The organism is Microbacterium sp. cf332 (assembly GCF_900102175.1).
In the GTDB taxonomy this organism is placed as follows: Bacteria; Actinomycetota; Actinomycetes; order Actinomycetales; family Microbacteriaceae; genus Microbacterium.
Window position 1 is genome coordinate 567,675 of the sequence record NZ_FNKN01000001.1, and the last position, 115,343, is coordinate 683,017.

Here is a 115,343-nt window from a genome sequence, read left to right on the forward strand (position 1 = left end):
CTCGACCACCTCGACGACAACTGCCTGCGCTTCCTCGCGCACTCACCGTTCCTGTGCCTCGCCACCGCCGACGCCGACGGAGCCTGCGACTGCTCGCCCCGCGGGGACTACCCGGGCTTCGTGCGCGCCCTCGACCGGCGCACCCTGCTGATCCCAGACCGCCTCGGGAATCGCCTGGTGGACTCGTTCCGGAACATGCTCGAGAATCCGCACATCGGCCTGCTGTGCTTCGTCCCGGGCATGAGCGAGACCCTCCGCATCAACGGGACGGCGTACATCACCGACGACCCCGACCTGCTGTCGATGCTCGAGCAGGACCACTCCGTTCCCGAGCTCGCGATCGTCGTGCGCACCGAAGAGGTGTACCTGCACTGCGGCCGTGCGCTGCTGCGCGGGGGCATCTGGGATGCCGAGATGCAGGACCTGGCTGCCGAGGTGCCGACCTCGGGCGCGATCTGGGCGAGCATGTCGGGTCTCGGTGCCGATGTCGGCGACGCGATCGACCTCTCGGTCGCCACCGGCAACCGGGTGCTGTACTGAATGCGCGACCGCAGCGACATGATGCCGCTCGTCGTGAGCGACATCCGACACCAGACGCCGGCGATCGTCAGCGTTCACCTCGCGCATCCCGACGGTGAAGACCTGCCGGTCTGGGAGCCCGGAGCTCACGTCGATCTCCAGCTCATCACGCGGCAGGAGCGTCAGTACTCGCTCTGCGGCGACCCCGCCGATCCGACGTCGTATCGCATCGGCGTGCTGCGCGAGCCGCTCTCCCGCGGCGGGTCGCATTACATCCACAGCCACCTCCGGACGGGCCGGCGCGTGTGGGTCCGCCCTCCGCGCAATCTCTTCCCCCTCGAGACCGCACCCGCTTACGTGCTGCTCGCCGCCGGCATCGGCATCACGCCCCTCCTCGCGATGGCACGCCGTCTCGAGGCCACCGGAGCGGACTGGCGGCTCGTCTACCTGACGCGTGACGCCGGGGACGTCGCCTTCGCCGACGAGCTCGCGGCGTACGGCGACCGCGTGCGACTCCACCTCAGCCGCACCGCGGGGCGACTCGACCTGCGCGCCGCGCTCGCATCGCTCCCCGCCGGAACCGCCGTCTACGCGTGCGGGCCGCAGCCGTTCGCGGATGCGCTCGACGACCTGCGCGACGCCCTGCCGACCGGCGCAGAACTCCACATGGAGCGCTTCGCACCCGCGCCGCGCGTCTTCGGATCGAATCAGCCCTTCACGGTCGTCGCGGAGCGCTCGCAGGTCGAGGTCGCGGTCCCCGCGGAATGGTCGATGCTGCAGGCCCTGCGCGGCGCGGGCATCGACGCGCCCGGCTCGTGCCTGCGCGGCGTGTGCGGTTCCTGCGTGCTGCGCGTGACCGCGGGGTCGCCGGAGCATCGGGATTCACTGGGCACGACGGGAGAGGCCCGGATGCACCCGTGCGTCTCTCGATCGATCGGCCCCCGCCTGTCGGTCGACATCTGACGGCGCGCCTCACAGCGCGTCGTAGGTGAACCGCCCTCCCAGCAGGGTCGCGGCCACGGGCATGGCCCGCAGGGCGTCGCGATCGAGCTCGAACGGGTCGGCGTCCGTGACCACGATGTCGGCCGGCGCGCCCACGGCGAGGGGGTGCCGCACGCTCGCGGCCAGAGCCACGTCGAGCGGCAGCGCCTGCTCCGGGTGCCACGGGTCACGGTCTCCCCGGCTGCGCGCGACGGCCGAGGCGATGGCGTGCCAGGGGTCGAGCGGGGCGACCGGGGCGTCCGAGCCGAGTCGCAGATCGACTCCCGCCGCGTGCAGCGACCCGAAGGCGAAGGCCCGGTCGGTGCGACCGGCCCAGTAGCGGTCGGCGACGTCGCGGTCGTCCATCGCGTGCTCCGGCTGCACGCTCGCGATCAGCCTCAGCCGGGCGAAGCGCGGGAAGTCGTCGCTGCGCACGAGCTGGGCGTGTTCGATGATCCCCGGCATGCCGAGTTCCTCGAAGGTGTCGAGCACCTCGGTGTTCGCGCGGTCGCCGATCGCGTGGACCGCCGCTGCGATGCCCCCCGCCCGCGCGCGCACCAGCAGGTCGCGCAGTTGCGACACCGGGATGCTGCTGACGCCGCACGCATGCGCGGCGTGCGCGTCCATACCGGGGTACGGGTCCCAGCAGTACGCCGTCCGTGTGTTCAGCGAGCCGTCGACGACCACCTTGAGCCGGCCCATCGTCACGAGCCCGGACGGATCGACGGCGTCGCCCGTGCGCAGACCGCGCCCGATCACCGTGTCGAGCCGGTCGGGCCACACCGAGGCATCGATCCGGAGGCTGTCGACACCGGCTGCGACCCGAGCCGACCACTCGTCGATGTTGAGCACGTTCTCGTACTCGACGATGCCGACGATCCCGCGCGCGGCCGCCGCGTCGGCGGCGGCCCGGTAGTCGGCGAGCGGCAGGCTGGCCTCGGCGTGGAACCGCTGCAGCACCCCGATCCACTCCCCCTCGCTCACGATGCCGCTCGCGTCGGGCCGCAGGCCGAGACGAGCCGCGCCGGCGGTGTTCATCCACGCGCTGTGCAGGTCGCCGTTGATGAGCACGACCGGCTGGGCGAAGACGTCGAGGGCGGCGCGCGTGACCGGCTCGTCCCAGAGCCCGTCGCGGTAGCCATAGCCGAAGAGCACACCGTCCGTCGTCGGGAAGCCGGTCGCGACGGCTGCCCGCACGGCGGCGACGGCGTCGGAGGCGCTCCGGGTGCCCGACAGGTCGACGCGGCGCTGCTGAATGACCCACTGGGTGAAGTGCACGTGGGCGTCCCACAGCCCGGAGCCGACGAATCGGCCGTCGAGGTCGACGATCCGCGCGCCGTCGTCGTTCAGCGTTCCCCGCGGAGCGAGGTCTGCGACGAGACCGGACGAGAGCCGGATGTCGACGGGAGCGCCGCCGGCGTAGGTGCGGGCACCGCGCAGGAGAAGATCAGGGGAGGTCATGGGGTTCTCCGTTCGTCGGCGCGACCGTGCACGCGCTCCATCGTGTCGGCCAGGGCCGGGTTGGCGTACGGGCCGGGCTGCCGCAGACGGTTCAGCACGCGATCGACCACCTCGGGGGCCTTGTCCTGGCTCATCTTCTGCTTCGCCTCGAAGCGCGTCACCCGCAGCCGGAATCCGACCGTCCCGCCGACGATGCGCCGGGCGTACTCTTCGTTCTCGAGCGTCCCCGCCATGGCGAAGGGCTCGGGAAGGGGCTTCTCGAGGTGTCCGACCATCCGGTCGAGCACCGACAGGTTCTCCTCATCGCTCAGCAGCTCGGGCACGCCGTAGGCGTGAGCGACCGCGAAGTTCCACGTCGGCACGGCGGGCGACACCCCGTACCAGCCGGGTGAGACATATCCCTGCGGGCCCGCGATGATCACGAGGACTTCGTGCCGCCCGAGCTCGTGGAGCCGTTCGTCGGGGCGGCCGACGTGGCTGACGATCACGATCCCGTCCTCGGCGCCGTCCCGGTCCGCGGCCTCGTCGAGCATGATCGGGTAGTGCGAGGCGACCGGGCCGCGCCCGGGCACGAACGAGACGATCGAGGCCCAGGGATTCTCCCGGACAAGCTCCCTGACCCAGGCGGCGTCGGTGACGGCGTAGTCGGGGGCGTGCCTCATCGGATGCCGCCCGCCGGCGCCGGCACTGCGTAGCGCCGCGGCGTGCCGAAGCGGTGCGCCGTGATCGAGACCGCCTGCTCACGCAGATAGGGCAGCGCCTCGATGCGTCCAGCGCGGACGACGGGGCCGTCGTACAGCGCCACGGCGGGCGATCCCGACGTCGCCTCGGCGAACGCCGCGGCGGAGCCGCCGAGCAGGCGGACCCGACCGCCCGACCGGGCGAGGCCGGCCGCGCGGCGCGTCCAGGCTACGTCGCCCTCGACGCGCGCGGGCACACCCACGCCCTCGAGCCAGGCGCGCACCGCCGGGGCGAGCTCGACGGCGGAGCTGACCATCACGTCCGCACCCACGCGGACGCCGGCCGCGACCGACCGGACCAGGGCGACCTCGGAGACCGCCTCGACGCGCACCGTCACGGGGACCGCGGCGTACCGGAACACGTTCTGCTCCGACTCCAGCGCGGTCACGTCGCGGGCGACGCCGAATTCGTCCCGCCACGCGGCGCCGTCGCTCGCGAGAGCGGCCGCGAGCCAGGCGCGATCCGTCTCCGGCACGGCAGCGCACGCGGCGGATGCGAAGGCGTCGGTGCGGGCGGGGCGCCCGAGCGTCGTGGGCGCGTCGCTCCACGTCCCGAAGCCGGAGAGGTAGTTCGGCCCGCCCGCCTTGGTTCCGGAGCCGACCACGGACTTCTTCCAGCCGCCGAAAGGCTGCCGCTGCACGATGGCACCGGTCGTCCCCCGGTTGACGTAGAGGTTTCCCGCCTCGATGCGGCTCAGCCACGTCTGGATCTCGCTCTCGTCGAGGGCGTGGAGGCCCGATGTCAGGCCGTACTCGATCGCGTTGACGAGGTCGATCGCCTCGTCCAGGGTCTCGGCGGTCATGATGCCCAGCACGGGGCCGAAGTACTCCGTGAGGTGGAACTCCGAGCCCGCCCGCACACCGTCGCGGATGCCGGGACCCCAGAGCAGCCCGTCGGCGTCGAGGCGCCGGGGCTCGACGACCCAGGACTGCCCGGCCTCGAGCGTCGTGAGGGCGCGCAGCAGCTTGCCGGATGCCGGCTCGATCAGGGGCCCGACGCGGCTGGCGGCCTGCCAGGGCGAGCCGACCTCGAACGATGTGACCGCGTCGACGAGCTGTGCCCGGAACCGGTCGGAGGTCGCGACCGACCCGACCAGGACGACGAGGGAGGCCGCCGAGCACTTCTGACCCGCGTGGCCGAAGGCCGACATCGCGACGTCCTTGGCGGCGAGATCGAGGTCTGCGCTCGGTGTGACGATGACGGCGTTCTTCCCGCTCGTCTCAGCGAGCAACGGCAGGTCGGGGCGGAACGAGCGGAACAGCTCCGCGGTCTCGTAGGCCCCCGTCAGCACGACACGCTGCACCGAGGGGTGGGCGACGAGACGCGCTCCGAGGGCGCCCTCGTCGAGCTGGACGTACGTGAGCACGTCGCGCGGCACGCCGGCCTCCCACAGCGCCTCGGCCATGACGGCGCCCGACCGTCGGGCCTGCAGGGCGGGCTTGATGATCACCGGGCTGCCGGCGGCGAGCGCGGCGAGCGTCGACCCGGCCGGGATGGCGACCGGGAAGTTCCAGGGCGGGGTGACGACGGTGAGGCCCGCAGGGGTGAACGTGGCGCCGTCGACGTCGGCGAGGGTGCGGCCCTGCTCGGCGTAGTAGTGGGCGAAATCGATCGCCTCGGATACCTCGGGGTCGCTCTGCTCGACGACCTTGCCGCACTCCGCGCCCATCACCTCGATGAGGTCGGCGCGCCGGCGTTCGAGCACGTCTCCGGCCCGGTGGAGGATCTCGGCGCGCTCGTCGGCGGAGAGGGCACGCCATGAGGCCCCCGCGGCCACGGCGGCGGCCACGGCGGCGTCGACGGCGGCGACATCCGCGAGCACGTGCGCCTCGGCCGTCTCGACGCCGAGCGCGGAATGGGGCATGCGCTCGAGGATGCCGTCCGCCCAGCGACGGTTCGCGGCGATCGCGGGGTCCGAGTCCGGCGTGTTCGCGAACCCGTTCGTCTCGGTCGGGGCCGGCTCGGCCGTGCGGTCCTGCACGCGACGCGGTCCGGGTACGTCCGTCGGCATGGCATCGATCGCCGCGAGGAACCGATCGCGTTCCCGTGCGAACAGCTGCTCGTCGGCATCGAGGTCGAACACGGCCGACATGAAGTTCTCGGCCGAGGCACCCTCTTCCAGGCGACGGATGAGGTAGGCGATGGCGACGTCGAACTCCTGCGGGTGGACGACGGGCGTGTACAGGAGGATCGAACCGACGGTACGGCGGACGACAGAGGCCTGCGCCGTCGCCATCCCGAGCAGCATCTCGATGTCGATGCCGCCGACCACGCCGCGGCGCTCGGCGAGCAGCCAGGCGAGGGCGATGTCGAACAGGTTGTGACCGGCGACGCCGATGCGCACGTGCGCGGTGTGTTCGGGGCGCAGGGCGAAGTCCAGCACCGCTTTGTACGACGCGTCCGATGCCTGCTTCGACTCCCACGTCGCCAGCGGCCAGTCGTGGATGTCGGCGTCGACGCGCTCCATCGGGAGGTTGGCGCCCTTCACGACGCGGACCTTGATCGGGGCACCGCCGTCGGCGACCCGGGCAGCGGCCCAGTCCTGCAGCCGCATCATCGCGCCGAGCGCATCGGGCAGATAGGCCTGGAGCACGATCCCCGCCTCGAGGTCGCGGAACTGCGGCTCGTCGAGGATGCGCATGAAGACGGCGAGCGTGAGATCGAGATCCTTGTACTCCTCCATGTCGAGGTTGAGGAACTTCCGCCCCGCGGCGGCGACCCGGTACAGCGGGCGCAAGGCGTCGACGGCGTCGGTCACGGCGTCGTCGAACGCCCACGGGGTGTGGGGCGCGACGGTCGACGACACCTTGATCGAGACGTAGTCCACGTCGTCGCGCGAGAGCAGTCTGCGGGTGCCGGCGAGACGGCGTGCCGCCTCCTTCTTGCCGAGGATCGCCTCGCCCAGCAGGTTCACGTTCAGTCGGACGCCCTCGTCGCCGCGGATGCGGGCGATGGCGGGGCCCAAACGGCGATCCGTGGCGTCGACGATCAGATGGCGCACCATGGCGCGCAGGGCGGCACGCGCCGCGGGCACGACGACGGCGGGGGCGAGGGGTGCGGCGACGGCACCCAGGCGGATCGCCGCTTTGAGGTGCAGCGGCAGGAACCTGGGGATGAGCGGAGTCAACGCCGCAAGGTTTCGCGCGGCCACCCGGGTGTCCTCGGGCCGGACGACCCCGTCGACGAAGCCCACCGTGAAATCGAGGCCGTGCGGGTCGCGCAGCACACCCGCCAGGCGTTCGGCAGCGGCGTCGACCTTCTCGGCGCGGCTGGCTTCGAGCCAGCGCCGCACGAGCGCGACGGCATCGTCGGCGAGGTCGGCGAGGCGGATCTCGGCAGGGGCGACGGCCCGCGACGGGGCGGAGGCTGAGGCGGGGGTCATGGTGATCCTTCCGTTGATGGACTCAGTCTGCAGCTGCCCTCTCATCGACAAAAGCGATCGTTTACGATCGGTACTGTTCGATATTCTCGATGAGTGGAGCGCACCGTGTTCGACCTCCGCCGACTGCGGCTGCTGCACGAACTGTCGGTGCGCGGCACACTCGCGGCTGTGGCGGAGGCTCTGGCATACAGCCCGTCGACGATCTCCCAGCAGCTCGCGCAGCTCGAGCGCGAAGCCGGTGTGGCACTGCTGCAGCCCGACGGCAGGCGCGTGCGGCTGACCGCACAGGGCGAGGCGCTCGCCGCCCATGCGGCGCGCATGCTCGCCGCCGACGAGGAGGTGCGGAGCGAGCTCGAGCGGATGCAGCCGTCTCTCTCGCCCATCCGCGTCGCGGCCATGCAGTCGGCGGTGCACGGCCTCATCCCGCGGGTTCTGGAACTGCTCGACGACTCCGCTCCGGGGCTGCGTCTGGAGGTGACGGAGCTGCCGCCCGAGGAGGGGTTGTTCGAGCTCGCCGCGCGCGGGTTCGACCTGGTGGTCGCCGAGCAGTACCCGGGGCACACGCGCGAGCACCGCTCGGGCCTCGATCGCGCTTTCCTCGGGCTCGACAGCATCCGGCTGGCCGTCGGGCCCGGCGAGCGCGAGACCGAGCTCGCCGCACTCCGCGACCGCTCCTGGGTGATGGAGCCGGTCGGCACCGCCGCTCGGCACTGGGCGACACAGCAGTGCCGAGCAGCGGGCTTCGAGCCGCACGTCCCGTTCGAGCTGACGGACCTCACCGCGCACATCCGCCTCGTCGCGGCGGGACGTGCCGCAGCGATGATCCCCGACCTCGTGTTCGCCGGAGACGACCCGCCGGTACGGCTGCTCGACCTGCCCGGAAGACCGCGCCGCGACGTCTTCACCGCCGTGCGGCACGGTGCCTCGCACCGCCCCGCGCTCGAAGCGGTGCAGACCGCCTTGCAGCAGGCCTTCGACGAGATCGCCTCCTGACGGGCTCAGAGCACCTTCGCGAGGAAGGCGCGGGTGCGAGCGTGCTCGGGGTCGCCGAGGACCTGCGCGGGCGGACCGCTCTCGACGACCACTCCCCCGTCCATGAACGTCACGGTGTCGGCCACCTCGCGGGCGAAGCCGATCTCGTGCGTGACGACGATCATCGTCATGCCCTCCGCCGCCAGGTCGCGCATGACATCGAGCACCTCGCCGACCAGCTCCGGATCGAGCGCGGAGGTCGGCTCATCGAACAGCATGAGCTTTGGCCGCATGTTCAGCGCCCGGGCGATGGCGACCCGCTGCTGCTGCCCGCCCGAGAGCGACCGGGGGTAGGCGTCCGCCTTGTCTCCGAGGCCGACCCGGTCGAGCAGCGCGCGCCCGCGCTCCTTCGCATCCTTCGCCTTCTCACGGCGCACCATCACCGGGGCCTCGATGAGGTTCTCGAGCACGGTCATGTGCGGGAACAGATTGAAGTGCTGGAACACCATGCCGATGTCGCTGCGCTTGCGCGCGATCTCGTCGTCGCGCAGCTCGTGCAGCCGGTCGCCCGCCCGTCGGTAGCCGACGAGCTCGCCGTCCACGCTGATGCTGCCGGCGTTGATCTTCTCGAGATGGTTGATGCAGCGCAGGAACGTGCTCTTCCCCGAGCCCGAAGGCCCCAGGAGGCACCGCACCTGCCCCTTCTCGACGACGAGGTCGATGCCTCGGACGACGTGGTTGGCACCGAAGCGCTTGTGCACGCCGATCGCCTCGACCATGGGGGTGGGGGTCGGCGCAGTCATCGGCGTCCTCCTTCGACATCGATCGGGCCCGTCGCCGGCGTCGGCGCCACGGCGGCATGCCGGGGAACCAGACCCTCGAGCCACTCGACCAGGTAGGACCTCTCCGCGCGGCGGTCGCCGCGCGTGAAGCGGCGCTCGACGAAGTGCTGGCCGACGCTCAGCACGGTGGTCACCAGCAGATACCAGATGCTCACCGTGATGAGCAGCGGGATGACCTCGAAGTTTCGCGAATAGATGGTCTGCGCCGCGAAGAGCAGGTCTCCGATGGCGATGACGCTCACGAGCGCCGTCGTCTTCAGCATCGAGATCGTCTCGTTGCCGGTGGGCGGGATGATGACGCGCATGGCCTGGGGCAGGACGATCCGCCGGAAGATCTGCCGACGCCGCATACCGAGCGCCTCGGCGGCATCCGTCTGTCCCGGATCGACCGAGAGCAGTCCGGCGCGGACGATCTCGGACATGTAGGCCCCCTCGTTGAGGCCGAGCCCGAGGATCGCCGCGAGCATCGGTGTGATCAGCGTGTTGGTGTCGGCCTCGGCGAGAACAGGGCCGAACGGGATGCCGAACTGGAGGGTCGGGTACAGCGCCGCCAGGTTGAACCAGAAGATGAGCTGCACCAGCAGCGGCGTTCCACGGAAGAACCCGACGTAGGCGGACGCCGCACCCGACACCACGACATTCCGCGACTGGCGACCGACCGCCATGATCACCCCGATCGCGACGCCGATGAGCATCGCGACGACCGTGAGCCAGAGCGTCGTGCCGAGCCCGCGCAGGATGCGGCCGTCGAGGAAGTAGCCCCAGACCTTGGCCCACTCGAAGTTCGGATTGGTCGCCACCGACTGCACGAGCAGGGCGGCCAGCAGCAGAACGATGACCGACACGAGCCACTGGCCCCAGCGCCGCACCGGGACGACCCGGAGCGGCGCCTCCCCGGCGATCGTCCCGCCGGGGCGCACCGCCCTCGGGACAGCCGTGCTCACTTCGCCGCCTGTGCGGGGTCGGTGTAGACCTCGGCGGTGTCGACGGCGCCCACCTCGACGCCGAATCGCTCGAGGTTCTCGAGGTACAGACCTTCGTCCATAAGCTTCTGCAGGGCTGCCGCGACGGCCTCGGTGAGCTCCGAGCCCTTGGGGAAGGCCAGCCCCCACGGGGTGGGCTCGTAGTTGATGTCGAGCGCCTCCATGGCGCCATCCGACTGAGCCGCCTGATAGACGGCCGGCGGCAGTGCGCTGACCGTCGCCTCGACGCGGCCCGACGACAGCGCGAGCACGGCGTCGGCAGCGGTGGCGAAGGTCGAGATCTCGATGTCGGGGTCGCCGGCGGCCGAGCAGGTCTCGGCCCACACCGGGAGGGTGACCGTCTCTTCGGTCGAGCCCTTGAGCACGCCGACGGAATGACCGCAGAGCGTCTCGATCGACAGCTCCTCGGGGTTGCCTCCGGCGACGAGGAGGGTCGTGCCGCCCTGGAAGTCGCTCACGAAGTCGACGGCTCCGAGCCGCTCCTGCGTGATGCCGAGCGATGCCGCTGCCATGTCGACCTTGCCCGACTCGAGGGCGGGGAACAACGCGTCGAACTTGATGTCATCGAAGACGATGTCGATGCCGAGCACCTCGCCGATCAGGCGCACCTCCTCCGGCTGCGAGCCCGACAGGGTCACGCCGTCCTCGGCGAGGTCGAGGATCGGCGGGTAGCCCGGGCCGCTTGCGACGTGGATCTCACCGGCCTCGGCGATGTCCGCGGGCAGCAGGTCAGCGATGGACTGGTCGAACAGCTCGCTCTGGCCGGCCGCGGGCGATGCCTCGCCCGACGACGCGCAGCCGGCCAGGAGCGCGACGGTCGTGAGGGACGCCCCCACGACGAGGCCGAGACGGGGGACGGGACGGAACGGACGGCGATTCATGGCACTCCTTGTTCGGGCGGGATGCTGCACGGTGACGGTGTCCGCTCACGGATCGAGCCGGGCCCCGTCAGCGGGGGCCGCGACGTCCGTGGCGAGTGCGCTCATGATAGGAACGGCCTTTTTCGCCCGGTCGACGCCTCCGGGAACACGCAAACCCGACGCGTCCGGATCGCGCTTTCGCGAACCGGGGGACGATCGGGGCGTCAGGCCGCGGCGCCCGCGACGGCGGCGCGGTACCCGACGAGGCCGGAGAGGTCGGCCGAGAGCGCGAGTGCGACGGCCTTGAGCTCGGGGATGCGGGGCCGCATCTCGTCGGTGGTCCCCACCAGGCACACGGCGGCGGCGACAGCACCGCTGGCATCGCGGATCGGTGCCGTCACGGCGGTCTGCCCGGCCTCCTCGAACGATTCCGTCGCGAGCACGCCGTCGCGCACGAGCACCGCGACGCGGCGGCGGAAGTCGGCGAGCTCCCGCGCGTCGGTCCGCCGCGGCAGGAACGACGGGATGTCGTCGGGGTCGAAGTCCATGACGAGCGTCGGCCCGCCGTCGGCACTCGGGATCGGGCACGGGCGGCCGAGCCACGGCGTCATGTCGAGGCCCGCACCGAGGCTTCGGATCTCCTCGACGAGGGTGACCGAGCGCATGCCCCTCAGCACCGTGATGAAGGCGCAGACACCGGTGGCGTCCGCGGCCGCCGCGACGACGGGCGCGCCCTCCGTCACGAGGGTCGGCCGCACGGCCGCCCGGACCCAGCCGTGGAGCATCCACGACAGGTGCATGCGCTCGCGGTCGGCGTCGAAACGGATGAAACCGACGCGGTGGCACGACTCGAGCAGGCGCAGCGCCCGGTCGCGACGGATGCCGGTGGCCGCGCAGAGCTCGGAGACCGTGGCCTCCGCGGGCCCGAGAGCCTCGAGGAGCACCTGGGTCGCCGCGAGAGCCGACGAGGGGCCGCGCCTCGCCCCCGGCGGCGTCCGTCGCGCGCGCGGCGCGTCGAGCGTGCGCTCGAGCGTGCGTCGCTCGGCCGCCAGGGCTCGGCGCGCGACGGGCACGCCCTCCTTCGCCCGGTTCACGGGCAGGCGCACTGCCAGGACCCCGACGCTCTCGCCGCCCGGCTCGAGCACCGGGACGGCGAGTTCGACGCACTTGCCGATCCGCGATTCGGTCACCTGCCCGCCCATCCCGACGCCGACCCTCGCGAGGGCCTGCACGCTCGCGCTCCGCTGGTCCGCGACGAGTTCCCCCACCCCGGCCGGGGAGTGGAGCGTCCACGGCGAAGGGACGGCGTCGACGACGCGGACGCCCCCGAGAGCCCCGACCGCCAGCACCGCCGTCTCGCCGGTGCCGTGGGCGAGCCGGGTGAGGGCCGAGCGCGCGGCTGCGACGGAGGGCTCGGAAGCGACGCCGGACAAGCGCAGAGCGGCGGGCCCGACCCGATAGGACCCGTAGGCCTCGCCGCGCGCGAGCAGGCCGAGGTCGACCAGCTCCGCGCACAGCCGCGACGCGCTGCTCAGGGACATCCCCGCCGACCGCGCGATCGCGCCGGTCAAGATGGGCTCCGTCGGGTCGGGACGCCCGGCCACAACCTGGACGACACGGAGCCCCGCCTCCACACGTGCGGTCATGGCTCCCCTTCGCCGGTAATCGGCAAACCACACGCGCCGGGTTTGCAGGTGGCCAGCACTGTAACAGCGCCGGACGACGGGGTTCAAATAATGACCATCACCGATTGGGAAGGACTGAGGCCACATGGAGAGATTCGATGTCGCGGTGGTCGGCATGGGCGCTCTGGGGAGCGCTGCCGCGTACCACCTCTCGCGAACCGGAGTGCGGACGATCGCGTTCGAGCAGTTCGAGCTCGGCCACGTCCGCGGGGCGTCGCACGACACGTCGCGCATCATCCGCACCTCGTACGGCTCCACCCCGTACGTCCGTCTCGCGCAGGCGTCGTATCGCGACTGGGCCGCTTTCGAGGCGGCGACGGGAGAACGTCTCACGACCGTGACCGGTGGGCTCGTCTTCATCCCGACCGACGGGCCCTTCGCCGCGTCCGACTTCGTGTCGAGCCTCACCGAGGCGCAGGTGCCCCACGAACTGCTCGCCCCCGACGACGTCCACGCGCGGTGGCCGCAGTTCTCGCTGCCCGCCGGCGTCGAGACGGTCTACACACCCGACTCGGGGATCGTCCACGCCGCGCGTTCGGTCGCCGCGTTCCAGATGCACGCCCGCATGAACGGCGCGGTCATCCGCGACCGCACGCCGGTGCTGAGCCTCATCCCCGACGAGTCCGGCGTCGTCGTGCGCACCGCCGACGGCGACGTACACGCCGGCAAGGTCGTCCTCGCAGCCGACGCCTGGACGAACGCGCTCCTCGCACCGCTGGGTGCCGAGATCCCCCTCATCACGATGCAGGAGCAGGTGACGTACTTCGCCCCCGAACAACCCGACGCGTTCGACCGCGACCGGTTCCCGGTGTGGATCTGGGAGGACGAGCAGTGCTTCTACGGCTTCCCGACCTATGGCGAGCCGACCATCAAAGCGGCGCGCGACCGGTCCGACAACATCATGTCGCCCGACGAGCGCACCTTCGCGCCCTCCCCCGAACTGCTCGCAGAGCTGTCATCCTTCATGTCGACGACGATCCCCGGCAGCGGCGGCGTACTCCGCACGGTGACCTGCCAGTACGCCATCACCCCCGACCGCAACTTCGTCATCGGTCCCGTGCCCCAGCACCCCGACATCATCGTCGCCCTCGGCGCGGGGCACGCGTTCAAGTTCACCCCGACCATCGGCCGCATCCTCGCCGAGCTCGCCGTGGACGGCGAGACGACCGAGGACATCTCCACGTTCGGGGTCGCCGCAGCGCACGATCCCGCCACGGGCATCGATCACCGCCCCGTCCTCGTCGACTGACGCAGAGAGGAACTTCGTGCCGTACACCGACACGACCGACGTCGATCTCTACTTTGAGGCCTTCGGCGACGCGGACGCCCCGCTCGTCGTGCTGATCTCGGGAGGCGGCGCCCAGCTGCTGTCGTGGCCCGAGCCCTTCATCGAGCTCATTGCGGCCCAGGGCTTCCGCGTCGTCCGCTTCGACAACCGCGACACCGGTCTCTCGCCGCGTTTCGGGGGCGAGGACGACGTCGACGGCGGGTACGGACTCGAGGAGCTCGGTGACGACGTGGTGCGCATCCTGGACCATCTCGGCGTCGACGGCGCGCACCTCGTCGGACATTCGATGGGCGGCATGATGGCGCAGATGGCCGCCATCCGGCGTCCCGGCCGTGTGCTGAGCCTCGGCCTCGTCTCGACGATCCCCGGCCAGGACCCCCGCTACGTGCGCCACGACGCACGACCCGAGCTGCAGCAGGCGCCGGTGCGGGTGCCGCGCGCCGCGCAGGTCGAGGCGGCGGGGGCATATGCCGAGGTCGCCGGTAGCGCGCGCTATCCGATCGACGTCGGCTGGATGCGGTGGGCCGCGGGCGAGGCGTTCGACCGCGGCGACGCCCCGGAGGGCTTCAGCCGCCAATGGGCGGCCCTGCTGCGCGCTCCCGAGCGCCTCGAGCTGCTGCGCTCGGTCGCCGCGCCCGCGCTCGTCTTCCACGGCCGCGACGACGACGTCTGCGGTCACGATGCCGCGATCGACATGGCCGCGGCCCTGCCGGAGGCCGAGCTGCAGATCCATCCCGGCATGGGCCACCTGATCCCGCCGGGCCTGTGGCCCGCGCTCGCCGACGGCATCGTGCGCACCGCGCGCCGCGGCGAACAGCTCGCGGGGCGCTGACCCCCGGTACCCGGAGCGGGGGTCAGCCGAGAGGCGGCCCGTACACGAGCACCAGCTCCGCGGGCGCCCTGGAGTCGTTGCGCACGCCGTGCGGCACACCGTGCGGGGCGTAGGCGGCGTCACCCTCCCGCAGCACGATCGGCTCGGGACCTCCCGTCACGACCACCTCGCCGCGCGTGACGACGTACATCTCGTCCGCGCTGTCGGTGGAGCAGCTGGCGGGGTCATCCGCGAGGTGGTGATGGACACCCTCCTCGGCGCCGGGCTCGAGGTGGTAGAACATCACGCTCGCCGCGAGCCGCGTGGACGCGCGGAAGTAGCGCTCGACCTGCACCTGCCCCTCGCCGCGGTACATCCGCCAGTCGAGCGCATCCTCGCCCCGTCGCTGCATCCGCATCCCGACCTCCCGTCGCCGTCGTGCCGCCACGGTAAGGACGCCGCGTCACCGCTCCCGACGCGCCCGCTGACAATCCGCAAACGATAGTTCGCGGATTTGCCACTTCCGGCGGCGGAAATCCGGTGGACCCGCGCCGTCGGGAGAATGTCGCCACACGTGGTGCCCCGAGGCGCCGTCCGCCGAAAGGAATCCGTCATGCGTTTCGTCAGCGTCAGCAACATGGTCGCGTGGGTCCGCGAGACCGGCCCGGAGTCGATCATCGCGGGGATGGTGGACGCCATGGAGGTGGACTTCCGACGGTGGGAACGTTTCGAGCGCGAGCCGCGCGTCGCGAGCCACTCGCCGATCGGCGTCATCGAGCTCATGCCCACGAGCGACGGCGAGCTCTACGCGTTCAAGTACGTCAACGGTCACCCCGCGAACCCGTCGCGCGGTTTCCAGACGGTCACCGCGTTCGGCGTGCTCGCCGACGTCATGACGGGCTACCCGCTCTTCCTCTCGGAGATGACCCTTCTGACGGCGCTCCGGACGGCCGCGGCATCGGGGCTCGCCGCACGGTGGCTCGCGCGCCCCGACAGCCGTGTGCACGCGATGATCGGCGCAGGTTCACAGGCCGAGTTCCAGGCACTCGCGATCCGCTCGCAGCTCGGCATCACCGATCTCCGGGTCTTCGACACCGATCGGGCCGCGGCCGAGGCCACGGCCCGGAACCTCGGTCCGCTCGGCTTCACCGTCACGGTCGCCGAATCCGCGGCCGCCGCGGCGGCGGAGGCCGATCTCATCACGACCTGCACCGCCGACAAGGCGAATGCCGTCGTGCTGCGCGCCGACGAGGTCCGGGCCGGAACGCACATCAACGCGATCGGCGGCGACTGCCCCGGCAAGACCGAGCTCGACCTCGCGCTCGTCCGCGAGAACCGGCTGTTCGTCGAGCACACCCCGCAGACCCGCATCGAGGGCGAGCTGCAGCAGCTCCCCGCCGACTGGCCGGTCACGGAGGTGTGGTCGGTCATCGCGGGCACCGCCGCGGGCCGTGTGTCGCCCGACGAGATCACGGTGTTCGATTCGGTCGGGTTCGCGATCGAGGACTTCACCGCCCTGCGCTACACGCGCGACGCGACCGCGAACACCCGCTACAGCGAGTCGATCGACCTCATCGCCGAGCCCGAGGACCCCAAGGACCTGTTCGGCATGGTCGGAGCTCCGGTGCCCGCGGTGTGAGACCCGGCGAGCGCCGCGCGAATCGTCGGCGCGGCGCGCCGCCGCGCCACGGCGCGACGGGCCCGCGAAACCGGCCCCTGCTCAGCCCAGCAGGTCGATGCCGAACCCCGCGACGACGGTGCGGACCTCGTCGAGGTAGCGCTGGGCCTGCTCGGTGAGCGGGATGGCGGTGCGGCCGATCCAGCCGATCTCGATGCGCTCGTCGACATCGAGGGGAACGGCGACGATCTCGGGGTCGAGGTCGTCGCTGATGATGCCGGTCGAGATCGTGTAGCCGTCGAGGCCGATCATGAGGTTGAAGATCGTCGCGCGATCGGACACCCGGATCTCCTGCGCGCTCGAGAGCGTCGAGAGGATCTCCTCCGCGAAGTAGAAGGAGTTGTTCGCCCCCTGGTCGAACGTGAGCCGCGGCAGGCCGACGAGATCGTCGAGCGTCGCCCGGGCCCGGCCCGCGAGCGGATTCCGGCGCGAGACGAAGATGTGGGGCTCGGCCACGAACAGCGGGTGGAACGCGAGCCCGGAGTCGCGCAGCAGCTTGTCCATGACGTTGCGGTTGAAATCGTTGCGGAAGAGGATGCCGATCTCGCTCCGGAGGGTCCGCACGTCCTCGATGATGTCCCACGTGCGCGTCTCGCGCAGCGAGAACTCGTATTCCGGGGCACCGGTGCTCCGCACCATGCGCACGAACGCGTCGACGGCGAACGAGTAGTGCTGGGTCGATACACCCAGGAGGCGCCGTGACGGCGGCCGGCCGAGGTATCGCTGCTCGAGCAGCTCCGCCTGCTCGACGACCTGTCTGGCGTAGCCGAGGAACTCCACCCCGTCGGTCGTGAGGGTCACCCCGCGAGCCGAGCGCAGCAGGAGATCCCGTCCGACGCGGGCCTCCAGATCCTTCATCGCCGCCGACATCGTCGGCTGCGCGACGAACAACAGGTCTGCCGCAGCCGAGATCGACCCCTCGGCCGCGACCTCGACGAAGTAGTGCAGCTGCTGCAGTGTGATCGCGCTCCGACTCCCAGCCATAGACACAGCCTATGGCACTGCATAGCGACAATGAATTACCCGATGCCGGGCGCGCGCGAGCACGATGGACGGACCGCTGACCGCATCGCTCCCCCACCCTCCGCACCGATTGGCCGACCATGTCGAACGAGTTCACGTTCCACATCACCACCACCCGATTCGACGAGGACTACGCCCCCTCCGACAGCTCGCGCATCACGACGAACTTCGCCAACCTCGCCCGCGGTGAGCGTCGACGCGAGAACCTCCGCGGCGCGCTCGCGATGATCGACGCGCGACTGAACGACCTCGCCCGCGCGGACAACCCGTCGGGCGACCGCTACACCGCCGAGCTCGACATCGTGTCGGTTCAGCTGCGGTTCGCCGACGAGGGCGACGATCAGGAGTTCCCGCTGCTGGAGGTGCTCGACATCCACGTCCTCGACCGGACGACCGGCGAGCGCCATCAGGGCATCGTCGGCAACAACTTCTCGTCGTACCTGCGCGACTACGATTTCAGCGTCCTCCTGCCCGCGGCGCAGCAGGCCCCGGGAGAGTTGCGCGTGCCCGAGGGCTTCGGCGATCTCCACGGCAAGCTCTTCCGGCACTTCCTCGAGTCCGCGGCCTACCGTGAGCGCTTCGCGCTGTCGCCGGTGGTGTGCATCAGCGTCTCGACGAGCCGAACCTACCGTCGCAACGGCAACCGTCATCCCGTCCTCGGCGCCGAGTACGAGCAGGACGCGTTCTCGCTCACCGACGAGTACTTCGCGAAGATGGGTCTGCAGGTGCGCTACTTCATGCCTCGCGGCAGCGTCGCACCGCTCGCCTTCTACTTCCGCGGCGATCTGCTGGGCGACTACAGCGACCTGCAGCTGACCGCGACGATCGCGACGATGGAGACGTTCCAGAAGATCTACCGGCCCGAGATCTACAACGCCGTCGCACCCGCGGAAGAGGTGTACCGTCCGTCGCTCGACAGCGCCGACTTCTCCCCCACCGACATCGCGTACGACCGCGTGGAGCGCAGTCAGCTCGCGTCGACGCAGGGCAAGTACGCCGACGAGCATTTCGTCACCCCGCACCGGCAGGTGCTGACCAGCTGGGCCGCTCGCTACCCGGCCCCCGTCCGATCAGCCGTGGAGGCCCACCCGTGACCGACACCCTGCTGCCCACCTCTATCGTCGGGAGCCTGCCCAAGCCGTCCTGGCTCGCCAAGCCCGAGGTGCTGTGGTCGCCGTGGGAGCTCACGGGCGACACCCTCGCGGAGGGCAAGCGCGATGCTCTGCGTGCCGCCGTGCAGGAGCAGCACCGGCGGGGCCTCGACATCGTCAGCGACGGCGAGCAGACCCGACAGCACTTCGTCACGACCTTCATCGAGCACCTCGAAGGCGTCGATTTTGAGCAGCGCGAGACGGTCCGCATCCGCGACCGCTACGACGCGAGCGTCCCCACCGTCGTGGGAGCCGTGAGCCGACGGAAGCCGGTGTTCGTCGACGACGCGGCGTTCCTGCGCGGCCAGACGGACCGGCCCATCAAGTGGGCGCTGCCCGGACCGATGACGATGATCGACACCCTGTCGGATCGGCACTACCGGAGCCGCGAGAAGCTCGCGTGGGAGTTCGCGACGATCCTCAATCAGGAGGCGCGCGAGCTCGAGGCCGCGGGGGTCGACATCATCCAGTTCGACGAACCGGCGTTCAACGTCTTCTTCGACGAGATGACGGACTGGGGCATCGCCACCCTCGAGCGCGCCGCCGAGGGGCTCCGCGCCGAGACCGTCGTGCACATCTGCTACGGCTACGGCATCCCGGCGAACAACGACTGGAAGGCGACCCTCGGGGCGGAGTGGCGACAGTACGAGCAGTCGTTCCCCCTCCTGCAGCGATCGGCCATCGACGCGGTCTCCCTGGAGAGTCACCACTCGCACGTCCCGCTCGAGCTGATCGAACTCATCCGCGGCAAGAAGGTCATGCTGGGGGCGATCGACGTCGCCCGCAACGAGATCGAGACGCCGGACGAGGTGGCCGACACGCTCCGCCGAGCCCTGCAGTTCGTCGACGCGGACAAGCTCATCCCCAGCACGAACTGCGGCATGGCGCCCCTGCCGCGCACCGTGGCCTCCGACAAGCTCGGTGCCCTCGTCGCCGGCGCCGCCCTCCTGCGCGCCGAGCTCGCCGGAGCGGACCCCGCAGTGGCGGGCTGACGGACACATCGCACGGCGCCGCCCGCCGGCCGGGGTTATCCCCGGCCGGCGATCCCGCGAGACCGGATGCCTCCAGCGCAGACTGGCGTCGGAAGGACGGTGACCCGTGCTCACGATCCGCGAGGCCCTCGACGCGCAGGCGACGAACGGACGGCGCAAAGCTGAGGGATTGCGCTCACCGGGCAGGTTCACGGTCTCGGGCATGCTCGCCGGGGCGTACATCGGCGTCGGCGTCGTTCTCATGGTCACCGCGGCCGGTCCACTGCTCGAGGCGGGCAGCGGGTGGGCGAAGCTCGTCTCCGGGCTGGTGTTCGGCGTCGCCCTGACGATCGTCGTCGTCGCGGGCGGCGAGCTCGTCACCTCGTCGATGATGACGCTACCTCAGGCGGCCCTCATGCGCGCCGTGCCGGTGGGCCGGGCTGCGGCCGCTCTGCTCTGGACTTTCACGGCGAACCTGGTCGGATCGGTCGTGTTCGCGACCCTCGTCGCGGCGTCGGGTGTGCTGCGCAGTAACACCGCAGCCGGAGCGATGGTCTCCGGCATGCTGGCGGGCAAGGCGCACGAGACGCCGCTCGAGCTCTTCGTACGCGGCATCCTCTGCAACGTGCTCGTGTGTCTGGCGATCTGGATGACCGTGCGGCTGCGCAGCGAGACGGCGCGGCTCGTCGTCGTGTTCGCGGCCATCCTCGCCTTCATCACCTCGGGCTTCGAGCACGTCGTCGCCAACATGACGACGTTCACGATCGGACTGCTGTCGGGCGATCCGTCGGCGACCGTCCCGCTCTTCGCGCTCAACCTGGTGTGCGTGGGAGCCGGCAACCTCGTCGGCGGCGCCCTCGTCGTCGGCGCGGGGTACTGGTTCGTCGGCGGCTCGCCGACGCTTACGGCTGACCCGACATCTGCGCCGCACACACAGGTCGACGGGGTCGCGGCTGGATAGACTGAGCCCTCCGCGGGAGTGGTGGAATTGGCAGACACGCAGGATTTAGGTTCCTGTGCTTCACGGCGTGTGGGTTCAAGTCCCACCTTCCGCACGGATCGGGCATTCGCCCTCCCTCGCGTCACTCTTTTCCGACGGGAACACTGTGCATCAGATCGCCCTCATCCCCTGGCTCGACCCCGCGACGATCATCAGCGCGGCCGGACCCTGGGCTCTGCTCGTGGTGTGCTTCATCATCTTCGCCGAGACCGGGCTGCTCGTCGGGTTCCTGCTGCCGGGCGACACCCTGCTCATCATGGCGGGCCTGCTGTCGAACCCGGTCACGCACGCCCCCCACGGCGTCTTCGGGATCAACGTCTGGATCGTCGGCCTGCTGATCGGCCTGGCGGCGTTCCTCGGCGGTGAGGTCGGCTACGTCATCGGGCGCAAGGGCGGCCCCGCGGTGTTCGAACGCAAGGAGTCGGGCCTGTTCAGCCGCCGTAACGTCGAGCGGACCAACGCGTTCTTCGAGCGGTACGGCGGTGTCACCGTCATCCTGGCGCGCTTCGTCCCCATCGTCCGCACCTTCGCGCCCGTCGCTGCCGGCGTCGGCAAGATGGCCTGGCACCGCTACTCGCTGTACAACCTGATCGGCGCTGTGCTCTGGGGCTTCGGGCTGACGATGATCGGCTACGTCGTGAGCCTCATCCCCGGTGTCGGCGAGTTCGTCGCGAAATACATCGACGTGATCCTCCTCGCCGCCGTCGTCGGCACCGTCTTCTTCATCGTCTGGCACTACTTCGCCGAGAAGCGCAAGGCCAAGAAGGAGCTCGCAGCCGGTCCCGACGAGTACACCGACCCGGCGGAGGCGCGCGAACTCGTTCTCGACCCGGAGGTGTTCGACGAGCACGGCGGACACCCGCACCCCGGCGAGCACGCCCACCGCGCGGAGCCGGTCGACCGCGAGCGCGGCGCCGAGCCCCCGCGGCTCTGATCACGACGCCTTCGCGCTCTTCCTCGTCGCCGCCTTCTTCGCAGCGGGCTCCTTCGTCGCCGGTTTCTTCGTCGCCGGTTTCTTCGCGGCCGGCTTCTTGGCAGCGGATTCTCCGGCGGCGGGCTTCTCGGTGGCCGGCTTCTTGCCGGTGTGCTCCTCCGCGGCGGTCCCGTCGTCCGATGGGGCGCCGGAACGGTTCGCGTCGCCCCGCGCCGCTCGACTGCGCTCGACGCTCGCCCGGAGGGCCGCCATCAGGTCGATGACCTCCCCGCCTTCCTTCTCCGCCTTCTCGCCGAACGTCTCCGACGTGTCGAGCGCATCGCCCTTCTCGAGCTTCGCATCGATCAGGGTGCGGAGTTCCTCCTGGTACTCGTCGGTGAACGATTCCGGATCGAAATCGCTCGAGAAGCTCTCGACGAGGGATGCCGACAGCTCGAGCTCCTTCGCAGAGATGCGCACCGACTCGTCGAGCGAGGGGAACGCCGCCTCGCGCACCTCATCGGCCCACAGCAACGTCTGTAGCACCAGCACGTCCCCGCGCACGCGCAGCGCTGCCAGGCGCGTCTTCTGGCGCAGCGAGAACCGGACGATGGCCGTGCGGTCGGTCTGCTCGAGCGTCTTGCGCAGCAGCACATACGACTTCGGCGACGACGAATCGGGCTCGAGGTAGTACGCCTTGTCGAGCGTCAGCAGGTCGATCTGATCGCTCGGCACGAACTCGACGACGTCGATCTCGCGACTGCGCTCCGACGGCAGCGACGCGAGGTCGTCCTTCGTCAGCACGACGGTCTGCTCGCCGTCGTCGTAGGCGCGCTCGATGTCGGCGTAGGGCACGACTTCACCGTCGATCTCGCAGATTCGCTGGTAGCGGATCCGTCCGCCGTCGGCATTGTGCACCTGATGCAGGGGGACGTCGTGGTCCTCCGTGGCCGAGTAGACCTTGACCGGCACGTTGACGAGCCCGAAGGTGAGGGCGCCCTTCCAGATCGATCTCATGCAGGAAGTACACACCGCAACCCCGCCGCATCGCCACCGGGTGGCGCAATACCCTGTCGCCATGGCAGGAGAGCAGACGGTGCAGGTCGACGGGCGGCGCCTGCGGCTGTCGAACCTCGAGAAGGTGCTCTATCCGCGCACGGGAACCACGAAGGGCGAGGTGATCGACTACTTCTCGCGCATCGCCCCCCTCATGCTGCCCCACCTCGACCGGCGCCCGGTGACCCGCAAGCGCTGGCCGGAGGGCGTGGACCATCCCGACTTCTTCGCCAAAGACCTCGAACGCGGCGCGCCCTCCTGGCTCCCCCGCATGCCGATTGACCACTCGACCGGGGCGAAGGACTACCCCCTCGTCGACGAGGTGGCCGCACTCGTCTACCTCGCCCAGGTCGCGAGCCTCGAGCTGCACGTGCCCCAGTGGCGCTTCACCGATCTCGGCGAGCGCGGCTCGCCCGACCGGCTCGTGCTCGACCTCGACCCGGGGCCGGGCGTCGGACTCGCGGAGTGCGCCGAGGTGGCGCGGTGGGTGCGCGACATCCTCTCGGGCATGGGTCTCGAGGCCTTCCCGGTGACGAGCGGCAGCAAGGGCATCCACCTCTACGCGGCGCTGGACGGGAAGCAGACGAGCGACCAGGCCTCGGCTTTCGCGAAGGAGCTCGCGCGTGCCCTCGAGGCGGACCACCCCGACCTCGTGATCAGTCAGATGACGCGCAGCGCCCGTGGCGGCAAGGTCTTCCTCGACTGGAGTCAGAACAACGGCTCGAAGACCACGATCGCCCCCTATTCGCTGCGCGGGCGGGACGAGCCGACGGTGGCGGCCCCACGCACCTGGGCCGAGCTCGACGATCCCGAGCTGCGGCACCTGCGATTCGACGAGATGCTCGAGCGCGCCTCCGCTACCGGCGACCTGCTCGCACCCCTCGCGCCGGCGCGCACCGCCCCGCTGGCCCCGTACCTCGCGAAGCGATCGGCCGACCGCACCCCCGAGCCGATGCCGCGCGCTGTCGCCGCCTCGTCCATCGGGGCGCGACCGCGGTTCGTCATCCAGGAGCATCATGCCCGGCGCCTGCATTACGACCTCCGCCTCGAGCGCGACGGGGTGCTCATCAGCTGGGCGGTGCCGCGCGGCATCCCCGAGACGACCGACCGGAACAACCTCGCTGTCATGACCGAGCCGCATCCGATGGAGTACCTCGCGTTCGCCGGTGAGATCCCGGCGGGCGAATACGGCGCCGGCACCATGACGATCTGGGACACCGGCGAGTACGACCTCGAGAAGTGGCGAGACGACGAGATCATCGTCACGCTCCGCGGCACGGCCGGCGGCCCCGCAGCGGACGCGCGTCTCGTGCTGATCCGCACGACGGGTTCGGGCGAGAAGTCGCAGTGGCTCGTGCACCGGATGAAGCCGGCAGCGGGGTCGCCGAGCTCTACCGGCGGGGGTGACGGCGGGGGTGCCGGGGCCGCACGGGTCTCGACCGAAGCGCCGGACGACGCCGACGCGGACGCCGGTCGCGCGGCCGGAGGGTTTGACGACGCTGACGGAGCGGCGCCCATCTCGCCGATGCTGGCCGTGTCGTCCTCCCCCGCGGCGGCTCGAGCCGCCGCCGGGCGGTGGGGCCCGTGGGTGGAGTTCAAGTGGGACGGTGTCCGCGCGATCGCGCACTGGGACGGCGAGCGCATGCGGCTGCACGCCCGCAGCGGCACCGACATCACCGCCCGGTACCCCGAGCTGACCGCCCCCGACGCCGAGCTGGGCCTCGGCCTCACGCCGCTCGTGCTCGATGGCGAGATCGTCGCCCTCGACGGCAACGGGCGCCCGAGCTTCCCCCTCCTGCAGAACCGCATGCATCTGGCGAAAGCGCGGGAGATCGTGCGCGAGCGTGAGCGGACCCCGGTCGACTTCTTCGTCTTCGACCTGCTCCGCCACGGCGGGCGCGACGTCACGGGCTTGCCGCTGCGTGAGCGTCGTCGCCTGCTCGAGGACGCCGCCGGAGCAGCACGGCCTCCCCTGACCGTCCCTCCGAAGGCCGATGACCTCGACGCAGCCCTCGCCGTCGCGCGTGAGCTCGACCTCGAGGGAGCCGTCGTGAAGGATCCGGGTTCGCCGTACCGCCGCGGTGTCCGATCCGAGGAGTGGCTGAAGGTCAAGCTCACCCGCACCCAGGACGTCGTCGTCGGCGGCATCCGCCCTGGTAGGGGCGGCCGTCGCGGGGGTATCGGCTCACTGCTGCTCGGCATCCCCGACGACGCGGGCACGCTGCAGTACGCCGGCCGCGTGGGGTCGGGGTTCTCCGACGCCGAGCTCGCGCGCCTCACTGCCGCCCTGGACCCGCTCCGCACGAGCCACAACCCCTTCACCGGTGTGCCCGCCCCCGACGCCTCGGATGCGCTGTGGGTGCGCCCCGACCTGGTCGGCGAGGTGGAATTCGCCGAGTTCACCCCCGGCGGCATCCTGCGCCATGCCCGGTGGCGCGGGCTGCGTCCCGACCGCGCGCCCGCCGACGTCCGGCGCGAGCGCCCCTCACCGCCGCCCGAGCTCTCGGGCCGTCAGCCTCGTACCCGCTGAGGGCGACCACCGGTCCCGTGCACAGGGCGAGCAGCCCGGCCCGGCCGCCACCCGCGCTGGCATCGCCTCTGTACCTGTCGACGGCACAACGACCCTCGAATACCCGGCCACCCCGAACAGCCGGCCACCCCCAACAGCCGGCCGTGCCGACGAGCAGCCGTGCCGACGAGCATCCGTGCCGCGTACAGGCTCAGCGGCCGACCGAACGCGCGAGGACCGCGAACACGGCATCCTGGCCTGTCCGCGGGACGACGAGAGGGCCATCGTCCGCACCGGCGGGCCTGGATCCCGGCGGACCCACCGTGACACGCGCCCGACGAGCGGCCGTGCCGTCCACAGGCCCAGCAGCCGGCCAGGCACGGTGCGTCCGCGAGGACAGCAACCCGCCCTGTCGACGGAACGACGGGCGCCGAGCTCGCTCCGGCTCGGGCGGGGGTCTGCGAGAGGACTCACGCGGCGTTCTGCTCGGCGGAGCCGGCGGTGCCGTCACCAGGCTCCCCGCTTGCGCGGGCTTCGAGGAGCGCCTGCGACGCGGTCTCAGCCTGTTGGCGGGACAGGACGGCGGCGCCGGCCCGGGCGGAGGCCCGCGGCGGTCCGTCGCTCCGGCGCAGCAGCGCCTGTCAGAGCGAGCGGAGCAGGTCGGTCAGGGCCGCGAACGCGCGGGCCCGGTGCGACGCGGCGTTCTTCTCGGCGGCCGAGAACTCCGCGACGGTCCGAGCGGGATCGGGCTGCTCGTCGGGGATGAAGACGGGGTCGTAGCCGAAGCCGCCGGCCCCCGCCGCCTCGGTCGCGAGCCGGCCCGGCCAGACGCCCTCGACGACGTGCTCGGTGTCGCCGTCGACGAGGGCGATGACCGAGACGAACTGCGCGGTTCGCCGCGGGTCGGCGATGTCGGAGAGCTGATCGAGCAACAGTGCCGTGTTGGCTGCGGCATCCTTCCGGTGCCCGGCCCAGTAGGCCGAGAATGCGCCCGGGGCGCCGCCGAGCGCGTCGACGCAGATGCCGGAGTCGTCCGCGAGAGCGGGCAGGCCCGTGTGCGCGGCCGCGGCTCGCGCCTTGATGAGCGCGTTCTCGCGGAAGGTGATGCCGTCCTCGATCGGCTCAGGCCCGTCGTAGCCGACGACCTCGAGATCGGGCCGGACGGTGGCGACGATCGCGTGGAACTCCTCGACCTTATGCGCGTTGTGCGTCGCGAGGACGATGCGGTCGCTCACGCGAGCGTCGCCGTCTGGATGTCGCGCAGCTCGGCGCAGCCGCCGACGCCGAGCTCGAGAAGGGCGTCGAGCTCGCGCTTGTCGAACGGGGCGCCCTCGGCGGTGCCCTGCACTTCGACGAAAAGTCCCCGGCCGGTGACGACGACGTTCATGTCGGTCTCGGCGCGGACGTCCTCGACGTAGGCGAGGTCGAGCATGGGAGTGCCGTCGATGATGCCGACCGACACCGCCGAGACCGAGTCGACGAGGGGCGTCGAGCGCTGCGCGATGAACTTCTGCGACCGGCCCCACTCGATCGCGTCGGCGAGGGCGACGTACGCGCCCGTGATCGCAGCGGTGCGGGTGCCGCCGTCGGCCTGCAGGACGTCGCAGTCGATGACGATCGTGTTCTCACCGAGGGCCTTCGTGTCGACCACCGCGCGGAGGGCGCGGCCGATGAGACGTGAGATCTCGTGCGTACGACCACCGACCTTGCCCTTGATCGACTCGCGGTCGTTGCGGCTGTTGGTCGCACGGGGCAGCATCGCGTACTCGGCGGTGACCCAGCCCTTGCCCTTGCCGGTCAGCCACCGCGGGACGCCGTTCGTGAACGACGCCGTGCACAGCACCTTGGTGCCGCCGAAGCTCACGAGGGCGGAACCCTCGGCGTGCGCGCTCCAGCCGCGCTCGATCGTGACGGTGCGCAGCTGGTCGGCGGTGCGCCCGTCGGCGCGAAGGGACTCGGTCATGGGTGTCTCCGATCGGACGGCGGATGGGGTCAGGATGCGGGCGGGGCGAGCTTGGGCAGGGGGATGGCGCCCGTCTGGACGAGCCGCACGGATGCGACGCCGCGCCCCATGAGGCGGTCGGCGAGGGCGAGGAAGTCGTCGGCGGAGTCGCCCGTCGCCTCGTAGACGTGACGCGGCAGGGCGTCGTCGCTCGCGAGCAGCCCGCGCGACACGAGCTGGCGGTAGACGTCCTTCGCGGTCTCGGAGTCGCTCGAGACCAGTGTCACATCGGGACCCATCACGTAGCTGATGGCGCCCTCGAGGAACGGATAGTGGGTGCAGCCGAGCACGAGCGTGTCGACGTCGGCGTCGCGGAGCGGCGCGAGGTACTCCTCCGCGACGGCGAGTACCTCCGCAGACTGGGTGATGCCCGCTTCGACGAACTCGACGAACCGGGGGCACGACGCCGCGAAGACGGAGAGCCGCTCGTTGACCTCGAGCATGTCCTGGTAGGCGCGCGATGCGATCGTGCCGACGGTGCCGATGACGCCGATGCGGCCGTTGCGCGTCGCGGAGATCGCCGTGCGGACGGCGGGGTTGATGACCTCGACGACGGGGACGTCGTATCGCTCGCGGGCGTCTCGCAGCAGGGCCGCCGAGGCGGTGTTGCACGCGATCACGAGCATCTTCACGCCCTCGTCGACCAGGGTGTCGAGCACTTCGAGACCGTAGCGCCGCACGTCTGCGATGGGCTTCGGCCCGTAGGGCGAGTGCGCGGTGTCGCCGATGTACAGCAGCGATTCCCGCGGCAGCAGCTGCGAGACGGCCCGTGCGACGGTGAGTCCGCCGACGCCCGAGTCGAAGATGCCGATGGGCGCGTCGTTCACGATCATCGAGCCTACCCCGCGTCGGTGACGCACCCACCGCGGTCCGTGCCCCGGCGCGCGGGATGCTGCGCAATACCGCATCGCGGCGGGTCGCCGGTGAGCCTCCGCCCCGCGTGCTCGCGTCGCTACAGTGGCAGTCATGGCCTCCAGTGCTCTGCTCACCGACCGGTACGAGATCACGATGCTGCAGGCGGCCCTGCGCGACGGCACCGCCGACCGCCAGTGCGTGTTCGAGGTGTTCGCCCGCCGCCTGCCGGGCGGCCGACGGTTCGGGGTGGTCGCGGGCACCGGCCGCCTGCTCGAAGAGGTCGAGAACTTCCGGTTCGGCGATGAGGAGCTACGGTTCCTGCGCGAGCACGGGTCGCTCGATGAGCGCACGCTCGCGTGGCTGGCCGACTACCGTTTCACGGGAACGATCACGGGATACCGCGAGGGCGAGCTGTACTTCCCGGGGTCGCCCATCCTCACCGTCGAGGGCACCTTCGCCGAGGCCGTGGTCCTCGAGACCCTCGTGCTCAGCATCCTGAACTACGACTCCGCGGTCGCGACCGCCGCGGCGCGCATGGCGATCGCCGCGGGCGACCGTCCGCTCGCCGAGATGGGCTCGCGACGCGCGCACGAGCGCAGCGCCGTCGCGGCGGCGCGTGCCGCCCACATCGCCGGGTTCGGCGCGACGAGCAACCTCGAGGCGGGGCGCACCTGGGGCATTCCGACGATGGGGACCGCCGCGCACGCCTGGACGCTGCTCCACGACAGCGAGGAGGAGGCGTTCCGCAGCCAGATCGATGCGCTCGGCGTCGACACGACTCTCCTCATCGACACCTACGACATCTCGGAGGGGGTCGCGACCGCCGTCCGCGTAGCCGGCCCCGGGCTCGGGGGCGTCCGTATCGATTCGGGAGACCTGCCGACGGTGGCCGCGGACGTACGGGTTCAGCTCGACGATCTCGGCGCGCGCGAGACGCGCATCACGGTCACGAGCGATCTCGACGAGTACGCGATCGCGGCGCTCGCGGCATCCCCGGTCGACGCCTACGGGGTGGGGACCTCGCTCGTGACGGGCTCGGGCACGCCTACCGCCGGCATGGTCTACAAGCTCGTCGCGCGGCAGGATGACGACGGCTCGTGGCGTTCGGTCGCCAAGGCCTCGGCCGACAAGGTCTCGCACGGCGGTCGCAAGTCCGCGTTCCGAGTGCTCCGCGACGGCACGGCGACCGAGGAGATCGTCGTCGTCTCCGACGGGTTCGAGCCCCCCGACACGCCCGCCGCGCACCCGGACTCCCGAGCCCTGCAGACCCCGCTGTTCGCGGACGGCCGCGCGGTGACCGATTGGACCGGGCCGGCCGGGGTGCGCGCCGCGCGGGAGCATCACGCCCGTGTCATCGAGGAGATGCCGGTCCGGGCACTCGCGCTCAGCCGATCGGAACCCGCCATTCCCACCACCTACCGCGACGCCGGCTGAGGCGCGCGGTACGGAGGGGGAACGCCGAGAGCGGCGGCAGGTCGGGCGCGATCAGCGCGTCATCGACTCGTAGATCTCCTTGCACGTCGGGCAGACCGGGAACTTCTCCGGGTCACGACCCGGCGTCCACTTCTTGCCGCAGAGCGCGCGTACCGGCTTGCCGGTGATGGCGGACTCGAGGATCTTGTCCTTCTTGACGTAGTGCGAGAACCGCTCGTGGTCGCCCGGCTCGATCGTCTCCTCGCGGATGAGCTCTTCGAGCTCACGGTCGAGGGTCGCGAGACCGCCCTGGTCGGGAGAGTCGAGAGGAGTGCTCATGCGGGAATTCTATCGGCGAACGGTCAGGTCGTCTCGGCGAATGCCATCAGGCGATCGCCGCGCCGATCGAAGAGGGCGCCGCCGATCAGGATGCCCATCGTCAGCACCAGCAGCCCGACCCCCACGCCGACCCCCAGTGCCCACCACCGCGCCTCGGGCTCGCCATCGAAGAACCGCCACGCCCACCATAGGGCCGGAGCCGCGGCCACCAGCGCCCCCACGAGCACGCTGCCCTGCGCCGCTCCCCCGCCGGTCCGCTGCGGCTGCTGGAACGGGCTGTCGCCGTGACGCGCCACGGCGTACGGTGCGACGACGGATGCGACGGACGAGAGTCCGAGCCCACCGAAGAGGAGGGCCGAGCAGACCCCGACCATGGTCGGGAGCGCCGTCCAGTCGCCGTGGGTGCCGATGCCCACGGGAATCGCGATGGCGAGCAGTGGCAGGGCGACGAGGAGGAGCGGCACGATGCGTCCGACGCGGTCCGATGCGCCCCGCACGGCGCTGGAGATGTGCAGCCAGATGGCCGATCCGTCGTAGGCGAGGTCGTTGTGCACGACCCAGCCCAGGAAGAGGGCGATGAGCGGCGCCGGGATCAGGGCGGCGAACTCGTGCGGCACCCCGACGATGACCAGCGGGATTACCGCGACGACGGACGCGACCGGGATGATCGCGACGTCGACGAGGTAACGGGGATCGCGCAGCCAGTAGACGAGCGATCGCGCGGCGACGGCGCCCCCGGGGGTGCCGGGGGTGACGGTGAACCAGCCGAGGCCGCGACGCTCGCGCACCGAGACGGGGCGCTCGGTGTGGGTCAGCATCCGGCGCACGATGAGGGCCCAGGCGCCGCCGAGCAGCACGACGGACAGCAGCGCGACCGCGATGACCGCCGGACGGGGGTCGAGCGGCAGGATCCAGGCGGCGCCGATGGGCGTGACGGCGAGGGTCTCGACAGCGGCGAGGAGGGGCGCCGGCACGCCGTCGTCCCAATTGAGCGAGGCCAGGAAGACCGCGACCGGGATGGCGATGACCGCCAGGCCGAGCAGGAGCAGCATCGTCAGCTCGCGCGAGCGGCGATCGGCGAGCACGAGCGCCGCGATGCCGAGGGCGACACGGGCGAGGAGCAGCTGCGTGACGACGACGAGCGCGGCGGCGAACCCTGCTGCGACGGGATCCACGCCGTGCGCGGACCACGTCGAGGCGACGACGACCGCGACCACGATGACCCCCAGCGACGGCAGGCTCACGGGGCTGGCCGTTGCCGTCGCGATCGCGACGAGCCGCCAATCGCGCCCCGTCACGATGAACGCCCGGGGGTCGAGCGGGTCGCGGATCGGCACGATCAGCGGAACGAGCGCGAAGCAGAACGAGACGGCGGCACCGCCGATCGCGAGGACCACGAGGGCGCTCGTGATCGGTGTGCCCTGCAGGCGCAGCAGCGCCAGGACGATGGCGGCGACGAGCACAGCGGCGACACCGGTCGCCGCGAACGCGCGGGCGCGGTGGAAACGCAGTGCCCCGATGAGGACGTCGAGCCTCAGTCGGAGAACGTGTGCAACCATTCGAGGCCCTCCACCGCGCTGGTTCCGCCGGCCAGTTCGAGGAAGCGCTGCTCGAGTGTCCGACCGTCGCGAACCTCGTCGACCGTTCCTGCGGCGAGGATGCGTCCCCCGACGAGCACCGCGACGCCGGTGCAGGCCCGCTGGACGAGCTCCATGCCGTGGCTCGACAGGATGACGGTGCCCCCGTGGGCGACATACTTCTGCAGGATGTCGAGGATGACCGCGCTCGAGACCGGGTCGACGGATTCGAACGGCTCGTCGAGCACGAGGAGCCGCGGCGAGTGGATCATCGCGCCGGCGAGCATGACCTTCTTCGTCATGCCGGCCGAGTAGTCGGACACGCTGCGCCCGAGGGCGTCGGTCAGATCGAACGCGCGCGCGAGGTCGGCGATGCGATTCTCGACGACGGCGGGCTTCAATCCGCGCAGGACGCCGTAGTAGTAGAGCAGCTGGCGTCCGGAGAGGCGATCGAAGGTGCGCAGGCGGTCGGGAAGGACGCCCATCTGACGCTTCGCGCCGGCAGGATCGCGACGGATGTCGATTCCCGCGATCTCGACGCTTCCCTCGTCGGGGCGCAGGAGGCCCGCGATGATCGAGAGGGTCGTCGTCTTGCCCGCACCGTTGGGACCGACGAGGCCGTAGAACGATCCCGCGGGGATCTCGAGGTCGATCCGGTCGACCGCACGCGCCTCTCCGTAGGTCTTCGCGACCGCGCGCAACCGCAGCGCGGCCGGTGCGGTGTCGCCGCCCGCCGCGGGATCGACGTCTTGATCGGCCGCGGCGACGACGGGCTCGTCCTCCGCGTCGGCTGCGGGCTCGGGCTCGGCGGCGGCCTCGATCGCAGGCTCCGGCTCGGGCTCGGGTTCGGGTTCCGCGGCCAACTCGGGCTCCGGCTCCGACTCCGGCTCCGGCTTGGGCTCGGGTTCCGCGGGCGTCGCGGGCTCCGGCTCGGGCTCGGGCTCCGGCTCCGGCTCCGGCTCCGGCTCCGGCTCGGGCTCGGGCTCGGGCTCGGGCTCGACCGCAGCCTCCGGCTCGACCGCAGGCTCCGAGGCGGTCTCGACCGCAGGCTCAGCCTCGGGTTCCGCGGCCAACTCGGCCATAGGCTCCGGCTCGACCACAGGCTCCGGCTCGGCCGCAGGCTCAGGCTCCGCCTCGATCGCGAGTGCACGCTGCGCCTCGATGTCGGCGCGCGGCGGCGTGTCGACCTCCGCGGGCTGAGGCGACGATTCGTCGGTCGGCGACTCCGGCGCGTCGTCGGCGGGAGTCGCGAACGCCGCCGCAGCGACCGACGCGGGGATCTCGGGAAGCGGTGGCGCCACGACAATCTTCTCGGCGGCCGGGGGCGTCGCGCTCTTCGGGGCGGTGCTCGCGCGCGCCTTGCGAGGGGCTTTCGGCCCGCCGGTGGCCGCCGATCTCGGCTTGCGCGGCTTGGGCGTGCGCGGCGGGGTCTTCGCCGACTCGGGCGTCGCGTCGAGTCCGGCCGCGACGACATCGGCCGGCGTGTCGGGCAGAGGCGGCACCGAGGTGTCGACAGGCGACGCGACACGCTGCTCGTCCTGGGGGGCGGGTGAGTCGTCTGTCACCCCCCAAACCTATCAAGGGGGCAGTCGGCGGCGAGGCGGCGCGTCATCCGGAGTCGCCGTGAGAAACCGATCCGCAAGGTCACGAAAACGCAACGGCCCGGGGTGTTCCGGCGACCTCACAGACGGTATCGCTAGCATGAAAATCTCTGTGCCGGGGCGTCACTCCGGTGAACACTGATCTAACTCGCAACTTCAGGAGATTCTCGTGGCCCTTCAGATCGTGATCCTCGCCGCTGGTATGGGCTCCCGTCTCGGCCGCTCCCTCCCCAAGCCGCTGACGGAGCTCGGCGACGGCCGAAGCATCATGCAGCAGCAGCATGACAACATCCGTGCCGCCTTCGGTGACGACGCGCGCATCACGACCGTCGTCGGCTACCGCGCCGAGACGATCGTCGACGCCTTCCCGGATGTCGACTACGTCTACAACGCCCGCTACGACGAGACCAACACGTCGCAGAGCCTGCTGCGCGCGCTCAAGGCATCCGGCCGCGGCGGGGTGCTCTGGATGAACGGAGACGTCGTCTTCGACCCCCGCGTGCTCGGTCGTGCCGTCGCTCTCATCGAGCGCGACCAGTCGTTCGTCACGGTCAACACGGCCAAGGTGAGCGACGAAGAAGTCAAGTACACGGTCAGCGACGAGGGCTTCATCCGCGAGCTGTCGAAGACCGTCCGTGGCGGCATCGGCGAAGCGGTGGGCATCAACTACATCTCGGCTCGCGACAAGAAGGCCCTGATCGCCCAGCTCGGGCGCGTCGACGACCAGGACTACTTCGAGCGCGGCCTCGAGCTCGCCATCGCCGAGAACGGACTGCTTCTGGAGCCGATGGACATCTCCGACCTGTACGCCGTCGAGGTGGACTTCGCCGAAGACCTCGAGCGCGCGAACCTCTACGTCTGATCGACGCCACCGCGTCTCCGGCGCGAGATGATGGGTCGCATGGCCCGTAAGGTGCATCGCATCGACTCCCTGCCCGCCGACGCTCCGCGTCGAGATGCGGGCGAGCCCGCACAGACCCGGCACCCGTTGACGGTGCGGACGCTCGATCGGCTGCTGGCCGTGCAGCGCCCCGTCGTGCTCGCGCATCTGCGCGGCATCCGCAACCGGCACCCCGACGCGACGCCGGCGGACATCGCGCACATGCTCGAGCGCCGCTACCTGACGGCCGTCACGACGGGCGGCGCGGCGGTGGGCGCCACGGCCGTCATCCCGGGCATCGGCACCGCCACCACGCTCGCGCTGAGCGGCGTGGAGACGGCGGGGTTCCTCGAGGCGACGGCCCTGTACGCCCAGTCGCTCGCCGAGCTGCACGGCATCCCCGTCGAGAACCCCGACCGCGCGCGGGCTCTGGTGCTCGCCCTCATGCTCGGACGCGAAGGGTCGGACCTCGTCGGTCAGTTCGCCCGTCAGGCCGGCGGACGCGGTGCACCACGGAGCTCGTACTGGGGAGAGCTCGTGACCTCGTCGCTCCCCCGCACGGCCGTCGGACCCGTCCTCGACCGGCTGACCCACGCGTTCCTGCGACGCTTCGCAGCGGCGGGCAGCGCGTCCGTCGTCGGCAAGGCGTTGCCGTTCGGCATCGGAGCCGCCATCGGCGGTACGGGCAACCACATCCTCGGCCGCCGCATCGTCTCCGGCGCACGTCGCGCGTTCGGGGTCGTGCCCGGCATGTTCCCGGCCGGGCTGGATCCGCGCCCCGGAGATCAACCGATCGGACGAGGACCCGGCATGCTGGGGCGCCGCATCGGCGGCGTCTTCACGGGTGCTGGACGTCAGATGGGCGCGATCGCCTCCCGGCCGTTCCGCCGCGACGGCAGCGGCGGTAGCGACGATCGCGACTCGGTGGCCGACGGCGACGAAGCGGGTCGCCCCACCGCCGCGCGCGCGGACGGGAGCGAGTCGTGACGATCCTGGTGGTGGCCATCCTGGTGATCGCGGCACTGTTCAACGTCGTGACCTGGCCGACCTTCCTGCGCCGGGTCGCCCGCGATCCTCGGGCGATCGGCGCGGACGGCCGCCGCACGCGCTTCTTCACGGTGCACCTCGTGCTGGTCGCGGTCGCCCTCGTCCTCTCCGCGCTCCTCGTGGTGGCCGCGGTCGTCGTCGGCACCGGCTCCGCCTGAGCCGGGTCGCTGCCCGGCCGTCATCGGCTCTCTGGCGCCTGTGGGCTCAGGCGTCGTCGAACTCCGCCTCGTCGCGCTCGTCCGCGACCGTCATAGACCGGGCGTCCCATTCGACCCATCGGCGCATCAGCAGGTCGATCGCCGCGTGAAAGCGCGCCGTCGCGGCACCCGGTGCGGTGTCGCCGAAATAGTGGCGCGACCATGCGCCGAGGCGTTCTGAGGCACCGGGATCCGCCACCACGCGGTCGGTCATCTCCACGATCGACTTCGCGTCGGTGGCGTCGAGCCAACTGGCGTCCGCGAGATACCCCCCGGTGTCGACGAGCGCAGCGGGATCGGTCGGGCGGGTGACGATCAGCGGCTTGGCGATCGCGAGTCGGTCGTAGATCATCGCCGAGATGTCGACGACGGCCAGGTCGGCCGCTGCCAGCTGCCATCCCAGCTCCGGGCCGTCGTCGTAGACGTGATGGGCGCTCGCGTCCTCGGCATTGGCCGCTGCGATCGCCGACACGATCCGGCGATGCGCGTCGCCGTAGGCCGCATTGACGACGCCCGAGCGCGGGTGCGGGCGGTACACGAGACGATGCCGGGGCGAGGCGAGCACCGCGGCCGCGAGGGCCTCGCCGTGCGACGCGATCGAGCCGTAGTGGGCGGCAGGACGGTCGCCCTCCCAGGTCGGGGCGTACAGGATCACCGTGCGATCGTCGTCGGGGTACGGCAGCGAGCCCGAGAAGTGGTCGGCCTGCGGGCGTCCGATCGCGATCGTGCGCGCGTCGAGGTCGTAGTCCCACAGCACACGCCCGAGCCGCTCGCGCGCGGCGTCGCCTGCGATGAGCGCGTAGTCGTAGGCCTTGAACTGGTTCGTGGTCATGTACATCTTGTCGGACTCGCCGTGGTTGATGAACACGTGCCACCGGTGCCCGTAACGGAACATCTGGAAGTTCCGGGTGTTCTGGTTGACGTAGAGCACGACGCGGATGTCCTGCGACGCGACGACCTGCTCGAGCATGCGCACAGACGGGGCGAAGGCGACGGGCAGGGCGCCGTCCGCGAGGAGTGCCTGCGCGCCCGTCGCGCTGCGGCTGATGACCACGACGGGCCAGGTCTCAGCGAGCCGCTGCAACGGCTTGTACCACTGCCGCATCTGGTACATGTTGACGTCGCCGTCGGCGAAGTAGACCGCGACCTCGAAATGCCCCCGCGGGGGCTGCGGGAGCCGCGCGAGTGAGCGTCGTACGTCGAAGTAGGCGGCCCGGTTCGACACCGCCCGCCGTACGAGGCCGACTGCTTTACGAACGTCCGCGATCATTCCCACCCCTCCAGGGTACCCAGCGTGCCGGACGCGACCGGGGCGCGTGACATGATCGACGGATGCATGAAGACGCGCAGCGCTGGCGCCCGGCCCCCGTGCCGGACCGCGATGCGGGTGTCTCGTTCGTCATCCCGGTGCTGAACGAGCGCGAGTATCTCGAGCACGCCGTACGCAGCGTGCTCGCCCAGCAGCTCGACGTCCCCATCGAGGTCGTCCTCGCTCTCGGCCCGTCGTCGGACGGCACCGACGCGGTGGCGCGCCGACTCGCCGACGAGGACGAGCGCATCCGACTGGTCCGCAATCCGGCGGCCCACATCCCCGTCGGGCTGAACATCGCGATCCGGGCGGCCCGGCACCCCACGATCGTGCGGGTCGACGCGCACTCCGAGCTCGAACCCGGCTATACCCGCGCCGCGCTCGACACCCTCGCCCGCGTGCAGGCGGCGAACGTCGGCGGCGTGATGCGCGCGGACGGCGGCACCCCCTTTCAGCGCGCCGTCGCCCGTGCCTACAACTCGCGGATCGGTCTGGGCGGCGGGGCCTACCACGGCGGGACGAGCGAGGGTCCCGCCGAGTCGGCCTACCTCGGTGTGATGCGGCGCGACGTCCTCGACGAGGTCGGTCTGTTCGACGAGGGCATCCGACGGGGCGAGGACTGGGAGCTCAATCTCCGTATCCGACGTGCGGGGTACCGGGTCTGGTTCGACCCCGATCTCCACGTGACGTACTGGCCCCGCGAAAGCTGGACGCGCCTGGTGCGCCAGTTCCGCGCGACCGGATCGTGGCGCGGCGAGCTCGTCCGCCGCTTCGGCCGCCGCAACGGACTGCGGTTCTTCGCTCCCCCCATGCTGGTGATCGCGGCCGCGACGTCGGTCGCCGTGGGCGCAGCGCAGCTGCTCGGTGTCGTCTCGGGACGCGCCGGTGTCGTGCTGTCGGTCCTCCACCTGCCGGTCGCCGCCTACGCGGCGCTCATCGGCGCGGTCGCCGCGGGCCGAGGAGGCGGGCGGGGAACGCGCGATCGCCTGTGGACGCTCGCCGTGCTGCCGTCGATGCACTTCTCCTGGGGCCTCGGCTTCCTGCAGGGTGCGCTGCGGGGGGCTCGGGGCACCGTCGACACCTCACGGCTCGCGCGGAACACCCCGCTGCCCTGAGGCGGCGGCGACGCACGGCCGGCTCAATCGCGGCTGACGAGGCCTTGATCGAGGATCCGCGCCACGACACGCTCGGCCGCGCGGCCGTCGTCGCGCGGATTGAACCGTGCCCGCCACCGCGCGTAACGGTCGGGGTCGCCGCCCTCTCGCTCGACGATCGCTGAGACGAGCTCGTCCTGCGTGCTCAGCACCGGTCCAGGGGCCGACGCGGCGAGGTCGAAGTAGAACCCGCGCAGTTCACCGCGATAGCGCTCGAGGTCGGGCGCGAAGAAGTAGATGGGCCGCCCCGTCACCGAGTAGTCGAACATGATCGACGAGTAGTCGGTGATCAGCACGTCCGAAGCCAGCTGCAGTCCCGCCAGGTCCGGATGCGTCGTGACGTCGATCACGCGAGCACCCTGCTCGTCGGCCCCCGGTGCCATCGTGCGCGAGTGGCCCCGGACGAGCACGACCGCGTCCGTCGCAGCGGCGAGGGCGGGTAGATCGAGGAAGTCCACGAGCGTCTCCCGGTCGTCCCGCCAGGTCGGCGCGTACAGGACGACACGCTCGCCGGGGTCGATCCCGAGCGCGTCGCGCACCGCGCGGCCATCACCGGCGTGCAGGTCGTCCGTCCGGGGATAGCCCTCGACCCACACGGGGCGCCGCCGGAAGGCGTACGCGGCCCGCAGCACTCGGGCGCTGTAGGGGTTCTGCGCGAGCAGGATGTCCCAGCGCCGGCTCTCGCGGACGACCGCCAGCGCGCGCCGGGGGTCGAAACCCGGACGGTGCAGCGCCAGTCGTTTCAGCGGCGTGCCATGCCAGGTCTGCAGCACGGTCTGTCCCGGACGGCGCGCGAAGCCGTGACGCAGCCAGTCGTTGACGACGAGGAGGCGCGCGACACCGCGCGCCCGATGCCACTCCGCGCTGCCCTCGATGACCGCGATGCCCCCCTCGGGCACGGCGATCGACAGGTCGACGACGCTCCAGTAGCGCGTGATGCCGGGTGCGACGCGCGCGAGCTCGCGGTCGATCGCGCGCGGGTTGTCGCTCGCGCTGCGACCGTAGAAGCTCTCGAAGAAGACCGCGTTCTCGAGCGGCGGCAGTGCGGTGTCGCGGCGACCGTTGCGCCGCCTCGGGGCCACGCGCGGCGCCTCATCCGCGGGCGGGGAGACGATCAGGTGCGCGCCCGTCCATTCGGCGGTGAGCGACGGCGCCGTCAGCGCCGGCCCCGACGGGTCGCCCCCGATCGGTGCGCCCTCGACACGGAGCTCGTACCGTCCGGCGGGAAGGGGCAGTCGCGCGTCGGACCATCGCTCGACGTGCAGCGGGATGCGGGCGGACCAGCGGTCGCCGTCGGTCGTGATGACACCGGGGACCCGGGCCCGCCGCCCGACCAGCTCGATGCTCGCCGGAACGACGCCTGCGCCGTCGACCGTGAGCTCCGGGCGTGTGGCGGATGCGAACCCGATGCGGATCATGCTCTCTCCCCCGCCGCCGGCACCGCGGCGACGATCGCCTCGTGCACCCGTCGAGCATTTCCCCCGTCGCGCCACGCATGCACCCGCCGGCTGAGGGCGGCCGCACGGGCGCGCAGGCGTTCGGCCGTCTCCTCGTGGCCGAGCAGCTCGTCGAGCAGCGCGCACAGGACCTCCCACGACCGCGCCACGTCGTCGCCGGCGACCTCGCGATAGGTGCCGTAGAAGCCCCGCGTACGTGCGTAGCTCTCGACGTCCGGGGCGAGGAAGAGCGTCGGGAGGGGAACGAGGCCGGCGTCGTAGGCGAGCGACGAGTAGTCGGTCACGAGGGCGTCCACCCCCGCGAGCAGCGGCGTGACGTCGGCCACGGCAGCGCTTCCCAGCATCCGGACACGCGAGGTCGGTCGCGGCGGCGTGTAGTCGCCACCACCGAGGGGGTGCGATCGGATCAGGAGGACCGCGTCGTGCGCCTCGAGCACGCCGAGCACGCGATCCCAGTCCGCCGGGCCGGGCGTGGCGGGGTCGGGCTCGCCGTCGCGCCAGGTCGGCGCGTAGAGCACCAGGCGCGATCCTCCGAGCCCCGGCACGAGTTCGTCGAGCGATGCGCGTGCCCGCCGGCGCGCCGCCGCGGGGTCGCCGGACGAGAGCACGTCGACGCGCGGCTCGCCCAGCACGGGCACACGGTCGTCTTCCAACCCGAAAGCACTCTCGAGTCGGCCCCTCACGAGGTGCGAGGCGGCGGGCAGCAGATCGATCTGCCCCTGTGTGCGCCGGTAGGCCCACGCCAGCAGCCGGCGGATGCCGGGAACACGCACCAAGCGTCCGGGGTCCGTCGTCACCGGGGCGTCGAGGCCGATGCGCTTGAGCGGGATGCCGTGCCAGAGCTGGACGAGGAACGCGCCGCCCACGCCGTAGCGGTTGACGTCGCCGAATCCGTGGGTCACGACGACGACGCCCGCGCGCGCCGTGCGCCAGAAACCGCGCAGCGAATCCCGTCGGACGGTGGGGATGCCGCGTCGCTCCGCGTCGGCCGCCTGCTCGTCGGAGGACACCAGCCAGACCGCGCGGCGGCGCGGGCCCGCCTGCCAGAGGGCGAGGGCCCCGTCCGTGATGCCGGCCGCGCAGCCGAAGACCCAGTCGCCGCGCCGGCGCGGGATGACGAGGGTGGCCACCCGTCCCGCGAGATACGCCGGGATGCGCAGGACCTTGCGTACATTGCCCGCGCCGAACGAGAAGGACGCCACCCCGCGAGCCTAGCGCGGGGTGGCGTCCGGACCGGAACGATGCCTACTGCTGGAGCTCGCCCAGAGTGACGGTGGCCGTCTGCTCACGACCGTCGCGGAGGTAGGTCACCTTCGCCTCGCTTCCCGCGGCGAGGGCGCGCACCTGCGCGGTCAGGTCGACCTGGTCCGTGATGGCGATGCCGTTGAACTCGGTGACGATGTCGCCGCCGCGCAGCCCGCCCTCGGCTGCTGCGCCACCGGCGGTCACCTCGTTGATGAGCGCGCCGGCCCGCGTGGCGCCCTCGGCCGCGGCGGCGTCGCCCACCGTCGCGCCCAGGAGGCCGTGGGTGGCGGCGCCGTCGTCGATGATCTCGTTCGCGACGCGCTCCGCGACGGTCGAGGGGATCGCGAAGCCCACGCCGATGGAGCCCGCCTCCGTCGATGTACCGCCCGCGCTCGCGATCGCGACGTTGATGCCGATGAGCCGGCCCTCGCCGTCGACCAGCGCGCCGCCCGAGTTCCCGGGGTTAATCGCGGCATCGGTCTGGATGACGGAGATCGCGATGGACGACGTCGCCTGCGAGGGCGTCTGCTGGCCCTGACCGAAGTCGAATTCGAAAGGCGTCCGGCCCCCAGGGGTGCTCTGCTCGGTATCGCCTTCCGAGTCGGGCGCCGCCGACGACGCGATCTGGATCGATCGGTTGAGCGCACTGACGATCCCCGTGGTCACCGTGTTCGAGAGACCGAGGGGGGCGCCGACGGCGACCGTCTGGTCACCGACGTTCAGCTTGCTCGAGTCGGCGAACTCGATGGGGGTCAGGCCCGACGCGTCCGTCAGCTTGATGACCGCGAGGTCGTAGGTCGGATCGGTGCCCACGACGGTCGCGGCGTACACCCGCCCGTCGGAGGTCGTGACCGAGAGACGGGGGTCGCCGGTCGCACCGTCGAGCGTCACGACGTGCGTATTGGTCAGGACGTATCCGTCATCGCTCAGGATGACGCCCGATCCGGTGCCGCCGGACGTGCCCGACGACGCGGAGATGGTGACGACGCTCGGCAGCACCTTGGTCGCGATCGCGGTCGTCGCATTGACGGAATCGGGGTTGTTGACGGTGATGGACGAGGGACCGGCGCTCTGCGACGCCGGCGCCGCGACGAACGACGAGCCGACTGCGGCAGCGCCCCCGACCCCCGCCGCACCGCCGACGAGCGCCGCAGCGATGAGGATCGCGGCGATCTTCGCGCCGCCGACCTTGCCGCGGTCGTGCGGCTCGGGAGCCGTGGCGGTGACGAACGGCTGCCCGTACGAGGGACCTGCGGCGTGGAGACCGGGCTGGCCGTACGGCTGGGTCGGCTGGGTGTGGAACGCCGAGCCCGCGCCTTCGGATGCGCCGGGAAGCGGCGGGCGTGGCGGGATCGCGGCACCCGCGGACGCGGCCGACGCATCGGGCGTCGTCGCCGCGGGCGTGCTCGTCTGATCGGCGGGCTGCTCTGCGGCACGCTGCGCGTCGGGAGTGCGGTCGTCGGGGGTGTGCTGGTCGCTCATCGGGGTTGCTCCTTTGTCCAAGCGAGATCAGATTGCCGCGCGATGCTGTGGTTTGCCTATGCCGGGGTTGGGATGGCCCTATGCGTGTAGCCTGAGCCGGATGCACGAGGTTCCCGGCGCCTGGCGCCGCGCCGCACGCGGCGCGGGACTGCTCACCGACGACGGCCTGGCCGTCCCGACCATCTTCGCTGAGATGACCGCCCTGGCGGGTCGTACGGGGGCGATCAACCTCGGGCAGGGGTTCCCCGACGAGGACGGCCCCGACGCCGTGCTCGAGGCGGCCCGCGAGGCCATCTCGGCGGGCCGCAACCAGTACCCGCCCGGCCGGGGCGAACCCGACCTCCTGGCGGCGATCGCCGAGCACCAGTCGCGCTGGTACGGCATCGGGCTCGACCCCGCGACCGACGTCCTCGTGACGGCCGGCGCGACCGAGGCGCTCGCGGCCACCGTCCTCGCGCTCGTCGAGGGGCCTGACGACGAGGTCGTCGTGTTCGAGCCCTACTACGACGCGTATGCCGCCCTCGTCGCGCTCTCCGGCGCCCGACTCGTGCCGGTACCGCTGCGGTGGCCCGAGTTCCAGCCCGACCTCGACGAGCTCGCCGCCGCCGTCACCGACCGCACCCGTCTCATCCTCGTCAACGATCCGCACAACCCGACCGGCGCCGTGTTCTCCCGCGAGACCGTCGACGAGATCGTGCGTCTGGCGCATCGGCACGACGCGGTCATCGTCACGGACGAGGTGTACGAGCACCTGACCTTCGATCAGCCGCACGTCCCCATCGCCACGCTCCCCGGCGCGGCCGAGCGCACGCTCTCGATCTCGTCCGCCGGCAAGACCTTCTCGGTCACGGGATGGAAGGTCGGCTGGGTGTCGGGCCCGGAACCGCTGGTGCGCGCTGTGCTCGCGGTGAAGCAGTGGCTGACCTACGTCAACGCCGGCCCGTTCCAGCCCGCCGTCGCCGCGGGGCTGCGGCTGCCCGACGACGTCTTCGTCGGCATCGCGGACCGGCTGCGGGCGGGACGCGACCTGCTGGGCGAGGGACTGCGCGCGGCGGGCTTCGCGGTGTCGACGCCGGCCGGGTCCTACTTCACCGTCGCGGACGCGGCGCCGCTCGGCGCAGTCGACGCGGACGCGTTCTGCCGATCCCTCCCCGAGCGTGCGGGCGTCGTCGCGATCCCGCTGACGGCCTTCGCGTCGGCCGCGCATCGCGCGCGCTACGGAACACTCGTCCGCTTCGCCGCCTGCAAACGGCCCGATGTGCTCGCGGAGGCCTCAGCCCGGCTCGCCGGCGCCTTCTGACCGCGGAACCACATCGAAGCGTCGCAACCGCAACGCGGGGTTGACACGCCGCACGCGCTCCACGGCGTGAGCGTCGAGATGCGCGACGACGACATCGGTCATCGTGCCGATCGCCGCGATCTCGACCCCCTGCGGGTCGAAGACGCCGGAATTGCCGACGCCGAGGGGCGGCGGATGGTCGGCCGCGGCGACGAACACGGTGTTCTCGATCGCCCGCGCACGGAGCAGCGTGTTCCACTGCAGCTCTTTGAGCGGACCCCGCACCCACTGCGCGGGCACCAGCATCACGTGCGCGCCGGTGTCGGCGAGCACGCGCGCGATCTCCGGGAAGCGGAGATCATAGCAGGTCATGAGCGCGAACCTGACGCCGGCCACCTCGAACGTCTCGGGAGGGCGGACGTCGCCGGCCTGCACCCAGTCGGACTCGCGCTGACCGAACGCGTCGTACAGATGGAGCTTGCGGTAGGTCGCCACGATCCCGTCGGGCCCGACCGCCACGACGGTGTTCCGCACGCGTTCCCCGTCGGGGGCCCGCTCCAGCAGACCGGCCACGATGTGCACGACGTGAGCCCGCGCGAGCTCGGCCAGACCGCGCACGAACGGGCCGTCGAGGTCCTGTGCGTTCTCGCGGAGGGTGTCGTCGAAGGGGTCGACGAAGTAGCTGGAGTACTCGGGGAGCAGCACGACATCCGCTCCCCGCGAGCGGGCGAGCTCGACGAGGTCTCCGATGGCGCGGAGGTTGGCGTCGGGGTCGGCGGCGGGCGCGAACTGTGCGACGGCGAGAGCGGTCATCGATCCTCCGGACGGCGATGGCGGTAGACGACCGGCGCGACGATCCCCGGTGTCGCGTCGGCGACGTCCGCGACGGTGTCGTCGTAGCGGCCGGTGGCCGATGTCGCTGGGCTCATGGCGTCATCCTCGCCTCCATCGGGCGCGAAGGGCAACACGACCGACGCGCGCGGCACCGCGACACGCCCGGGCGCGCCCGCGATCGCGCCCCGATTGGACGACCTCCAGACCCCGTGCTAGTGTTATCTCTTGTGCCGCGGGGTGGAGCAGCTCGGTAGCTCGCTGGGCTCATAACCCAGAGGTCGCAGGTTCAAATCCTGTCCCCGCAACAGAAACACGAAGGCCCTGTCGAAAGACGGGGCCTTCGTCATTCCCGCCGACAACGCTCGAATACGCCTCTCACCGGCAGGAGGGTCGCGGCGGTGCGGGTACCGAGATCGTCAGTCGGCGATCATCGCATCGCTCATACCGGCGAGGAAGCGCGTCACCGTGTCGAGCTCGTCGGGGCTGAACGGATCCATCGCCCCGCGCATCCGCGACATCCGAGCGGCGAAGTGCCGACCGAAGTCGCGACGCGACGAATCGGTGAGCGTGATGACGAGCGCACGACGGTCGTTCGGATGCGGCTCACGTTCGATGAACCCCTCTTTCGCGAGGCGATCGAGCAGCTTGGTGGTGGACGCGCTGGAGATGCCGAGATGGCGTGCGAGGTCGTGCGGCTTGACGAGCTCGCCCCGCTGCTCCCGGATGCTGAGCATGCGCAGCGCGGACAGATCGGTGGCGTTCATGTCCATGTCGGACCGCAGCCCGGTGTGCATGCGGTCCATGGCGTCACTGAACTCGCGCACGGCCTCGAGGGCGGAGCGCACTACACGACCCCGCGCCCCGTCGGGATTCGGGTCAACCATGTGGACACCACCTCTCACGCCTGGTTATCATCGGCTCGAACGCTAGTTAAGCTAGCAAAAAGGCCAGCTGAATGGCAGACCTAGGACGGTATACGTGATCTCCCTGCCCGAAGACGACGCAACCGCCGTCGATCGCGCACTCGAGGCCGTCCTGACCCGGCTGACCGAACGCGCGATCCCGCGCGGTTCCTCCGCCCTCGCCCTGGTCCGGGCTGCGGGTGCCGCGACTGCGGGCGGCAAGCGGTTCCGTCCCGCCCTGGTCGTCACGGCCTTCGACGCGTTCCACGGCGACCGCGGGCGCGCACCCGGACTCTGGGACGTCGCGGCAGCGTTCGAACTCCTCCACACCGCCTTCGTCATCCACGACGACCTGATCGACCGCGACACCGAGCGTCGCGGCGTGCCCAACGTCGGAGGCACCTTCCGAGTCCACGCCCGCTCGCTCGGAGTGGATGACGCCGAGGCGAGCCGCGTCGGCGACGCCGCTGCCGTCCTCGCCGGCGACATCCTCCTGTACGAGGCGGCGCGTCTCGTGGCGACGGCCGACATCGCCGGCGACCAGCGCATCCCCCTCTTCAGCCTCCTCGACGACGCGGTGCTCGTCTCGGCGATCGGCGAGCTCGCCGACGTCGAGCAGGCCGTCGTGCCCACCGAGCCCGGCACCGCGCAGCTCCTCAGCACGGCCCATGACAAGACCGCCGTCTACTCGTTCTGCGCCCCGCTCGCCGCGGGTGCCGTCATGGCCGGAGCCGACGACGGCGATCGCGCCGTGCTGATGTCGGTCGGCGCCGATCTCGGCCTCGCGTTCCAGCTCGTGGACGACCTCATCGGCACCTTCGGCAGCGCGATGCAGGCCGGACGCGGGGCCGGCGCCGATCTGCGCGAGTCCAAGCGCACGCCCCTCATCTCGTTCGCCCGCGAGTCGGCGTCGTGGCCCCAGGTCTCATCCGCGCTCGCGATGGCGCCGACGGGGCCGATCGCCGTCCAGGCCGCGCAGCGCGAGCTCGACGCGAGCGGCGCGCGCGAACAGCTGGTCACGCTCATCGGCCAGACGCTCGGCTCGGTCCGGCGTCGCGCCGCCGAACTGCCCCCCACGCCCCGCGTGCTCATCGAGCAGCTCGCCGACGGCATCGAAGGACGCATCCCGTGACGACCGACCGCTCCGCGATCACCCTGTACGACCGCACGGCCCGCGACGCCGCCGCCGTCGTCATCTCGGCCTACTCGACGTCGTTCGGCCTCGCGGCGCGCCTGCTCGGACCCCGCGTCCGCCCTCACGTACGCAGCATCTACGCCCTCGTGCGCGTGGCCGACGAGATCGTCGACGGTTCGGCGGCCCAGGCCGGTATGCCTCTCGCGGCGCAGCGCCGGGTGCTCGATGCACTCGAGGATGAGACCCTCGTCGCGGTCGACGAGGGCTTCAGCGCGAACCTCATCGTGCACGCATTCGCCCTCACCGCACGCGAATGCGGGATCGGCGCCGACCTCATGCGCCCGTTCTTCGCCTCGATGCGCACAGACCTCGAGGTCACCTCGCACGATGCGGGCTCGCACGACTCGTACGTGTACGGCTCGGCGGAGGTCGTCGGGCTGATGTGCCTGCAGACCTTCGTCAACGCCGGTGGATCGCACCCGCGACCCGCCGATCCCGACCTCGTCGACGGTGCACGCCGTCTCGGCGCCGCCTTCCAGGACGTGAACTTCTTGCGCGATCTCCCCCACGACGTCGACTCGCTCGGCCGCGATTACCTCGGCGTCACTGGCGCTGGAACGGCGTCCCGCATCGAGGTGCTCGATCGCATCGACGCCGACCTGGATGCTGCGGGCGCCATCATCCCCCGCCTGCCGTCCGACTGCCGACGCGCCGTCACCGCCGCCCACGACCTGTTCACGGCACTCTCCCGCCGCCTGCGTCGCGCGGGGGCGACGAGCGAACGCGTCCGGGTGCCCAACGGCGTCAAGCTCGGGCTGGCCGCCCGCGCCACCGTCGGCGCCGCACCGCTGCGAGCCGGGTCATGAGCCGCCGCGCCACGCCCGCTGCGCCGGCGGGATCGCGCGTCGTCGTCATCGGCGGCGGCATCGCGGGGCTGTCGACCGCCGCGCTCCTGGCTGAGGAGGGCTACGCCGTCACCGTCATCGAGGCGCGCGACGAGACCGGCGGACGGGCGGGCTCGTGGGAGAGCGACGGCTTCCGCTTCGACACCGGTCCGAGCTGGTACCTCATGCCCGAGGTGTTCGAGCACTTCTTCGCGCTCCTGGGCACCAGTGCCGCCGCCGAGCTCGACCTGGTCCCCCTGGTGCCCGCTTACCGGGTGTACGCCGAACCCGAGGACGACGGTGCCGGGGAGTACATCGACGTCGTCTCGGGACGCGCTGAGGCGACCGCGCTGTTCGAGAGCCGCGAGAACGGTGCCGGAGCCCGTCTCGACGAGTACCTCGATTCCGCGGCCGACGCCTACGACCTCGCCGTGTCGAAGTTCCTCTACGACACCTACGCCTCGACCGAGGGGCTGCGCGACCCCGATCTGCTACGCCGCGTGCCCACGCTGGCGCCGCTGCTGACGCGTTCGTTGAATCGCTACGTCGAGAGCCGCTTCGAGGATCCGATGCTGCGGCAGGTACTGGGCTATCCGGCGGTGTTCCTGGGCTCGTCACCCTATGACGTGCCCAGCCTCTACCACCTCATGAGCCACCTCGATCTCGACGACGCCGTGCTCTATCCGCGCGGCGGGTTCACCGAGATCATCGCGGCGATCGAGCGCCTCGCTCGCGCGCGCGGCGTCGAGGTGCGCACCGGTACGGCCGTGTCGCAGATCCTCACCGCACCCGACGGCACCGCCACCGGCGTGCGCCTCGCCGACACGTCCGAGGTCGCCGCCGACCTCGTGGTCTCGACCGCCGATCTGCATCACACCGAGACGGTCCTGCTCCCGCCGGAGCGCCAGTCCTATCCCGAGCGGTGGTGGCAGAAGCGCACGCCGAGTTTCGGCGCGTTGCTCATCCTGCTCGGCGTGGACGGCGAGCTGCCCGAGCTCGCGCATCACACGCTCCTGTTCACGAGCGCGTGGCGAGAGAACTTCGACGCGATCTCGGGCCGCGACACCCGCATCCCGGATCCGGCTTCGCTCTACGTCTGCCGTCCGAGTGCGACCGATGACACGGTCGTCCCCCCGGGCTCCGAGAACCTGTTCGTGCTCGTGCCGATCCCCGCCGATCCCGAGCTCGGACGCGGTGGAGTCGACGGCGGCGGCGACCCGGTCATCGAGGCCGCCGCAGATCAGGCGATCGCGCAGATCGCCGCATGGACCGGGGTCCCCGACCTCGCCGCGCGCGTGCGTGTGCGGCGGACCATCGCGCCCGCCGACTTCGCCCGCGATCTCGGGGCGTGGCGGGGCAACTCGCTCGGCCTCGCCCACACGCTCGGCCAGAGCGCGCTCTTCCGGCCCCGGAACGCATCGAAGAAGGTGCCCGGGCTCTTCTACGCCGGCTCGTCGGTACTGCCGGGTATCGGGCTGCCGATGTGCCTGATCTCGGCGGAGCTCGTCGTGAAGCGTCTGCGTGGCGATACGACGGCAGGTCCTCTCGCCGAGCCCGCTCCCGCGCCCGTGCCGCCGACCGGCTGACCGGTGGCGGGCCTGTACCTCGTCGCCCTGCTCGGCTCGCTCTGCGGGGTCGGGCTGCTCGATCGCCGGTTCCGCCTGGCCTTCTGGCGCGACCGTCGTCGCACGGTCGTCGCCTCGTGCGTCGGCGCGGTGTTCTTCCTGGTCTGGGACGCCGTGGGCATCGCGACGGGCGTCTTCGTGAAGGGCGACAGCTCGCTGTTGCTCGGCATCGATCTCGCCCCGCACCTGCCGCTCGAGGAGCCGATTTTCCTGCTCTTCCTCAGCTACCTCGCGCTCGTGCTCGCGGGAGCCGCGCGCCGCCGCGGTGACGCTCGCAGAACGGATGCGGCGCCATGACCTATGCGCTGATCGTCGTACCGTTCATCGTCGTGACCGCTGTGGTCACGCTGATCTCGGCGCGACGACCGCGCTTCGGCGCGCGGATGGTCTGGTCCACGGCAGCGGCTGTCGCTCTCATCGTGCTGACGGCGGTCTTCGACAACGTCATGATCGCCGTGGGCCTGTTCACCTATCCCGAGGAGCACCTCAGCGGGGTCCGCATCGGTCTCGCCCCGATCGAGGACTTCGCCTATCCCCTGTGCGCGGCCTTCCTCGTGCCCGCCATCGCGTCCTTTCTGGAAAGGCCCGACAGATGACCGCGACCCGATCGCTGCCTCGCCAGCTGTTCGTCGCCTCGCGACCGGTGAGCTGGATCAACACCGCCTACCCCTTCGCGGCCGCCTACCTGCTCACGACCCGCGAGATCGACGCCACCCTGATCATCGGCACCCTCTTCTTCCTCGTGCCCTACAACCTGGCGATGTACGGCATCAACGACGTCTTCGACTACGAGTCGGATCTGCGCAACCCGCGTAAGGGCGGCGCGCACGGCGCGATCCTCGACCGCACCGTGCACCGCGCCACCCTGTGGGCCGCGGCGCTGTCGTGCCTGCCGTTCGTCGTGTATCTGGCGATCGTCGGGTCACCGCTCTCGTGGCTGGTGCTCGCCTCGAGCCTCTTCTTCGTGGTGTTCTACAGCGCACCGCCGCTGCGCCTGAAGGAACGCCCGTTCGCCGATTCGATGACCAGCAGCATCCACTTCTTCTCGCCCGCCGTCTACGGCCTGGTTCTGGCCGGCGCCACCTGGACCTGGCAGCTGAGTGTCATCCTGGTCGCGTTCGCGGCGTGGGGCGTGGCCTCGCACGCCTTCGGCGCCGTGCAGGACGTCCTGGCCGACCGCGAGGCGGGCATCGCGTCGATAGCGACGGTCCGCGGTGCCCGGTGGACCGTCCGCTTCGCACTCACGTGCTATGCGGCCGCCGGTGCTCTGATGCTCGCGACCGCATGGCCCGGCCAGCTCGCCGCCCTCGTGGCCGTGCCCTACCTCGTGACCCTGTGGCCGTACCGCGACATCACCGACGAGACGTGCGAGCGCGCGACGACCGGGTGGGATCGGTTCCTGTGGCTCAATCAGCTCGCCGGGTTCCTCGTGACCCTGCTGCTCGCCGGCTGGTGGCTGCTCACGGAGTGAGCCGCCACCAGCGCGGTCGGTTCCGCCCGGTCAGGCCGTGGGGATCGGTGACGTGGCACCGGCCGTCTCGATGATGCGGCTCGAGCGGATGGGGTGTCCCTGCGTCGTGAGGCAGCGCCCCGTCGCGAGGTCCCATTTCCAGTCGTGCAGCGAGCAGGTCAGCACGCCGTCCTCGATCTTCCCGGTCTTGGTGAGATCGGCGCGCAGGTGCGGGCAGCGCCGTTGCACGGTCCAATCGCCGAGCTCGGCGTCCTCGGTCTGATCGGACTGCTCCGCGTACCAGTTCTCGACGTACTCGATACGGTCGCGCGAGAGGCACTTGAGGAAGGTCGTCAGGAACTCGTTGAACTTGCCGCTGCGCCCCACCTCGAACTGCATCGAGAGGAAGATCGAGTTCGACCAGTCGATCTCGTGATCGCGGATGTTCGTCGAAACGAGGTCGGCGGGGATCGTGTACCAGTAGATGCACTCCTCCCCCGCGTACTCGCGCACCTTCGCCTTGGGGAAATCGACGACCATATCGAGGTCGCCGATGCGGAAGCGCACCATCCCGCCGACGCCGTTGCGGATGGTCCGCGCGCGGCGCAGCAGCGGCTCCCACCACTGCTTGATCGCGGCGAGCATCTCGTCGGGCGGAAGGATCGGCGCACGGCGCTCGACCTCGGCGCGCACCTCGGCCTGCCGACTGTCGCGCTGCTCGGCGAGGTACGCCCACTTGTCCGAGAAGATCCGCTCGATCTCGGCGTCGGTGTACAGGGTCTGGGAGATCTCGAGCTCGCCGCCGTTCAGGTCGACCTGGGTCCCGGGGACGAAGAGGTAGCCCTTCTGATCGGGACGCTCCTCGGCCATATGGGCGAGGAACTGCGCCTGATCGGTGAAGATCGAGTCGTCCTGCTCTCCCCAGCCGTTGTAGCGGAACAGCTCGTCGCGCAGGAACATCGGCGGCCCCGCCATGGGGAAGACGTGCGGCGCGTCGACCTTGTCGATGTAGTACATCGCACGCTTGTTCTGCGCGTCGCGCTTCAACTGGGCGAAGTTCTGCTTCGCGTCCTGCGGCAGGTCGTAGACCATCGGCCACCAGATCGCGCCGGACACCTGGGTGAAGTACGCCTCCGGGGTGCCGAACGAGAGCAGCTTCTCGAGATCGAGCGGGTGCGAGTCGTTCTGGTTCAGGATCGAGGCCGTGCCGTCGTCGACCGAGAGCGACGAGTCGCCGATCGGCCCGTCGCTCGGAGCGCGCAGGGGCGTCACCATCACCTTCAGGTCGCCGAACTCGAGGGGCACCCCCGCCTGGGTGTAGATGATGTTCTCGTAGCCGAGATCGCGCAGGTCGCGCTCGAGGTCGTCCGTCGGATAGTCGGGCAGCAGCACGCGGATGTCGGTGGGGACGTGCGCGCGGAGCAGCGCGGGGTCGAAGTGATCGCGGTGGCGGTGCGAGATGTAGAGGAAGTCGGCTCGACCGAACCGCTCCCAGTCGAGGCCGCGGTTGTCGGGGAACGGGAACCACGATCCGAAGAAGCTCGGTCCGACGACCGGGTCGCAGAGGATGCTGCCCCCTGCCGTCTCTATGAACATTCCGGCGTGTCCCAGGCCTGTGATGCGCATGACGGTGACCTCCTGTTGCGACTGATCGAGTCTACGTGAGCCCTCGCCGAGCGCCGGCTGTGGGCGGCCGTGTCAGATCGCCCGGGAGCGGCACACACGTGGGCCACGGCACCCCTGCGCCACGGTCACGCGAGGAGATCGCGGATGTCGTCCGCGGTGAGCGCCGTGGAGAACGCGCCGTCGTCGTCGAGGACCGCTCCGATCAGGCGGGCCTTGCGTCGCTGCAGGTCGACGACCTTCTCTTCGATCGTGCCGGCCGCGACCAGGCGGTAGACCGTGACCGGACGTTCCTGCCCGATGCGGTGCGCGCGGTCGATGGCCTGCTGCTCGGCGGCCGGATTCCACCACGGATCGAGGAGGAACACGTAGTCCGCCTCTGTCAGGGTCAGGCCCACCCCTCCGGCCTTGAGGCTGATGAGGAACACCGGATCCTGACCCTGCCGGAACGCCTCGACCACCTCGGCGCGACGCGTCGTCGAGCCGTCGAGTCGGACGACGCCGATGCCGGCGGCTCGCAGATCGGCCTCGACGATGTCCAGGAACGAGGTGAACTGGCTGAACACGAGCGCGCGATGCCCCTCGGCGATGACGGCGTCGAGGCGCCCCCGGAGGGCGTCGAGCTTGCTCGGGACGAGGCCGGGCCCGCCGGCGTCGACCAGTCCCGGGGCGAGCGCGAGCAGGCGCAGGAGGGTCAGCGAACGGAAGACGATGAAGCGCTGACTGTCGAGGTCGTCGAGGAGGCCCAGCACCTTTCGGCGTTCGCGCTGCAGGACCCGCTCGTACACCGCACGGTGCCCGCTCGAGAGTTCGACGAGCACATCCTGCTCCTGGCGGGGCGGCAGCTCCGGCGCGACGATGTCCTTGGTTCGGCGCAGCAGGAACGGGCGGAGCCGACGGCGCAGGCGGCCCAGCCGACGCTCCCGAGCAGGCCCGCCCTCGAGGTTCTCGTCGACCCGTCCCCGCTCGATGGGCGTGACGTACTCCTCGCGGAATCGACGGGCCGAGGGGAACAGGCCGGGCGAGGTGAGCGAGAGGATCGCCCAGAGGTCGACGAGGCTGTTCTCGAGCGGGGTGCCGGTCGCGGCGAACACGACGTCGGCCCGCAGATCGAGCGCCGCACGATGGACCCGCGTGCGAGGGTTCTTCACGTACTGGGCCTCGTCGAGGACGAGGGTCGACCACGTGGTCGCGGCGAATGACGGCGCGTCCAGGCGCAGGACGGCGTACGAGGTGATGACGACGTCGGCATCGAGCCCGTCGAGGCGGGTCCCCGTCGCATCGACCACCCGCACCCGCATCCCGGGGACGTGACGAGCTGCCTCATCGCGCCAGGACGACACGACGGAGGTCGGCGCGACGACGAGCGCCGGACGCGTCTCGCCGGCCTCGCGCGCCCGTTCGAGAAGAGCGAGCAGCTGCAGCGTCTTGCCGAGCCCCATATCGTCGGCGAGGATGCCGCCCAGCCTCGCGTCATGGAGCGCCGAGAGCCAGGCGAGGCCGTCGTGCTGATACGGCCGAAGGGTGGCCACCACGCCTTGAGGCGGGCGGATTCCCGGGAAGTCCTCCGCACCCCCGGTGCGACCACCCGAGCGCATCGCCTCGACGGAGGATCGCCAGCGGGCCGCGGGTTCCGCCTCGTCGGCGAGGTCCTCGAAATCGGTCCAGAGCTGCAGCTGATACCGGCTCACGCGCGTGCTGCCGGCCTCCCACTCGACCAGGTCGCGCGAGTCCTCGATCAGGTCGCGCAGCCGGTCGAGCGCAGGATGCGCGAGGGCGAAGTACGCCCCGTCCGAGAGGAGCATCTTCTTCCGCCGCTGGGCGAGCGCCGTGAAGAGCGGGCGGAACGGGATGCGCCGCCCCTCGATCTCGACGTGCACGCCGAGCTCGAACCAGTCGGCATCGGTCGTCTCGACGGTCCGGACGGTGATGCGCGGATCGCCCGACAGCTCGCGATAAGCCCGTGATACGCCGGAGGTCTCGACGTGGACTCCGTCGAGGCGCTGCAGCGCCGGCAGCACCTCGGCCGTGAACTCCGCCGCTCCGACACCGCTCCGCTGCCCCGAGGGCAGGAACGGCTCGTCGGTCACGGCCGACCACGCGGCTTCGAGAGCCCCCCGCAACACGCCGCGTCCATCGTCGGAATCGGGCCGTTCGTCCCACGGGACCCGTCCGCTGCCGGGCACCTGCCAGACGATCGCATACACGAGCTCGTCCCGCGGACGCTGCTCGACCGCGACGACCGCCGTCGTCCGCTCGGGAGCCGGCAGGCTCACCCCTGCCGACGCGACGACCGTCGCCTCGCGCGCGAGCCGCGGGTAGGCGTCGCGAAAGAACTCGCGGCGCTCGTCAGGCGGAACGGTCACCGGTCCCCCGGCGGCGAGCAGCGCTCGGATGCCGACGCCGAGCATCGCGGGAGCGAACACCACGTGCAGGGCGTCACCCACCTGCTCGACCGCGTAGACCCCGACATGGCCGAGGGGTCGCGCTCGCTCGGCGACGACGTCGCCGACGCGCACGACCGCGGCCAGCCGCAGGGCGCCCGCGACGTCGTCGACGCGAACGTCCACCGACGCCGCGTCCGCCAGGCGGATCTCCTGGTCGGGGCGGGTCGGGACGATCGGGATGCCGAGCCCGGCCGCTGCGCGCAGATGCGGCCAGAGCAGCTCGGAGTCGGCTCCGTCGAGGGTCAGCCAGTCGGAGTCGCCGAACCCACCGAGCAGCCGGGCATCGTGCGCGATCCCGTACAGCGTCGAGAACCAGCGCGCGCGCGCCGCATCCACGCGCCAGGCGCCGCGCCGGAGCGACTCCCACGTCTCGTCGCCCTGCACCCAGCGCCCGCTGGCGCCGCTCCGCGACAGCGGCCGGACGGCGAGGCGCAGCTCGCCGTCGGAGGTGGCGACGCTGCGCGGGGTCGCCGGCTGCACGCGCCGCGGACCCCAGTGCGCCTCGGATGCGCTCTCGCGCTGCCGGAGCTGCACCCCCAGCGCGACGGCCGTCTCGCCGGACGCCGTGGGAGCGAGCACGGAGCGCCAGGAGGCTGCGGTGCGATCGTTCACGAGTCGGTCCTCACCCGAGGATCCTCTCGCGCGCCTCGGACGTCGGTCAGCCGAGTCGCGCGACGCGACCGAGCACGCCGTGCACGAAGGCGCCCGATCCGTCGGTCGAGAACTCCTTCGCCAGCTCGACCGCCTCGTCGATCGCGACCGCCGCGGGCACGCCGTCGTTGTAGACGATCTCCCACACCCCTAGGCGCAGGATGGCGCGGTCGACCGCGGGCATGCGTGCGAGCGACCAGTCCTTCGCGAACGTGGTGATCTGCTCGTCGATCTCGTCGCGGTTGTCGATGATGCCGTCGATGATCTCGCGCGCGTAGAGCCACGATGCCTCGCGGGCGGGCTCGAGTGCCGCGCGCTTGGCTTCGGCGGCGAGGGTCACGCCGAGGTCGTCGCCGCGGATGTCGGACTGGTAGAGGATGTCGAGGGCGCGCTTGCGCGCCTTGGACCGGGCACTCATCGGGAGGGCGCCGTCGCTCTCAGTTGACGCGACCGAGGTAGTCACCCGTGCGGGTGTCGACCTTGACCTTCGTGCCCTGCTCGACGAAGAGCGGCACCTGGATCTCGTAGCCGGTCTCGACCGTCGCCGACTTCGTGCCGGCCGACGAGCGGTCGCCCTGCAGACCGGGCTCGGTGTAGGTGATCTCGAGGACGACCGACGCCGGGAGCTCGATGTACAGCGGGTTGCCGTTGTTCAGGGCGATCTGGACCTGCTGGTTCTCGAGCAGGTAGTTCTTGGCGTCGCCGACGGTGGCGGCCGCGACGTTGATCTGGTCGTAGTCCTCGACGTCCATGAAGACGAAGTTGTCGCCGTCGTTGTAGAGGTAGGTGAAGTCGCGACGGTCGACGTTCTCGATGTCGATCTTCGCGCCGGCGTTGTAGGTGCGGTCGACGACCTTGCCCGACAGGACGTTCTTCAGCTTCGTGCGGACGAACGCACCGCCCTTGCCCGGCTTGACGTGCTGGAACTCGATGACGTTCCAGAGCTGACCGTCGATGCTGAGGACGACGCCGTTCTTGATGTCTGCGGTCGATGCCATGAGTGTGGAGTTCCGTTCGTGAGGTCGGGCGGCCGACGGGCCGACGATCGATTCTACGCGAGGATGTCGAGCAGCTGCTGCGTCGCCCGTGCGTAGCCGGCGACGCCCTCGCCGACGACATGGACGGACGCGATGTCCGCGACGTAGGAGTGGTGTCGGAACGTCTCGCGCTCGGCGACGTTCGAGACGTGGATCTCGGCCACCGGCAGCGCGACTCCCGCGAGCGCGTCGCGCAGCACGACCGACGTGTGCGTGAGGCCGCCCGGGTTGATCACGATGCCCGCGCAGTCCTCACGTGCGGCATGGATCGCGTCGATCAGGACGCCCTCGTGGTTGCTCTGCAGGCAGCGCACCTCGAAACCGCGCGCGGCGGCGGTCGCGGTGACGAGGGCCTCGGCGTCGGCGAGCGTCTCCCGGCCGTAGATCTCGGGCTCGCGCGTGCCGAGCAGGTTCAGGTTCGGCCCGTTCACGAGCAGCAGCCGGCGGGGACCGGTCACGCTCCCACCTCCTGGTACGCGGCGAACAGCAGCGACTCGTCGGGGGCCTGCAGCACGGTCGGCTTCGCGATGTCGTCCAGGACGATGAACCGGAGCATCGAGCCGCGCGTCTTCTTGTCACGCTGCATCGTCGCGAGCAGCTGGCGCCATGCTCCGGATCGGTACGAGGTCGGCAGGCCCAGGGTCTCGAGGATGTCACGGTGGCGCTGCGCCGCCGCATCCGGCAACCGTCCGGCCAAGCGGGAGAGCTCGGCGGCGAACATCATCCCGACCGAGATCGCGGCGCCGTGACGCCACTGATAGCGCTCCGCGTGCTCGATCGCGTGCCCGAGGGTATGCCCGTAGTTCAGCACCTCGCGCAGACCCGCCTCGCGCAGGTCCTCCCCGACGACCTTCGCCTTCATGTCGATCGCGAGCTCGATGCTGCGACGGAAGGCGTCGCTCCGGGGATCGACGGCGGCCTCGGGATCGGCCTCGATGAGGTCGAGGATCTCGGGATGCCAGATGAAGCCGGCCTTCACGACCTCGGCGAAGCCGGCCACGCGCTCGTTGCGAGAGAGCCCGTCGAGCAGGTCCAGGTCGCAGACGACCGCGGCGGGCGGCCAGAACGCCCCGACGAGGTTCTTCCCCTCGGCGGTGTTGATGCCGGTCTTGCCTCCGACGGCGGCGTCGACCATGCCGAGGACCGTGGTCGGGACCTGGACGACGGCGATGCCTCGCAGCCAGGTCGCCGCCACGAAGCCGGCGAGGTCGGTGACCGCGCCGCCGCCGAAGCCCACGACGGCGTCGGTGCGGGTGAAGTCGGCCTGGCCGAGCACCTGCCAGCAGAACGCGGCGACCTCGACGCGCTTGCCCTGTTCGGCGTCGGGGATCTCGGCGAGCAGCACCTGCCGATCGACTCCCAGCATCTCGCGCAGGCGCTCGGCCTGAGCGGACAGCGTCGGGGGGTGCACGATGAGCACCTTGCGCGCGCCCTCGGGGAGCGCCGACCCGACCAGCGACAGGATGTCGCGACCGATGGTGACGTCGTAGGGCGATGCGCCCGCGACGGGGATGACGGTGGTTCCGGTGGTGTCGCTCATGGCGTTCCCTCCTGCGCCCACGCCGCGATGGCGTCGACGATGTCCTGGATGCGGCCGGTGGATGTGTCGAATCGGGCGGCGGCGAGGCTCTCGTAGAGCTGACGACGGCTCTCGCTCACCTCGCGCCATCGGCGCACGGGGTCCTCGCCCTGCAGCAGCGGGCGTCGTGTGCCCGCGAGACGCGAGGCGACCGTCTGCTCCGACACGGTCAGCAGCACGACGCGGTGCGCGCCGAGCCGTCGCTGCGTGTCGGGATCGAGCACCGCGCCGCCGCCGAGGGCGACGACGCCGCCCCGCGACAGGGCCTGGTCGACGGCCTCCCGCTCGAGCGCCCGGAACCGCGCCTCGCCGTGCTCGGTGAAGATCTGCTCGATCGGGCCGTGATCGCGGACGATGAGACCGTCGCTGTCGGTGAACGTCGTCCCGAGGGCGCGGGCGAGCTTCTTGCCGATGCTCGACTTCCCCGCGCCCATCGGCCCGATCAGGACGATCGCGGGGTCGGTCATCCGATCGCGTCGTCGCTGAGCGCGGCCGAGCGCAGGGTCTCGGGGATAGCGGCCAGGTACCCCTGGAGGTTGCGCCGCGTCTCGGCGACGTTGTCACCACCGAACTTCTCGAGCACGCTCTCGGCGAGCACGATCGCGACCATCGCCTCGGCGACGACTCCGGCGGCCGGCACGGCGCAGACGTCGGAGCGCTGGTGGTGCGCCGTCGCCGACTCGCCCGAGACGACGTCGACGGTGCGAAGGGCCTTCGGAACGGTCGCGATCGGCTTCATGCCGGCACGCACGCGCAGCACGGTGCCGGTGGACATCCCGCCCTCCGTGCCGCCGGCCTTGTCGCTCGCGCGGGCGATGCCGCCATCTGTAGCGAAGAGCTCGTCGTGTGCCGCGGAGCCGCGACGGCGCGTGGTCTCGAAGCCGTCACCCACCTCGACGCCCTTGATGGCCTGGATGCCCATGAGCGCCTGGGCCAGCTTCGCATCGAGGCGACGGTCCCACTGCACGTGAGATCCGAGGCCCGGCGGCAGTCCGTATGCCAGCACCTCGACGATCCCGCCCAGGGTGTCCCCGTCCTTCTTGGCCGCGTCGACCTCGGCGACCATGGCCGCGGAGGTCTCGCCGTGGAAGCACCGCAGCGGATCGGCGTCGAGCGCGTCGACGTCGTCGGGCATCGGCAGCGCCGCGCCCTCGGGCACGCGGACGGGCCCGATCGAGAGGGTGTGGCTGACGAGCCGGATGCCGAGTTCGCCGAGGAACGAGCGCGCGACGGCACCGAGCGCGACGCGGGCGGCGGTCTCGCGCGCGCTGGCACGCTCGAGGATCGGGCGGGCCTCATCGAAGCCGTACTTCTGCATCCCCACGAGATCGGCGTGGCCGGGTCGCGGGCGGGTCAGCGCCGCGCCGCGCCCGCGCGACTTCTCGGTCAGCTCGATGGGCTCGGGGCTCATCACCTCGACCCATTTGGGCCACTCGGTGTTGGCGATGCGCAACGCGATCGGGCTGCCGAGGCTGAGACCGTGGCGGACGCCCGTGGAGATCGTGAGCTCGTCCTCTTCGAACTTCATGCGCGAGCCGCGGCCGTAGCCGAGCTTGCGGCGGGCGAGGTCGGCCTGGATGGCGGCACGCGAAACAGGCACGCCGGCGGGGAGGCCCTCCATGAGGGCGACGAGTTCGGGGCCGTGCGATTCGCCGGCCGTGAGCACGCGGAGCATTCGTCTATCCTCCCATGAGCGCGCGGCGCATGACGGCGACCACGTCGTGCTCGTCGGGCAGCGGGTCCTCGGGCGAGCCGGTCGCGAAGATGCGGATCTGGAGCACCGCCTGGTGCAGCAGCATCGTCATCCCCGGCTCGGCGGCCTGCCCGGCGCGCTGCCACGCCGCCCCGAGCGTGGTCGGCCACGTGCCGTAGACGACGTCGTACAGGATGCCGCCCCGGTCGGCGAGACGTGCAGCGACATCGTCGTCGACCACAGCGTCGCCAGCGAGCGTCGAGATGGTCACGGCGGCGTCGCCCGCGGGATCGCTCATCGGGGAGATGGTCGCGCTCATCCCCCGGCGTTCGGCGAGGTCGCGCAGCGGCTCGGCCGCCGCCGGCCGGCGCGCGGCGATGTCGACGGTGCCGACGCCGACGCGCTCGAGCGCGAGCAGGGCGGACGTCGCCGTCGCGCCGGCGCCCACGATGCGTGCGCGTGCCGACCCGGCTGCTCCGATCTCACGGAGCGCGACCGCCAGACCGCCGACGTCGGTGTTGAACGCCGCCCAGCCGTCGCCCGCGCGCACGAGCGTGTTCGCGGCCCCGGTGGCCTCCGCGGCGGCATCCCGCTCACGCCCGGCGGCGAAGGCGAGTGTCTTCAGCGGCATCGTCAGCGAGAGACCGTGGAACTCGGGAGGCAGACCGCCGAGCTCGTGCGCGAACGATCCCTCGTCGACGCGGCGCCGGTCGTAGCGCCACGGCAGGCCCAGCACGTCGTAGGCGGCCGCGTGCAACCGCGGCGACTTGCTGTGCTCGATCGGCGAGCCCCACACCTCGAAGCGTCGGGCCACGGTCGTGGCGGCATCAGCAGCCGCGGTTGTCATTCGCCTCGCACCACTCGTTCCACTGCCGGATGCCCGCCTGATGCTCCTCGTACGTCGCCGAGAAGATCGTCTCTCCGGTGTCCATGTTCCATGTCACGAAGTAGAGCCACGGGCCCTCCGCGGGGTTCATGGCGGCCTGGATGGCGACATCCCCGGGGTTCGCGATGGGTCCGACCGGGAGGCCGTCGCGGACGTACGTGTTCCAGGCGTTGTCGTCCTCGAGGGCCGCGGCCGACGAGCTCGCCGTGCCGTCGTGCATCTCGTCGTAGCCGAACTGCGCGGTCGAGTCCATCTGCAGGCGCATGCCGTCGGCGAGGCGGTTCGCGATGACGCGCGACACCTTGGCGAAGTCGTCCGGCAGCCGCGCCTCCCGCTGGATGATCGAGGCCGTCGTGAGGATCTCCTCGCGGCGCTCCTGGGGCACGCCCGCCGCGTCGAGCGACTGGATCGTCCGGTCGACCATCGTGCGCACGATGTCGGTCGCGGCCGTGCCGGGGTCGAACTGGTAGGTCGCGGGGAAGAGCCACCCCTCGAGCGAGTCCGCGGTGACGCCGTAGACCGACGGGTCGGCGACCGCCGCCTGGAAGTCCTCGATGGGCGATGAGGTGCCTTCAGCGAGGATCTCCACGGTCTGCTCCACCGTGAGTCCCTCACGCACCTGCGCGGCGTTCTCGCGCTTGCTCTCGGGATCGAGGATGCGCTCGAGTGCGGCGGCCGAGGTCATCCGCTCCTGCAGCGCGTACACGCCGGGCTGGAAGGGCGGGTCCTGCGCGGTCGCGATGAGGTGGTCGTAGAAGGCCGTCGACGTCTTGGTCACGCCCTGGTCGAAGAGCGTCTGCGAGATGGTGGAGCCCGTGTCGCCGCTGACCACGGTCACGAGCACCTCACCCGTCGCCTCTCCCTCGGCGAAGTCCTTGGGCTCCTCCCAGCCCATCACCGAGCGGATCTGGGACTCGTACGTGTTCCACACCCATGCCGCACCCGCTCCGATCCCACCGACGATGGCGAGCACGACCACGAGCACGATCCACTTGGCGATGCGGCTCTTGCGCCGGTCGCGATCGTCGCGGCTCGGGATGTCGCCGACGTCGTGCGTGCTGACCTCGCCCGTGAAGAGCGCGTCGAGCGTTCCCGCCGCGGGCGCGGAACGTCGTGGCTGCTGCCCGGAGGAGCCGACGGCGACCTCCTCGCGGGCGGCCTCGGGCGACCCGAGGTGTCGAGAGGCGGGCGCGGGCTCGACCTCCACCGGGTTCTGCGCGGCGGCGCGGGCAGCGCGGCGGCTCGTGGGTGTCGAGCCGTCCTGCGGCGGAAGGTCAGTCATGTCAGGGGTGCTCCTGCGAGGGTGCGACGGAAGCACCGGGCGGGTTACCGGTGCTCTTCTCGACGTCGAGTGCCTGCTGGAGGAGCACTACGGCGGCGACCTGGTCAACAATGCTACGAGAGGATCGCTGCGATCGGCCCGAACCGCGCAACGCGCTGTGAGCGCTGACGGTGCTCAGACGCTCGTCGACGAGTCGGACGACGTGGCCGGCGGCGGCCAGGTCCTCGGCGAATCCGCGGGCATCCGCGGTCGACGCGGTCTCGCGACCGCTCAGCGCCACGGGCAGCCCGACGACGAGCTCGACCGCGTCGTACTCCGCCGCGAGGCGGGCGATGCGGGCGAGATCGCCCTCGCCGCGGGGCACCGTCTCGACGGGGACGGCCAGCAGGCCGTCGCGATCGCATCGGGCGATCCCGATGCGTGCGGTGCCGACGTCGACCCCGAGTCGCACACCCGGGCGGAAGCCGCTCACAGGCCGCCGGCCGCCTCGCGGACGGCGACGAGCGCCGCGGGAAGCGCCGCAGCGTCGGTCCCCCCGCCCTGCGCGACGTCGTCGCGTCCGCCGCCGCCACCGCCGAGCGCCGCGGCCGCGGCCTTGGCGAGGACCCCGGCCTTCGCACCCGCGGCGCGCGCGGTCTCGTTCGTAGCGACCACGACGACAGGACGCTCACCCACGACCGCGCCGAGCGCGACGACGGCCGCTGCGTCGGCACCGAGTCGGTCGCGGACCTGCAGGGCGAGGGCGCGCACGTCGTCGGCCGACCCGGCCGAGCCGAGGGACTCGGCGACCACCTGGAACGATCCTGCGGTCGCGGCGGTCGACACGAGCTGCGGCAGCCGGTCGGCGAGGGCACGCGCCTCGAACTGCGCGATGCGCTTCTCGGCCGCTCGAAGGTTCGCGGCGAGCTCGGCGACGCGCGTCGCGAGCTGGTCGCGGGGCGTCTTGAGCGAGCTGGTGAGCTGCGACACGATCGCCCGCTCGGCCGCCAGCTCGCGGAACGCGTCCTGGCCCACCAGCGCCTCGACGCGGCGGTTCGACGCGCCGACCGACGACTCGCCGATCAGGTTGATGAGCCCCACCTCGGCGCTCGACCCGACGTGCGTGCCCGCGCAGAGCTCGCGCGACCAGGGACCGCCGATGTCGACCATGCGGACGGTCTCGCCGTACTTCTCGCCGAACAGCGCCATGGCGCCGGCCGCCTTGGCCTCGTCGAGCGACATGATGCGCGTCGTCACCTCGAGGTTGTCGCGCACCGCGTTGTTCGCGATCTCCTCGATCTCGGTGCGCGTCTCGGGCGACAGGGCCTGCCCCCACGAGAAGTCGAAGCGCAGGTAGCCGGCGCGGTTGAGCGAACCCGCCTGCGTCGCGCTCTTGCCGAGCGTGTCACGCAGCGCGGCGTGCACGAGGTGCGTCGCGGAGTGCGCCTGTTGGGCGGCTCGGCGGTTCGCCGCGTCGACCACGGTCGTCGCGGCCTCACCCACCGCCACCTCGCCGGTGCTGACCTCGACGGTGTGGCTGACGAGACCGGGCACCGGCTTCTGCACGTCGAGCACCTCGAGCTCGTACCCGGGACCGACGATGATCCCCCGGTCGGCGACCTGCCCGCCGGACTCGGCGTACAGGGCGGTCTCGGCGAGGATCACCTCGGCGATCTGCCCGTGGCTCGCGCGATCGACCGACACGCCGCCGACGAGGATGCCGAGCACACGCGAGCCGGTCTCGAGCTCGGTGTATCCGGTGAACACGGTCTCGCCCTGCGCTCGGAAGTCCCGGTAGACGCTCGTGTCGGCCAGCTGTCCCTTGCGCGACCGCGCATCGGCCTTCGCGCGCTCCCGCTGCTCCTGCATGAGGGTGTCGAAGGCGTTGCGATCGACGCTCAGACCCGCCTCTTCGACGATCTCGAGGGTGAGGTCGATCGGGAACCCGTAGGTGTCGTGGAGCAGGAATGCCTGAGCACCGCTCAACTGCCCGCCGCCGGCAGCCTTCGCCTTGGCGACAGACTCGTCGAGCAGCTCGGAGCCGGCCTCGAGCGTGCGCAGGAAGGTCGCCTCTTCCGCCAGCGCGTACTGCGAGAGGCGGGCGTAATCGGTCTCGACGACGGGGTACGCCTCCTTCATCGCGTCGCGCGAGGCCGCGAAGAGCTCGGCGAAGCTCGGCCCGTCGACGCCCAGCAGGCGCATCGACCGGATGGCGCGCCGCATGAGACGGCGCAGGATGTAGCCGCGCCCGTCGTTCGAGGGCGTGACACCGTCGGAGAGCAGCATGAGCGACGAGCGCACGTGGTCGGCGATGACGCGGAAGCGGACGTCGTCGTCGTGGTTCTCTCCGTAGGTCTTGCCCGAGAGCTCCACCGCTCGATCGAGCACCGGACGCACCTGGTCGGTCTCGTACATGTTGTCGACGCCCTGCTTGATGAAGGCGACGCGCTCGAGCCCCATGCCGGTGTCGATGTTCTGGTTCGGCAGATCACCGACGATCGTGAAGTCGTACTTCGATCGCACGTCCGCGATCTCGTACTGCATGAAGACGAGGTTCCAGATCTCGACGTAGCGATCGTCGTCGGTGGCGGGTCCGCCGTCGACGCCGTAGGCGGGACCCCGGTCGAAGAAGATCTCGGAGCACGGCCCCGCCGGACCCGGCAGACCCGTGCTCCAGTAGTTGGTGTCCTTTCCGAGGCGCTGGATGCGCTCGTCCGGCAGGCTCGAGAGCCGCAGCCACAGCTCGCGCGCCTCGTCGTCCTCCTCGTAGACGGTGACCCACAGGTCCTTCGGGTCGAACCCGAGACCGCCCTCGGACTCGGGACTCGTCAGGAGCTCCCAGGCGAACGTGATGGCGCCTTCCTTGAAGTAGTCCCCGAAGGACCAGTTGCCGAGCATCTGGAAGAACGTGCCGTGCCGCGGAGTCTTGCCGACCTCTTCGATGTCGTTGGTGCGGATGCACTTCTGCACGTCGGCAGCGCGAGGGAACGGGGGCGGCACGTCTCCGGAGAGGTACGGGATGAAGGGCACCATGCCGGCCACGGTGAACAGCAGCGCCGGGTCGTCGGTGACGAGCGAGGCGGAGGGCACGATGGTGTGCCCCTTCTTCTCGAAGTAGTCCAGGTAGCGCTGGGCGATCTCGGCGGTCTTCATCGGGGTCCTTCGGCAGGCAGGCGTCGGCGCCGCGCCCGGGGGCGCGACGCCGTGGTCGGGTCAGAGGTCAGTGAGCGGGCGAATCGGTGTCGTTCTTCGCCTTCGCGACGGCGTCTCGCGTGGCGTCTGCCACGTCCGATGCGGCGTCGGCAACCGCGTCCACGGTGTCGGTCGTGGCATCGGCAGCGGCCTCGAGCGCGTCGGCCCCGGCGCCCTTGACGTCGGCTGCGAGGCCCTCGATGCGGGCCTCCTGCTCGCGATAGGCATCGCCGATGCGATCGGTGAACTCGGAGATCCGGGCATCGACCTCGGCGAGCATCTCGTGACCGCGCGGATCCTTATTGATCACGTGCGCGGCGACGAAACCGCCGGCGACGCCCAAAACGAACCACAGCGCGTTCTTCATGGCATCCATGTTAGGTGCAAAGCACGAAGGGCGCCGGGAGACCCGACGCCCTTCGTGGCGATGCCGTACGGCTGAATCAGCGAGCGGCGTAGTACTCGACGACGAGCTGCACGTCACAGGTGACGGGCACCTCGGCGCGCTTCGGGCGACGCACGAGGCGCGCCTGCAGCTTGTCGAGCTCGACCTCGATGTAACCGGGGACCGGGGGCAGGACGTCGGCGTGACCGCCGGCGGCTGCGACCTGGAACGGCTCGAGCGACTCGCTCTTCTCCTTGACGTGGATGAGCTGGCCCGGCTTCACGCGGAACGACGGGCGGTCGACGAGCTGGCCGTCGACGAGGATGTGGCGGTGCACGACGAGCTGGCGGGCCTGCGCGGTCGTGCGGGCGAACCCGGCACGGACGACGAGGGCGTCCAGGCGCATCTCGAGCAGCTCGACCAGGTTCTCACCGGTCAGGCCGTCCTTGCGGCGCGCCTCGTTGAACGTGTTGCGCATCTGCTTCTCGCGGATGCCGTACTGCTCGCGCAGACGCTGCTTCTCGCGCAGACGGACGGCGTAGTCGCTGTCGGCCTTGCGCTTGGTGCGGCCGTGCTCACCCGGAGCGTAGGGACGCTTCTCGAGGTAGCGGGCGGCCTTCGGGGTCAGCGCGACGCCGAGGGCGCGCGAGAGACGCACCTTGCGGCGGTCCTGAGACTTCGTGGTCACGAAGCTCTCCTTCCGATGACGTGGTCACGACGATCGCGACTCACGGACGTATCTCCATCTCCTCGCCCGTCTCGGACTGCACGCCGGGGCACGCCGAGAGGTCTTCGTCAGAGGAGAGGGATGCCCGAAAACTGGGCTTCGAGCCGGTCGAGTCTATCAGACCGGGTCTGCGGACGCCGCGATGGCGAGATCGAGGATGCCGGAGGGGTAGAACGCCGTCGTGCCCGCCCGCAGTTCGTCGATGCGGTACCAGCCGACGGTGGTGTCGCCGTCGAGCACGTCGCGGCGCTCGTCGAACGGCATCGCGTCGAGCTGAGCGCTCTGCACCGCGAAGACGTGCGCGATCTCGTGTCCGCGCTTCCGCCCATGGTCGAAGATGTTCTCGGTCACGGCGAGCAAGCGCGTCGCCGTCGCCTCGACGCCCAGCTCCTCGCGGAGCTCGCGTCGCATCGCGGCCTCGGCGCTCTCGCCGAACTCGATGCCGCCGCCCGGTGCGCGCAGGAACGGCGCCTCCCCCGGGCCCCCGACGTACTCCTCGGCGAGCACGTGGCCGTCGCGCACCACGACGGCGACGGAGATGGCGCGGATGCGCGCGGGGGCGGCCAGCTCGCCCGCATACGCATCGATCGACCGCCGGTAGGCCGGGAGGTGCGGGGCGAGCGCACGCAGCGCGACACGCAGCGCGGGCGCCGGCTTGTGGTCGCTGAAGAGCGCGAGGGCCTCAAAAGCGCGCGCTGCGTCGGCGAGCGGGTCGTCGGCGGGGAAGCGGTGGAGCAGGGCGAGTGCCCCGGATGCGTCGCCGACGTTCCGCAGCGAGCTCGCGAGCTGGATGATCGCGCACGAACGGCGCTCACCAGCGAGGCCCGCGTCGAGCGCCTCGCGGTACAGCGGGATCGCGTCGGCTTCCTCGCCGAGGTAGTCGTGCAGCGACGCGCGCTCGTAAGCCGCGATGGCCGTCCCGGGGGCGAGCCGGCGCGTCAGCGCATCGAGCTCGAGCCACAGGGACTCCCGCGACTTCCCGTCGGCGGTGTGCCAGAAGGCGTCGTACGGATCGGGCACCACCTGCTCGGCGGCCGCCGCCGATCCCGGCTGCGCCTGCTCTCCGGCTCCGGCGAGTAGGCGACGCACCCGGTGCTGCGCGGCGCGCAGGGCGGGGGCCACGTCGGACGCCAGAGCGAAACGGACGAGGCCGCGCACCGCTGCTCCCCCGTCGCTGACCTCGCCCGCGGTGAGGTGCTCGAGCAGCTCGGACGATGGGATCGTGCGGATCCGGCCGCTCTCGTGCTCCCCCCAGGTCGGCTCTCCGGCCGGCACGCAATCGACGGCGATCACCACGTGCCGCCGGCGACGGCCGTTCGCGGCGGCCCACTCGGCGCCGGCGTCGAAGACCGCACCGGCGCGATACCCCGTCTCTTCCCGCAGCTCGCGCACGCCCGCACCGACCGCATCCTCGCCGGCGTCGATCAGACCGCCCGGGAGCTCGCCGAGCACGCGACGCGGCCCGACCCGGAACTGGTCGAACAGGACGACGGTGTCATCGGGGGTCAGAGCCACGACCGCGACCGTGTCGCCGATCTCCACGACGTCCCAATCGCTCTCGCTGCCGTCCGGCAACCGGTACCGATCCCGTCGGACGCGGACGTAGCCGTCGAACGCGAGGGCGGAGCCGAGAAGGGTCCAATCGGGAACGCGGTCGGTCGTCATTCAGTCCCCCAGGATCTTCCGCAGCTTCTCGACACGCGAACCGATGTCGCGCTCGACCCCGCGATTCGTCGGCTCGTAATAGCGGCGTCCGCGCAGCTCGTCGGGCAGGTACTGCTGCGTCGCCACCCCGACCTCGAGATCGTGCGGGTAGATGTACCCCTTGCCGTGGCCGAGCCGCTTGGCGCCCGCGTAGTGGGCGTCGCGCAGGTGGACGGGCACGCGCCCGAACCCGCCCGCACGCACATCGGCGATCGCGGCGTTGATCGCGTTGTAGGCCGCGTTCGACTTGGCGGTCGTGGCGAGGTACGCGGTCGCCTCGGCGAGCGGGATACGACCCTCGGGCATGCCGATGAACGCCACCGCGTCGGCAGCGGCCACCGCGATCGAGAGCGCCTGCGGGTCGGCCAGACCGATGTCCTCCGACGCCGATATCACGAGGCGCCGCGCGATGAAGCGGGGGTCTTCTCCCGCCTCGATCATCCGCGCCAGATAGTGCATGGCCGCGTCGACATCCGATCCGCGGATGGACTTGATGAATGCGCTGATGACGTCGTAGTGCTCATCGCCCTGCCGGTCGTATCGCAGCAGCGCGCGATCGACGGCCTGCGCCACCTGCTCCGCCGTGATGACCGGTACGTCCTCTTCGGGGTCGGCCATCGTCGCCGCTGCCTCGAGCGAGGTGAGGGCGCGGCGCGCGTCGCCCGATGCGAGCCGGATGAGCGCGGTGCGCGCGTCGTCGGCGAGGGCGACCGCCCCGGCGAGCCCGCGCGCATCGCCGACGGCGCGATCGATCAGACCGCCCAGGTCGTCGTCGCTCAACGGTTTCAGGGTCAGGAGCAATGACCGTGACAGCAGCGGGGCGACGACGGAGAAGGAGGGGTTCTCGGTCGTCGCCGCGATGAGCAGTACCCACCCGTTCTCCACACCCGGCAACAGTGCATCCTGCTGCGCCTTGGTGAAGCGGTGGATCTCGTCGAGGAACAGGATCGTCGAGATGCCGTAGAGGTCGCGTTGGGTCATGGCCTCCTGCATGACCTCGCGGACGTCCTTCACGCCGGCCGTGACCGCCGACAACTCGACGAAGCGTCGACCGGAGGAGCGCGCGATCGCCTGCGCGAGCGTCGTCTTGCCGGTTCCGGGAGGCCCCCACAGGATGACGGACACCGCACCCGCCCGGTTGCCGTCGGGCGACGCGAGAGCGACGAGCGGCGAGCCGGGCCGGAGCAGATGCCCCTGCCCGGCGACCTCGTCGAGCGAGGTCGGGCGCATCCGCACGGCGAGCGGCGTCTGCCCGGAGAAGAGCGCGCTCGAATCGGTCACCCTCCCAGGCTAGTCGCGTGCGCCGACAGGGGTTTTGTCGCGTCGAGAACGCGCGCCGTAGGCTGGACGCGCCCCGACACCGGGGGCGTGAAGGAGGCAACGTGGCAGGTCGCGGCAGGAACCGAGACGATCGGGCGGCTCAGGAGCGGGCACGCGTCTACGCGGCTCGGCGCGAGTACCACGAGGGCCTCGGCCGACGCCGTACGCGCGACAACATCGTCGCCGCGATCGCCGGCGGCCTTCTCATCGTCGCGGCGCTCTCGGCGCAGGTCCTCTACTTCACCGCGGGCCCCGGCGCTCCCGCCCCGGACCAGACCCCGACGCCGACGTCGACGCCGTCCGAGACCCCGCCGGCCTCCCCCGACCCGACACCCTCCGGCTCCACGCCGACGTCGATCCCGACGCCCTGACGCCCTCCGTACTAGGCTGTCCAGCGACCTGACCCCCATGCGGCGCGAGCCGCGACGAGGTGCCTTCCGTGACTTCCACCCCTGACTCCACGACCACCCCCGCAGACGACACCCCGTGGGGCCGCGTCGATGACGACGGCACCGTCTCCGTGCGCGAAGGCGATGAGTGGCGCGTCGTCGGCCAGTACCCCGACGGCACGCCGGACGAGGCCCTCGCTTACTTCCGACGGAAGTTCTCCGACCTCGCCAGCGAGGTCGCGCTGATCGAGGTGCGTCATCGGCGGGGCGGCGCGTCGGCGTCCGACCTGCGGTCGACCGTCGCCACGCTGCGCTCGCGCATCTCCGGTGCCGCCGCGGTCGGCAACCTCGCCGCCCTCGACGCGCGCCTCGTCACGCTCGAGGGCGAGCTGAACGCCGCGTCGGAGACCGAGGCGGCAGAAGCGAAGCAGGCGCTCGACGCCGCGATCGCGGAACGCGCCGCGCTCGTCGACGCGATCGAGGCGATCGCCGCCCGCGACCCGAAGTCGATCCAGTGGAAGCAGACGTCGGCGGAGGTCACCGACCTCTTCGACCGCTGGCAGCGTCATCAGGCCGACGGGCCCCGCCTGCCGCGAGCCACCGGTCAGCAGCTCTGGAAGCGCTTCCGCGATGCACGGTCGATCATCGACAAGCACCGCCGCGAGTTCTACGCCGGCCTCGACGAGACGCACAAGAGCGCTCGCGACGCCAAGCAGCGGCTGATCGAGCGCGCGGAGGCCCTCGCCCCGCGCGGCGAGGACGGAATCGGCGCGTACCGCGATCTGCTCGATCAGTGGAAGCAGTCCGGCCGGGCCGGCAAGAAGGCCGATGACGCCCTGTGGGCCCGTTTCAAGGCCGCCGGCGACGCCCTCTACGGCGCCCGCGCCGAGCGCGAGCAGGCCGAGACCGAGGAGTCGCAGGAGAAGATCGTCGCCAAGCGCGCCCTCCTCGACGAAGCAGCCGCGGTCGGCGCCGAGAAGGACACGGCCGCCGCACGTGCGCTGCTCACCGGCATCCAGCGCCGCTGGGACGAGATCGGCCGCATCTTCCCCCGCGACCGCGAGCGCGCCCTCGACGACGAGCTCCGCAAGATCGAACAGTCGGTGCGCTCGCGCGAGGACGCCGACTGGAAGAACAACAACCCCGAGACGAAGGCGCGGCAGGGCGACATGCTCTCGCAGCTCCACGACGCCATCGCCAAGCTCGAGGCCGAGGTCACCGCCGCGGAGGCATCCGGAGACAAGCGGGCCATCGCACAGGCGAAGGATGCCCTGAGCGCCCGCAAGGCGTGGCTCAGCGCCCTCGGCGGCTGACGGACGGACTCTCCACAGATCCCCTGCCCGCCGACCGGGCGGTGAGCGGGGCCGCGAGACTGGCGGCATGGTGTGGCCGTTCCTGTACTCCCCGGGTGATCGACTGTCGAGCGCCGAGCTCGCCGCGGCACGGATCGACGGCGACGTCATCGAGGTCGGCGAGGCGTTCATGCCCGCAGACGCGGTCGAGACCGCGGAGCTCCGGGCCGCGTCGCTCCGGCCGCTCGTCGCGCCCGGCCTCGCGCTGACCCACGAGACGGCGGCCTGGGTCCACGGTGCGCTTCCGGACCCGCCGGCCCGGCACAGTGTGCAGCGCTGCACGGAACGCCGTCGCAATCACGTGCTCGACCACCGGCTGCACTACCGCGACACGCGCCTGCCCCCGGCCGACACGGTGCACCTCGGCGGCATGCCCGTGTCGGATCCGGTCCGGACGCTGTGCGATCTCGTCCGCGCCGCCCTGTCCGACGGACGCGCGCCGGGCGCAGCGGCGACAGCGATGACCGGGATCTTCCCGGACCTCGCCCGCGCCGCCCAGAACTCCCTCACCACGAGCGGCCCGTTGCCGTTCAAACGGCTGGCACTCGCGTGGCTGCGCGATGCCGAGGTCAGGACGAGGTGACGCGGTAGACGTCGTAGACGGCGTCGATGCGGCGCACGGCGTTGAGGACGCGGTCGAGATGCACGGTGTCGCCCATTTCGAACACGAACCGGCTGAGCGCGAGTCGGTCGTTGTTCGTCTGCACCGAGGCCGACAGGATGTTGACGTGGTGCTCGCTCAGCACCCGGGTGACGTCGCTGAGCAGCCCGGCACGGTCGAGCGCCTCGACCTGGATCTGCACGAGGAAGAGGCTCTTCGTGGTCGGCGCCCACGTGACCTCGATCAGCCGCTCGGGATCGCGCATGAGCGACTCGACGTTCGTGCAGTCCGCGCGGTGGACCGAGACCCCGCTACCGCGGGTGACGAAGCCGACGATCTCGTCTCCCGGCACCGGGGTGCAGCACTTCGCGAGCTTGACGAGGATGTCGGGCGCACCGCGCACCAGCACGCCGGAGTCGCTGTCGCGCTTCTGACGCGAGCGCCCCACAGCGGGCAGCTGGATCGGACCGGTGGAGGTGTCCTCCTCGGCGCGGACGAGAGCGGTGACCTTCTCGATGACGGACTGCGTCGAGACATGTCCCTCGCCGACGGCGGCGTAGAGCGCCGTGACGTCCTCGTAGCGCAGCTGGTGTGCGACCTCGCTGAAGGCGTCCTGACCCATGAGCCGCTGCAGTGGCAGATTCTGCCGGCGCATCGCACGCGCGATGGCGTCCTTGCCCTGCTCGACGGCCTCTTCGCGTCGTTCCTTCGTGAACCAGCCACGGATCTTGTTGCGCGCGCGGGTGCTCTTGACGAAGCCCAGCCAGTCCTGGCTCGGACCCGCATCGGGGTTCTTCGAGGTGAAGACCTCGACGACATCGCCGCTCGAGAGGCTGGACTCCAGCGGGACGAGACGACCGTTGACCTTCGCCCCCATCGTGCGGTGGCCGATCTCGGTGTGGACCGCGTACGCGAAGTCCACGGGCGTCGCCCCCGCGGGAAGACCGACGACCCGGCCCTTCGGCGTGAAGACGTAGACCTCTTTGGCGCCGATCTCGAAACGCAGCGAGTCGAGGAACTCCCCCGGGTCGGCGGTCTCCGCCTGCCAGTCGGAGATGTGCGCGAGCCACGCCATGTCGTTGTCGAGCGCCTTGGCGTCGGCCTTGCCGCCCGCCATCCGCTCCTTGTACTTCCAGTGCGCCGCGACGCCGAACTCGGCCTGTTGGTGCATCTCGTGGGTGCGGATCTGGATCTCGACCGTGCGCCCGCCGGGTCCGATGACCGTCGTGTGGAGCGACTGGTAGAGATTGAACTTCGGGGTGGCGATGTAGTCCTTGAACCGGCCGGGAAGCGGGGTCCAACGGGCGTGGATCGATCCGAGCACGGCGTAGCAGTCGCGCACCGTCGTGACGAGCACACGGATGCCGATGAGGTCGTAGATGTCGTCGAACTCGCGGCCCCGGACGACCATCTTCTGATACACGGAGTACAGCTGCTTCGGACGGCCCATGACCCGCCCGCGGATGCGCAGCTCGCGCAGATCGCTCTCGACGGCGTCGATGACCGTCTGCAGGTACTGCTCGCGCTGCGGCGTGCGCTGCTTGACCAGGCTGTCGATCTCCGCGTACAGCTTCGGGTGGAGCACCGCGAACGACAGGTCTTCGAGCTCGCTCTTGATCGCCTGGATGCCGAGTCGATGCGCCAGCGGTGCGTAGATCTCGAGGGTCTCGGTCGCCTTCTTCGCCGCCTTCTCGGGGGGAACGAAGCCCCACGTCCGCGCATTGTGCAGCCGGTCGGCGAGCTTGATGAGCAGCACACGGATGTCGCGCGACATCGCGACGATCATCTTGCGGACGGTCTCGGCCTGCGCCGCGTCGCCGTATTTGACCTTGTCGAGCTTGGTGACGCCGTCGACGAGCATCGCGACCTCGTCGCCGAACTCGGCCGTCAGCTGGTCGAGTCCGTACGAGGTGTCCTCGACGGTGTCGTGCAGCAGCGCCGCGGCGATCGCGCGGGGTCCGAGGCCCAGGTCCGCCAGGATCTGCGCGACGGCGAGCGGGTGCGTGATGTACGGCTCACCGCTCTGTCGCTTCTGCTGAGCGTGCGCGCGGGCCGCGGTCTGATACGCCCGATCGATGATCGCGATATCGCCCTTGGGGTGATGGGCCCGGACCGTGCGGACGAGCTGCTCGAGCCCTTCGCGCGGGGCCGCCCGCGAGAAGATGCGCGGGACGAGCCGGCGGAGCGAGTTCTGGGCAGGGGGCGGGGTGGTTTCCGTCATACCCTCACCTCCGCCATGCAGACCACGATTCTACGCGCGCTCTCCGGGCTCAGGCCGCGACTGCGGCGCGCTCGCGGGCGTCGACCACGCGGGTGTCGTTGGCCTTGATCCCCGGCTCGCTCTCGCGGAGGAGGGCGAACAGCGGCACGGCCACGAACAGCGTCGAGTACGCCGCGACGAGCGTGCCCACGAAGATCGACAGCGAGATGTCGGTCAGGGTCTGCGCGCCGAGCCAGAGGGCGCCGATGAAGAGGATGGCCCCCGTCGGCAACGCGGCGACGATCGTCGTGTTGATGGACCGGACGAGTGTCTGGTTCGCCGCCAGGTTGACCGACTCGCCGAAGGTGCGCCCCGACTTCTCGCCGTCCTCGAAGGTGTTCTCGCGCACCTTGTCGAAGACGACGGTGGTGTCGTAGAGCGAGTACGAGAGGATCGTGAGGAAGCCGATGACGGCGGCCGGCGAGATCTCGAAGCCGAACAGCGAGTAGACGCCCACGGTGACCACGAGCACGTCGATCAGGCCGATGATGGCGGCGACCGACATCTTCCATGTGCGGAAGTACAGCGCCAGGATGATGAAGGTCAGGGCGAGGAAGATCGCCAAGCCCCACAGCGACTGGCGGGTGACGTCCTGCCCCCAGCTGGGCCCGATGAACGACGAGCTCACCTCGGCGGTGGGGACGTCATAGACCTCGGCGAGCCCGGCCGTGACGTCGCGCGTCTCGGTGTCCGACATCTGATCGGTCTGCACGCGCACGGCGTCCTCGCCGATCGTCGTGACCTTCGTCGCCGCACCGGGGACCACGGCCTGGACGGCGTCGGTCGCGAGCAGCTGGTCGGGATTCGCGACGTTGGTCACGGTGAACTGCGAGCCACCGGTGAACTCGATCGAGAACTGCGGCGGCTTCACGACCAGGACGAGCACCGATCCGAGCACGAGCGCCGCGGCGATGATGAACCAGAGGGTCCGACGCGCGACGAACGGGAACGAGACCTTGCCCGTGTAGAGGTCGTTTCCGAACTTGTTGAAGAATTTCATCAGTCCTCGTCCCCCGTCACGCCACGCGCGTCGCCGCCCGTGACCTGCTCGGCGCGCTTGCGCTCTGCGATCGTCTGCCGCCTCTCGGCTTCGCCCCGCGACTTGGCCGCGCGGCGACCGGCCGCCGTCTTCGCGCCCGCCGCGACGGGAGCCCGGAACTGCGCCCGCCCGCGGTACACCGCCCCCAAGGCCTCGGGATCGAGGCCCGACAGCGGGTGTCCCGAGCCGAAGAAGCGCGTGCGCACGAGCAGCTGCAGCACCGGATGGGTGAAGAGGATGAAGATGAGGATGTCGATGGCCGTCGTCAGACCGAGGGTGAAAGCGAAACCCTTCACGGTCGAGTCGGCGAGGATGTAGAGCACGACGGCGGCGAGGATGTTGATCGACTTCGAGATGAAGATCGTCCGCTTCGCGCGTGACCAGCCGTCCTCCACAGCGCCCGTGATCGACTTGCCGTCGCGCAGCTCGTCTCGGATGCGTTCGAAGTAGACGATGAACGAGTCCGCCGTGAAGCCGATCGTCACGATCAGGCCGGCGACACCGGCGAGCGACAGACGGAAGCCCATGCGCCACGCGAGGATCGCGAGCGCCACGTAGGTCAGTACCGCCATCACGACCAGCGACGCGATGATCACGGTGCCGAGCGCCCGGTAGACCACGAGCGAGTAGATCGCGACGAGGGCGAGCCCGATGAGGCCGGCGATCAGGCCGATCTGCAGCTGCTGCGATCCCAGGGTCGCCGAGATGGTGTTCGTGCTCTGGACCTCGAAGCTCAGAGGCAGGGCGCCGAACTTCAGCTGATCCGCGAGCACCTTCGACGTGTCCTGGTCGAAGGTGCCGGTGATGGAGGGCTTGCCCGTGAGGATCACCGCATCCATCGACGGCGCCGACAGGACGTCGCCGTCGAGGACGAACGCGAACTGGTTGAGCGGGGCCTGCTGGCCGTACAGGCGCTGGCTGATCTGGCCGAAGGTCTCGGTGCCCTGCTGGTTAAACGTGATGTTCACGGCCCAGCGGCCGGTGGTCTGCTCGAGACCGTTCGTCGCGTCGTTGATCGACGACCCGTCGAGCTCGACGGGACCGAGGATGTACTTCGCCGTTCCGGTGCGGTCGCAGGTGATGAGCGGCTGGTCGGCGGGTGCGTTCGCGGGGTCGTTCGCGGGGTCCGCGCAGTCGTACGCGAGGAACTGCGCCTGCAGTGCCTCCGTGATCCATGCCGGGTCGCTGCCGTTCGACGGGGCGACCGACGGCGTCGCCGCGAGCGTCGGGTCGGGGGTCGGATAGGGCGTCTCGTTGCCGTCCTCACCGACGAAGCTCGTCGCGGGGGAACCGGTGTAGAGCACCGCGCGCAGCTGCAGCTGAGCCGAGGCGTCGATGCGCTCGCGCGTCTCGTCGTCGACCTCGCCGGGCAGCTGGACCACGATCTGGTTGCCGGCCTGCGTGGCGATGTCGGCCTCGACGAGACCCGAGGCGTCGATGCGCTGCCGGATGATCGACACCGCCTGCTGCATCTGCTCGTTCGACGGTGTGGTGCCGTCGGACTGCGCCTCGAGGATGATCTGCGTGCCGCCCTGCAGATCGAGCGCGAGCTCCGGAGCCCACGAGCTCGCCTTGAACACGTGGACGCCGAGGGCGTTGATACCGAACAACAGCGCCGTGAGGACGAGGAGTCCGGTCAGCGCGCGCCAGGCACGGCGCACAGGTGTGGAAGTCGCCACAGGGGGTCAGCTTTCGTCGAGCGAGCGCCGGGGATACCGGCGGGTCAGGCGCGGGGCTTGTCGTCGCGGTCCGCGGTGCCGTCGGGCGCAGCGCCCGCCGCACGGTCGCGGGCGGCGTCATCGCTCACCGAGGTGATCAGCCCCTGCTCGACGTCTGCGACGTACTCGTCGTGGTGCTCCTCAGCCTCGATGTACTCGTCCTCGGTCAGTTCTCCCTCGGCGGGGTCGACGACCCGCAGGATCGCCTGGCTGTGAACCTCGACCTCGACGCCGGGCGCCAGCTCGACGCGGGCCGACTTCGAGAGGTCCTCGCCGTCGTACTCGACGATCGTGCCGTAGAAGCCACCCTGCAGGAGCACTTTCGCCCCCGGCAGCAGCTGACGCGACTTCTCGGCCTGCTCCGCCTTCATCCGCTGAGCGCGGCGACGCTGGCTCCAGAACATGAAGACGATCAGGAGGGCGAGGATGATGAGCAGGCCGTACTCGGCGAAGAACTGCAGCGCGGGGTTCGCGGGAGCGGTGTCGGCCTGGGCGATGGCGGAGAAGAGCATGGAGGTGGGAGCACCTTTCACGGGTCGGCACGCGAAGAATGCGCAGCCTCGGGATTCGTCGGCGAGAAGCCTTCAGCGATTATAGGTCATCGATTTCGAGCGCCCCATCGGCACGGGCCACGCCCAGGTGCCGATACGCCGACGGCATGGCCACCCGCCCCCGAGGGGACCGACCGATGAAACCGATCCGCACGAGGTAGGGCTCGACGACCGACTCGATCGTCTCGCCCTCCTCGCCGACCGTCACCGCGAGGGTGCTCAGACCCACCGGGCCGCCGCCGAACCGGCGGACCAGCGCGTCGAGGACGGCCCGGTCCAGACGGTCGAGCCCGATGGGGTCGACGTCGTAGAGTTCGAGCGCGGCGGCGACGTCGGCCTCGGTCGCGCCGGCCGCGGCGTCACCGTGCACGACCACGAAGTCACGCACGCGACGCAGCAGTCTGTTCGCGATGCGCGGCGTGCCCCGCGAGCGGCGGGCGATCTCGGCGCGTGCGATCGGGGGGACGTCGACGGCGAGCACGCTCGCGGAACGCTGGATGACCCGTTCGAGCTCTTCGGGCTCGTAGTACTCCATGTGCGCGGTGAACCCGAAGCGGTCGCGCAGCGGGTTCGGCAGGAGCCCCGACCGGGTCGTCGCGCCGACGAGCGTGAACGGTGCGAGCTCGAGCGGGATGCTGGTCGCCCCGGCGCCCTTGCCCACCATGATGTCGATGCGGAAGTCCTCCATCGCGAGGTACAGCATCTCCTCGGCCGACCGCGCCATGCGGTGGATCTCGTCGATGAAGAGCACCTCGCCCGGTACGAGGCTCGACAGCAGCGCCGCGAGATCGCCGGCGTGCTGGATGGCGGGTCCGCTCGACATCCGCAGCGGGCGTCCGCTCTCGTGGGCGACGATCATGGCGAGGGTGGTCTTGCCGAGGCCCGGAGGGCCCGAGAGCAGGATGTGGTCGGCGGGGCGATCCTGCATGGCGGCGGCCTGCAGCAGAAGCTCGAGCTGCCCGCGCACCTTCTGCTGACCCACGAACTCCGCGAGCGACGTCGGTCGCAGCGCGCCTTCGACGGCGAGCTCGGTCTCGTCGGCGGCGAGGCCGTGGGCGTCAGACACCGGACTGCTCCGGGCGCGCGGGGCCGAGCTGGAGGAGGGCGAGCTTCAAAAGGCCCGGCACCGTCGCGGGAGCGTCGGCGTGCGCGGTCACCTGCGCGACGGCGTCGACGGCGACGCGCTCGCTCCAACCGAGAGCGGTCAGCGCAGCCACGACCTGCGCCGAGAGGGTCCCACCGGCCGAGGAAGCGGCCGGAGGCTGTGCCGACGTCACCGCGTGCATCTTGCCGGAGAGCTGCACGACGATGAGCTTGGCGGTCTTCGGTCCGATTCCCGACACCCGGCGGAACGGTGCGTCGTCCTCGGCCGTGACGGCCTCGGCGATCTGCACGACGCTCAGCGCCGAGAGGACGCCGAGCGCGGACTTCGGGCCCACCCCGGTGACGCCGATCAGCAGAAGGAAAACGCTGAGCTGCTCGCGCGTCTCGAAGCCGAAGAGGGCGAGGGCGTCCTCGCGGACGACGAGGTTGGTGTGCAGCACGATCTCGTCGCCGACGTGGAACGACCGCGCGATGTCGGGGGTGACCGCGACGGAGAACCCCACGCCGCCCACGTCGATGACGACGCTGTCGGGCTCGAGATGCAGCACGCTTCCGCGCAGGGAGGAGATCATCCTCCGAGCCTAAGCGGCGCTTCGCAGGTATGTTCGAGCGACACGCACCTCCTCGGGGCGCCCCCGTCGCGCTTCACCCGCTCAGCGGCGTGACAGGCGCTCGGCTTCCGCCCATGCCCGCTGTGCCGGCGTGAGCGCGGTGGATCCTGCGGCGGACGGCCCGGCGCCCGCTCCGCGGCGCCAGGCGTGGCAGATCGCGAGGGCGAGCGCGTCGGCGGCGTCGGCGGGCTGCGGCAGCGCGTCGAGCCGGAGCACCCGCGCCACCATCGTCTGCACCTGCAGCTTCTCGGCCGATCCGTAGCCCGTGATCGCGGCCTTGACCTCGGAGGGCGTGTGGGTCGCCGCCTCCAATCCGTTCTCCGCCGCGACGAGCAGGGCGATGCCGCTCGCCTGCGCCGTCCCCATCACGGTGCTGCGGTTGTTCTGCGCAAAGACCCGCTCGACCGCGACGACGTGCGGCCGATGCTCGGCGATCACGGCCCGCAGGCCCGCGGCGATCGTGGCGAGACGACGCTCGATCGGAAGATCGGGCGCGGAGCGGACCACATCGACGTGGACGAGGGCCGCGGACCGGTCGCGTGCGACGTCGACGACACCGACGCCGCACCGGGTCAGACCGGGGTCGACACCGAGGACGCGGAGGGGAGAGGACACTCCCCCACGCTACGTCCGACGGGCGATCGATCCGGGACGACTGACCGCGAAACGCGCAGTTCCCGGCATCCGGCGCGGAATGGACGGCGCCGGATGCCGGGAACCTAGCCCCGCACGGGGATGTCTACTCGTCGTCGTTCTCGAGCTCGGCCTGCACCTCGGGGGTGAGGTCGAAGTTGGTGAAGACGTTCTGCACGTCGTCGCTGTCTTCCAGGGCGTCGATCAGTCGGAAGACCTTGCGGGCGGTGTCGGCGTCGACCTCCACCTTCAGCGACGGGACGAACTCGACGTCGGCGGAGTCGTACTCGATCCCCGCCTCCTGCAGCGCGCTGCGCACCGAGACGAGGTCGGAGGCCTCGGTGATGACGCCGAAGCCCTCGCCGTGCGGCTCGACCTCCTCGGCGCCCGCCTCGAGCACCGCGAGCATGACGTCGTCCTCGGTGGTGCCCTCGGAGGGGACCACGATGACGCCCTTGCGGCTGAAGTTGTACGCGACGCTGCCGGGGTCGGCGAGCGTGCCCCCGTTGCGGCTGAGGGCGGTGCGCACCTCGGCCGCGGCCCGATTCTTGTTGTCGGTCAGACACTCGATGAGGAAGGCCACACCGTTGGGCCCGTAGCCCTCGTACATGATCGAGGAATACTCGACGGCCTCGCCGCCGATACCGGCCCCGCGTTTGATGGCGCGGTCGATGTTGTCTTTGGGGACCGAGGTCTTCTTGGCCTTCAGCACGGCGTCGAAGAGCGTGGGGTTGCCCTGCAGGTCGGCACCGCCGAGCTTCGCCGCGACCTCGATGTTCTTGATGAGCTTGGCCCACGACTTGGCACGGCGCGCGTCGACGACGGCCTTCTTGTGCTTGGTCGTGGCCCATTTGGAGTGACCGGACATGGCTTCGATCCTACCGGGACGACGCCGCGACCTCACGGACGCGTGCGAGGAACCTCTCGTGGAACCTCCACTCCCCCGTCACCTCGGGGTGGAATGCCGTGCCCAGGAGATTCCCCTGCTCGACGGCGACGACGCCCCCGTCCGGCAGCGCGGCGAGCGCGCGCACGTTCCCGCCGAGCTCGGTCACGAGCGGCGCGCGGATGAACGCCGCACGGACGGGGGCGCTCTCGGATCCGGCCGCGAGCTCCGGCACCCAGAGCTCCGCCTCGAACGACTCGCTCTGTCCGCCGAAGGCGTTGCGCCGCACCGTGACGTCGAGCCCGCCGAACGTCTCCTGGCCCGTGATCGCTCCGTCCAGGCGGTCGGCGAGCAGGATGAGGCCCGCGCACGTCCCGTACACGGGCAGGCCGGAGGCGATGACGTCGCGGACGGGCCGCTGCATCCCGAACGCCCGGGCGAGCTTGTCGATGACGCTCGACTCGCCGCCCGGGAGAACGAGACCCTCGAGGTCGGCGAGGTCGGCGGGCCGGCGGACGAGGGCGGTCGTCGCGCCGAGCCCGGCGAGCATCCGGACGTGTTCGCGCACGTCGCCCTGCAGCGCGAGCACCCCGACGCGGGGTGCGCCGGCGGTCACCGACTCACCAGCCGCGGTCGGCGAGGCGGTGCGGCGCGGGCAGGTCCGAGACGTTGATGCCGACCATCGCCTCACCGAGCCCTCGGGAGGCCTCCGCGACGATGGCGGCGTCGTCGTGGAAGGTCGTGGCCTTCACGATGGCCGCGGCACGGCGCGCGGGGTCGCCGGACTTGAAGATGCCCGAGCCGACGAAGACGCCGTCGGCGCCGAGCTGCATCATCATCGCGGCATCCGCGGGGGTCGCGACGCCGCCCGCGGTGAAGAGCACGACCGGCAGCGCGCCCGTCGCGGCCACCTCGGAGACGAGGTCGTACGGAGCCTGGAGCTCCTTCGCCGCGACGTACAGCTCATCGGGGCTCTTCGCGCGGAGAGCGCGGATCTCCGACGTGATGGTCCGGATATGACGGGTCGCCTCGGAGACGTCGCCCGTACCCGCCTCGCCCTTCGAGCGGATCATCGCCGCTCCCTCGGTGATGCGGCGCAGCGCCTCGCCCAGGTTCGTGGCCCCGCAGACGAAGGGGACGGTGAAGCCCCACTTGTCGATGTGGTGGGTGTAGTCCGCGGGCGACAGCACCTCGGATTCGTCGATGTAGTCGACGTCGAGCTCCTGCAGCACGCGCGCCTCGACGAAATGACCGATGCGCGCCTTCGCCATGACGGGGATCGACACCGACGCGATGATGTCGTCGATCAGGTCGGGGTCGCTCATGCGGGCCACGCCGCCCTGAGCGCGGATGTCGGCGGGGACGCGCTCGAGAGCCATGACGGCGACGGCGCCCGCGTCCTCGGCGATGCGCGCCTGCTCGGCGGTGACGACGTCCATGATGACGCCGCCCTTCAGCATCTCGGCGAGGCCGCGCTTGACGCGCGAGGTCCCGGTGACCGCTTGGTCGTTCGACACGATGTGCTCCGATCTGGGCCGTCCACGCCTGTCGGTTACGGCCTAGGCCAAAACGTAGCATGGCATCCGACATAAGATCGTCTCGATGACCCTCCCCGACACGATCACCGGACACACCGCGGGCGACATCGCCGACAGCGTGCGGATGCTGCTCGAGCGGGGCGCGCTCCGCGCCGACGACGCGCTGCCGCCCGTCCGCGCACTCGCGGAGAGCCTGGGCGTGAACCGCAACACGGTCGTGGCCGCATACCGCCTGCTCGCTCAGGCGGGGGTCGTCGTCGCCCGCGGTCGCGGCGGCACGCGGATCGCCGAGGTCTCGACCGTCGCATCGGAGGGCGTCGCCGCCGACACCGTGTTGCGCGACATCGGGTCCGGCAACCCCGATCCCGCGCTCATCCCCGATCCGAGCGCTGTGCTGGCGCGCGTCGCCGGACGACCGGTGCTGTACGGCGAGCCCGTCATCGACCGCGGACTCGCGGACTGGGCGGAGCAGTGGTTCGCCGCCGACGACCCGACCGGTGACGTCGTGAACCTCACGATCACGGGAGGCGCGGTCGATGCTGTCGAGCGACTCCTGGCGCAGGCGCTGACGCGCGACGACGCGGTGGCGCTCGAGGACCCGTGCTTCCTCGCCAGCATCCACACGGTGCGACTCGCCGGCTACCGCGCGCTCCCCGTGCCGGTCGACGACGAGGGCATGACCGTCGCGGGTCTGCGCGCTGCCCTCGACGCCGGCGCGCGGGCCGTCGTCATCACGCCTCGGGCGCAGAATCCGACCGGGTCCAGCCTGTCCGACGGACGTGCTGCCGCCCTGCGCGACGTGCTCGCCGACCACCCGTACGTCCTCGTGATCGAGGACGACCACTTCAGCCTCCTCTCGACGCAGCCCTATCGCTCCGTCATCGGTGAGCGCCACGAACGATGGGCGCGCGTGCGCTCCGTGTCGAAGTTCCTCGGGCCCGACATGTGCCTCGCGGTGACCGCGTCCGACCCCGTGACGGCGGAGCGCCTCGCCCTGCGTCTCGGATCGGGTACGACGTGGGTCAGCCACCTGCTGCAGCGGCTCGCGCACGCGCTCGTCACCGACGAGACCGCCGCGGGCACCGTGGCTACCGCGCGCGAGCACTACGCGGCTCGGAACGCCGCCTTCGCCGCCGCCCTCTCGCGCGCCGGGCTGCCGTGCTCGGCCGGAGACGGGCTGAGCCTCTGGGTCGAGGTGCCCGGAACCGCCCGGGTCGTCGCCGACGCGCTCATGCGACGGGGCTGGCTCGCGCGCACCGGCGACGAGTTCCGCCTGGCCGATCATGCCGCTTCCCGTCATCTGCGTCTGACCGTCCACGATCTGGACGACGACGACACGGCACTCCTCGTGCGCGACCTCGTCGCCGCCGCCCTCCCCTCCCGAAAGGCATGACCCATGAAGGTGCTCTCGATCCAGTCCGCCGTCGCGTACGGCCACGTCGGAAACTCCGCCGCCGTCTTCCCGCTGCAGCGCATCGGCGTCGAGGTCATGCCGGTGTACACGGTCAACTTCTCGAATCACACCGGCTACGGCGCGTGGCGCGGCCCGCTGATCAGCCCCGATGACGTCCGTGCCGTCATCTCGGGCATCGAGGACCGCGGCGCGTTCCCGCAGATCGATGTCGTGCTGTCCGGCTACCAGGGCGGCGAGGGGATCGCCGACGTCATCCTCGATGCGGTGGCGCGCGTGAAGGCGGCGAACCCCGACGCCGTCTACGCGTGCGATCCCGTCATGGGCAACGCCACCTCGGGCTGCTTCGTCGCGCCCGCGATCCCGATCCTCCTGCGCGAGCGCGTCGTCCCGGCCGCCGACATCATCACGCCGAACCAGTTCGAGCTGGGCTTCCTCACCGAGACCGAGCCGACCGACCTCGAGTCCACCCTCGCATCGGTCGACGCCGCACGCGGGATGGGCCCGCGCACCGTCCTCGTGACGAGCGTCGAGCGGCCGGACGCGCCCGAGGGCACGATCGAGATGCTGGCCGTCGACGACGCCGGCGCCTGGATCGTGCGGACGCCGCGCATCCCGATGAAGGCGAACGGTTCGGGCGACGTCACCGCCGCGCTCTTCACCGCGCACTACCGCAGCACGGGATCGGCCGCCGAGGCCCTCGCGCGCACGACCTCGAGCGTGTTCGACTTGCTCGCACGCACCCACGAGTCGGGCGAACGCGAATTGCAGCTCGTCGAGAGCCAGGAGGCCTACGCCCACCCGCGGATGCAGTTCACCGTCGAGCAGGTGCGCTGAGCCGGGCCGTCCCGGTCGGCTCGCTCAGTACTCGCCGCCGGACTCTGTCCAGGCCTGCTCCCACTGCGGGGCGTCGTCCGGGCAGAGGAAGCGCGTGCCGAAGACCATGATGCTCACGGCGCCCTCCCGCGAGGCGTCGTCGACGGCGAGGCTGTCGATGAGCGGCGACGTCACGACGTGCGTGCGGAACGCCGCCAGATCGATCTCGTGGCCGTTGAGGATCGAGGTCTCGCACGCGTCGAGCCCGAGGGCGAGCGTCACCGTCTCCGCCTGCTCCGACCACTGTCCGCCGTTGGCCTCGAGGTGTGCCCGCTGCTGCGCGACGAGCTCGTGCTGCGCCGGCGTCTTCGCCGTCAGCGTCGGCTGGCCGACAGGCTGCTGCTGGTCCGCGATGAAGGCGTCGCGTTCGGCGAGCGCGTCGACCGTCTCACCCGAGGCCTCGTCGATGTCGTCCCCCGCGGCGGGTGTCGACGTGCCGGACTCCGCCGGCACCGGCGACGACGTCGGCGACGCGTCGCCGGCGGATCCGCCCGCGGACGAGCAGCCGGCGAGGGCGAGCAGCCCCACCACGGCCAGCGTCATGACGACGGGCGGACGGACATGGGCGGTGATGGACACGGTGCCTCCTCGGTGGGTGGCCAGGCTATCCCGCAGGCGGGTCCCGATGCTCGGGCTTGCGCCCGCGTCTCAGTGTCTGCTCAGTCCACGGGCCAAGCGCTCGCGACAGCCTCGCGGACTTCGCCGAGCAGCTGCGGCAGCGCCTTCGTCTTCGCGATGATCGGGAAGAAGTTGGCGTCGGTCGCCCACCGCGGCACGACGTGCTGATGGAGGTGCCCGTCGACGCCGGCGCCCGCGACGGCGCCCTGGTTCATCCCGAGGTTGAAGCCGTCGCAGCGCGACACCTCTCGCAGCACCCGCATGGCCGTCTGTGTCAGAGCGCCGATCTCCGCGACCTCCTCGGGCGTCGCGAGATCGTACGTCGGGATGTGCCGATAGGGGCACACGAGCAGGTGCCCCGAGTTGTACGGGAAGAGGTTCAGCAGCACATAGGCCGTGCGCCCCCGCGCGACGATGAGACCGTCGGCATCCGATTTGCCGGGCGCGGCGCAGAACGGGCACTCGTCGCGGAGCGGCTCGGGGCCCGCCTGGATGTACGCCATCCGATGCGGGGTCCACAGCCGCTGGAACTCGTCGGGCACTCCGGCCAGGTGCGCGGCGTCCTCGACCGGGCGCCGGGTGCCCGACAAGTCGCTCACGCGAGCTGCTCCGCGGTGTCGACGAGCGTCCGATTCGCGATCGCGCCGAGGATGAGCTCGACCGCCTCGTCGACAGGCACGCCGTTGGTCTGCGACCCGTCGCGGAAGCGGAACGACACCGTGCCGCCGGCGCGGTCCTGCTCGCCGGCGATGAGCTGCAGCGGAACCTTCTGCGTGGTGTGGGTGCGGATCTTCTTCTGCATCCGGTCGTCGGACCGGTCGAGCTCGGCACGGACGCCGGCCTTGCGTAGACGCGAGACGATCTCCTGCAGGTACGGCGCGTAGTCGTCTGCGACGGGGATGCCGACCACCTGAACCGGCGCGAGCCAGACCGGGAAGGCACCCGCGTAGTGCTCGAGCAGGATGGCGAAGAACCGCTCGATCGATCCGAACAGAGCGCGGTGGATCATCACAGGACGATGCTTCTCGCCGTCGGGACCGGTGTACTCGAGCTCGAACCGCTCGGGCTGGTTGAAGTCGAGCTGGATGGTCGACATCTGCCAGGTGCGGCCGATCGCGTCGCGAGCCTGGACCGAGATCTTCGGGCCGTAGAACGCAGCGCCGCCGGGATCCGGGACGAGTTCCAGGCCCGAGCCTTCCGCCACGCGGCGCAGGGTCTCGGTCGCCTGCTGCCACAGGGCGTCGTCGCCGATGAACTTGGGGTTGCCCTCCTCCTTCGTCGACAGCTCGAGGTAGAAGTCGTTCAGGCCGTAGTCGCGCAGGGTCTGCAGCACGAACTCGAGGCTGCGGACGAGTTCGTCCTCGACCTGGTCGGGCGTGACGTAGATGTGGGTGTCGTCCTGGGTCATCCCCCGCACCCGGGTGAGCCCCGAGAGCGTGCCGCTCTTCTCGTAGCGGTAGACCGACCCGAACTCGCTCAGGCGCAGCGGCAGCTCGCGGTAGCTGCGACCACGGGAGCGGAAGATTAGGTTGTGGAACGGGCAGTTCATCGGCTTCAGGTAGTACTCCTGCCCCTGCCGGGTCACGTTGCCCTCGGCGTCGACGGTCTCGTCGAGCTTCATCGGCGGGTACATGCCGTCGGCGTACCACTGCAGGTGGCCGCTCGTCATGAACAGGTCGCCCTTGGTGATGTGCGGGGTGTTCACGACCTCGTAGTCGTTCGCCAGCAGCTGCTCGCGCATGTACCGCTCGATCTCGTACCGGATGATGCCGCCCTTGGGGTGGAACACCGACAGGCCGGGTCCGATCTCGTCGGGGAACGAGAACAGGTCGAGCTCGACACCGAGCTTGCGGTGATCGCGGCGGGCCGCCTCCGCGAGACGCTCCTGGTATGCGCGCAGCTCGTCCTTCGACGGCCACGCGGTGCCGTAGATGCGCTGCAGCTGCGGATTCTTCTCGCTGCCGCGCCAATATGCGGCCGCCACGCGGGTGAGGTCCCAGCCGTTGCCGACCAGGCGGGTGCCGGGCACGTGCGGCCCTCGGCAGAGGTCCTTCCAGGCGGTCTCGCCATCGCGGGTGACGTTGTCGTAGATCGTCAGTTCACCCGCGCCGATCTCGGCCGAGGCACCCTCTGCGGCGTCGGCGCCGGAGCCGGGACCGCCGGCGAGATCGACGAGCTCGAGCTTGAACGGCTCGTCGGCCAGCTCGGTTCGCGCCTCGTCCGCGGTGACGACCCGACGGACGAACCGCTGGTTCTCGCGGACGATCCGCTCCATCTCCTTCTTGATCGACTTGAGGTCCTCGGGGGTGAAGGGCTCGTCGACGCCGAAGTCGTAGTAGAAGCCGTCCTCGATGGGCGGTCCGATGCCGAGGTTCGACTGCGGCCGGATGCGCTGCACCGCCTGGGCCAGCACGTGCGCGGTCGAGTGGCGGAGGATCGCGAGACCGTCGGGGCTCGACACGGCGACCGGCTCGACGGCATCCGTCTCGGCGACGACCGTCGCGAGGTCCTTCAGCTCGCCGTTGACGCGCAGCGCGACGACGGAGCGATCGGGGAAGAGGGCGAAACCGTCGGCCGGGTACGACACGTCCGACGGGGAAACGACGTCAGTCAAGGGAACATCTCCAGATGGGTGGCTCTGATCAAGGCTACTCAGCTTCGGACGCACGCCGCGTCCCGCCCGCTCAGGCGGAGAGCGTTCGGCCGTCGGCGACGAAGCGGGTGAGCGCGAGGGCTCCGTTCCGGCGACGTTCCATGGCTCGATCCTACCTGCGGGCGCCTCACGCTCCGGGAGCGCGTCAGAGGGGTCATGATGGATGCCGTGAAGCTCGCGATCGCCGGAGCCGCACTGCTGCTCGTGGCGGCGGTCGCGGTCGTCGCCGGAGTCCTGCCCCCGGACGACCTCGCCGACATCGTCGAGCGCGTCGCGCCGATCCTCGCGTTCGTCGTCGCCGTCACCGTCGTGGCCGAGCTCGCCGCCAAGGCCGGGGTGTTCGACGTCGCGGCCGGGTGGCTCGCGAGGGCCTCGCGGGGCCGCACCGCCGCGCTGTGGCTCCTCGTCGTGGTGCTCGCGGTCGTCGCGACGGCCTTCCTGTCGCTCGACACCACGGCCGTGCTCCTCACTCCCGTCGTGGTCGCCGTCGCGCGCGCGAACGGGTTGCCGCCCCTCCCCTTCGCCTTCACGACCGTCTGGCTCGCCAACACCGCGTCACTCGTGCTGCCGGTGTCCAACCTCACCAATCTGCTTGCGCTCGGCAGGCTGCCCGACGGCGGGCCGCTCGCCTTCCTCGCGCTCATGGGCCCATCGGCGGCGATCGCGATCCTCGTGACGGTCGCCCTGCTGTTCGTCCTCCATCGCCGGTCGCTCGTCGGGCGATTCACCCCCGCGCCGATCCCCCGGGTCACCGACCGGATGCAGTTGGTCGTCGCGGCAGCCGTCGTCGTCGCGCTCATGCCCGCCCTCGTGAGCGGTGTGGAGCCGTGGATCCCGGCGACCGTCGCCGCCGCCCTCCTCGTGGCCCTGTTCGCGTGGCGTTCGCCGCGGGGGCTCTCGGTGCGCCTCGTCCCGTGGCAGCTGCTCGTGTTCGCCGCAGGACTGTTCACCGCCATGGCGGCGCTGGAGTCGCTCGGATCCGCAGCGCTCGTATCGGTCGTCGCAGGAGAAACGGGCGGTTCATTCGAGCTGTGGCGCATGGCCGGCACCGCCCTCGTGGCCGCCAACACCGTCGACAACCTGCCGGCCTATCTGCTGCTCGAATCCGCCGCGGGAACGCCGGAGCGGCTCGGTGCGCTGCTGATCGGCGTCAATGCGGGACCGCTCATCACCCCGTGGGCGTCGCTGGCGACGCTGCTCTGGCACGAGCGGTTGCAGGCGGTCGGTGTCGATGTGCCCTGGCGGCGCTTCGTCCTCGGCGGGCTCGTCGCCGCGCCGCTCGTGGTCGGTCTGTCGGTCATCCCGCTCGCGCTGCGCTGAACGGGCGGCGTCGGCCCGTCACGTGAGCGTGAGGTCTACCTGGATCTCGCCCGCGAGGCGCTCGAGATCGGCGACGATGTCCGCCGCGTCGAACTCGGCGGGCAGGCGAACGACGAGGGTCGCTTCGAAGAGCGTGCCGCCCGCCATCGGCGCATCGAGCGTGCGGCTCGTCAGTGCATCGATGCTGAGGGCGTGGGCGCCGATCGCGTCGCTCACCTCACGGACGATGCCGGGGCGGTCGTTGCCGAGCACCGTGAACCGCAGCACCTGACCGGTCGCCATCGCGGGAGCCAGCGGCTGATGGGTCGTGATCCGCAACAGCCCGTCGAGGCGCTCCAGAGCGGCGACGAGACCCGTCTCGCGATCGGCCGGCACCTCGACCAGCACGATGCCCGCGAACGCGCCTGCCAGCTCGGCCAGCTCGCTGCGCTCCCAGTTGCCGCCGTTCGCGGCCACGGTGTCGGCGAGGGTACGGACGAGTCCGACCCGATCGTCTCCGACGACGGTCAGCACGAGTTGCGTCATGCCCCCGAGCCTAGCGGCGGGCTCGACGTCGGAGTCTGTGTTCCGGGACCGCCCGCCCGCGAGACGACAGCCTCGGCCTTCCCGACGAATCCCGACCTATCAGGGGCAGGAGAAATCCCACGAATCGTTCACGATCACGCTGTTGGCACGACCGGGGGCGATTTCATCGACCAACTCGGGGCTGCCGGGTGGAAGCACGTCGATGGATGCTGCCTCGACGCCGGCCATCTTCTGGTCGCGCTCCCTGCTGGGTCGAGGCGTGCCAGCAAACAAAAAACCCCCGGTAAACCGGGGGTTCGTTGGTGCGCGATACTGGGATCGAACCAGTGACCTCTTCCGTGTCAGGGAAGCGCGCTACCGCTGCGCCAATCGCGCCTGTACAGGCTGTTCAGTTATGAGGCGAGGTGGCGACGGGATTCGAACCCGTGTAAACGGCTTTGCAGGCCGGTGCCTAGCCGCTCGGCCACGCCACCGTGTGTGGTTCTGACCCACGTGCCGGATCTCCCTCACGGGGAATCCTCGCACTCGAGCGGATGACGAGATTCGAACTCGCGACCCTCACCTTGGCAAGGTGATGCGCTACCACTGCGCTACATCCGCATTTCGTTCCGGATCGCTCCGGCACTTGTTAAACATTAGCCGACGATCGCACGAGTGCAAAACCGGCGGCGCCCCGCGCGTGTCTCGCCCGAGGTTCGGGAACGCCCGCGTCATCCGGTATGCTCGTGTCTCGGCCCTTCCGGGCCAGCACGGGCGATTGGCGCAGTTGGTTAGCGCGCTTCCTTCACACGGAAGAGGTCGTGGGTTCGAGTCCCGCATCGCCCACTCTCCCGCTCCGCGTCGATGATCTCGACCGGGGCGTTCTGCTTCCCGGCGCGTCTCACGCGCGAGACCCGAGTCGCGCACGTCCGTCGTTCCGACACTCAGACAGCGCCATCGAGATCGCACCACCGACGGGCCGGTCCGAGAACGACTCGCTCGTGACCTCAGGAAAGCAGGCAGCCGGTCACCCTGCGACGCGCCAGCCGTAGCGCTCCGAGAGCGACTGCGCGACGCGTGCATACGTCGAACGGTCGAGGGAGCCTGCGGTGCGACGGATGCCGGCAACCGGCACGAGATAGATCTGATCCACGTCGAGCCACGATGGGCGGCGCTCGCGGTCCCAGTCGCCCGTCCCCAGGGGCAGGTGATCGCGTTCGCCGTCATGGGGCTTACTCGTCAGCTTCATCGCCCAGCTGCTGCCGCGTCCGGCCCGGGCGAGGACGAGCATCGGGCGGTCCTTGCCGCGCGTGGCATCCTCCTCGTACGGCACCCAGGCCCACACGATCTCACCGGGGTCGGGCTCCGCATCCGGACGGGGCTCGTATGCCAGCCGGAGGCCGCGCGCGTCGGGCAGCGCCATCTCGACGACGGCCGACTCCGACCCGGCCGACGACAGGGTCTCGCCGGCGCGTACGGGCTCGCCGCCACGGCTCCGTGGCGATGCGACTCCCCCGCTCGCTCCGAGGCGGCTGCGCATCTCGCCGCTGCGCGCCGTCCGCCGCCGCAGCAGATCCCACACGCGCGAAAGCACACTCATGCGGCAAAACTAACCCACGCGGCCGCCATCTTCGGGCTCAGATGACGGGTGCCGCCGCTGCGACGCCGTGCATGCGGCGAGTGCCGCCAGGTCACCCGTGGCAAGCGCACGCAGAAGCGGGGCGCCGCGGATCTCTCCGCGACGCCCCGCCCCGATATCGAGGGTGAGCCCGATCAGACCTTCGAGTCCGACAGGGTGTAGCCGACCTCGCCGTGCATGACGGTGTCGATGCCCGCGATCTCGTCCTCGTTCTTCACGCGGAAGCCGATCGTCTTCTCGATGAGGAAGCCGATGGCCAGCGAGAGGATGAACGAGTACGCGAGGACCGCGAAGGCCGCGATCGCCTGGACGATCAGCTGGCTGGCGTCGCCGCCCATGAACAGGCCGGTGCCGTTGGCGAAGAAGCCCAGGTAGAGCGTGCCGATGAGGCCGCCGACGAGGTGGATGCCCACCACGTCGAGCGAGTCGTCGAAACCGAGCTTGTACTTCAGCTCGATCGCCAGGGCGCAGGCGGCACCGGCGATGAAGCCCAGCAGGATGGCCCAGATCGGGTCGACCGAGGCGCAGGCCGGCGTGATCGCGACGAGACCCGCGACGGCACCCGATGCCGCGCCGACCGAGGTCGGCTTACCGTCCTTGATCTTCTCGACGAGCAGCCACGCGAGCAGCGCGGCGGCCGGGGCGGCGATCGTGTTGATGAACGCGAGGGCCGCGGTGCCGTCGGCGGCGAGCTCGGAGCCCGCGTTGAAGCCGAACCAGCCGAACCACAGCAGGCCGGCGCCGAGGAGCACGAACGGCGGGTTGTGGGGGACGTGGACGCCCTTCTGGAAGCCGACGCGCTTGCCGAGGACGAGGGCGAGCGCGAGGGCCGCCGCACCGGCGTTGATGTGCACCGCGGTGCCACCGGCGAAGTCGATCGCTCCGACGCCGAAGACGTCCTGCAGACCCTTGGTGATCCAGCCGCCGTAGGCGAACGAACCGTCGTCGGCGAGGCCGAAGTTGAACACCCAGCTGGCGACCGGGAAGTACACGACCGTCGCCCAGACGCCGGCGAACAGCATCCACGAGCCGAACTTGGCGCGGTCGGCGATAGCGCCCGACACGAGCGCCACGGTGAGGATGGCGAACGTCGCCTGGAAGCAGACGAAGGCCATGGGCGGGAAGGCCGCGTCCTCCGGGGTCTCGAGCAGGCTGCTCAAGCCGATCGCGCTCCAGTCGATCGACCAGGGTGCGACGGTGCCCTCAGCGCCCGGGAAGGCGATGGCGTACCCGAACAGCACCCAGAGGACGCCGATGAGGCCGAGCGCGCCGAAGCTCATCATCATCATGCTGATGACGCTCTTGGCCTTGACGAGGCCGCCGTAGAAGAACGCGAGTCCAGGCGTCATCAGCAGGACGAACGCGGCCGCGATGAGTATGAATGCGGTGTTGCCTTGATCCATCTCGAAGGGAAACCTCTCTGCAGGGACGCAGGTGTAGCGTCGGGTCCCTTCAGTGTCGAGGGGCCCAGTTTCCCCCGACGACGCACTCGTGTTTCCGGTCGGTTACGCGATCGCTCCCCCGGTAAACATCAGGTTTCGGCGCGCCGGGTGGCGGCTGGGTGCTCGCTCAGGAGTGGGTGAGAGCCACCAGGCGCGAGATGGCGCGCAGGTACTTCTTGCGGTAGCCGCCGCCGAGCATCTCGTCGCCGAAGACCTCGTCGAGCGGCCGGCCGGTGGCGCGGATCGGGATCTGCGCGTCGTAGGCGCGGTCGACGAAGGCGACGAACCGCAGCGCCGCGGACTGGTCGGTCAGCTGCGTCACGTCGCGCAGGCCGACGACGGACACGTCGTCGAGCAGGCGGATGTACCGCGAGGGATGCACCGTCGCGAGGTGGGAGACGACATCGGCGAACGCGTCGTCCGAGACCGCGCCGAGCGCGGCGGCGGCGGTGATCTCGCTCTGGTAGGCGTCAGGGCCGAGCGCGACGGCATGGCCGTCGACGGCTCGCTGGCGGTAGTCGGTGCCGTCGATGCGGATCGTCTCGAAGCTGGCGGCCATCGCGTGGATCTCGCGCAGGAAGTCCTGCGCGGCGAAGCGGCCCTCCCCGAGCGCGTTGGGAGGCGTGTTCGAGGTCGCGGCCAAGCGCGTGCCCGAGGCGACGAGCTCACCGAGCAGGCGGGTCATGACCATCGTGTCGCCGGGATCGTCGAGCTCGAACTCGTCGATGCACAGCAGGTCCGCGCCGCGCAGCAGCTGCACCGTGTTCTGGTAGCCCACCGCGCCGACGAGCGCCGTGTACTCGATGAACGAGCCGAAGTACTTCCGACGGGCGGGCATCGCGTGGTAGATCGACGCGAGCAGGTGGGTCTTGCCCACGCCGAACCCGCCGTCGAGGTAGACGCCGGGCTTCGTCGCGGGCACCTTCTTGGCCCGGCGGAAGAGGCCCCCTCGCGACGCGGGCGCCCCGCCACCGGCGAACGCCTCGAGCAGCTCTTTCGCCTCCTGCTGCGAGGGGTACTGCGGGTCGGTGCGGTACGTGTCGAACGTGGCCGCGTCGAACTGCGGCGGGGGCACGAGAGCGCCGAGCATCTCGGAGCCGCTCACCTCGGGACGGCGGTCGCTGAGGCGCAGGATTCCGGCGGATGTGCTCGTCACGGATCAACCCTAACGGCGTGAAAGGATGACGCCGTGCGCGTGACCGAGATGCTGCCGGAGACCGGCGAGAGCGCGGATTCCGCGACGGATGCCGGACGGGCATGGCTCACCGCGCGATACCACCGGGAGTCGGACGCGTACGTGCGGGTGAACATGGTATCGACGCTCACCGGCTCCGCCTCCGGCGGCGACGGCACCAGCGACTCGATCTCGAGCCCGACCGACCGCACCGTCCTGGGCATCATCCGTCGCGACGCCGACGTGGTCGTGGTGGGTGCCGAGAGCGTCCGTGCCGAGGGCTACGTCGTGCCGCGCACCGCTGCGCTCGCGGTCGTCTCGCGATCGGGCCGGCTCGAGGGGCACCGTCTCGACGGCGCCGATGCCGACCGGGTCGTGATCGTCGTGCCGGCGGGCGTCGCGCCTGCCGTGCCGGCGGGCGTCGGCGTCGTGACCGCCGGGGCGGGCCCCGACCTCTCTCCCGCGGAGGTTCTCGCGGCCCTGGCCGAGCGCGGCTGGACCCGCGTCGTCTGCGAGGGCGGCCCGTCGCTCGCTGGCCAATTCGTCGCGGCCGGTGTCGTCGATGAGCTTTGTCTCACCGTCGCGCCGCGGGTCGGCCCCGTGACTCATCCCGTGCTCCCGTTGACGGACGAGCAGCCGACCACGGTGACCGGCGCCCTCATGGACGCGGCGGGCTTCAGCTACCTTCGGCTGCGCGTCGACGCTCGAGCCACGCGCCGATGATGCCGGTCCACCGTTCCGGGTCGTAGTTCCACAGCTTGGTGTGACGAGCCGTCTGGAAGACCTCGAGCTCGACCAGGTCGGGGCGGGCCGCGGCCAGCTGATACGACGCATCGGGAGGTACGAATCCGTCGTCGTCGCTGTGGAGGATGAGGACAGGGTGCTGCAGCTCGGCCGCCCGGGCGACGACGTCGAGCCGGTCGAACGGGATGGGCGTGTTCAGTCCCACGACCCGCGATCCCCAGCGGCTGTCGAGCGCTCGGACGGCGGTCGTCGCGACAGGACCCGGAATGCGCAGGAGCTGCGCCTGGTAGTCGAGCACGATGCGCCAGTCGATCGCGGGCGACTCCAGCACGATGCCCGCGATGACGTCGCGATGCGCCGAGTTCAGGGCCACCTGCAGAGCGATCGCCCCGCCCATCGACCACCCCATGAGGAGCACCCGGCGGGCACCGCGCCGGCGTGCTGCGGCGATGGCGGCATCCACGTCGCGCCATTCGGTGGCGCCCAGCATGTACGTCCCCGTGCGGCTGCGCGGCCCCTCCCCGTCGTTGCGGTACGACACCAGCAGCGACGAGATGCCGGCGGCGTGGAAGACGGGCACGGCGCGCAGGGTCTCGGCGCGCGTGGTCCCGCGCCCGTGGATCTGGATGACCCAGGTGTCGCTCGGGCTGCCGGTATCGTCCTCAGCCGGGAAGAACCAGGCCGGACACGGACCGAGCGGGGAACCGATGAGCTGGGACTCGACGGGGAGGTGCAGCTCGGCCGGATCGGTGTAGTACCAGCCGCTGAATGCCGCCTCCGACGAGAGCCGGTCGTCGACGCCGATCTCGGTGAGCAGCTTGCGCCTGACCGAGGTCTCGTCCCGGGCGAGGACGGCCCCGACCTTGACGTACGGCGCCGTCCCGGTCGTGAAGATGCCGTATCGTCCGGGCAGCTCGGTGTCGGCGTTGCGCGAGAGAGTGAGCGTCTGCGCTGCCACGTCGACGGCGAGCAGCTCGATATCGGGCGTGCGGCCGGCCGGCGTCACGACTCTGCGCGCAACGCGCATCGACACCGCCCCGAGTGCCGCGAGGGTGATTCCGAGGGCCCCGGCGAGTGCCGCGGCCGTCGTCTTCGCGGCGGTGGCTGCGGCGGGAGATACGCCCGCGGCCCCGGCGCGCCTGGAACCCATCATCGAGGCCTCACTCTAGTCTGTCGACGTGGCCGATTCCCGCCCTCCTGTCGATGCGACGGCCTTCGCCGTGGCCCGCGAGGCGGTGCTCGCGATGTCATTCCGCGACGACCTCGTCGTGCGCGAGATCCCCGCACCGTCCGGCCTCGCGCCCGAGGCGATCGCGCTCGCCGGAGACGTCCGTCCCGAGGAGCACGCGGTCGACTCGCCCTACGGCACCGGCCGCATCGTCGTGCTGCATGACGCGGACGCGCCCGACGCCTGGGGCGGACCCTGGCGGATCGTCGCCTTCGCGCAAGCACCGCTCGAGCCGGAGATCGGTGTCGACCCCCTTCTGGCCGAAGTGGCCTGGTCCTGGTTGATCGACGCCCTCGACCACCGCGCCGCGTCGTTCCACTCCGTGTCGGGGACGGCTACCAAGACGCTCTCCCGCGGTTTCGGGAGTCTGGCCGACGAGGGCGACGGTGCGCAGATAGAGTTGCGTGCGTCGTGGTCGCCCCTCGGCGACATCACCGCCCATATCGACGCCTGGGCGGAACTGACCTGCATGCTGGCCGGCCTTCCTCCGGGGTCGGAGGGCGTCGCCGTCTTCGGAGCACGCCGGGGGAACCGTGGCTGAATACACCGTCATCGCCGATGACGCCGGACTCGAACGCGCCGCCGCGCTGCTCGCCGCCGGAGACGGCCCCGTCGCCGTCGACGTCGAGCGCGCCTCCGGCTTCCGCTACTCGCAGCGCGCCTATCTCATCCAGGTGTTCCGCCGCGGCGCGGGCGTCCATCTGTTTGACCCCCCTGCGATCTCGACGTTCGCGCCGCTCCAGGACGCGATCGGCGGTGTCGAGTGGGTGCTCCACGCCGCCAGCCAGGACCTCCCGTCGCTACGCGAGGCGGGCCTGGATCCCGTGTCGATCTTCGACACGGAGCTGGCGGCGCGGCTCCTCGGCCACGCCCGGGTCGGGCTCGGCGCCGTCGTCGAGGACACGCTCGGCATCGTCCTGGCGAAAGCGCACTCCGCGGCCGACTGGTCGACGCGTCCGCTGCCGCAGTCCTGGCTCGAGTACGCCGCGCTCGATGTCGAGCACCTCATCGATGTCCGCGATGCGCTGGCCCTCGAACTCGAGGCGCAGGACAAGGTGGATATCGCCGCCCAGGAGTTCCAGGCGGTGCTCGACCGGCCCGTCAAGGCCCCGCGCGAGGATCCGTGGCGCCGTCTCAGCGGGCTGCACACCGTCCGGGGCCGGCGCGCGCTGGCGGTGGCCCGCGCGCTGTGGACGGCCCGCGAGGAATATGCGCGCGAGCAGGATGTCGCCCCGGGACGGCTCGTCCCCGACCGCGCGCTGGTCGCTGCGCTCGCGGCCGACCCGAAGACGAAGCAGGATCTGGCTCGGCTCAAGGACTTCACCGGACGCGCGAGCCGCTCGCAGCTCGACCGGTGGTGGGCGGCGATCGAGGCCGGACGTGCCGAGCAGTCGCTCCCGCCCGACCGCCTGCCCGGCGACGGTCTGCCGCCGCCCCGCGCGTGGGTGGACCGCAACCCGCCCGCCGACGCGCGTCTCAAGGCCGCGCGGCCCGCCGTCGAGCACCGCGCGGAGGAGCTGTCGATGCCGACGGAGAATCTGCTCACGCCCGAGCTGCTGCGTCGTGTGGCCTGGGCGCCGCCCGCCGAGGTGACGGTCGAGTCCGTCGGCGCCGCCCTCGCCGAGCTCGGTGCGCGACGATGGCAGATTGAGCAGACCGCACAGCTGATCGCCCAAGCCTTTGTGGATTCCGTGAACTCGGATGCCGCGCCTCCCGCGGCGGCTTCGTAGGTTCGATCCAACCGATTTTTCCGGCCTCGACCGCTCCCTAGGCTGGATCCGATCCCATCTTCTGGAGGCAAAGTGGCCGAGATCTCTGACGTCTACTTCATCGACGGCATGCGTACCCCCTTCGGGCGCGCCGGCGAGAAGGGCATGTACTGGAACACCCGAGCCGATGACCTCGTCGTCAAGGCCATCCGGGGCGTGATCGAACGCAACCCCGGTGTCCCGCTCGACCGCATTGACGATGTCGCGATCGCCGCCACGACGCAGGAGGGCGATCAGGGCCTCACGCTGGGGCGCACGGCCGCGATCCTCGCGGGTCTCCCGCAGAGCGTTCCCGGCTTCGCGATCGACCGGATGTGCGCGGGCGCCATGACGAGCGTCACGACGATGGCCGGTTCGATCGGCATCGGCATGTACGACCTCGCCCTCGCGGGCGGTGTCGAGCACATGGGCCGTCACCCGCTCGGCGGCGACGCCGACCCGAACCCCCGCTTCCTCACCGAGAAGCTCGTGAGCCCCGACGCGCTGAACATGGGCATCACGGCCGAGCGGCTGCACGACCGGTTCCCCGCCCTCACCAAGGAGCGGGCCGACCGGTTCGGGATGCTGAGCCAGCACAAGGCGCAGGCCGCCTATGACGCCGGCAAGCTGCAGCCCGATCTCGTGCCCGTCGCGGTGAAGTCCGCCGACGGCGCCTGGGGCCTCGCGACCGAGGACGAGGGCCGCCGCCCGGAGACGACGATGGCGGGCCTCGCGCAGCTGAAGACCCCGTTCCGCCCGCACGGCCGCGTGACCGCCGGGACCTCGTCGCCGCTCACGGACGGAGCGACGATCAGTCTCCTCGCCGGCGCGCAGGCCGTGAAGGAGCTGGGTCTCACCCCGAAGATGCGCATGGTCTCGTTCGGATTCGCGGGCGTCCAGCCCGAGGTGATGGGCATCGGGCCCATCCCGTCCACCGAGAAGGCACTTGCAAAGGCCGGCCTGTCGATCGACGACATCGGCCTGTTCGAGCTCAACGAGGCGTTCGCGGTACAGGTCCTGTCGCTCCTCGACCACTTCGGGATCGCCGACGACGATCCGCGCGTCAACGCGTGGGGCGGCGCCATCGCCGTCGGTCACCCGCTGGCGGCATCCGGGGTGCGCCTCATGATCCAGCTCGCCGCCCAGTTCGCAGAGCGCCCGGACGTGCGCTACGGCCTCACCGCCATGTGCGTGGGTCTCGGTCAGGGCGGCTCGGTCATCTGGGAGAACCCGCACTACACCGGCAAGAAGAAGAACCCGAAGAAGTGAGACGCGCCGACATGACCTACGACGACATCGACTTCTCCCCCCTCGACGCGCTCACCGGTGACGAGGTCGTCACGCACTCGCTGGTGCGCGACGTCCGGCTCGCCTCGGGCCGCACGCTCGCGCTCATCACCCTCGACAACGGCCGAGACCATACCCGTCCCAACACGCTCGGCCCCGCGACCCTTGCGGAGCTGGGCGGCGTGCTCGATGCGCTTGCAGCGCGGGCCGCGGCCGGCGAGATCGACGCGGTGGGCATCACGGGCAAGCAGTACATCCTGGCCGCCGGTGCCGACCTCTCCGACGTCTCGCGCCTGCCCTCGCCCGAGATCGCCAAGCTCGTCGCGCAGCGCGGACACCAGGTTCTCGGTCGACTCTCGCAGCTCGGCGTGCCGTCATTCGCCTTCGTGAACGGTCTCGCGCTCGGCGGCGGTCTCGAGATCGCGCTCAACAGCACCTACCGCACCGTCGACGCATCCGCGGCGGCCATCGCACTGCCCGAGGTGTTCCTCGGTCTCATCCCCGGCTGGGGCGGCGCCTACCTGCTGCCGAACCTGATCGGCATCGAGAACGCGCTCGAGGTGATCATCAGCAACCCGCTGAAGCAGAACCGCGTGCTCAAGCCGCAGCAGGCGTTCGAGCTCGGCATCATGGACGCGATCTTCCCTGCGGTCAGCTACCTCGAGGACTCCCTCGCCTGGGCGGACCGGGTGCTCTCGGGCACCGTGTCCGTCTCGCGCAAGAACGAGCCGGGCAAGCTCGAACGGCTGACGAAATGGCCCATCGCCGTCAAGGTCGCCCGGGGCATGCTCGAGTCGAAGATCGGCACGGTGCCGGTGGCGCCCTACCTCGCGCTCGACCTGCTCGAGAAGGCGCGCGGCGGATCGCGCGACGACGGATTCGCCCGTGAGGACGACGCGCTCGCCCGCCTCATCTCGGGCGACCAGTTCGCTGCGTCGATGTACGCGTTCGATCTCGTGCAGAAGCGTGCGAAGCGGCCGGTGGGCGCACCCGACAAGGCGCTCGCCAAGAAGGTCACGAAGGTCGGTGTCATCGGCGCCGGCCTCATGGCCAGCCAGTTCGCGCTGCTGTTCCTCCGGCGCCTCCAAGTTCCCGTGCTGATCACCGACCTCGACCAGGCACGCGTCGACAAGGGGCTCGCCTACATCCGCGAGGAGATCGGCAAGCTCGAGACGAAGGGCCGCATCGACTCCGACACCGCCGGCAAGCTCCGTTCGCTCGTCCACGGCACCGTCGACAAGACCGAGTACGCCGACTGCGACTTCGTCATCGAGGCCGTGTTCGAGGAGGTCGGGGTCAAGCAGCAGGTGTTCGGCGAGATCGAGAAGATCGTCGCCGATGACGCGATCCTCGCGACGAACACGTCGTCGCTGTCGGTCGAGGAGATCGGCGCCGGGCTCGCCCACCCCGAGCGGCTGGTCGGCTTCCATTTCTTCAACCCCGTCGCGGTGATGCCGCTGATCGAGATCGTGCGCACACCGCAGACGACGGATGCTGCTCTGTCGACCGCGTTCGTCGTCGCGAAGGGCCTCGGCAAGAACGCCGTCCTCACTGCCGACGCGCCGGGCTTCGTCGTCAACCGCCTTCTCGCGAAGGTCATGGGCGAAGCGGCTCGGGCTGTCTACGAGGGCACCCCGCTGGCGGACGTCGAGAAGGCCTTCGCACCGCTCGGCCTGCCCATGGGACCGTTCCAGCTCATCGACCTGGTCGGATGGAAGGTCGCGGCGCACGTGCAGGACACGATGACCTCGGCCTTCCCCGACCGCTTCTACGCGAACGAGAATTTCCACCGACTCGCCGAGCTGACGGACGTCGTCGAGAAGGACAAGGGCGGCCGCGTCACCGGCTTCACGAAGGCGGCGGAGAAGATCGCGAAGAAGGCGATCGGCTCGACGCCGGTGTCGGCGGACACGATCCTGCAGCGCGTGCAGGACGGTCTGGCGCAGGAGATCAAGATCATGCTCGACGAGGGGGTCGTCCCCGAGGTCCAGGACATCGACCTGTGCCTCATCCTGGGTGCCGGCTGGCCCTTCATCGACGGAGGAGCCTCGCCCTACCTCGACCGCGAGGGCGCGTCTGATCGCGCGTTCGGCGACACGTTCCATCACCCGCCGATCCGCGGCATCGCGCACCGCTGACGCCGCGCGCGACGTCGCCGACGAGGACCCCCTGGCAGCACGCCGCGGGGTCCTCGTCGTGTCAGGCCGCGGGACTGCTCCGCAGGCTCTGCACCCGGAGGTCGCGCTCGCGGACATCGCGCTGCTCGATCACGATGCGCCGCAGTGCGGCCGGCGCCCCGGGGTGCTCGGCGAGCCACGCCGTCGCCGCCGCCAGGTCGTCCGTCGCGGGGAACAGTCCGCGCACGAGTCGGCGCGCGATCTCGATGCTCCGGGTCTCCCAGACCTCGCCGATGCGCGAGAAGTAGTCGCCGTCGAAGGCTGCGATGAGATCGCGTCGCCCACCGGCGCGCACGCCCGCGATGGTTGCGTCGAGCTCGTCGTTCGACAGGGTCTCGTCCGTCCACGCCGCCACCCACGCGGCCTCGCGCACCGCAGCCTCCGGCACTGCGGCTCGGGCAGCGCGGTGCGATCGCCGCCCTTTCGCGGTATCGTCGCGGAGCAGCTCGGCGTCGATCTCGGCGGGGCCGGCCTCGCCCGTCGCGGCGAGCGCGAACAGCCAGCTCCATCGCAGGTCCGCATCGAGCACGAGACCGTCGGGGAGCTGCCCGTCGCCGGCGAGCAGCCGGCTCAACGACGCCGCACGCCCGGCATCCACCGCCGCGGCGGCGGCCAGGGCACGCGCCCAGACGAGCTGGGCGTCCGTCCCGGGGCGGGCTTGGTGCAGGGACAGCCAGACGGTCTCCAGCCATTGCGCGGCGAGCGAGTCGCGCTGCGCAGGGGCGGCGTAATGGGCGATCGCGTAGTCGGCATGCGCGACCGCGTCGGTGAGGAGGCCGACGTGGGTCTCGGCGGCGGCGTGCACTCTGACGATCGCGAGGTAGCGCGCCACGTCGAGTCGACCGTCGCGCACCGCGTTCCAGAGAGCGGCCCACGCCACCGAGCGAGCGAGCGGGTCGCCGATGGTCGAGAGCGAGAGCTCGAGCGCTGCCGTCGTGTCATCGTCGAGGCGCACCTTCGCATAGGTGCGGTCGTCGTCGTTCGGGATGATCAGGCCCGCGGCATCCCCGGGCAGCGGCGTCCGGGCGCCGACGAGGTCGAGCTCGACCCCACCCTCACGGCGAAGCACACCCTCCGACTCCGCATACCGTCCGATCGTCACGCGGTGCGGCCGAGGGTCGGTCTGCACGACGGTGACGCCGCCCGTTCCGTCACGCTCGACCGAGAGATCCGACATCCCCGTGGTCTCGAGCCAGGCGCGACTCCAGGCCCGCAGGTCGCGTCCAGAGGCGTGCTCGAGCGCTTCCAGCAGATCAGCGAGCGTGGTGTTCCCGTAGACGTTGGCGGCGAAGTACTCGCGCGCGCCGGCGAAGAACGCCTCCTCACCCACGTACGCGACGAGCTGCTTGAGCACGGACGCTCCCTTGGCGTACGTGATCCCGTCGAAGTTGAGCTTGGCCGCCTGCAGATCGGGGATGTCTGCCACGATCGGATGCGTGGTCGGAAGCTGGTCCTGCTCGTAGGCCCACCCCTTCCGCCGGCTCGCGAAGCTCACCCAGGCGTCCGGGTAGAGCCCGGTCGCGACCGACGCGTGCGAGCCCATGAAGTCCGCGAAGGATTCCTTGAGCCACAGGTCGTCCCACCACCGCATCGTCACGAGGTCGCCGAACCACATGTGCGCCATCTCGTGGAGGATCGTGTTGGCGCGCGCCTGGCGCTGCGCCGCGGTCGCGGCCCCCCGGAAGACATACGCCTCGGTGAAGGTGACGAGCCCGGGGTTCTCCATCGCACCGAGGTTGTACTCGGGCACGAAGATCTGGTCGTACTTGCCCCACGGATAGCCGAGCCCGAACGTCGCGCCGAAGTATGCGAGCCCGCGGCGGGTGATGTCGATGATCTCCTCGGCATCGAGGTACGGCGCCAGCGAGGCGCGGCACAGGACGCCCAGATCGACCGGTCCGTCGGGCCCGTTCCAGGCGGCCTCGACGCGGTGGTACGGCCCGGCCGCGACGGCCGTGATGTAGCTGGAGATCGGGAGGGTCTCCGCGAACGTGACCTCGCTGCCGCCGACGAGATCCTGCCGACCGGTCTCCGCAGCGTTCGACAGCACCCGCCAGCCCTCGGGCGCAGCCACCCGCATCCGCCAGCGCGCCTTCAGGTCGGGCTGCTCGAAACACGGGTAGACGCGACGCGCGTCGGCGGGCTCGTACTGCGTGTACAGGTAGACGGCCCCATCGACAGGATCGACGAAGCGGTGCAGTCCCTCTCCCGAGCGGCTGTAGACGCCGCGGGCCTCGATCGTCACGGTGTTGCGTTCGGCGAGGTCTCGGATGCGGATGCGTGCCCCGTCCCATTCCACCGGCTTGCTCTCGCCGTTCACCGTGACCGCATCGACGGTCGAACCGAGGAAGTCGACCCAGGTCTCCCCGCCAGGGGTCGCATCGAACCAGAGGGTCGCTCGCGTGCCGAATGTCGTCTCGTCGGCACGCGGGGCGTCACGGACATCGAGGGACACCTCGATGGTGTGGACCCGGATGTCGTGTGCGCGCTGTCGAGCGTCGGTACGGGTGAGGTTGTCGCCGGTCATCCCTTCATGCTTCCACGACCGCGCGGATCGTGATGCGTCCCCGACCTGACGCTAGTATCTGAACATGTTCAGCAGCCCGGAGCCGACCGGATCCAAGCGCGATCGTACCCGCGCCCTGATCGTTGAGACCGCACTGCGCTCGTTCCGCGAACGCGGCTACGACGCGACCACCATCCGCCACATCGCATCCGAAGCCGGCGTCTCGGTCGGGACGACGAACTACCACTTCGCGTCGAAGAACGAGCTCGTGCAGGAGTTCTACCTGCAGGTCCAGCAGGCTCACCGCGCGGCCGCCCTCCCCCGCCTCGAGTCGGCGCGCGACCTCCAGGACCGGCTCGCGATCGTCTTCCACACGGGCCTCGATCAGCTCACGCCGACGCATGGCCATGCGCCCGAGTTCCTGACGGCCGCCGTCTCGCCGCGATCGTCGATCAATCCGCTGTCGCCCGAGTCGAACGCCTCGCTCGCGATCGTGGAAGACCTCTTCCGCGTCGCCGTCGACGAGGCGGACCACAAGCTTCCGAGGGACATCGCGGAAGCGCTGCCCGGCGCGCTCGTTCTCGCGCATCTCCTGCTCGCGATGTACTGGGTCTACGACGATTCCGATGACCAGGCGAAGACGCGGCGTCTGCTCGACAAGGGCTTGGCGCTGCTCGCGATGGCGCTCCCGCTGGCCCGCCTCCCGATGCTGCGACGGCCGCTGCGGGAGCTCCTCGACCTCATCGCCGAGGCCCGCTCGTGATGGTCGCCGGCCCCCTCCCGCCGCCCGCGTCCCGGAGAGACTCGCCTCGCACGGATGCCGAACCTCTCGCGTTCACCCGTACCGAGTTCCTGGCGGGCACGGCGCGCGCGTGGGGCGCGACGACGCTGCTGCTCGTCCTCGCCTGGGCGGTGCTGACGGGCGGCTTCAGCTTGGTCGTGGGCACCGTGGTGATCGTGCTCGCCTCGCTCCCCGCTGTCGTGATCGGCTCCCCCGGCGCCTACGCACTCGGTCGCCTCCTGCGACGTTCGCCGCGTGTCGGCGCGCATCTGTTCGCTTTCACGGCGTACGGCGCGCTGGTCGGCGTCGTCACCACGGCCATCGCCCTCCGCGCGTTCACCGGCGACTCGGGCGACGGGTGGGTCGGGTCGATCGCCTTCCTCGTCAACGTGCCTCTCAGCGCCATCGGACTCGCAGGAGCGTGGTTCATCACCATGCGGCGAGCCCTGCGCCTCGACGCCGCGGGGTTCGGCGAGGTTGCGCCGACCCCGGATGCGGACGCCGCAGCAGAGGACGCGCTCGACGAGCGCTACCGCGTCATCGATCCCGGCCGACGACGTCCTCAGCGGCCGCGGGGCTGAGGCTCGCCGTCGCTCGCGTCCGCGCGGCCCGGCGCGTCAGCGGCATCCGCCCAGTCCGACCCGGCATCCGCACTCGGGCGCGCGATGGGGATGCGGGTGCCGAGGACCTGCGCGACGACGTCGTGGGCGATCTTCGCGGCCGTCAGGCCCGCGTCATCGAGGATCTCGTCGCGCTCTGCGTGATCGATGAACTCGTCGGGCAGTCCGAGCTCATCGACGGCCGTGTCGATGCCGGCCTCGCGAAGCACCTGGCGGATGCGCGTGCCGACACCCCCGACACGGATCCCGTCCTCGATCGTGATGACCAGCCGGTGCTCCGCCGCGAGGTCGACGACGGAGCTCGCGACCGGGACCACCCAACGCGGGTCGATCACGGTCGCGCCGATCCCCTGCGCTCGCAGCCGCTCGGCGACCTCGATGCCGAGACGCGCCATCGGACCGATGCCCACGATGAGGACATCCTCCGATTCGCCGCGCACCAGCACGTCGGTCCCGTCTTCCCGACGCTCGAGAGCCGGCAGATCGTCGCCGACCGAGCCTTTCGGGTATCGCACCACGGTGGGCGCGTCCTCGATCTCGACGGCCTCTCGGAAGACCTCCCGCAGTCGCTCGGCGTCGCGAGGGGCTGCGATGCGGATGCCGGGCACGAGCTGGAGCATCGCGAGGTCCCAGATGCCGTGGTGGCTGGGGCCGTCGGGACCGGTCACGCCCGCGCGATCGAGGACGAACGTGACGCCGGCGCGGTGCAGCGCGACGTCCATCATCATCTGGTCGAACGCACGATTCATGAACGTCGCGTAGATCGCCACGACGGGATGCAGCCCGCCGAAGGCGAGGCCCGCGGACGCCGCGACCGCATGTTGTTCGGCGATGCCGACGTCGAGCACCCGGTCGGGAAAACGCTGTGCGAAGGGCAGCAGCCCCGTCGGCCGCAGCATCGCGGCGGTGATCGCGACGACATCGTCGCGGCGCTCACCAGCCGACACGAGCTCTTCGGCGAACACGTCTGTCCAGCTCGTCTTGCCGCCGGACGAGACCGGCTGGCCCGTCGCAGGGTCGATTCTGCCGACGGCGTGGAACTGGTCGGCCTCGTCGAGGCGGGCGGGCGCGTAACCGCGGCCCTTCTCGGTGATCGCATGGACGATGACGGGGGCACCGTACGACTTCGCCAGGCGCAGGGTCTCGATCATCGCCTCGAGGTCGTGCCCGTCGACCGGGCCCAGGTACTTGATGTCGAGGTTCGAGTACAGCGCCTCGTTGTTGACGAACCTGGAGAGGAACCCGTGCGTGCCGCCCCGCAGACCGCGATAGACGGCCCGCGCCGCCGGTCCGAGTCGACCGAAGAGCGAGGCCGAGCCTTCGTGCAGCGACCGGTACCCCTCGGTGGTACGCACCTTGTTCAGGAAGCGGGCCATGCCGCCGATCGTCGGGGCGTAGGAGCGCCCGTTGTCGTTGACGACGATGACGAGGTTGCGGTCGTTGTCGTCGGAGATGTTGTTGAGCGCCTCCCAGGTCATCCCGCCCGTCAAGGAGCCGTCGCCGACCACCGCGACGACATGACGATCGGTGCGACCCGTGCGGGCGAAGGCCCGCGAGATGCCGTCGGCCCAGCTGAGGGAGCTCGACGCATGGGATGACTCCACCACGTCGTGCTCACTCTCGTGGCGCTGCGGGTAGCCCGCCAGACCGCCGCGGGAACGGAGCCGGGTGAAATCCTGTCGCCCCGTGACGAGCTTGTGGACGTAGGACTGATGCCCCGTGTCGAAGACGACGGGGTCGTTGGGAGAGTCGAAGACACGGTGGATCGCGAGCGTCAGCTCGACCACGCCGAGATTGGGCCCGAGGTGACCGCCGCTGCGGGCGACGTTCTCGATGAGGAACGCGCGGATCTCATCGGCGAGCTGCTCGAGCTGCGGGATCGAGAGACCGTCGAGGTCGCGCGGGTGCGAGATCGAGGAGAGCAGCGACATCGTGCTCCTCCTTCCATCGGGTGCCGGTAAGTCTAATCAGCGGGATGCACGAGAGGCCGGAGCTCGACGCTCCGGCCTCTCGTGGGCTCTGCAGGTGGCGGGTTCAGACGAGCGAGCGCAGCACGTACTGCAGGATGCCGCCGTTGCGGTAGTAGTCCGCTTCACCGGGGGTGTCGATCCGGACGATCGCATCGAACTCGACCGTCTGCTTGCCCTCGGGCGAGAACTCGCTCGGCTCGGCCACGACCTTCACCGTCTTGGGCGTGACGCCCTCGTTGAGCTGCTCGAGACCCGTGATCGAGATGACCTCCGTGCCGTCGAGTCCGAGTGACTTCCAGCTCTCACCGGCGGGGAACTGCAGCGGCACGACGCCCATGCCGATGAGGTTCGAGCGGTGGATGCGCTCGAAGCTCTCGGTGATGACGGCCTTGACGCCGAGGAGGTTGGTGCCCTTTGCCGCCCAGTCGCGCGACGATCCCGAGCCGTACTCCTTGCCGCCGAGGATCACCAGCGGGGTGCCCTGGTCCTGGTAGTTCTGGCTCGCGTCGTAGATGTACGACTGCGGGCCGCCCTCCTGGGTGAAGTCGCGCGTGAAACCACCCTCGACGACCTTGCCGTCGTTGACCGCGGCCGTGAGCTCGTTCTTCAGACGGATGTTGGCGAACGTTCCGCGGATCATGACCTCGTGGTTGCCGCGCCGCGAGCCGTAGGAGTTGAAGTCCTTCTGCGCGACACCGTGCTCGGTGAGGTACTGCGCGGCCGGGGTGCCGGCCTTGATGTTCCCGGCCGGGCTGATGTGGTCGGTCGTGACCGAGTCGCCGAGCGTGGCCATGACGCGAGCACCGCTGATGTCGGTGACGGGTGTCAGGTCCATCTGCATGCCGTCGAAGTACGGCGCCTTGCGGACGTAGGTCGAGTTCTCGTCCCACTCGAAGATCGGGCCGGTGGGGGTCGGGAGGTTCTTCCAGCGCTCGTCACCGTCGAACACGGTGGCGTACTGCTTGATGAACTGCTCGCGCGAGATCGATGAGTCGATGATCTCCTGCACCTCGTCGGGGGCGGGCCAGATGTCCTTCAGGAACACGTCGTTGCCCTCGGAGTCCGTGCCGAGCGCGTCGATCTCGAAGTCGAAGTTCATCGACCCGGCGAGTGCATAGGCGACGACCAGCGGCGGCGAGGCGAGGTAGTTCATCTTGACGTCGGGGCTGATGCGACCCTCGAAGTTGCGGTTGCCCGACAGCACGGCGGTGACGGCCAGGTCGTTCTCGTTGATCGCTGCGGAGACCTCTTCGATGAGGGGTCCCGAGTTGCCGATGCAGATCGTGCAGCCGTAGCCGACCGTGTAGAAGCCGAGGCTCTCGAGGTCCTTGTCGAGGCCCGACTTCTCGTAGTAGTCGGTGACGACCTTCGAGCCCGGGCCGAGCGTCGTCTTGACCCACGGCTTGCGGGTGAGCCCCCGCTCGGAGGCCTTGCGTGCCAGCAGGCCGGCGGCGATCATCACCGAGGGGTTCGACGTGTTGGTGCACGAGGTGATCGCAGCCAGGGTGACGGCGCCGTTGTCGAGCAGGTAGCTCTCGCCCGAGGGCCGCGTGACCTTGACCGGGTTCGACGCCGCGTGGCGCGCACCGCTCGAGAGCAGGCCCGCGTGCGCGTGGTCGTGCTGGTGCGAGACGGTGTCGTCCGAGAGGGTCTCGTGCTCGACACCGGGAGCCGTGCCCGGGTCGGATGCCGGGAACGTGCCCTCGACCTCGACCGGCTCGTCGGCGGCCGTCGCGTAGTTCAGGATGTCCTTCGCGAACTGCTCCTTCGACTCCGACAGCAGGATGCGGTCCTGCGGACGCTTCGGGCCGGCGATGGACGGGACGACCGTCGACAGGTCGAGCTCCATGTACTCGCTGTAGCTCGCCTCGTTCGCGGCGTCGTGCCAGAGCGACTGCTCCTTCGCGTACGCCTCCACGAGCGCGACGGTCTGCTCGTCGCGACCGGTGAGGCGGAGGTAGTCGAGCGTGACGTCGTCGATGGGGAACATCGCTGCGGTCGAGCCGAACTCCGGGCTCATGTTGCCGATCGTGGCGCGGTTGGCCAGGGGGACCGAGCCGACACCGGCGCCGTAGAACTCGACGAACTTGCCGACGACGCCGTGCTTGCGCAGCATGTCGGTGATGGTGAGCACGACGTCGGTCGCGGTGACGCCGGCCGGGATCTCGCCGGTGAGCTTGAAGCCCACGACGCGAGGGATGAGCATCGACACGGGCTGGCCGAGCATCGCGGCCTCGGCCTCGATGCCGCCGACGCCCCAGCCGAGCACACCCAGTCCGTTGACCATCGTGGTGTGCGAGTCGGTTCCGACGCAGGTGTCGGGGTATGCGCGCAGGACGCCGTCGACGTTCCGGTCGTAGATCACCTTGGCGAGGTGCTCGATGTTGACCTGGTGGACGATGCCGGTCCCCGGCGGGACGACCTTGAAGTCGTCGAACGCGGTCTGGCCCCAGCGCAGGAACTGGTAGCGCTCCCCGTTGCGCTCGTACTCGATCTCGACGTTGCGCTCGAGCGCGTTCTCGCTGCCGAAGAGGTCGGCGATGACGGAGTGGTCGATGACCATCTCGGCGGGCGAGAGCGGGTTGATGCGCTTGGGATCGCCGCCGAGGGCCGTGACGGCCTCGCGCATGGTGGCGAGGTCGACGATGCACGGCACGCCGGTGAAGTCCTGCATGACGACGCGTGCGGGGCTGAACTGGATCTCGGTGTCGGGCTCCGCCGCGGCGTCCCACGATCCGAGCGCGCGGATCTGCTCCTGCGTCACGTTCGCGCCGTCCTCGGTGCGCAGCAGGTTCTCGAGGAGAACCTTGAGGCTGAACGGGAGGCGGTCGTATCCGTCGACCGTGGCGATGCGGAAGATCTCGTAGTCGGTGCTGCCGACCGTCAGGGTGCTCTTGGCTCCGAAGCTGTCAACAGTGGACACGTCTGCTCTCCTTCATCGGCGGGCCGCGCGCTCGCGCGCGCTGTCCCCATCATCCCCCCGCCCCACCCGTTGATCCAGTGAGGCGACCCTTAGTCGAGAAGGGGGAAATTTATCTTGACGTCAAGATAAATATATCACTCGGGACGCGGCTTGTAGAGCGCCCGGACCGCGAGCCACGTGACCGCCGCGAGGGGCGCGAAGAGCGGCAGTCCCATGACCAGCTTCAGCGTGCCCAAGGCGGCGACCTCGTCGGCGAAGTAGAGCGGGAGCTGCACGGCGAGGCGCAGATAGAAGAGCGCCGCCCACGCGATCGCCAGCCAGAAGTACACGCGCCGCTTGCGCTTGTCGCGGCGCCACGCGACTCCCTCGTTCATGAGGAAGCCGGCTGCGAGCCCGATGAGCGACCACCCGATGAGCGCCGAGACGAGGAAGGCGGTGCCGTAGGCGGCGTTCGTGATGAGCCCGGGGACGAAATTGTCCTGACCGCGGCCGGTGAGCAGCGCGAGCCCCGCGGCGACCGCGGTAGCGACGAGCCCGCCGAAGGCCGCGCCCGCCGGACCTCGCTGCACCAGTCGCAGGAGCGTGAAGGCAGCGGCGACCCCGACCGACAAGCCGAGCGACAGCCAGAGGTCCGCCTCGCGGGTCTGCGGGTCGGTCGTGAGCGTGAACACGACGATGAAGACGAGGCCGGGCAGAACGGCCTCGACGATGCCGCGGAATCCGCCCATCGCGCGCCAGACGACCCCGCCCGTCGACGCCTCGGCAGTCGGGTCGAAGCCTGCCTTCCGCGCCGCCTCGCCGAGCGCGGCGCCGAGCAGACCCGACGTCGACGGAGCCGGCGGCTCGAGATCGGCGGGACGCTCGGGGGCGCCCTCGGGTCGCTCGTCGGTGCTCACGCCGAACCGGGGGTCGCCGGCATCTTGAGCGGGATGAGGTCTCGCGGCGGCATGGGGGAACCGCCGCGGACGACGACGAGCGAACGGAACAGGTCCTCCACCTGCGCTGCGGCGTCGACGTCGTTCGTCGCCGCTCCGCCGATCACGCCGCGCAGGAACCAGCGAGGCCCGTCGATCCCGACGAACCGTGCGAGGCGCTTGCCGCTGCCCTCCGCCCCCGCGATGACGGGGACCTCGGCGAGCAGCTCGGGGCCTAGCGGACCCTCGCGCTCCTCGACGCGGCCACCCTGCTGACGCACCTGCTGACGGATCTGCTCGCGCGTCTCCTCCCACAGGCCCGTGGAGCGGGGCGCGGCGAACGGCTGTACCTGCAGGGTCGATCCCGCGTAGTCGAGACCCACCGCGACGATCCGCTTGGTCTGCTCCTCGACCTCGAGCCGCAGGTTCAGTCCCTCGCGCGGAAGCACTTTGATGCCACCGAGGTCGATGTAGGGACGCACCGGGTTCGCCTCGGACTCGTCGAACGGGCCGACTGTCGCGCGATCGAGGGGTGCGGACTTCGCGTCGTCGCTCATGCGGGTGTTCCTGTCTGCTGGTAACCGGTCGAACCGAAGCCTCCGACGCCGCGCACGCTCTCGGGCAGCGCCTCCACCGGGATGAAGCGAGCCCGGGTCACCGGCATGACGATCAGCTGCGCGATGCGGTCGCCGGGCTCGACGGCGTACGGCTCGGAGGTATCGGTGTTCAGAAGCGTGACCTTGATCTCGCCGCGGTAGCCGGCGTCGACGGTCCCCGGCGAGTTGACGACGGTGATGCCGTGTTTGGCGGCCAGGCCGCTGCGCGGGACCACGAAGGCCGCGAAACCGTCGGGGAGGGCGATCCGCACGCCGGTCGCGACGAGCGCGCGTTGCCCGGGCTCGAGGCGGACGGCCTCGGCAGACACCAGATCGGCGCCGGCGTCCCCGGGGTGCGCGTACACGGGGACGTCGGCGGCGATAATGGGGACGTCCACGGATTCGGTCACCCCACGAGGCTAATGCACAGTTCCGCCCCCACCACCCCGTCAGCCACGAGCTATCGCGAGCGCCTGAGCCCGTCGCTCTGGGTGCTGGTCAGCGCCGCCGTCTGCGGTCCGATGGTCGCGCTCGTCCTGGCCCCGCTCGACTCCGTCATCGGCCTGATCGCCGGGATCGCCGTCAGCGCTCTCGTCGTCGCCGCGCTGATCGCCCTCTCCCCCGTCGTCGAGATCGCCGACGGCCGGCTCCGCGTCGGACGCGCGAACATCGAGATCTCCTACCTGGGGGCCGTCGAGACGCTCAGCGGTGAGGCGGCGCGTCACGCACGCGGACCCGGTCTCGCGTCGACGGCCTGGCACATGCTGCGCGGCGGCGTGGACGGCATCGTGCGTGTCGAGATCGACGATGACGACGATCCCATCAGCCACTGGGTGTTCTCCTCCCGCACCCCCACCCGGGTCGCCGCCGTGCTCGAGCAGGCGCGCGAACGGGCCTGAGACCGCCTGGCGGAGCTCGTCACAGCCGAGGCCGGCACGGCGAAATGCGAAGACCCCCGGCGCCGGAGCGCCGAGGGTCTCGGAGATCGTGGTGGTCAGGCCGCGCACTCGGTGCAGATGGCGCCGACCGACGTCTCGTGGTCGATCTGGGTGCGGTGCTTCACGAGGAAGCACTCCATGCAGGTGAACTCGTCCTCCTGCGGGGGGAGGACGACGACGTCGAGCTCGAGGTCGGAGAGATCGGCGCCAGGCAGCTCGAACCCGGACGGGTTGTCGGCGTCCTCGTTGTCGATGGAGCCCGACGACTTGTCGGGCACGCGCTCCTTCAGGGCCTCGATCGACTCGCTGTCGTCCTCGGTCTTGCGGGGTGCGTCGTAATCCGTAGCCATGTCGAAAGGCCTCTACTTCCAGGTGTTGCCGGTTGCCGCGCCGAGTGGGGCGGCGATAGTTTGCATGACCGGCGCGCTTTTCGCAAAACGTCGCGGAAGATCCTTCCGGGATCGGCTGCGGATGGCCGGTTCGACCCCCGAAACCGGCGGCGCGCCCCGGATATTCCCGCGCTGCCCGGATGCCTGTGACACCATGACGGCACACGTAACGCTGGGAGGGTTCTGCGCATGGAACAGCTCAAGGTCATCGGGACCGAGGAGGGCATCCTCGTCCTCGCAACCGAGTCCGGGGAGCGCTTCGCGTTGCCGGTGAACGAGACGCTCCGCGCCCAGCTGCGGCGCGCCCGACCGGCCGACGAGCCCCGCGCCCCGCGCCCCAGCCCGCGTGAGATCCAGTCGCACATCCGCTCGGGGATGAGCGCCGCGGACGTCGCCACGCTGCTCGGAGTCCGGGTCGAGGACGTCGCCCGGTACGAGCGACCCATCATCGCGGAGCGCGAGCACGTGGTCGGGCAGGCGCTGGCCGTACCCGTGCTGATCGCCGGCGAGCTCGAACCCGACGCGCAGCCGACCTTCGGCACCGCGGTCCGCACCAAGCTCACCGAGGCGGGAGCGAGCGGCGAACGCTGGAGCAGTTGGCGCGAGCCCGACGGCTGGATCGTCAAGCTCGAGTTCGCCGTGGGTGAGGTCGAGCACGATGCGCGATGGTCGTTCGACCCGCGCCGCTCGTCACTCGCGCCCCTGAACTCCGACGCCACGCAGCTCTCGCGACAGGGGTCGCTTCCCGAGGGCCTGATCCCCCGCCTGCGCGCGCTCGACACCCCGCAGGCCAAGGACGACTCGCGCTTCGACAGCGGCGCGTTCGGACCGCGGCATCCGGCGACCGAGGCGGATGCCGCGACGGCGGGCGCGCTGCGCAGCACCACGGCGAAGGATGCGGCCATCAAGCGCGCGCCCGAGCCCGTCGTCACCTCCTCCGAGACCGCGGACCTGCTCGAGGCGCTGCGACGCCGTCGCGGTCAGCGCGAGCCGATGCCGGCGGACGACGCCCACGCGGATGAGCCCCCGGAGCGCACGCCCGTCGCCCTCTTCGACGCGCTCGAGCCCGGCTACCCGGAGCAGAAGCCCGAGCCCGTGGCCGAAGCCCCGAAGAACGACGCGCCCAAGGACGAGACCGCACCGGAGACCCGTCGCCGCGGCGGACGCTCCTCCCTGCCGTCGTGGGACGAGATCGTGTTCGGCGCACGCAGCGAAGACGCCTGACGCGGGAGTCCTCTCACGCGAACGCGCCGAGGCGTACCAAGGGCACGATCCGCTCCTGGTCGGTGAGCGAGCCGTGCTGGCCGATCATCCGCTGCGGTTTCTTGTCGGCTGACCGGTCGTCGTAGTAGGCGACACCGGATCGGGCCGCCACCAGGACGTCGCCGATGCGCTCCTCGACCTCCGGATGGACCGCGCCGAACAGACCGGCGCCGATCGCCTCGGCGCGGGTCATCACCCACGATCGGTCCGACTCCGACGCCCGCCACCGTGACGCGACCCTCGCGCCCGCGCCGTCGGAGGCGTACAGGTGCAGCATCCGTGGCTCGCCGGCCACGATCTCGACCTCGTCGAGGAGCGGGTCGCCCTCGTCCAACAGGACGTGGCGATGCGCGGGGACGTCGACCATGCCGTGATCGGCCGTCAGCACGGCACCGATACCGGGGCCCAGCTGCCGGTCCCACCGACGCAGCTCCGCGTCGAGCGACTCGAGCTCGGCGGCCCACCGGTCGCTCTCCCAGCCCTGCCCGTGGCCGATGACGTCGAGTTCGGGGATGTAGGCGTAGACGAGGGCGCCCTCGTGGGCGGCGGCGAGGGCCTCGGCCGATGCGAGCCGTTCCGCGATGCCGGATGCGGCGACGAACTCGGCACCGCGCACTGTCGCGGTGGTGAAGCCCGTCCCCGCGTACTGGGCGCGGCTCACCACGAAGCACGGACGACCCGCAGCCGCCTCCCGTTCGAACAGCGGCCGAGAGCGCTGCCACGTGTGCGGGTCGAGGCCGTCGTGCTCCCAGCCCGTGAGCTGGTTCGGGGCGGCGGAGGTGCCGGGCACGCGCACACGGTAACCGACGATGCCGTGCTCGCCGGGCGTGACCCCCGTGAACAGGCTCGTCAGGGCAGCCGCGGTCGTCGCCGGGAAGACCGTGCGGGCGGAATCCCGCTTCGTCATGCGCTCGGTGAGGAAGCGCGCATACGCGGAGCGCTGGCTGAGGTTGCCACGCCCGAGGCCGTCGGCCACGATCACCACGGCCGAACGCGCCGACGGAAACCAGTCGGGTCGTCCCGAGACGGACGCGATCAGCTGCGGCAGCACACCGGTGAGGCTCCGGGCCGTGAGCGGGTCGATCGGTAGGCTGGATGTCATCGCGGACAGTCTTCCACACGGGTCCGCGCCCCACCCCCGATCGAGGTCCGAACAGCTCCATGGCCGCATCCCGCACCGCTTCACCCGTCCCCGACCAGCCGGAGCGCATCGAGGACGTCGACGTCTCGGCGGAGATGCAGGGCTCGTTCCTCGAGTACGCCTACTCGGTCATCTACTCGCGCGCCCTGCCCGACGCGCGCGACGGCCTCAAGCCCGTGCAGCGGCGCATCCTGTTCCAGATGGCCGACATGGGTCTGCGTCCCGACAAGGGTCACGTCAAGAGCGCCCGCGTCGTCGGCGAGGTCATGGGCAAGCTCCACCCCCACGGCGACTCGGCGATCTACGACGCACTCGTCCGCCTGGCACAGGACTTCGCCCTGCGTGTGCCGCTCGTCGACGGCCACGGCAACTTCGGCTCGCTCGACGACGGCCCCGCTGCGGCGCGCTACACCGAGGCGCGGCTCGCGCCCTCGGCCCTCGCGCTCACCGAGAACCTCGACGAGGACGTCGTCGACTTCGTCCCCAACTACGACGGGCAGTTCCAGCAGCCCGCCGTGCTGCCCGCGGCCTACCCCAACCTGCTCGTCAACGGCACGACGGGCATCGCCGTCGGCATGGCCACGAACATGGCACCGCACAACCTCATCGAGGTCGTCGCCGCGGCGGTGCACCTGCTCGAGAACCCCGAGGCGACCCTCGACGAGCTCATGGAGTTCGTCCCCGGTCCCGACCTGCCGGGCGGCGGTGTGATCGTCGGGCTCGATGGCATCAAGGACGCCTACACGAACGGCCGCGGCACCTTCCGCACACGCGCCAAGGTGTCGGTCGAGTCGCTCGGCCCCCGCCGGACCGGTCTCGTCGTCACCGAGCTGCCCTACATGGTCGGGCCCGAGCGCATCATCGAGAAGATCAAGGATGCCGTCAACGCGAAGAAGCTCACCGGCATCTCCGACGTCCAGGACTTCACCGACCGCAACCACGGGCTCCGTCTCGTCATCACCATCAAGACGGGCTTCGACCCGAACGCCGTGCTCGAGCAGCTCTACCGGCTCACGCCGCTCGAGGACTCGTTCGGCATCAACAATGTCGCGCTCGTCGAGGGACAACCGCAGACGCTCGGTCTGAAGGAGCTGCTGCGGGTCTATCTCGACCACCGCATCGAGGTCGTCACCCGGCGCAGCCGGTACCGCCTCGCGCGCAAGCAGGAGCGCCTACACCTCGTCGAGGGCCTGCTCATCGCCATCCTCGACATCGACGAGGTCATCCAGGTCATCCGCGCCTCCGATGACGGCGAGCAGGCCCGTGGCCGCCTGATGGACGTCTTCGACCTCTCGCAGCCGCAAGCCGAATACATCCTCGAGCTGCGCCTGCGCCGGCTGACGAAGTTCTCACGCATCGAGCTCGAGACCGAGCGCGACCAGTTGAAGGCCGAGATCGCGCACCTCGAGGAGCTGCTCGCGAGCGACGTGCTCCTGCGTGCGCAGGTCGCGCGCGAACTCGAGGCGGCCTCCGACACCTACGGCACCCCGCGCCGCACCCTCCTCCTCAACGGCGGGCCCGTCACGGCCCGCTCGGGCAAGAAGGCCGGCGCAGACCTGCAGATCGCCGACGCCCCCTGCCGGGTGTTCCTCTCGGCGACGGGGCGGATGGTCCGGGCAGAGCTCGGCGACGATCTGCTCAGCAGCGGGATCGTTCCCCCGGCGCGCCGCAGCAAGCACGACGCCATCCGTTCCGCCGTCGACACCACGGTGCGCGGCGACCTCGGCGCGGTCACCAGCTCCGGCCGTCTCGTGCGCTTCTCCCCCGTCGACCTGCCCTCGGTCCCCGGCAACAGCGTGCA

At 70.7% G+C, this 115,343-nt stretch carries 103 protein-coding genes and 6 tRNA genes (2 of these 109 cut by a window edge); 42 read left to right on the top strand and 67 right to left on the bottom strand.

Translation table 11 applies throughout. From position 1 onward, the window contains the following. Together BLT21_RS02680 and BLT21_RS02685 are read left to right on the top strand one after the other, a co-directional pair. Positions 1-540, top strand: partial view of an MSMEG_1061 family FMN-dependent PPOX-type flavoprotein gene (locus tag BLT21_RS02680; RefSeq protein ID WP_176786794.1) — the 3' portion only. 87 nt of this gene lie to the left of the window's left edge; the window shows 540 of its 627 coding nt (coding positions 88-627); its start codon lies off the left edge, out of view; the stop codon is at positions 538-540. Continuing rightward, a complete protein-coding gene (locus BLT21_RS02685; RefSeq protein ID WP_218125704.1) occupies positions 541-1,482 on the top strand; it encodes a PDR/VanB family oxidoreductase in 942 nt (313 codons plus the stop codon). A 9-nt stretch (positions 1,483-1,491) separates the two neighbouring features. Here the strand turns inward: BLT21_RS02685 and BLT21_RS02690 are convergent, their stop codons facing one another. The 3 genes from BLT21_RS02690 to BLT21_RS02700 are packed head-to-tail and all read right to left on the bottom strand — an operon-like array spanning position 1,492 to position 7,084. Further along, positions 1,492-2,961: an amidohydrolase gene (locus BLT21_RS02690; RefSeq protein ID WP_091498866.1), complete on the bottom strand. Its 1,470-nt coding sequence runs from the start codon at positions 2,959-2,961 to the stop codon at positions 1,492-1,494. Beyond that, positions 2,958-3,623 (bottom strand): FMN-binding negative transcriptional regulator, encoded by a 666-nt coding sequence (locus BLT21_RS02695; RefSeq protein WP_091498869.1) that lies wholly within the window; start codon positions 3,621-3,623, stop codon positions 2,958-2,960. The genes BLT21_RS02690 and BLT21_RS02695 overlap by 4 nt, the downstream gene beginning before the upstream one ends. Then, entirely contained in the window at positions 3,620-7,084 is a 3,465-nt protein-coding gene (locus BLT21_RS02700) for a bifunctional proline dehydrogenase/L-glutamate gamma-semialdehyde dehydrogenase (RefSeq protein ID WP_091498872.1), read from the bottom strand. The genes BLT21_RS02695 and BLT21_RS02700 overlap by 4 nt, the downstream gene beginning before the upstream one ends. Positions 7,085-7,189: 105 nt before the next feature. On the opposite strand from BLT21_RS02700, the gene BLT21_RS02705 reads away from it, so the two are divergent. Next, positions 7,190-8,077 carry a LysR family transcriptional regulator gene (locus BLT21_RS02705; protein WP_091500657.1) on the top strand — a complete coding sequence of 296 codons (888 nt, stop codon included), beginning with the start codon at positions 7,190-7,192 and terminating at the stop codon, positions 8,075-8,077. Positions 8,078-8,082: 5 nt separating this feature from the next. Here the strand turns inward: BLT21_RS02705 and BLT21_RS02710 are convergent, their stop codons facing one another. The 4 genes from BLT21_RS02710 to BLT21_RS02725 all read right to left on the bottom strand — a co-directional run bounded on the left by BLT21_RS02710 (position 8,083) and on the right by BLT21_RS02725 (position 12,387). Further along, positions 8,083-8,859 carry an amino acid ABC transporter ATP-binding protein gene (locus BLT21_RS02710; RefSeq protein WP_305367297.1) on the bottom strand — a complete coding sequence of 259 codons (777 nt, stop codon included), beginning with the start codon at positions 8,857-8,859 and terminating at the stop codon, positions 8,083-8,085. Continuing rightward, positions 8,856-9,842 carry an amino acid ABC transporter permease gene (locus BLT21_RS02715; RefSeq protein ID WP_256335888.1) on the bottom strand — a complete coding sequence of 329 codons (987 nt, stop codon included), beginning with the start codon at positions 9,840-9,842 and terminating at the stop codon, positions 8,856-8,858. The genes BLT21_RS02710 and BLT21_RS02715 overlap by 4 nt, the downstream gene beginning before the upstream one ends. Continuing rightward, positions 9,839-10,762 carry an ABC transporter substrate-binding protein gene (locus BLT21_RS02720; RefSeq protein ID WP_091498887.1) on the bottom strand — a complete coding sequence of 308 codons (924 nt, stop codon included), beginning with the start codon at positions 10,760-10,762 and terminating at the stop codon, positions 9,839-9,841. Before BLT21_RS02720 ends, BLT21_RS02715 begins: the two co-directional genes overlap by 4 nt. A gap of 203 nt (positions 10,763-10,965) precedes the next feature. Next, a complete protein-coding gene (locus BLT21_RS02725; RefSeq protein WP_176786795.1) occupies positions 10,966-12,387 on the bottom strand; it encodes a helix-turn-helix domain-containing protein in 1,422 nt (473 codons plus the stop codon). 124 nt (positions 12,388-12,511) lie between these two features. Here BLT21_RS02725 and solA point away from each other — a divergent pair, with 124 nt between their 5' ends. Both solA and BLT21_RS02735 read left to right on the top strand, forming a co-directional pair. Further along, positions 12,512-13,675 (top strand): N-methyl-L-tryptophan oxidase, encoded by a 1,164-nt coding sequence (gene solA, locus BLT21_RS02730; RefSeq protein WP_091498894.1) that lies wholly within the window; start codon positions 12,512-12,514, stop codon positions 13,673-13,675. A 16-nt stretch (positions 13,676-13,691) separates the two neighbouring features. Further along, complete coding sequence (locus BLT21_RS02735; RefSeq protein WP_176786796.1) at positions 13,692-14,546, top strand: alpha/beta fold hydrolase; 855 nt, start codon at positions 13,692-13,694, stop codon at positions 14,544-14,546. Between the two features lie 22 nt (positions 14,547-14,568). Here the strand turns inward: BLT21_RS02735 and BLT21_RS02740 are convergent, their stop codons facing one another. Next, complete coding sequence (locus tag BLT21_RS02740) at positions 14,569-14,943, bottom strand: cupin domain-containing protein (protein WP_091498902.1); 375 nt, start codon at positions 14,941-14,943, stop codon at positions 14,569-14,571. 195 nt (positions 14,944-15,138) lie between these two features. Between BLT21_RS02740 and BLT21_RS02745 the strand changes: the two genes are divergently transcribed. Beyond that, entirely contained in the window at positions 15,139-16,164 is a 1,026-nt protein-coding gene (locus tag BLT21_RS02745; RefSeq protein WP_091498906.1) for an ornithine cyclodeaminase, read from the top strand. An 81-nt stretch (positions 16,165-16,245) separates the two neighbouring features. On the opposite strand, the gene BLT21_RS02750 is transcribed toward BLT21_RS02745, so the two are convergent. Continuing rightward, positions 16,246-17,187, bottom strand: coding sequence for a LysR family transcriptional regulator (locus BLT21_RS02750; RefSeq protein WP_091498909.1), 942 nt, complete (start codon positions 17,185-17,187; stop codon positions 16,246-16,248). Positions 17,188-17,306: 119 nt separating this feature from the next. Between BLT21_RS02750 and BLT21_RS02755 the strand changes: the two genes are divergently transcribed. The 5 genes from BLT21_RS02755 to BLT21_RS02775 all read left to right on the top strand — a co-directional run bounded on the left by BLT21_RS02755 (position 17,307) and on the right by BLT21_RS02775 (position 21,282). Next, the gene (locus BLT21_RS02755) at positions 17,307-18,320 is read left to right on the top strand and encodes a putative oxygenase MesX (RefSeq protein ID WP_091498910.1); all 1,014 of its coding nucleotides are present in this window, start codon (positions 17,307-17,309) and stop codon (positions 18,318-18,320) included. Then, the gene (locus BLT21_RS02760; protein WP_091498913.1) at positions 18,317-19,369 is read left to right on the top strand and encodes a methionine synthase; all 1,053 of its coding nucleotides are present in this window, start codon (positions 18,317-18,319) and stop codon (positions 19,367-19,369) included. The genes BLT21_RS02755 and BLT21_RS02760 overlap by 4 nt, the downstream gene beginning before the upstream one ends. 106 nt (positions 19,370-19,475) lie before the next feature. Next, a complete protein-coding gene (locus BLT21_RS02765; protein WP_091498916.1) occupies positions 19,476-20,309 on the top strand; it encodes a formate/nitrite transporter family protein in 834 nt (277 codons plus the stop codon). 12 nt (positions 20,310-20,321) lie between these two features. After that, positions 20,322-20,403: transfer RNA gene (locus BLT21_RS02770), tRNA-Leu, on the top strand. Between the two features lie 51 nt (positions 20,404-20,454). After that, on the top strand, positions 20,455-21,282 hold the full coding sequence (locus tag BLT21_RS02775; RefSeq protein WP_091498925.1) for a DedA family protein: 828 nt from the start codon (positions 20,455-20,457) through the stop codon (positions 21,280-21,282). Here the strand turns inward: BLT21_RS02775 and BLT21_RS02780 are convergent, their stop codons facing one another. Then, complete coding sequence (locus BLT21_RS02780) at positions 21,283-22,278, bottom strand: non-homologous end joining protein Ku (protein WP_091498928.1); 996 nt, start codon at positions 22,276-22,278, stop codon at positions 21,283-21,285. Positions 22,279-22,339: 61 nt separating this feature from the next. On the opposite strand from BLT21_RS02780, the gene BLT21_RS02785 reads away from it, so the two are divergent. Then, positions 22,340-24,847, top strand: a complete 2,508-nt coding sequence (locus BLT21_RS02785; protein ID WP_091500658.1) for an ATP-dependent DNA ligase — start codon at positions 22,340-22,342, stop codon at positions 24,845-24,847. A 620-nt stretch (positions 24,848-25,467) separates the two neighbouring features. Here the strand turns inward: BLT21_RS02785 and rdgB are convergent. From rdgB to murI, 3 genes are read right to left on the bottom strand one after another with little or no spacing between them, the layout of a single operon-like run. Next, positions 25,468-26,061 carry an RdgB/HAM1 family non-canonical purine NTP pyrophosphatase gene (gene rdgB, locus BLT21_RS02790; protein ID WP_091498932.1) on the bottom strand — a complete coding sequence of 198 codons (594 nt, stop codon included), beginning with the start codon at positions 26,059-26,061 and terminating at the stop codon, positions 25,468-25,470. Then, a complete protein-coding gene (rph, locus tag BLT21_RS02795; protein ID WP_091498935.1) occupies positions 26,058-26,789 on the bottom strand; it encodes a ribonuclease PH in 732 nt (243 codons plus the stop codon). Before rph ends, rdgB begins: the two co-directional genes overlap by 4 nt. A gap of 29 nt (positions 26,790-26,818) precedes the next feature. Beyond that, the gene (gene murI / locus BLT21_RS02800) at positions 26,819-27,655 is read right to left on the bottom strand and encodes a glutamate racemase (protein ID WP_091500659.1); all 837 of its coding nucleotides are present in this window, start codon (positions 27,653-27,655) and stop codon (positions 26,819-26,821) included. A gap of 139 nt (positions 27,656-27,794) precedes the next feature. Between murI and BLT21_RS02805 the strand changes: the two genes are divergently transcribed. After that, the gene (locus BLT21_RS02805) at positions 27,795-29,117 is read left to right on the top strand and encodes a nicotinate phosphoribosyltransferase (protein WP_091498937.1); all 1,323 of its coding nucleotides are present in this window, start codon (positions 27,795-27,797) and stop codon (positions 29,115-29,117) included. 51 nt (positions 29,118-29,168) lie between these two features. Here the strand turns inward: BLT21_RS02805 and BLT21_RS02810 are convergent, their stop codons facing one another. Genes BLT21_RS02810 through BLT21_RS02820 form a run of 3 tightly spaced genes read right to left on the bottom strand, consistent with a single transcriptional unit; the run spans position 29,169 to position 32,577 of the window. Further along, positions 29,169-29,435, bottom strand: coding sequence for a DUF3039 domain-containing protein (locus BLT21_RS02810; protein WP_023951164.1), 267 nt, complete (start codon positions 29,433-29,435; stop codon positions 29,169-29,171). A gap of 23 nt (positions 29,436-29,458) precedes the next feature. Beyond that, on the bottom strand, positions 29,459-30,994 hold the full coding sequence (locus BLT21_RS02815; RefSeq protein ID WP_091498940.1) for a hypothetical protein: 1,536 nt from the start codon (positions 30,992-30,994) through the stop codon (positions 29,459-29,461). Further along, entirely contained in the window at positions 30,970-32,577 is a 1,608-nt protein-coding gene (locus BLT21_RS02820; RefSeq protein ID WP_256335890.1) for an ABC transporter ATP-binding protein, read from the bottom strand. The genes BLT21_RS02815 and BLT21_RS02820 overlap by 25 nt, the downstream gene beginning before the upstream one ends. A gap of 205 nt (positions 32,578-32,782) precedes the next feature. Between BLT21_RS02820 and BLT21_RS02825 the strand changes: the two genes are divergently transcribed. The 3 genes from BLT21_RS02825 to BLT21_RS02835 are packed head-to-tail and all read left to right on the top strand — an operon-like array spanning position 32,783 to position 34,698. After that, a complete protein-coding gene (locus tag BLT21_RS02825; RefSeq protein WP_091498943.1) occupies positions 32,783-33,475 on the top strand; it encodes a phosphocholine cytidylyltransferase family protein in 693 nt (230 codons plus the stop codon). Between the two features lie 39 nt (positions 33,476-33,514). Beyond that, positions 33,515-34,480 carry a hypothetical protein gene (locus tag BLT21_RS02830; protein ID WP_256335891.1) on the top strand — a complete coding sequence of 322 codons (966 nt, stop codon included), beginning with the start codon at positions 33,515-33,517 and terminating at the stop codon, positions 34,478-34,480. After that, entirely contained in the window at positions 34,477-34,698 is a 222-nt protein-coding gene (locus tag BLT21_RS02835) for an SCO4848 family membrane protein (RefSeq protein WP_091498946.1), read from the top strand. Before BLT21_RS02830 ends, BLT21_RS02835 begins: the two co-directional genes overlap by 4 nt. A 46-nt stretch (positions 34,699-34,744) precedes the next feature. Here BLT21_RS02835 and BLT21_RS02840 read toward each other — a convergent pair whose 3' ends face one another. Continuing rightward, positions 34,745-36,013 (bottom strand): CDP-glycerol glycerophosphotransferase family protein, encoded by a 1,269-nt coding sequence (locus BLT21_RS02840; protein WP_091498950.1) that lies wholly within the window; start codon positions 36,011-36,013, stop codon positions 34,745-34,747. A 56-nt stretch (positions 36,014-36,069) separates the two neighbouring features. On the opposite strand from BLT21_RS02840, the gene BLT21_RS02845 reads away from it, so the two are divergent. Then, a complete protein-coding gene (locus tag BLT21_RS02845; RefSeq protein ID WP_091498953.1) occupies positions 36,070-37,161 on the top strand; it encodes a glycosyltransferase family 2 protein in 1,092 nt (363 codons plus the stop codon). Positions 37,162-37,184: 23 nt separating this feature from the next. On the opposite strand, the gene BLT21_RS02850 is transcribed toward BLT21_RS02845, so the two are convergent. The 3 genes from BLT21_RS02850 to BLT21_RS02860 are packed head-to-tail and all read right to left on the bottom strand — an operon-like array spanning position 37,185 to position 41,384. Continuing rightward, positions 37,185-38,618, bottom strand: a complete 1,434-nt coding sequence (locus BLT21_RS02850; protein ID WP_091498955.1) for a CDP-glycerol glycerophosphotransferase family protein — start codon at positions 38,616-38,618, stop codon at positions 37,185-37,187. Then, positions 38,615-39,859 carry a CDP-glycerol glycerophosphotransferase family protein gene (locus tag BLT21_RS02855; protein ID WP_091498957.1) on the bottom strand — a complete coding sequence of 415 codons (1,245 nt, stop codon included), beginning with the start codon at positions 39,857-39,859 and terminating at the stop codon, positions 38,615-38,617. The genes BLT21_RS02850 and BLT21_RS02855 overlap by 4 nt, the downstream gene beginning before the upstream one ends. Before the next feature lie 43 nt (positions 39,860-39,902). Continuing rightward, positions 39,903-41,384, bottom strand: a complete 1,482-nt coding sequence (locus BLT21_RS02860; RefSeq protein WP_091498958.1) for a S1C family serine protease — start codon at positions 41,382-41,384, stop codon at positions 39,903-39,905. A gap of 100 nt (positions 41,385-41,484) precedes the next feature. On the opposite strand from BLT21_RS02860, the gene BLT21_RS02865 reads away from it, so the two are divergent. After that, a complete protein-coding gene (locus tag BLT21_RS02865) occupies positions 41,485-42,684 on the top strand; it encodes an aminotransferase class I/II-fold pyridoxal phosphate-dependent enzyme (RefSeq protein ID WP_091498960.1) in 1,200 nt (399 codons plus the stop codon). Here the strand turns inward: BLT21_RS02865 and BLT21_RS02870 are convergent. Beyond that, the gene (locus BLT21_RS02870; RefSeq protein WP_091498969.1) at positions 42,658-43,476 is read right to left on the bottom strand and encodes a carbon-nitrogen hydrolase family protein; all 819 of its coding nucleotides are present in this window, start codon (positions 43,474-43,476) and stop codon (positions 42,658-42,660) included. The two genes, BLT21_RS02865 and BLT21_RS02870, sit on opposite strands and share 27 nt — an antisense overlap. 252 nt (positions 43,477-43,728) lie before the next feature. Between BLT21_RS02870 and BLT21_RS02875 the strand changes: the two genes are divergently transcribed. Then, positions 43,729-43,802 (top strand) — tRNA-Met (locus BLT21_RS02875). 111 nt (positions 43,803-43,913) lie between these two features. Here the strand turns inward: BLT21_RS02875 and BLT21_RS02880 are convergent. Continuing rightward, positions 43,914-44,300, bottom strand: a complete 387-nt coding sequence (locus BLT21_RS02880; protein ID WP_371113413.1) for a MarR family transcriptional regulator — start codon at positions 44,298-44,300, stop codon at positions 43,914-43,916. A 175-nt stretch (positions 44,301-44,475) separates the two neighbouring features. Here BLT21_RS02880 and BLT21_RS02885 point away from each other — a divergent pair, with 175 nt between their 5' ends. Genes BLT21_RS02885 through BLT21_RS02910 form a run of 6 tightly spaced genes read left to right on the top strand, consistent with a single transcriptional unit; the run spans position 44,476 to position 49,514 of the window. Next, entirely contained in the window at positions 44,476-45,531 is a 1,056-nt protein-coding gene (locus tag BLT21_RS02885; RefSeq protein ID WP_091498979.1) for a polyprenyl synthetase family protein, read from the top strand. After that, positions 45,528-46,400, top strand: a complete 873-nt coding sequence (locus BLT21_RS02890; RefSeq protein ID WP_091498981.1) for a phytoene/squalene synthase family protein — start codon at positions 45,528-45,530, stop codon at positions 46,398-46,400. Before BLT21_RS02885 ends, BLT21_RS02890 begins: the two co-directional genes overlap by 4 nt. Next, positions 46,397-48,004 carry a phytoene desaturase family protein gene (gene crtI, locus BLT21_RS02895; protein ID WP_091498983.1) on the top strand — a complete coding sequence of 536 codons (1,608 nt, stop codon included), beginning with the start codon at positions 46,397-46,399 and terminating at the stop codon, positions 48,002-48,004. Before BLT21_RS02890 ends, crtI begins: the two co-directional genes overlap by 4 nt. A gap of 3 nt (positions 48,005-48,007) precedes the next feature. Then, the gene (locus tag BLT21_RS02900) at positions 48,008-48,340 is read left to right on the top strand and encodes a lycopene cyclase domain-containing protein (protein WP_091498987.1); all 333 of its coding nucleotides are present in this window, start codon (positions 48,008-48,010) and stop codon (positions 48,338-48,340) included. Continuing rightward, positions 48,337-48,639, top strand: coding sequence for a lycopene cyclase domain-containing protein (locus tag BLT21_RS02905; protein WP_091498990.1), 303 nt, complete (start codon positions 48,337-48,339; stop codon positions 48,637-48,639). Before BLT21_RS02900 ends, BLT21_RS02905 begins: the two co-directional genes overlap by 4 nt. Then, positions 48,636-49,514: a prenyltransferase gene (locus BLT21_RS02910; protein ID WP_091498993.1), complete on the top strand. Its 879-nt coding sequence runs from the start codon at positions 48,636-48,638 to the stop codon at positions 49,512-49,514. Before BLT21_RS02905 ends, BLT21_RS02910 begins: the two co-directional genes overlap by 4 nt. 30 nt (positions 49,515-49,544) lie before the next feature. Here the strand turns inward: BLT21_RS02910 and BLT21_RS02915 are convergent, their stop codons facing one another. From BLT21_RS02915 to BLT21_RS02990, 16 genes are all read right to left on the bottom strand, one after another. Further along, on the bottom strand, positions 49,545-51,119 hold the full coding sequence (locus BLT21_RS02915; RefSeq protein ID WP_091498996.1) for a Rieske 2Fe-2S domain-containing protein: 1,575 nt from the start codon (positions 51,117-51,119) through the stop codon (positions 49,545-49,547). Between the two features lie 125 nt (positions 51,120-51,244). After that, positions 51,245-54,175: a DEAD/DEAH box helicase gene (locus tag BLT21_RS02920; RefSeq protein WP_091499000.1), complete on the bottom strand. Its 2,931-nt coding sequence runs from the start codon at positions 54,173-54,175 to the stop codon at positions 51,245-51,247. Positions 54,176-54,221: 46 nt separating this feature from the next. Then, positions 54,222-54,632, bottom strand: a complete 411-nt coding sequence (nusB, locus tag BLT21_RS02925; RefSeq protein WP_091499004.1) for a transcription antitermination factor NusB — start codon at positions 54,630-54,632, stop codon at positions 54,222-54,224. A gap of 19 nt (positions 54,633-54,651) precedes the next feature. Continuing rightward, entirely contained in the window at positions 54,652-55,212 is a 561-nt protein-coding gene (gene efp / locus BLT21_RS02930; RefSeq protein WP_091499006.1) for an elongation factor P, read from the bottom strand. Between the two features lie 53 nt (positions 55,213-55,265). Next, positions 55,266-55,709 (bottom strand): type II 3-dehydroquinate dehydratase, encoded by a 444-nt coding sequence (gene aroQ / locus BLT21_RS02935; RefSeq protein WP_091499007.1) that lies wholly within the window; start codon positions 55,707-55,709, stop codon positions 55,266-55,268. Next, positions 55,706-56,791 carry a 3-dehydroquinate synthase gene (gene aroB, locus BLT21_RS02940; RefSeq protein ID WP_091499010.1) on the bottom strand — a complete coding sequence of 362 codons (1,086 nt, stop codon included), beginning with the start codon at positions 56,789-56,791 and terminating at the stop codon, positions 55,706-55,708. Before aroB ends, aroQ begins: the two co-directional genes overlap by 4 nt. Further along, positions 56,788-57,297, bottom strand: coding sequence for a shikimate kinase (locus BLT21_RS02945; protein ID WP_091499012.1), 510 nt, complete (start codon positions 57,295-57,297; stop codon positions 56,788-56,790). The genes aroB and BLT21_RS02945 overlap by 4 nt, the downstream gene beginning before the upstream one ends. Beyond that, a complete protein-coding gene (aroC, locus tag BLT21_RS02950; protein WP_091499018.1) occupies positions 57,294-58,505 on the bottom strand; it encodes a chorismate synthase in 1,212 nt (403 codons plus the stop codon). The genes BLT21_RS02945 and aroC overlap by 4 nt, the downstream gene beginning before the upstream one ends. A gap of 4 nt (positions 58,506-58,509) precedes the next feature. After that, positions 58,510-59,370 carry a shikimate dehydrogenase gene (locus tag BLT21_RS02955; RefSeq protein ID WP_091499020.1) on the bottom strand — a complete coding sequence of 287 codons (861 nt, stop codon included), beginning with the start codon at positions 59,368-59,370 and terminating at the stop codon, positions 58,510-58,512. After that, positions 59,351-60,691 (bottom strand): endolytic transglycosylase MltG, encoded by a 1,341-nt coding sequence (mltG, locus tag BLT21_RS02960; protein ID WP_091499023.1) that lies wholly within the window; start codon positions 60,689-60,691, stop codon positions 59,351-59,353. Before mltG ends, BLT21_RS02955 begins: the two co-directional genes overlap by 20 nt. Before the next feature lies 1 nt (position 60,692). Beyond that, positions 60,693-61,163 (bottom strand): Holliday junction resolvase RuvX, encoded by a 471-nt coding sequence (gene ruvX, locus BLT21_RS02965; RefSeq protein WP_091499025.1) that lies wholly within the window; start codon positions 61,161-61,163, stop codon positions 60,693-60,695. After that, positions 61,160-63,823 (bottom strand): alanine--tRNA ligase, encoded by a 2,664-nt coding sequence (gene alaS, locus BLT21_RS02970; protein ID WP_091499028.1) that lies wholly within the window; start codon positions 63,821-63,823, stop codon positions 61,160-61,162. Before alaS ends, ruvX begins: the two co-directional genes overlap by 4 nt. A 67-nt stretch (positions 63,824-63,890) precedes the next feature. Continuing rightward, positions 63,891-64,229: an ATPase gene (locus tag BLT21_RS15785; protein WP_256335892.1), complete on the bottom strand. Its 339-nt coding sequence runs from the start codon at positions 64,227-64,229 to the stop codon at positions 63,891-63,893. Positions 64,230-64,305: 76 nt separating this feature from the next. Continuing rightward, positions 64,306-64,935 (bottom strand): 30S ribosomal protein S4, encoded by a 630-nt coding sequence (gene rpsD / locus BLT21_RS02980; protein ID WP_091499036.1) that lies wholly within the window; start codon positions 64,933-64,935, stop codon positions 64,306-64,308. Positions 64,936-65,091: 156 nt separating this feature from the next. After that, complete coding sequence (locus BLT21_RS02985) at positions 65,092-66,639, bottom strand: tetratricopeptide repeat protein (RefSeq protein ID WP_091499039.1); 1,548 nt, start codon at positions 66,637-66,639, stop codon at positions 65,092-65,094. Then, positions 66,640-67,959 carry a replication-associated recombination protein A gene (locus BLT21_RS02990; RefSeq protein ID WP_091499044.1) on the bottom strand — a complete coding sequence of 440 codons (1,320 nt, stop codon included), beginning with the start codon at positions 67,957-67,959 and terminating at the stop codon, positions 66,640-66,642. A 101-nt stretch (positions 67,960-68,060) separates the two neighbouring features. On the opposite strand from BLT21_RS02990, the gene BLT21_RS02995 reads away from it, so the two are divergent. From BLT21_RS02995 to BLT21_RS03005, 3 genes are all read left to right on the top strand, one after another. Beyond that, positions 68,061-68,369, top strand: a complete 309-nt coding sequence (locus tag BLT21_RS02995) for a dioxygenase (RefSeq protein ID WP_091499055.1) — start codon at positions 68,061-68,063, stop codon at positions 68,367-68,369. Positions 68,370-68,437: 68 nt separating this feature from the next. Further along, positions 68,438-69,700: a DUF349 domain-containing protein gene (locus BLT21_RS03000; RefSeq protein ID WP_091499058.1), complete on the top strand. Its 1,263-nt coding sequence runs from the start codon at positions 68,438-68,440 to the stop codon at positions 69,698-69,700. Positions 69,701-69,767: 67 nt separating this feature from the next. Beyond that, complete coding sequence (locus tag BLT21_RS03005) at positions 69,768-70,322, top strand: SAM-dependent methyltransferase (RefSeq protein WP_256335893.1); 555 nt, start codon at positions 69,768-69,770, stop codon at positions 70,320-70,322. On the opposite strand, the gene BLT21_RS03010 is transcribed toward BLT21_RS03005, so the two are convergent. From BLT21_RS03010 to pdxS, 10 genes are all read right to left on the bottom strand, one after another. Next, complete coding sequence (locus BLT21_RS03010; protein WP_091499060.1) at positions 70,309-72,561, bottom strand: RelA/SpoT family protein; 2,253 nt, start codon at positions 72,559-72,561, stop codon at positions 70,309-70,311. The genes BLT21_RS03005 and BLT21_RS03010 overlap by 14 nt on opposite strands. Positions 72,562-72,610: 49 nt before the next feature. Next, a complete protein-coding gene (gene secF / locus BLT21_RS03015; protein WP_091499061.1) occupies positions 72,611-73,600 on the bottom strand; it encodes a protein translocase subunit SecF in 990 nt (329 codons plus the stop codon). Beyond that, a complete protein-coding gene (secD, locus tag BLT21_RS03020) occupies positions 73,600-75,318 on the bottom strand; it encodes a protein translocase subunit SecD (protein ID WP_091499062.1) in 1,719 nt (572 codons plus the stop codon). Before secD ends, secF begins: the two co-directional genes overlap by 1 nt. A 44-nt stretch (positions 75,319-75,362) precedes the next feature. Continuing rightward, a complete protein-coding gene (yajC, locus tag BLT21_RS03025; protein WP_091499064.1) occupies positions 75,363-75,869 on the bottom strand; it encodes a preprotein translocase subunit YajC in 507 nt (168 codons plus the stop codon). 79 nt (positions 75,870-75,948) lie between these two features. Further along, positions 75,949-76,974 carry a Holliday junction branch migration DNA helicase RuvB gene (gene ruvB / locus BLT21_RS03030; protein WP_091499076.1) on the bottom strand — a complete coding sequence of 342 codons (1,026 nt, stop codon included), beginning with the start codon at positions 76,972-76,974 and terminating at the stop codon, positions 75,949-75,951. Continuing rightward, entirely contained in the window at positions 76,967-77,584 is a 618-nt protein-coding gene (ruvA, locus tag BLT21_RS03035) for a Holliday junction branch migration protein RuvA (RefSeq protein ID WP_091499087.1), read from the bottom strand. The genes ruvB and ruvA overlap by 8 nt, the downstream gene beginning before the upstream one ends. A gap of 81 nt (positions 77,585-77,665) precedes the next feature. Beyond that, complete coding sequence (gene ruvC, locus BLT21_RS03040; protein ID WP_091499089.1) at positions 77,666-78,238, bottom strand: crossover junction endodeoxyribonuclease RuvC; 573 nt, start codon at positions 78,236-78,238, stop codon at positions 77,666-77,668. A 124-nt stretch (positions 78,239-78,362) separates the two neighbouring features. Next, a complete protein-coding gene (locus tag BLT21_RS03045; RefSeq protein ID WP_091499091.1) occupies positions 78,363-79,124 on the bottom strand; it encodes a YebC/PmpR family DNA-binding transcriptional regulator in 762 nt (253 codons plus the stop codon). Positions 79,125-79,134: 10 nt separating this feature from the next. Beyond that, positions 79,135-79,758 carry a pyridoxal 5'-phosphate synthase glutaminase subunit PdxT gene (gene pdxT, locus BLT21_RS03050; RefSeq protein ID WP_091499093.1) on the bottom strand — a complete coding sequence of 208 codons (624 nt, stop codon included), beginning with the start codon at positions 79,756-79,758 and terminating at the stop codon, positions 79,135-79,137. A gap of 4 nt (positions 79,759-79,762) precedes the next feature. Then, the gene (gene pdxS, locus BLT21_RS03055; RefSeq protein ID WP_371113414.1) at positions 79,763-80,659 is read right to left on the bottom strand and encodes a pyridoxal 5'-phosphate synthase lyase subunit PdxS; all 897 of its coding nucleotides are present in this window, start codon (positions 80,657-80,659) and stop codon (positions 79,763-79,765) included. 85 nt (positions 80,660-80,744) lie between these two features. Here pdxS and BLT21_RS03060 point away from each other — a divergent pair, with 85 nt between their 5' ends. Both BLT21_RS03060 and pdxY read left to right on the top strand, forming a co-directional pair. Continuing rightward, complete coding sequence (locus BLT21_RS03060; protein WP_091499100.1) at positions 80,745-82,073, top strand: aminotransferase class I/II-fold pyridoxal phosphate-dependent enzyme; 1,329 nt, start codon at positions 80,745-80,747, stop codon at positions 82,071-82,073. 3 nt (positions 82,074-82,076) lie between these two features. Continuing rightward, positions 82,077-82,928, top strand: coding sequence for a pyridoxal kinase PdxY (pdxY, locus tag BLT21_RS03065; RefSeq protein WP_091499104.1), 852 nt, complete (start codon positions 82,077-82,079; stop codon positions 82,926-82,928). A gap of 24 nt (positions 82,929-82,952) precedes the next feature. Here pdxY and BLT21_RS03070 read toward each other — a convergent pair whose 3' ends face one another. The 3 genes from BLT21_RS03070 to thrS all read right to left on the bottom strand — a co-directional run bounded on the left by BLT21_RS03070 (position 82,953) and on the right by thrS (position 86,199). After that, a complete protein-coding gene (locus tag BLT21_RS03070; RefSeq protein ID WP_091499107.1) occupies positions 82,953-83,546 on the bottom strand; it encodes a hypothetical protein in 594 nt (197 codons plus the stop codon). An 80-nt stretch (positions 83,547-83,626) separates the two neighbouring features. Further along, positions 83,627-84,184, bottom strand: a complete 558-nt coding sequence (locus BLT21_RS03075) for an HIT family protein (protein WP_371113415.1) — start codon at positions 84,182-84,184, stop codon at positions 83,627-83,629. After that, positions 84,181-86,199, bottom strand: a complete 2,019-nt coding sequence (gene thrS / locus BLT21_RS03080) for a threonine--tRNA ligase (RefSeq protein ID WP_091499111.1) — start codon at positions 86,197-86,199, stop codon at positions 84,181-84,183. The genes BLT21_RS03075 and thrS overlap by 4 nt, the downstream gene beginning before the upstream one ends. A 195-nt stretch (positions 86,200-86,394) precedes the next feature. Between thrS and BLT21_RS03085 the strand changes: the two genes are divergently transcribed. Continuing rightward, the gene (locus tag BLT21_RS03085; RefSeq protein ID WP_091499115.1) at positions 86,395-87,558 is read left to right on the top strand and encodes an SLC13 family permease; all 1,164 of its coding nucleotides are present in this window, start codon (positions 86,395-86,397) and stop codon (positions 87,556-87,558) included. Between the two features lie 18 nt (positions 87,559-87,576). Here BLT21_RS03085 and BLT21_RS03090 read toward each other — a convergent pair whose 3' ends face one another. From BLT21_RS03090 to BLT21_RS03105, 4 genes are all read right to left on the bottom strand, one after another. Beyond that, entirely contained in the window at positions 87,577-88,083 is a 507-nt protein-coding gene (locus BLT21_RS03090; protein ID WP_091499118.1) for a glycine cleavage system transcriptional repressor, read from the bottom strand. 300 nt (positions 88,084-88,383) lie between these two features. Further along, a tRNA-Val gene (locus BLT21_RS03095) sits at positions 88,384-88,458 on the bottom strand. 27 nt (positions 88,459-88,485) lie between these two features. Further along, positions 88,486-88,556: transfer RNA gene (locus BLT21_RS03100), tRNA-Cys, on the bottom strand. A 55-nt stretch (positions 88,557-88,611) separates the two neighbouring features. Beyond that, positions 88,612-88,683: transfer RNA gene (locus BLT21_RS03105), tRNA-Gly, on the bottom strand. Between the two features lie 151 nt (positions 88,684-88,834). On the opposite strand from BLT21_RS03105, the gene BLT21_RS03110 reads away from it, so the two are divergent. Beyond that, positions 88,835-88,908 (top strand) — tRNA-Val (locus BLT21_RS03110). A 181-nt stretch (positions 88,909-89,089) separates the two neighbouring features. Here the strand turns inward: BLT21_RS03110 and BLT21_RS03115 are convergent. The 3 genes from BLT21_RS03115 to zapE form a co-directional block, all read right to left on the bottom strand. After that, entirely contained in the window at positions 89,090-89,662 is a 573-nt protein-coding gene (locus BLT21_RS03115) for a type II toxin-antitoxin system PemK/MazF family toxin (protein WP_091499120.1), read from the bottom strand. A 173-nt stretch (positions 89,663-89,835) separates the two neighbouring features. Beyond that, a complete protein-coding gene (locus BLT21_RS03120; protein ID WP_091499121.1) occupies positions 89,836-91,104 on the bottom strand; it encodes an ammonium transporter in 1,269 nt (422 codons plus the stop codon). A 166-nt stretch (positions 91,105-91,270) separates the two neighbouring features. Continuing rightward, on the bottom strand, positions 91,271-92,299 hold the full coding sequence (gene zapE / locus BLT21_RS03125; RefSeq protein WP_091499122.1) for a cell division protein ZapE: 1,029 nt from the start codon (positions 92,297-92,299) through the stop codon (positions 91,271-91,273). Positions 92,300-92,332: 33 nt separating this feature from the next. Here zapE and BLT21_RS03130 point away from each other — a divergent pair, with 33 nt between their 5' ends. Further along, entirely contained in the window at positions 92,333-93,040 is a 708-nt protein-coding gene (locus BLT21_RS03130; RefSeq protein ID WP_256335894.1) for a dihydrofolate reductase family protein, read from the top strand. Here the strand turns inward: BLT21_RS03130 and BLT21_RS03135 are convergent. Next, positions 92,994-94,214 carry an alpha/beta hydrolase family protein gene (locus BLT21_RS03135; protein WP_091499123.1) on the bottom strand — a complete coding sequence of 407 codons (1,221 nt, stop codon included), beginning with the start codon at positions 94,212-94,214 and terminating at the stop codon, positions 92,994-92,996. The genes BLT21_RS03130 and BLT21_RS03135 overlap by 47 nt on opposite strands. 25 nt (positions 94,215-94,239) lie before the next feature. Here BLT21_RS03135 and BLT21_RS03140 point away from each other — a divergent pair, with 25 nt between their 5' ends. From BLT21_RS03140 to BLT21_RS03155, 4 genes are all read left to right on the top strand, one after another. Continuing rightward, complete coding sequence (locus BLT21_RS03140) at positions 94,240-94,830, top strand: DUF3000 domain-containing protein (RefSeq protein ID WP_091499124.1); 591 nt, start codon at positions 94,240-94,242, stop codon at positions 94,828-94,830. Further along, positions 94,823-96,019 carry an HRDC domain-containing protein gene (locus BLT21_RS03145; RefSeq protein ID WP_091499127.1) on the top strand — a complete coding sequence of 399 codons (1,197 nt, stop codon included), beginning with the start codon at positions 94,823-94,825 and terminating at the stop codon, positions 96,017-96,019. Before BLT21_RS03140 ends, BLT21_RS03145 begins: the two co-directional genes overlap by 8 nt. Positions 96,020-96,091: 72 nt before the next feature. Then, entirely contained in the window at positions 96,092-97,306 is a 1,215-nt protein-coding gene (locus tag BLT21_RS03150; protein ID WP_091499130.1) for a thiolase family protein, read from the top strand. Between the two features lie 11 nt (positions 97,307-97,317). After that, complete coding sequence (locus tag BLT21_RS03155; RefSeq protein ID WP_091499133.1) at positions 97,318-99,462, top strand: 3-hydroxyacyl-CoA dehydrogenase NAD-binding domain-containing protein; 2,145 nt, start codon at positions 97,318-97,320, stop codon at positions 99,460-99,462. A 61-nt stretch (positions 99,463-99,523) separates the two neighbouring features. Here BLT21_RS03155 and pepN read toward each other — a convergent pair whose 3' ends face one another. Then, a complete protein-coding gene (gene pepN, locus BLT21_RS03160) occupies positions 99,524-102,028 on the bottom strand; it encodes an aminopeptidase N (RefSeq protein ID WP_091499136.1) in 2,505 nt (834 codons plus the stop codon). A gap of 64 nt (positions 102,029-102,092) precedes the next feature. On the opposite strand from pepN, the gene BLT21_RS03165 reads away from it, so the two are divergent. Beyond that, complete coding sequence (locus tag BLT21_RS03165) at positions 102,093-102,770, top strand: TetR/AcrR family transcriptional regulator (protein WP_091499138.1); 678 nt, start codon at positions 102,093-102,095, stop codon at positions 102,768-102,770. Beyond that, positions 102,767-103,369, top strand: coding sequence for a hypothetical protein (locus tag BLT21_RS03170; protein ID WP_176786797.1), 603 nt, complete (start codon positions 102,767-102,769; stop codon positions 103,367-103,369). Before BLT21_RS03165 ends, BLT21_RS03170 begins: the two co-directional genes overlap by 4 nt. Here BLT21_RS03170 and dxs read toward each other — a convergent pair. The 5 genes from dxs to dut all read right to left on the bottom strand — a co-directional run bounded on the left by dxs (position 103,351) and on the right by dut (position 110,221). Continuing rightward, positions 103,351-105,339, bottom strand: coding sequence for a 1-deoxy-D-xylulose-5-phosphate synthase (gene dxs / locus BLT21_RS03175; RefSeq protein ID WP_091499140.1), 1,989 nt, complete (start codon positions 105,337-105,339; stop codon positions 103,351-103,353). The two genes, BLT21_RS03170 and dxs, sit on opposite strands and share 19 nt — an antisense overlap. Before the next feature lie 103 nt (positions 105,340-105,442). Then, on the bottom strand, positions 105,443-108,301 hold the full coding sequence (locus tag BLT21_RS03180; protein WP_091499141.1) for an aconitate hydratase: 2,859 nt from the start codon (positions 108,299-108,301) through the stop codon (positions 105,443-105,445). 134 nt (positions 108,302-108,435) lie between these two features. After that, entirely contained in the window at positions 108,436-109,197 is a 762-nt protein-coding gene (locus tag BLT21_RS03185) for a DUF3159 domain-containing protein (protein ID WP_091499142.1), read from the bottom strand. Then, entirely contained in the window at positions 109,194-109,772 is a 579-nt protein-coding gene (locus BLT21_RS03190; protein ID WP_091499146.1) for a DUF3710 domain-containing protein, read from the bottom strand. Before BLT21_RS03190 ends, BLT21_RS03185 begins: the two co-directional genes overlap by 4 nt. After that, complete coding sequence (dut, locus tag BLT21_RS03195) at positions 109,769-110,221, bottom strand: dUTP diphosphatase (RefSeq protein ID WP_091499149.1); 453 nt, start codon at positions 110,219-110,221, stop codon at positions 109,769-109,771. Before dut ends, BLT21_RS03190 begins: the two co-directional genes overlap by 4 nt. A gap of 12 nt (positions 110,222-110,233) precedes the next feature. Here dut and BLT21_RS03200 point away from each other — a divergent pair, with 12 nt between their 5' ends. Then, positions 110,234-110,710: a DUF3093 domain-containing protein gene (locus tag BLT21_RS03200; RefSeq protein ID WP_091499151.1), complete on the top strand. Its 477-nt coding sequence runs from the start codon at positions 110,234-110,236 to the stop codon at positions 110,708-110,710. Between the two features lie 95 nt (positions 110,711-110,805). Here BLT21_RS03200 and BLT21_RS03205 read toward each other — a convergent pair whose 3' ends face one another. Next, the gene (locus BLT21_RS03205; protein ID WP_091499152.1) at positions 110,806-111,099 is read right to left on the bottom strand and encodes a DUF4193 domain-containing protein; all 294 of its coding nucleotides are present in this window, start codon (positions 111,097-111,099) and stop codon (positions 110,806-110,808) included. 228 nt (positions 111,100-111,327) lie between these two features. On the opposite strand from BLT21_RS03205, the gene sepH reads away from it, so the two are divergent. After that, positions 111,328-112,362 (top strand): septation protein SepH, encoded by a 1,035-nt coding sequence (sepH, locus tag BLT21_RS03210; RefSeq protein ID WP_091499153.1) that lies wholly within the window; start codon positions 111,328-111,330, stop codon positions 112,360-112,362. A gap of 13 nt (positions 112,363-112,375) precedes the next feature. Here the strand turns inward: sepH and BLT21_RS03215 are convergent, their stop codons facing one another. After that, the gene (locus BLT21_RS03215) at positions 112,376-113,503 is read right to left on the bottom strand and encodes an alkaline phosphatase family protein (RefSeq protein WP_176786798.1); all 1,128 of its coding nucleotides are present in this window, start codon (positions 113,501-113,503) and stop codon (positions 112,376-112,378) included. 59 nt (positions 113,504-113,562) lie between these two features. Here BLT21_RS03215 and BLT21_RS03220 point away from each other — a divergent pair, with 59 nt between their 5' ends. Then, on the top strand, positions 113,563-115,343 hold the 5' portion of the coding sequence (locus BLT21_RS03220; RefSeq protein ID WP_091499156.1) for a DNA gyrase/topoisomerase IV subunit A. Its footprint extends 679 nt past the window's final position; the window shows 1,781 of its 2,460 coding nt (coding positions 1-1,781); its start codon is at positions 113,563-113,565; its stop codon lies off the right edge, out of view.

Coding starts and splice junctions, on each gene's coding strand:
- BLT21_RS02685 (WP_218125704.1), top strand. CDS start 541: ATGCGCGACCGCAGCGACATGATGCCGCTCGTCGTGAGCGACATCCGA.
- BLT21_RS02690 (WP_091498866.1), bottom strand. CDS start 2,961: ATGACCTCCCCTGATCTTCTCCTGCGCGGTGCCCGCACCTACGCCGGC.
- BLT21_RS02695 (WP_091498869.1), bottom strand. CDS start 3,623: ATGAGGCACGCCCCCGACTACGCCGTCACCGACGCCGCCTGGGTCAGG.
- BLT21_RS02700 (WP_091498872.1), bottom strand. CDS start 7,084: ATGACCCCCGCCTCAGCCTCCGCCCCGTCGCGGGCCGTCGCCCCTGCC.
- BLT21_RS02710 (WP_305367297.1), bottom strand. CDS start 8,859: ATGACTGCGCCGACCCCCACCCCCATGGTCGAGGCGATCGGCGTGCAC.
- BLT21_RS02720 (WP_091498887.1), bottom strand. CDS start 10,762: ATGAATCGCCGTCCGTTCCGTCCCGTCCCCCGTCTCGGCCTCGTCGTG.
- BLT21_RS02725 (WP_176786795.1), bottom strand. CDS start 12,387: ATGACCGCACGTGTGGAGGCGGGGCTCCGTGTCGTCCAGGTTGTGGCC.
- solA (WP_091498894.1), top strand. CDS start 12,512: ATGGAGAGATTCGATGTCGCGGTGGTCGGCATGGGCGCTCTGGGGAGC.
- BLT21_RS02740 (WP_091498902.1), bottom strand. CDS start 14,943: ATGCGGATGCAGCGACGGGGCGAGGATGCGCTCGACTGGCGGATGTAC.
- BLT21_RS02745 (WP_091498906.1), top strand. CDS start 15,139: ATGCGTTTCGTCAGCGTCAGCAACATGGTCGCGTGGGTCCGCGAGACC.
- BLT21_RS02750 (WP_091498909.1), bottom strand. CDS start 17,187: ATGGCTGGGAGTCGGAGCGCGATCACACTGCAGCAGCTGCACTACTTC.
- BLT21_RS02755 (WP_091498910.1), top strand. CDS start 17,307: ATGTCGAACGAGTTCACGTTCCACATCACCACCACCCGATTCGACGAG.
- BLT21_RS02780 (WP_091498928.1), bottom strand. CDS start 22,278: ATGAGATCGATCTGGAAGGGCGCCCTCACCTTCGGGCTCGTCAACGTG.
- BLT21_RS02785 (WP_091500658.1), top strand. CDS start 22,340: ATGGCAGGAGAGCAGACGGTGCAGGTCGACGGGCGGCGCCTGCGGCTG.
- rph (WP_091498935.1), bottom strand. CDS start 26,789: ATGACCGAGTCCCTTCGCGCCGACGGGCGCACCGCCGACCAGCTGCGC.
- BLT21_RS02805 (WP_091498937.1), top strand. CDS start 27,795: ATGGCCTCCAGTGCTCTGCTCACCGACCGGTACGAGATCACGATGCTG.
- BLT21_RS02810 (WP_023951164.1), bottom strand. CDS start 29,435: ATGAGCACTCCTCTCGACTCTCCCGACCAGGGCGGTCTCGCGACCCTC.
- BLT21_RS02815 (WP_091498940.1), bottom strand. CDS start 30,994: ATGGTTGCACACGTTCTCCGACTGAGGCTCGACGTCCTCATCGGGGCA.
- BLT21_RS02830 (WP_256335891.1), top strand. CDS start 33,515: ATGGCCCGTAAGGTGCATCGCATCGACTCCCTGCCCGCCGACGCTCCG.
- BLT21_RS02845 (WP_091498953.1), top strand. CDS start 36,070: ATGCATGAAGACGCGCAGCGCTGGCGCCCGGCCCCCGTGCCGGACCGC.
- BLT21_RS02850 (WP_091498955.1), bottom strand. CDS start 38,618: ATGATCCGCATCGGGTTCGCATCCGCCACACGCCCGGAGCTCACGGTC.
- BLT21_RS02860 (WP_091498958.1), bottom strand. CDS start 41,384: ATGAGCGACCAGCACACCCCCGACGACCGCACTCCCGACGCGCAGCGT.
- BLT21_RS02865 (WP_091498960.1), top strand. CDS start 41,485: ATGCACGAGGTTCCCGGCGCCTGGCGCCGCGCCGCACGCGGCGCGGGA.
- BLT21_RS02870 (WP_091498969.1), bottom strand. CDS start 43,476: ATGACCGCTCTCGCCGTCGCACAGTTCGCGCCCGCCGCCGACCCCGAC.
- BLT21_RS02880 (WP_371113413.1), bottom strand. CDS start 44,300: ATGGACCGCATGCACACCGGGCTGCGGTCCGACATGGACATGAACGCC.
- crtI (WP_091498983.1), top strand. CDS start 46,397: ATGAGCCGCCGCGCCACGCCCGCTGCGCCGGCGGGATCGCGCGTCGTC.
- BLT21_RS02905 (WP_091498990.1), top strand. CDS start 48,337: ATGACCTATGCGCTGATCGTCGTACCGTTCATCGTCGTGACCGCTGTG.
- BLT21_RS02910 (WP_091498993.1), top strand. CDS start 48,636: ATGACCGCGACCCGATCGCTGCCTCGCCAGCTGTTCGTCGCCTCGCGA.
- BLT21_RS02915 (WP_091498996.1), bottom strand. CDS start 51,119: ATGCGCATCACAGGCCTGGGACACGCCGGAATGTTCATAGAGACGGCA.
- nusB (WP_091499004.1), bottom strand. CDS start 54,632: ATGAGTGCCCGGTCCAAGGCGCGCAAGCGCGCCCTCGACATCCTCTAC.
- efp (WP_091499006.1), bottom strand. CDS start 55,212: ATGGCATCGACCGCAGACATCAAGAACGGCGTCGTCCTCAGCATCGAC.
- aroB (WP_091499010.1), bottom strand. CDS start 56,791: ATGAGCGACACCACCGGAACCACCGTCATCCCCGTCGCGGGCGCATCG.
- BLT21_RS02945 (WP_091499012.1), bottom strand. CDS start 57,297: ATGACCGACCCCGCGATCGTCCTGATCGGGCCGATGGGCGCGGGGAAG.
- aroC (WP_091499018.1), bottom strand. CDS start 58,505: ATGCTCCGCGTGCTCACGGCCGGCGAATCGCACGGCCCCGAACTCGTC.
- BLT21_RS02955 (WP_091499020.1), bottom strand. CDS start 59,370: ATGACAACCGCGGCTGCTGATGCCGCCACGACCGTGGCCCGACGCTTC.
- mltG (WP_091499023.1), bottom strand. CDS start 60,691: ATGACTGACCTTCCGCCGCAGGACGGCTCGACACCCACGAGCCGCCGC.
- alaS (WP_091499028.1), bottom strand. CDS start 63,823: ATGAAGACCGCCGAGATCGCCCAGCGCTACCTGGACTACTTCGAGAAG.
- BLT21_RS15785 (WP_256335892.1), bottom strand. CDS start 64,229: ATGAAGAACGCGCTGTGGTTCGTTTTGGGCGTCGCCGGCGGTTTCGTC.
- BLT21_RS02985 (WP_091499039.1), bottom strand. CDS start 66,639: ATGACGACCGACCGCGTTCCCGATTGGACCCTTCTCGGCTCCGCCCTC.
- BLT21_RS03005 (WP_256335893.1), top strand. CDS start 69,768: ATGGTGTGGCCGTTCCTGTACTCCCCGGGTGATCGACTGTCGAGCGCC.
- BLT21_RS03010 (WP_091499060.1), bottom strand. CDS start 72,561: ATGACGGAAACCACCCCGCCCCCTGCCCAGAACTCGCTCCGCCGGCTC.
- secF (WP_091499061.1), bottom strand. CDS start 73,600: ATGAAATTCTTCAACAAGTTCGGAAACGACCTCTACACGGGCAAGGTC.
- yajC (WP_091499064.1), bottom strand. CDS start 75,869: ATGCTCTTCTCCGCCATCGCCCAGGCCGACACCGCTCCCGCGAACCCC.
- ruvA (WP_091499087.1), bottom strand. CDS start 77,584: ATGATCTCCTCCCTGCGCGGAAGCGTGCTGCATCTCGAGCCCGACAGC.
- BLT21_RS03045 (WP_091499091.1), bottom strand. CDS start 79,124: ATGTCCGGTCACTCCAAATGGGCCACGACCAAGCACAAGAAGGCCGTC.
- BLT21_RS03060 (WP_091499100.1), top strand. CDS start 80,745: ATGACCCTCCCCGACACGATCACCGGACACACCGCGGGCGACATCGCC.
- pdxY (WP_091499104.1), top strand. CDS start 82,077: ATGAAGGTGCTCTCGATCCAGTCCGCCGTCGCGTACGGCCACGTCGGA.
- BLT21_RS03085 (WP_091499115.1), top strand. CDS start 86,395: ATGATGGATGCCGTGAAGCTCGCGATCGCCGGAGCCGCACTGCTGCTC.
- BLT21_RS03090 (WP_091499118.1), bottom strand. CDS start 88,083: ATGACGCAACTCGTGCTGACCGTCGTCGGAGACGATCGGGTCGGACTC.
- BLT21_RS03115 (WP_091499120.1), bottom strand. CDS start 89,662: ATGAGTGTGCTTTCGCGCGTGTGGGATCTGCTGCGGCGGCGGACGGCG.
- BLT21_RS03120 (WP_091499121.1), bottom strand. CDS start 91,104: ATGGATCAAGGCAACACCGCATTCATACTCATCGCGGCCGCGTTCGTC.
- BLT21_RS03135 (WP_091499123.1), bottom strand. CDS start 94,214: ATGATGGGTTCCAGGCGCGCCGGGGCCGCGGGCGTATCTCCCGCCGCA.
- BLT21_RS03155 (WP_091499133.1), top strand. CDS start 97,318: ATGACCTACGACGACATCGACTTCTCCCCCCTCGACGCGCTCACCGGT.
- pepN (WP_091499136.1), bottom strand. CDS start 102,028: ATGACCGGCGACAACCTCACCCGTACCGACGCTCGACAGCGCGCACAC.
- BLT21_RS03165 (WP_091499138.1), top strand. CDS start 102,093: ATGTTCAGCAGCCCGGAGCCGACCGGATCCAAGCGCGATCGTACCCGC.
- dxs (WP_091499140.1), bottom strand. CDS start 105,339: ATGTCGCTGCTCTCCTCGATCTCGCACCCGCGCGACCTCGACGGTCTC.
- BLT21_RS03190 (WP_091499146.1), bottom strand. CDS start 109,772: ATGAGCGACGACGCGAAGTCCGCACCCCTCGATCGCGCGACAGTCGGC.
- BLT21_RS03200 (WP_091499151.1), top strand. CDS start 110,234: ATGCACAGTTCCGCCCCCACCACCCCGTCAGCCACGAGCTATCGCGAG.
- BLT21_RS03205 (WP_091499152.1), bottom strand. CDS start 111,099: ATGGCTACGGATTACGACGCACCCCGCAAGACCGAGGACGACAGCGAG.
- sepH (WP_091499153.1), top strand. CDS start 111,328: ATGGAACAGCTCAAGGTCATCGGGACCGAGGAGGGCATCCTCGTCCTC.
- BLT21_RS03215 (WP_176786798.1), bottom strand. CDS start 113,503: ATGACATCCAGCCTACCGATCGACCCGCTCACGGCCCGGAGCCTCACC.